This is a genomic window from Bradyrhizobium sp. USDA 4486 (assembly GCF_054057995.1).
Genome location: NZ_JBSRZV010000001.1, coordinates 1,976,519 through 2,089,258, shown reverse-complemented (window position 1 = coordinate 2,089,258; position 112,740 = coordinate 1,976,519). Strand labels below are relative to the sequence as shown.

103 protein-coding genes and 6 pseudogenes (2 of these 109 only partly in view) are annotated in these 112,740 nt (G+C 65.0%); 41 read left to right on the top strand and 68 right to left on the bottom strand.

The genetic code is table 11. The features are described from left to right. Both secD and yajC read right to left on the bottom strand, forming a co-directional pair. Window positions 1–1,002, bottom strand: the 5' portion of a protein-coding gene (gene secD, locus ACVWY3_RS10235; protein ID WP_456838329.1) for a protein translocase subunit SecD. Its footprint begins 603 nt before the window's first position; 1,002 of the gene's 1,605 nt are visible here — the first part of the coding sequence; the start codon lies at window positions 1,000–1,002; its stop codon lies beyond the left edge, outside the window. A 49-nt stretch (window positions 1,003–1,051) separates the two neighbouring features. Continuing rightward, complete coding sequence (gene yajC, locus ACVWY3_RS10230) at window positions 1,052–1,420, bottom strand: preprotein translocase subunit YajC (protein WP_456838328.1); 369 nt, start codon at window positions 1,418–1,420, stop codon at window positions 1,052–1,054. Between the two features lie 183 nt (window positions 1,421–1,603). Between yajC and ACVWY3_RS10225 the strand changes: the two genes are divergently transcribed. Beyond that, window positions 1,604–2,596 (top strand): ATP-binding protein, encoded by a 993-nt coding sequence (locus ACVWY3_RS10225; RefSeq protein WP_456838327.1) that lies wholly within the window; start codon window positions 1,604–1,606, stop codon window positions 2,594–2,596. Window positions 2,597–2,777: 181 nt separating this feature from the next. On the opposite strand, the gene ACVWY3_RS10220 is transcribed toward ACVWY3_RS10225, so the two are convergent. Continuing rightward, window positions 2,778–4,166 (bottom strand): peptidoglycan DD-metalloendopeptidase family protein, encoded by a 1,389-nt coding sequence (locus tag ACVWY3_RS10220; protein ID WP_456838326.1) that lies wholly within the window; start codon window positions 4,164–4,166, stop codon window positions 2,778–2,780. A 109-nt stretch (window positions 4,167–4,275) separates the two neighbouring features. After that, window positions 4,276–4,926, bottom strand: a complete 651-nt coding sequence (locus ACVWY3_RS10215) for a protein-L-isoaspartate(D-aspartate) O-methyltransferase (RefSeq protein WP_456838325.1) — start codon at window positions 4,924–4,926, stop codon at window positions 4,276–4,278. 238 nt (window positions 4,927–5,164) lie between these two features. Here ACVWY3_RS10215 and ACVWY3_RS10210 point away from each other — a divergent pair, with 238 nt between their 5' ends. Continuing rightward, window positions 5,165–5,536: a response regulator gene (locus ACVWY3_RS10210; RefSeq protein ID WP_456838324.1), complete on the top strand. Its 372-nt coding sequence runs from the start codon at window positions 5,165–5,167 to the stop codon at window positions 5,534–5,536. A gap of 103 nt (window positions 5,537–5,639) precedes the next feature. Here ACVWY3_RS10210 and surE read toward each other — a convergent pair whose 3' ends face one another. The 12 genes from surE to ACVWY3_RS10150 form a co-directional block, all read right to left on the bottom strand. Further along, window positions 5,640–6,407: a 5'/3'-nucleotidase SurE gene (gene surE, locus ACVWY3_RS10205; protein ID WP_027559329.1), complete on the bottom strand. Its 768-nt coding sequence runs from the start codon at window positions 6,405–6,407 to the stop codon at window positions 5,640–5,642. Window positions 6,408–6,508: 101 nt separating this feature from the next. Next, the gene (locus ACVWY3_RS10200; protein ID WP_456838323.1) at window positions 6,509–6,871 is read right to left on the bottom strand and encodes a hypothetical protein; all 363 of its coding nucleotides are present in this window, start codon (window positions 6,869–6,871) and stop codon (window positions 6,509–6,511) included. A gap of 143 nt (window positions 6,872–7,014) precedes the next feature. Next, window positions 7,015–8,346: a serine--tRNA ligase gene (gene serS, locus ACVWY3_RS10195; protein ID WP_456838322.1), complete on the bottom strand. Its 1,332-nt coding sequence runs from the start codon at window positions 8,344–8,346 to the stop codon at window positions 7,015–7,017. Between the two features lie 190 nt (window positions 8,347–8,536). Continuing rightward, on the bottom strand, window positions 8,537–9,349 hold the full coding sequence (tatC, locus tag ACVWY3_RS10190; RefSeq protein WP_456838321.1) for a twin-arginine translocase subunit TatC: 813 nt from the start codon (window positions 9,347–9,349) through the stop codon (window positions 8,537–8,539). Next, window positions 9,346–9,855, bottom strand: coding sequence for a Sec-independent protein translocase protein TatB (gene tatB, locus ACVWY3_RS10185; RefSeq protein WP_456838320.1), 510 nt, complete (start codon window positions 9,853–9,855; stop codon window positions 9,346–9,348). Before tatB ends, tatC begins: the two co-directional genes overlap by 4 nt. 88 nt (window positions 9,856–9,943) lie before the next feature. After that, entirely contained in the window at window positions 9,944–10,177 is a 234-nt protein-coding gene (locus ACVWY3_RS10180) for a twin-arginine translocase TatA/TatE family subunit (protein ID WP_018642198.1), read from the bottom strand. A 167-nt stretch (window positions 10,178–10,344) separates the two neighbouring features. Next, window positions 10,345–11,097 carry an SMC-Scp complex subunit ScpB gene (gene scpB / locus ACVWY3_RS10175; protein ID WP_456838319.1) on the bottom strand — a complete coding sequence of 251 codons (753 nt, stop codon included), beginning with the start codon at window positions 11,095–11,097 and terminating at the stop codon, window positions 10,345–10,347. Window positions 11,098–11,118: 21 nt separating this feature from the next. Next, on the bottom strand, window positions 11,119–11,958 hold the full coding sequence (locus tag ACVWY3_RS10170) for a segregation and condensation protein A (protein ID WP_025036467.1): 840 nt from the start codon (window positions 11,956–11,958) through the stop codon (window positions 11,119–11,121). Beyond that, the gene (gene nagZ / locus ACVWY3_RS10165; protein WP_456838318.1) at window positions 11,955–12,983 is read right to left on the bottom strand and encodes a beta-N-acetylhexosaminidase; all 1,029 of its coding nucleotides are present in this window, start codon (window positions 12,981–12,983) and stop codon (window positions 11,955–11,957) included. The genes ACVWY3_RS10170 and nagZ overlap by 4 nt, the downstream gene beginning before the upstream one ends. 46 nt (window positions 12,984–13,029) lie before the next feature. Next, window positions 13,030–14,619 (bottom strand): SPOR domain-containing protein, encoded by a 1,590-nt coding sequence (locus ACVWY3_RS10160; protein ID WP_456843330.1) that lies wholly within the window; start codon window positions 14,617–14,619, stop codon window positions 13,030–13,032. 140 nt (window positions 14,620–14,759) lie between these two features. Further along, window positions 14,760–16,550: an arginine--tRNA ligase gene (gene argS / locus ACVWY3_RS10155; RefSeq protein WP_456838317.1), complete on the bottom strand. Its 1,791-nt coding sequence runs from the start codon at window positions 16,548–16,550 to the stop codon at window positions 14,760–14,762. A gap of 9 nt (window positions 16,551–16,559) precedes the next feature. Continuing rightward, complete coding sequence (locus tag ACVWY3_RS10150) at window positions 16,560–17,768, bottom strand: deoxyguanosinetriphosphate triphosphohydrolase (RefSeq protein ID WP_456838316.1); 1,209 nt, start codon at window positions 17,766–17,768, stop codon at window positions 16,560–16,562. Window positions 17,769–17,890: 122 nt separating this feature from the next. On the opposite strand from ACVWY3_RS10150, the gene erpA reads away from it, so the two are divergent. Further along, window positions 17,891–18,220: an iron-sulfur cluster insertion protein ErpA gene (erpA, locus tag ACVWY3_RS10145; protein WP_456838315.1), complete on the top strand. Its 330-nt coding sequence runs from the start codon at window positions 17,891–17,893 to the stop codon at window positions 18,218–18,220. Window positions 18,221–18,436: 216 nt separating this feature from the next. Here the strand turns inward: erpA and ACVWY3_RS10140 are convergent, their stop codons facing one another. Beyond that, the gene (locus tag ACVWY3_RS10140; protein WP_456843329.1) at window positions 18,437–18,625 is read right to left on the bottom strand and encodes a DUF4272 domain-containing protein; all 189 of its coding nucleotides are present in this window, start codon (window positions 18,623–18,625) and stop codon (window positions 18,437–18,439) included. 155 nt (window positions 18,626–18,780) lie between these two features. Next, window positions 18,781–19,026, bottom strand: a complete 246-nt coding sequence (locus ACVWY3_RS10135) for a DUF6356 family protein (RefSeq protein ID WP_456838314.1) — start codon at window positions 19,024–19,026, stop codon at window positions 18,781–18,783. Window positions 19,027–19,155: 129 nt separating this feature from the next. Between ACVWY3_RS10135 and ACVWY3_RS10130 the strand changes: the two genes are divergently transcribed. Continuing rightward, window positions 19,156–19,629, top strand: coding sequence for an Lrp/AsnC family transcriptional regulator (locus ACVWY3_RS10130; RefSeq protein WP_456838313.1), 474 nt, complete (start codon window positions 19,156–19,158; stop codon window positions 19,627–19,629). A 45-nt stretch (window positions 19,630–19,674) separates the two neighbouring features. Further along, window positions 19,675–20,322, top strand: coding sequence for a hypothetical protein (locus tag ACVWY3_RS10125; RefSeq protein ID WP_456838312.1), 648 nt, complete (start codon window positions 19,675–19,677; stop codon window positions 20,320–20,322). Here ACVWY3_RS10125 and ACVWY3_RS10120 read toward each other — a convergent pair. Further along, window positions 20,259–20,693: a LysR substrate-binding domain-containing protein gene (locus tag ACVWY3_RS10120; RefSeq protein ID WP_456838311.1), complete on the bottom strand. Its 435-nt coding sequence runs from the start codon at window positions 20,691–20,693 to the stop codon at window positions 20,259–20,261. The two genes, ACVWY3_RS10125 and ACVWY3_RS10120, sit on opposite strands and share 64 nt — an antisense overlap. On the opposite strand from ACVWY3_RS10120, the gene ACVWY3_RS10115 reads away from it, so the two are divergent. Next, a complete protein-coding gene (locus ACVWY3_RS10115; protein ID WP_456838310.1) occupies window positions 20,667–21,464 on the top strand; it encodes a Bug family tripartite tricarboxylate transporter substrate binding protein in 798 nt (265 codons plus the stop codon). The genes ACVWY3_RS10120 and ACVWY3_RS10115 overlap by 27 nt on opposite strands. Window positions 21,465–21,524: 60 nt before the next feature. On the opposite strand, the gene ACVWY3_RS10110 is transcribed toward ACVWY3_RS10115, so the two are convergent. Next, window positions 21,525–23,855, bottom strand: coding sequence for an ATP-binding protein (locus tag ACVWY3_RS10110; RefSeq protein ID WP_456838309.1), 2,331 nt, complete (start codon window positions 23,853–23,855; stop codon window positions 21,525–21,527). 136 nt (window positions 23,856–23,991) lie between these two features. Between ACVWY3_RS10110 and xth the strand changes: the two genes are divergently transcribed. Beyond that, window positions 23,992–24,789 carry an exodeoxyribonuclease III gene (gene xth, locus ACVWY3_RS10105; protein WP_456838308.1) on the top strand — a complete coding sequence of 266 codons (798 nt, stop codon included), beginning with the start codon at window positions 23,992–23,994 and terminating at the stop codon, window positions 24,787–24,789. Between the two features lie 125 nt (window positions 24,790–24,914). Here xth and ACVWY3_RS10100 read toward each other — a convergent pair whose 3' ends face one another. The 6 genes from ACVWY3_RS10100 to ACVWY3_RS10075 form a co-directional block, all read right to left on the bottom strand. After that, a complete protein-coding gene (locus ACVWY3_RS10100) occupies window positions 24,915–25,742 on the bottom strand; it encodes a tetratricopeptide repeat protein (RefSeq protein ID WP_456838307.1) in 828 nt (275 codons plus the stop codon). Beyond that, entirely contained in the window at window positions 25,729–27,453 is a 1,725-nt protein-coding gene (gene ilvD, locus ACVWY3_RS10095) for a dihydroxy-acid dehydratase (RefSeq protein WP_456838306.1), read from the bottom strand. The genes ACVWY3_RS10100 and ilvD overlap by 14 nt, the downstream gene beginning before the upstream one ends. A gap of 820 nt (window positions 27,454–28,273) precedes the next feature. Further along, entirely contained in the window at window positions 28,274–28,531 is a 258-nt protein-coding gene (locus tag ACVWY3_RS10090; protein ID WP_456838305.1) for a hypothetical protein, read from the bottom strand. Window positions 28,532–28,635: 104 nt separating this feature from the next. Then, window positions 28,636–28,848: a hypothetical protein gene (locus ACVWY3_RS10085; RefSeq protein ID WP_456838304.1), complete on the bottom strand. Its 213-nt coding sequence runs from the start codon at window positions 28,846–28,848 to the stop codon at window positions 28,636–28,638. 152 nt (window positions 28,849–29,000) lie between these two features. Beyond that, window positions 29,001–29,177 carry a hypothetical protein gene (locus tag ACVWY3_RS10080; RefSeq protein WP_456838303.1) on the bottom strand — a complete coding sequence of 59 codons (177 nt, stop codon included), beginning with the start codon at window positions 29,175–29,177 and terminating at the stop codon, window positions 29,001–29,003. Between the two features lie 104 nt (window positions 29,178–29,281). Continuing rightward, window positions 29,282–31,018: an adenylate/guanylate cyclase domain-containing protein gene (locus ACVWY3_RS10075; protein WP_456838302.1), complete on the bottom strand. Its 1,737-nt coding sequence runs from the start codon at window positions 31,016–31,018 to the stop codon at window positions 29,282–29,284. Window positions 31,019–31,323: 305 nt separating this feature from the next. Here ACVWY3_RS10075 and ACVWY3_RS10070 point away from each other — a divergent pair. Next, window positions 31,324–33,511: pseudogene (locus ACVWY3_RS10070) on the top strand (transglycosylase SLT domain-containing protein). 175 nt (window positions 33,512–33,686) lie between these two features. Here the strand turns inward: ACVWY3_RS10070 and ACVWY3_RS10065 are convergent. Then, on the bottom strand, window positions 33,687–34,049 hold the full coding sequence (locus ACVWY3_RS10065; protein ID WP_456838301.1) for a hypothetical protein: 363 nt from the start codon (window positions 34,047–34,049) through the stop codon (window positions 33,687–33,689). Next, entirely contained in the window at window positions 34,046–34,234 is a 189-nt protein-coding gene (locus ACVWY3_RS10060; protein ID WP_456838300.1) for a hypothetical protein, read from the bottom strand. Before ACVWY3_RS10060 ends, ACVWY3_RS10065 begins: the two co-directional genes overlap by 4 nt. A 1,096-nt stretch (window positions 34,235–35,330) precedes the next feature. On the opposite strand from ACVWY3_RS10060, the gene ACVWY3_RS10055 reads away from it, so the two are divergent. The 3 genes from ACVWY3_RS10055 (at window position 35,331) to ACVWY3_RS10045 (ending at window position 38,468) form a co-directional block, all read left to right on the top strand. Continuing rightward, window positions 35,331–37,313 carry a PAS domain-containing sensor histidine kinase gene (locus ACVWY3_RS10055; protein ID WP_456843328.1) on the top strand — a complete coding sequence of 661 codons (1,983 nt, stop codon included), beginning with the start codon at window positions 35,331–35,333 and terminating at the stop codon, window positions 37,311–37,313. Continuing rightward, window positions 37,310–37,981, top strand: coding sequence for a response regulator transcription factor (locus tag ACVWY3_RS10050; RefSeq protein ID WP_456838299.1), 672 nt, complete (start codon window positions 37,310–37,312; stop codon window positions 37,979–37,981). Before ACVWY3_RS10055 ends, ACVWY3_RS10050 begins: the two co-directional genes overlap by 4 nt. Window positions 37,982–38,078: 97 nt before the next feature. Beyond that, window positions 38,079–38,468, top strand: coding sequence for a response regulator transcription factor (locus ACVWY3_RS10045; RefSeq protein WP_456838298.1), 390 nt, complete (start codon window positions 38,079–38,081; stop codon window positions 38,466–38,468). On the opposite strand, the gene ACVWY3_RS10040 is transcribed toward ACVWY3_RS10045, so the two are convergent. The 15 genes and pseudogenes from ACVWY3_RS10040 to eno form a co-directional block, all read right to left on the bottom strand. Then, window positions 38,455–39,426 carry a tripartite tricarboxylate transporter substrate binding protein BugD gene (locus ACVWY3_RS10040; protein ID WP_456838297.1) on the bottom strand — a complete coding sequence of 324 codons (972 nt, stop codon included), beginning with the start codon at window positions 39,424–39,426 and terminating at the stop codon, window positions 38,455–38,457. The genes ACVWY3_RS10045 and ACVWY3_RS10040 overlap by 14 nt on opposite strands. Window positions 39,427–39,711: 285 nt before the next feature. After that, a complete protein-coding gene (locus ACVWY3_RS10035) occupies window positions 39,712–40,953 on the bottom strand; it encodes a threonine synthase (protein ID WP_456838296.1) in 1,242 nt (413 codons plus the stop codon). Window positions 40,954–41,163: 210 nt separating this feature from the next. Beyond that, the gene (gene lpdA, locus ACVWY3_RS10030) at window positions 41,164–42,585 is read right to left on the bottom strand and encodes a dihydrolipoyl dehydrogenase (protein ID WP_456838295.1); all 1,422 of its coding nucleotides are present in this window, start codon (window positions 42,583–42,585) and stop codon (window positions 41,164–41,166) included. Between the two features lie 133 nt (window positions 42,586–42,718). Further along, window positions 42,719–44,074 (bottom strand): pyruvate dehydrogenase complex dihydrolipoamide acetyltransferase, encoded by a 1,356-nt coding sequence (locus ACVWY3_RS10025; RefSeq protein WP_456838294.1) that lies wholly within the window; start codon window positions 44,072–44,074, stop codon window positions 42,719–42,721. Between the two features lie 62 nt (window positions 44,075–44,136). Continuing rightward, window positions 44,137–44,589, bottom strand: coding sequence for a nucleoside deaminase (locus ACVWY3_RS10020; protein WP_456838293.1), 453 nt, complete (start codon window positions 44,587–44,589; stop codon window positions 44,137–44,139). A 2-nt stretch (window positions 44,590–44,591) separates the two neighbouring features. Then, window positions 44,592–44,894 carry a DUF5076 domain-containing protein gene (locus ACVWY3_RS10015; RefSeq protein WP_456838292.1) on the bottom strand — a complete coding sequence of 101 codons (303 nt, stop codon included), beginning with the start codon at window positions 44,892–44,894 and terminating at the stop codon, window positions 44,592–44,594. Window positions 44,895–44,897: 3 nt separating this feature from the next. Then, the gene (locus ACVWY3_RS10010; protein WP_456838291.1) at window positions 44,898–46,280 is read right to left on the bottom strand and encodes a pyruvate dehydrogenase complex E1 component subunit beta; all 1,383 of its coding nucleotides are present in this window, start codon (window positions 46,278–46,280) and stop codon (window positions 44,898–44,900) included. A gap of 29 nt (window positions 46,281–46,309) precedes the next feature. Further along, on the bottom strand, window positions 46,310–47,332 hold the full coding sequence (pdhA, locus tag ACVWY3_RS10005) for a pyruvate dehydrogenase (acetyl-transferring) E1 component subunit alpha (RefSeq protein WP_456838290.1): 1,023 nt from the start codon (window positions 47,330–47,332) through the stop codon (window positions 46,310–46,312). Window positions 47,333–47,589: 257 nt separating this feature from the next. Further along, on the bottom strand, window positions 47,590–48,969 hold the full coding sequence (locus ACVWY3_RS10000) for a glycerophosphodiester phosphodiesterase family protein (RefSeq protein WP_456838289.1): 1,380 nt from the start codon (window positions 48,967–48,969) through the stop codon (window positions 47,590–47,592). 166 nt (window positions 48,970–49,135) lie between these two features. Further along, a complete protein-coding gene (gene adh, locus ACVWY3_RS09995) occupies window positions 49,136–50,653 on the bottom strand; it encodes an aldehyde dehydrogenase (protein ID WP_456838288.1) in 1,518 nt (505 codons plus the stop codon). 257 nt (window positions 50,654–50,910) lie between these two features. Then, window positions 50,911–51,870 (bottom strand): GAF domain-containing protein, encoded by a 960-nt coding sequence (locus ACVWY3_RS09990; protein WP_456838287.1) that lies wholly within the window; start codon window positions 51,868–51,870, stop codon window positions 50,911–50,913. 216 nt (window positions 51,871–52,086) lie between these two features. Continuing rightward, entirely contained in the window at window positions 52,087–52,404 is a 318-nt protein-coding gene (locus tag ACVWY3_RS09985; RefSeq protein WP_456838286.1) for an FtsB family cell division protein, read from the bottom strand. Window positions 52,405–52,608: 204 nt separating this feature from the next. Beyond that, entirely contained in the window at window positions 52,609–53,160 is a 552-nt protein-coding gene (locus tag ACVWY3_RS09980; RefSeq protein ID WP_456838285.1) for an NADPH-dependent FMN reductase, read from the bottom strand. A gap of 349 nt (window positions 53,161–53,509) precedes the next feature. Then, window positions 53,510–54,644, bottom strand: a pseudogene (locus tag ACVWY3_RS09975) (zinc-binding dehydrogenase). 42 nt (window positions 54,645–54,686) lie between these two features. Continuing rightward, a complete protein-coding gene (eno, locus tag ACVWY3_RS09970) occupies window positions 54,687–55,970 on the bottom strand; it encodes a phosphopyruvate hydratase (RefSeq protein WP_456838284.1) in 1,284 nt (427 codons plus the stop codon). 174 nt (window positions 55,971–56,144) lie between these two features. On the opposite strand from eno, the gene ACVWY3_RS09965 reads away from it, so the two are divergent. Continuing rightward, entirely contained in the window at window positions 56,145–57,119 is a 975-nt protein-coding gene (locus ACVWY3_RS09965; protein WP_456838283.1) for a Vgb family protein, read from the top strand. Between the two features lie 50 nt (window positions 57,120–57,169). Next, window positions 57,170–57,622, top strand: coding sequence for a preQ(1) synthase (gene queF, locus ACVWY3_RS09960; RefSeq protein WP_165424973.1), 453 nt, complete (start codon window positions 57,170–57,172; stop codon window positions 57,620–57,622). A gap of 112 nt (window positions 57,623–57,734) precedes the next feature. On the opposite strand, the gene ACVWY3_RS09955 is transcribed toward queF, so the two are convergent. From ACVWY3_RS09955 to ACVWY3_RS09945, 3 genes are all read right to left on the bottom strand, one after another. Continuing rightward, entirely contained in the window at window positions 57,735–58,946 is a 1,212-nt protein-coding gene (locus tag ACVWY3_RS09955) for an MFS transporter (protein WP_456838282.1), read from the bottom strand. Next, a complete protein-coding gene (gene kdsA / locus ACVWY3_RS09950; protein WP_456838281.1) occupies window positions 58,946–59,821 on the bottom strand; it encodes a 3-deoxy-8-phosphooctulonate synthase in 876 nt (291 codons plus the stop codon). The genes ACVWY3_RS09955 and kdsA overlap by 1 nt, the downstream gene beginning before the upstream one ends. Window positions 59,822–59,946: 125 nt before the next feature. Then, entirely contained in the window at window positions 59,947–60,273 is a 327-nt protein-coding gene (locus tag ACVWY3_RS09945; RefSeq protein ID WP_456838280.1) for an NIPSNAP family protein, read from the bottom strand. Window positions 60,274–60,461: 188 nt separating this feature from the next. Between ACVWY3_RS09945 and ACVWY3_RS09940 the strand changes: the two genes are divergently transcribed. The 3 genes from ACVWY3_RS09940 to ACVWY3_RS09930 all read left to right on the top strand — a co-directional run bounded on the left by ACVWY3_RS09940 (window position 60,462) and on the right by ACVWY3_RS09930 (window position 63,283). Then, entirely contained in the window at window positions 60,462–61,136 is a 675-nt protein-coding gene (locus ACVWY3_RS09940) for a response regulator transcription factor (protein WP_456838279.1), read from the top strand. Further along, a complete protein-coding gene (locus ACVWY3_RS09935; protein ID WP_456838278.1) occupies window positions 61,133–62,509 on the top strand; it encodes a sensor histidine kinase in 1,377 nt (458 codons plus the stop codon). Before ACVWY3_RS09940 ends, ACVWY3_RS09935 begins: the two co-directional genes overlap by 4 nt. A 111-nt stretch (window positions 62,510–62,620) precedes the next feature. Then, window positions 62,621–63,283, top strand: coding sequence for a class I SAM-dependent methyltransferase (locus ACVWY3_RS09930; RefSeq protein ID WP_456838277.1), 663 nt, complete (start codon window positions 62,621–62,623; stop codon window positions 63,281–63,283). A 4-nt stretch (window positions 63,284–63,287) separates the two neighbouring features. Here the strand turns inward: ACVWY3_RS09930 and ACVWY3_RS09925 are convergent, their stop codons facing one another. From ACVWY3_RS09925 to tpiA, 3 genes are all read right to left on the bottom strand, one after another. Further along, window positions 63,288–64,919 carry a CTP synthase gene (locus ACVWY3_RS09925; RefSeq protein ID WP_456838276.1) on the bottom strand — a complete coding sequence of 544 codons (1,632 nt, stop codon included), beginning with the start codon at window positions 64,917–64,919 and terminating at the stop codon, window positions 63,288–63,290. 166 nt (window positions 64,920–65,085) lie between these two features. Then, window positions 65,086–65,472: a preprotein translocase subunit SecG gene (secG, locus tag ACVWY3_RS09920; RefSeq protein ID WP_456838275.1), complete on the bottom strand. Its 387-nt coding sequence runs from the start codon at window positions 65,470–65,472 to the stop codon at window positions 65,086–65,088. Window positions 65,473–65,612: 140 nt separating this feature from the next. Next, the gene (gene tpiA, locus ACVWY3_RS09915) at window positions 65,613–66,368 is read right to left on the bottom strand and encodes a triose-phosphate isomerase (protein ID WP_456838274.1); all 756 of its coding nucleotides are present in this window, start codon (window positions 66,366–66,368) and stop codon (window positions 65,613–65,615) included. A 278-nt stretch (window positions 66,369–66,646) separates the two neighbouring features. Here tpiA and ACVWY3_RS09910 point away from each other — a divergent pair, with 278 nt between their 5' ends. From ACVWY3_RS09910 to moaC, 4 genes are read left to right on the top strand one after another with little or no spacing between them, the layout of a single operon-like run. After that, window positions 66,647–68,545 (top strand): SurA N-terminal domain-containing protein, encoded by a 1,899-nt coding sequence (locus ACVWY3_RS09910; RefSeq protein WP_456838273.1) that lies wholly within the window; start codon window positions 66,647–66,649, stop codon window positions 68,543–68,545. A gap of 14 nt (window positions 68,546–68,559) precedes the next feature. Further along, window positions 68,560–69,573, top strand: coding sequence for an anthranilate phosphoribosyltransferase (gene trpD, locus ACVWY3_RS09905; protein ID WP_456838272.1), 1,014 nt, complete (start codon window positions 68,560–68,562; stop codon window positions 69,571–69,573). Window positions 69,574–69,581: 8 nt separating this feature from the next. After that, window positions 69,582–70,403: an indole-3-glycerol phosphate synthase TrpC gene (gene trpC, locus ACVWY3_RS09900; protein WP_456838271.1), complete on the top strand. Its 822-nt coding sequence runs from the start codon at window positions 69,582–69,584 to the stop codon at window positions 70,401–70,403. Window position 70,404: 1 nt separating this feature from the next. Then, window positions 70,405–70,923 (top strand): cyclic pyranopterin monophosphate synthase MoaC, encoded by a 519-nt coding sequence (gene moaC / locus ACVWY3_RS09895; RefSeq protein WP_456838270.1) that lies wholly within the window; start codon window positions 70,405–70,407, stop codon window positions 70,921–70,923. 3 nt (window positions 70,924–70,926) lie between these two features. Here the strand turns inward: moaC and ACVWY3_RS09890 are convergent, their stop codons facing one another. Beyond that, entirely contained in the window at window positions 70,927–71,520 is a 594-nt protein-coding gene (locus tag ACVWY3_RS09890; RefSeq protein ID WP_456838269.1) for a CGNR zinc finger domain-containing protein, read from the bottom strand. 104 nt (window positions 71,521–71,624) lie between these two features. Here ACVWY3_RS09890 and ACVWY3_RS09885 point away from each other — a divergent pair, with 104 nt between their 5' ends. Continuing rightward, entirely contained in the window at window positions 71,625–73,040 is a 1,416-nt protein-coding gene (locus ACVWY3_RS09885) for an amidase (RefSeq protein ID WP_456838268.1), read from the top strand. Beyond that, window positions 73,037–74,293 (top strand): MFS transporter, encoded by a 1,257-nt coding sequence (locus tag ACVWY3_RS09880; protein ID WP_456838267.1) that lies wholly within the window; start codon window positions 73,037–73,039, stop codon window positions 74,291–74,293. The genes ACVWY3_RS09885 and ACVWY3_RS09880 overlap by 4 nt, the downstream gene beginning before the upstream one ends. Here ACVWY3_RS09880 and ACVWY3_RS09875 read toward each other — a convergent pair. Then, entirely contained in the window at window positions 74,274–74,438 is a 165-nt protein-coding gene (locus ACVWY3_RS09875; RefSeq protein ID WP_456843327.1) for a Flp family type IVb pilin, read from the bottom strand. The two genes, ACVWY3_RS09880 and ACVWY3_RS09875, sit on opposite strands and share 20 nt — an antisense overlap. Before the next feature lie 312 nt (window positions 74,439–74,750). Here ACVWY3_RS09875 and ACVWY3_RS09870 point away from each other — a divergent pair, with 312 nt between their 5' ends. Beyond that, window positions 74,751–77,483 (top strand): bifunctional diguanylate cyclase/phosphodiesterase, encoded by a 2,733-nt coding sequence (locus ACVWY3_RS09870; protein ID WP_456838266.1) that lies wholly within the window; start codon window positions 74,751–74,753, stop codon window positions 77,481–77,483. A 317-nt stretch (window positions 77,484–77,800) separates the two neighbouring features. Then, entirely contained in the window at window positions 77,801–78,556 is a 756-nt protein-coding gene (locus ACVWY3_RS09865; protein ID WP_456838265.1) for an SDR family oxidoreductase, read from the top strand. 73 nt (window positions 78,557–78,629) lie between these two features. Here ACVWY3_RS09865 and ACVWY3_RS09860 read toward each other — a convergent pair. Further along, window positions 78,630–79,968 (bottom strand): annotated as a pseudogene (locus ACVWY3_RS09860) (S41 family peptidase). A 314-nt stretch (window positions 79,969–80,282) separates the two neighbouring features. On the opposite strand from ACVWY3_RS09860, the pseudogene ACVWY3_RS09855 reads away from it, so the two are divergent. Next, window positions 80,283–80,424 (top strand): annotated as a pseudogene (locus ACVWY3_RS09855) (alpha-hydroxy-acid oxidizing protein); the annotation flags it as partial. Here the strand turns inward: ACVWY3_RS09855 and ACVWY3_RS09850 are convergent. Beyond that, window positions 80,389–80,538, bottom strand: coding sequence for an alpha-hydroxy-acid oxidizing protein (locus tag ACVWY3_RS09850; RefSeq protein WP_456843326.1), 150 nt, complete (start codon window positions 80,536–80,538; stop codon window positions 80,389–80,391). The pseudogene ACVWY3_RS09855 and the gene ACVWY3_RS09850 sit on opposite strands and share 36 nt — an antisense overlap. A gap of 34 nt (window positions 80,539–80,572) precedes the next feature. On the opposite strand from ACVWY3_RS09850, the pseudogene ACVWY3_RS09845 reads away from it, so the two are divergent. From ACVWY3_RS09845 to ACVWY3_RS09810, 8 genes and pseudogenes are all read left to right on the top strand, one after another. Next, window positions 80,573–81,415 (top strand): annotated as a pseudogene (locus ACVWY3_RS09845) (alpha-hydroxy acid oxidase); the annotation flags it as partial. Between the two features lie 8 nt (window positions 81,416–81,423). Further along, window positions 81,424–82,053, top strand: a complete 630-nt coding sequence (locus tag ACVWY3_RS09840) for an HAD-IA family hydrolase (RefSeq protein ID WP_456838264.1) — start codon at window positions 81,424–81,426, stop codon at window positions 82,051–82,053. Between the two features lie 165 nt (window positions 82,054–82,218). Then, window positions 82,219–82,413 (top strand): hypothetical protein, encoded by a 195-nt coding sequence (locus ACVWY3_RS09835; RefSeq protein ID WP_027559400.1) that lies wholly within the window; start codon window positions 82,219–82,221, stop codon window positions 82,411–82,413. A 231-nt stretch (window positions 82,414–82,644) separates the two neighbouring features. Then, window positions 82,645–83,856, top strand: coding sequence for a molybdopterin molybdotransferase MoeA (locus tag ACVWY3_RS09830; protein WP_456838263.1), 1,212 nt, complete (start codon window positions 82,645–82,647; stop codon window positions 83,854–83,856). Window positions 83,857–84,032: 176 nt separating this feature from the next. Then, window positions 84,033–84,734 carry a transcriptional repressor LexA gene (gene lexA, locus ACVWY3_RS09825; protein ID WP_456838262.1) on the top strand — a complete coding sequence of 234 codons (702 nt, stop codon included), beginning with the start codon at window positions 84,033–84,035 and terminating at the stop codon, window positions 84,732–84,734. A 200-nt stretch (window positions 84,735–84,934) separates the two neighbouring features. Further along, the gene (locus tag ACVWY3_RS09820; RefSeq protein ID WP_456838261.1) at window positions 84,935–85,147 is read left to right on the top strand and encodes a hypothetical protein; all 213 of its coding nucleotides are present in this window, start codon (window positions 84,935–84,937) and stop codon (window positions 85,145–85,147) included. Between the two features lie 196 nt (window positions 85,148–85,343). Then, on the top strand, window positions 85,344–85,778 hold the full coding sequence (locus ACVWY3_RS09815) for a hypothetical protein (RefSeq protein ID WP_456838260.1): 435 nt from the start codon (window positions 85,344–85,346) through the stop codon (window positions 85,776–85,778). A 247-nt stretch (window positions 85,779–86,025) separates the two neighbouring features. Further along, window positions 86,026–86,967 carry a GAF domain-containing protein gene (locus ACVWY3_RS09810; RefSeq protein WP_456838259.1) on the top strand — a complete coding sequence of 314 codons (942 nt, stop codon included), beginning with the start codon at window positions 86,026–86,028 and terminating at the stop codon, window positions 86,965–86,967. 9 nt (window positions 86,968–86,976) lie between these two features. Here the strand turns inward: ACVWY3_RS09810 and ACVWY3_RS09805 are convergent, their stop codons facing one another. From ACVWY3_RS09805 to ACVWY3_RS09790, 4 genes and pseudogenes are all read right to left on the bottom strand, one after another. Next, entirely contained in the window at window positions 86,977–89,256 is a 2,280-nt protein-coding gene (locus ACVWY3_RS09805) for a ComEC/Rec2 family competence protein (protein WP_456838258.1), read from the bottom strand. A gap of 96 nt (window positions 89,257–89,352) precedes the next feature. Next, on the bottom strand, window positions 89,353–89,586 hold the full coding sequence (locus ACVWY3_RS09800) for a DUF2171 domain-containing protein (protein WP_128925944.1): 234 nt from the start codon (window positions 89,584–89,586) through the stop codon (window positions 89,353–89,355). Between the two features lie 83 nt (window positions 89,587–89,669). Beyond that, a pseudogene (locus tag ACVWY3_RS09795) lies at window positions 89,670–90,057 on the bottom strand (nuclear transport factor 2 family protein). A gap of 9 nt (window positions 90,058–90,066) precedes the next feature. Further along, window positions 90,067–91,743 carry a glutamine--tRNA ligase/YqeY domain fusion protein gene (locus ACVWY3_RS09790; RefSeq protein ID WP_456838257.1) on the bottom strand — a complete coding sequence of 559 codons (1,677 nt, stop codon included), beginning with the start codon at window positions 91,741–91,743 and terminating at the stop codon, window positions 90,067–90,069. 156 nt (window positions 91,744–91,899) lie between these two features. Here ACVWY3_RS09790 and gltX point away from each other — a divergent pair, with 156 nt between their 5' ends. Together gltX and gltA are read left to right on the top strand one after the other, a co-directional pair. Beyond that, window positions 91,900–93,327, top strand: coding sequence for a glutamate--tRNA ligase (gene gltX / locus ACVWY3_RS09785; protein WP_456838256.1), 1,428 nt, complete (start codon window positions 91,900–91,902; stop codon window positions 93,325–93,327). Window positions 93,328–93,484: 157 nt separating this feature from the next. Next, entirely contained in the window at window positions 93,485–94,789 is a 1,305-nt protein-coding gene (gene gltA, locus ACVWY3_RS09780) for a citrate synthase (protein WP_456838255.1), read from the top strand. A 144-nt stretch (window positions 94,790–94,933) separates the two neighbouring features. Here gltA and ACVWY3_RS09775 read toward each other — a convergent pair whose 3' ends face one another. Beyond that, window positions 94,934–95,503, bottom strand: coding sequence for a glutathione S-transferase family protein (locus tag ACVWY3_RS09775; protein WP_456838254.1), 570 nt, complete (start codon window positions 95,501–95,503; stop codon window positions 94,934–94,936). A gap of 177 nt (window positions 95,504–95,680) precedes the next feature. Between ACVWY3_RS09775 and ACVWY3_RS09770 the strand changes: the two genes are divergently transcribed. From ACVWY3_RS09770 to ACVWY3_RS09745, 6 genes are all read left to right on the top strand, one after another. Continuing rightward, window positions 95,681–96,859, top strand: coding sequence for an ROK family protein (locus ACVWY3_RS09770; protein WP_456838253.1), 1,179 nt, complete (start codon window positions 95,681–95,683; stop codon window positions 96,857–96,859). Between the two features lie 61 nt (window positions 96,860–96,920). Next, window positions 96,921–98,207 carry an ABC transporter substrate-binding protein gene (locus ACVWY3_RS09765; RefSeq protein ID WP_456838252.1) on the top strand — a complete coding sequence of 429 codons (1,287 nt, stop codon included), beginning with the start codon at window positions 96,921–96,923 and terminating at the stop codon, window positions 98,205–98,207. After that, entirely contained in the window at window positions 98,204–99,127 is a 924-nt protein-coding gene (locus ACVWY3_RS09760) for a carbohydrate ABC transporter permease (RefSeq protein ID WP_456838251.1), read from the top strand. Before ACVWY3_RS09765 ends, ACVWY3_RS09760 begins: the two co-directional genes overlap by 4 nt. Further along, window positions 99,120–99,977 carry a carbohydrate ABC transporter permease gene (locus ACVWY3_RS09755; RefSeq protein ID WP_456838250.1) on the top strand — a complete coding sequence of 286 codons (858 nt, stop codon included), beginning with the start codon at window positions 99,120–99,122 and terminating at the stop codon, window positions 99,975–99,977. Before ACVWY3_RS09760 ends, ACVWY3_RS09755 begins: the two co-directional genes overlap by 8 nt. Before the next feature lie 10 nt (window positions 99,978–99,987). Beyond that, window positions 99,988–101,097, top strand: a complete 1,110-nt coding sequence (locus tag ACVWY3_RS09750) for an ABC transporter ATP-binding protein (protein ID WP_456838249.1) — start codon at window positions 99,988–99,990, stop codon at window positions 101,095–101,097. Next, window positions 101,094–101,861: an SDR family NAD(P)-dependent oxidoreductase gene (locus ACVWY3_RS09745; RefSeq protein ID WP_456838248.1), complete on the top strand. Its 768-nt coding sequence runs from the start codon at window positions 101,094–101,096 to the stop codon at window positions 101,859–101,861. The genes ACVWY3_RS09750 and ACVWY3_RS09745 overlap by 4 nt, the downstream gene beginning before the upstream one ends. A gap of 114 nt (window positions 101,862–101,975) precedes the next feature. Here the strand turns inward: ACVWY3_RS09745 and lpxB are convergent, their stop codons facing one another. The 10 genes from lpxB to ACVWY3_RS09695 form a co-directional block, all read right to left on the bottom strand. Then, window positions 101,976–103,154, bottom strand: coding sequence for a lipid-A-disaccharide synthase (gene lpxB / locus ACVWY3_RS09740; RefSeq protein ID WP_456838247.1), 1,179 nt, complete (start codon window positions 103,152–103,154; stop codon window positions 101,976–101,978). Then, complete coding sequence (locus ACVWY3_RS09735) at window positions 103,151–104,008, bottom strand: LpxI family protein (protein WP_456843325.1); 858 nt, start codon at window positions 104,006–104,008, stop codon at window positions 103,151–103,153. Before ACVWY3_RS09735 ends, lpxB begins: the two co-directional genes overlap by 4 nt. A 19-nt stretch (window positions 104,009–104,027) precedes the next feature. Then, window positions 104,028–104,819: an acyl-ACP--UDP-N-acetylglucosamine O-acyltransferase gene (lpxA, locus tag ACVWY3_RS09730; protein ID WP_456838246.1), complete on the bottom strand. Its 792-nt coding sequence runs from the start codon at window positions 104,817–104,819 to the stop codon at window positions 104,028–104,030. A gap of 189 nt (window positions 104,820–105,008) precedes the next feature. Beyond that, entirely contained in the window at window positions 105,009–105,470 is a 462-nt protein-coding gene (gene fabZ, locus ACVWY3_RS09725) for a 3-hydroxyacyl-ACP dehydratase FabZ (protein ID WP_035702330.1), read from the bottom strand. Beyond that, window positions 105,467–106,534 carry a UDP-3-O-(3-hydroxymyristoyl)glucosamine N-acyltransferase gene (lpxD, locus tag ACVWY3_RS09720; RefSeq protein WP_456838245.1) on the bottom strand — a complete coding sequence of 356 codons (1,068 nt, stop codon included), beginning with the start codon at window positions 106,532–106,534 and terminating at the stop codon, window positions 105,467–105,469. The genes fabZ and lpxD overlap by 4 nt, the downstream gene beginning before the upstream one ends. Before the next feature lie 128 nt (window positions 106,535–106,662). Further along, window positions 106,663–109,218, bottom strand: a complete 2,556-nt coding sequence (gene bamA, locus ACVWY3_RS09715; protein WP_456838244.1) for an outer membrane protein assembly factor BamA — start codon at window positions 109,216–109,218, stop codon at window positions 106,663–106,665. Window positions 109,219–109,407: 189 nt separating this feature from the next. Next, on the bottom strand, window positions 109,408–110,559 hold the full coding sequence (gene rseP / locus ACVWY3_RS09710; RefSeq protein ID WP_456838243.1) for an RIP metalloprotease RseP: 1,152 nt from the start codon (window positions 110,557–110,559) through the stop codon (window positions 109,408–109,410). 43 nt (window positions 110,560–110,602) lie between these two features. Beyond that, entirely contained in the window at window positions 110,603–111,826 is a 1,224-nt protein-coding gene (dxr, locus tag ACVWY3_RS09705; RefSeq protein ID WP_456838242.1) for a 1-deoxy-D-xylulose-5-phosphate reductoisomerase, read from the bottom strand. 4 nt (window positions 111,827–111,830) lie between these two features. Beyond that, the gene (locus ACVWY3_RS09700; RefSeq protein ID WP_456838241.1) at window positions 111,831–112,673 is read right to left on the bottom strand and encodes a phosphatidate cytidylyltransferase; all 843 of its coding nucleotides are present in this window, start codon (window positions 112,671–112,673) and stop codon (window positions 111,831–111,833) included. After that, window positions 112,670–112,740: the 3' portion of an isoprenyl transferase gene (locus ACVWY3_RS09695; protein WP_456838240.1), read on the bottom strand. The gene runs 688 nt beyond the window's last position; 71 of the gene's 759 nt are visible here — the last part of the coding sequence; the start codon falls outside the window, past its right edge; the stop codon is at window positions 112,670–112,672. Before ACVWY3_RS09695 ends, ACVWY3_RS09700 begins: the two co-directional genes overlap by 4 nt.

The following is a 112,740-nucleotide window of genomic DNA, read 5'->3' as shown; positions in this document are numbered from 1 at the left end:
CACGGTGAAGCTGCCGGAGATCTGGCCCTGGCCGCCGGTGATGGGCTCGCGGATCACGGGCGCCGAGATCACCTTGTTGTCGAGCACGATCGCGAAGGGCAGTCCCACGTTTTCCTGCGTCGCCTGCGCAAATTTGCGCGCGCCCGACGTATTGAACTTGAAGCTGACGACCGGCTCGCCGGTGCGCTGGTCGAAGCTTGCCTGGGCGTCGGTGAGGTCGCCGCCGGCGACCAGCACCTGCTTCTTGACCACGTAAGGCGTCGGCGGCGGCGAGGCGCTCATCAGGAGCTCGGATTCTGGCGGCAACCTGCCCTGCTGCGCCTGATCCGGCGGCACGGAGGTGTCGACCATGCGGAATTCCATCTTCGCGGTCTTGCCCAGCAATTCCTTCAGGCGAGTCGGGTCCTGAAGGCCGGGGACCTGCACCAGGATTCGGTCGTTGCCCTGGCGCTGGATGACCGGCTCGACGGTGCCGAGCTCGTTGACGCGGCGCTCGACGATCTGGATCGATTGCTCGATGGTCTTGCGCATGCGGTCGAGCATCGCGGCCTGCGGGATGGTCAGGCGGATTACGCCGCCGCCGGCATCGGTCACCTCGAGGTCGCGCTGACCGCTCGATCCCATCAGACCGCCCAGCGGCTGGGACAGCTCGCGCAGCTTGGCGAGCGCCGGCTGCACGTCGCTCTCCTTGGTGATGCGCACCTCGGCCGCGTCGTTGCGCACGGTGACGCCGCCGGTGAAGCCGATCTTGGCATCGCGCAGCGTGCGGCGAACGTCGTCACGGATCTGGTCGAGCCGCTCCTTCTTCACATAGGCAGCATCGACCTCGAGCAGCAGATAGGAGCCGCCCTGGAGGTCAAGGCCGAGCACGAGCCGGCGCTGCGCCCAAGCGGGCCAGGTCTTGACCTGCGCTTCGGGAAAGAAGTTAGGGACCGCGCAGAGGCACACGATCAGCGCTGTCAGGATAATCCCCAGCGCCCTCCACCGCGTGAAATACAACATCGACTGAACCTGTCAGATCAGGAGACTTGAGATGCTCGCGGCAAAGCGCTCACTTGGCCGCGGTGTCGTCCTTTGCGCTTTCCTTCGAGTTGTCCTTGGCGGGCTCGCCCTTGGCGCGCACGCCCGAGATCATCTGGCGCATCTGCCGCACGCGCACGCCATCGGAGATCTCGAACTCGATCTGGTCGTCGTCGACGACCTTGGTGACCTTGCCGACGAGGCCGCCCGAGGTCACGACGGTGTCGCCGCGGCGGATGTTCTTCACGAGGTCGGCATGGTCGCGGACCTTCTTCTGCTGCGGACGCAGAATCAGGAAGTACATGATCACGAAGATCAGGGCGAACGGCAGCAGCGACATCAACATGCTGTTGGTGTCGCCGGCGCCCGCAGCCTGGGCATACGCAGGGGTAATCAACATTTTCGGACGATCCTCGTGAGAACGGGGGACAGCCGGTCAGGCCCTCAAAGGCGACCGGTTCGGTCAAATTCGCGCGGACTATAGCGGCCACCGCCCCAATTGCAACGCTGCCAGACCGTCGATTTGGCCACCTTGCGGCGCGCCGTCAGGCCCGATAAGGCTGCGTTCTCAGGAACTTCGGACATGCCCAAAAAACCAAGCAAAAGCCCGGCCGGCAAAGGCCCCCGTACCCCTGCCAGGAAGCCCGCCCTCGTCGCGGCAAATCGCCCCAAGGGGCCCGTTACGGCAGCCGCCACAGCAGCCTCGGAATTTAACCAGGAGCGCGTCATCCGCGCGCTGGAGACGATCGCGGCGCACCTTGCCGCCCAGGGCAAGCCGATCGCCGAAGGCGCCTCGTTCGACCGGGCGGACGCCTATGTCTGGCACCCCGATGGCCGCCTTGCGCCGGTGCCGCGGGTCAGCCGCGTCGAGCTGTTCCTGCTCAAGGGCGTCGACCGGATGCGCGACATCCTGATGGAGAACACCGAGCGCTTCGCCAACGGCCTGCCCGCCAACAACGCCCTGCTCTGGGGCGCGCGTGGCATGGGCAAGTCGTCGCTGGTGAAGGCCGCGCATGCCAGCATCAATGCGGAACGCAAAGCCGCCGACAGGCTGAAGCTGATCGAGATCCACCGCGAGGACATCGAAACGCTGCCGATGCTGATGGAGAAGCTCCGCGACGCCAACTTCCGCTTCATCGTGTTCATCGATGACCTCTCCTTCGACGGCAATGATGCGTCCTACAAGTCCCTCAAGGCCGTGCTCGAAGGCGGCATCGAGGGCCGGCCCGAGAACGTCATCCTCTATGCCACCTCCAACCGCCGTCATCTGCTGGCGCGTGACATGATCGAGAACGAGCGCTCGACCGCGATCAATCCCGGCGAAGCCGTCGAGGAGAAAGTCTCGCTGTCGGATCGCTTTGGGCTGTGGCTCGGCTTCCACCGCTGCAGCCAGGACGAATATCTCGCCATGGTCCGCGGCTATTGCAGTCATTTCGGCATCAAGGTCGACGACGAGGCGCTGGAGCGCGAGGCGCTGGAATGGTCGACCACGCGCGGCTCCCGCTCGGGCCGCGTCGCCTGGCAGTTCGTGCAGGAGCTTGCAGGACGGCTCGGCGTGAGGCTGACGGCGAACTAGCGGGAGCTGTCGCTACATCCACCGCGAAAGCGGGAATCCACTACGCCGCGGCTTATCGGCTCAACACCCGCCGTCTCTGGAATACTGGATCGTCCGCCTCACTGCGCAACTGCGCACAAGGCGGACGATGACAGCTTGTATGTGGCGGCAGCGTGGCCCGTCTCTACAGACGCTGCTCGCCTCACGCCCCGTTCAGGAATTGAAGCGGGTCAACCGGGCTCGATCCCTTGCGAATCTCGAAGTGGAGCTGCGGCGACGCCACCTCCCCGGATTGACCCGACTTGGCAATGACCTGACCGCGCTTGATGGTATCGCCGCGCTTCACCAACAGCTCACTCGCATGGGCATATGCGGTGACGTAGCCGTTGGAGTGCCGAACCAGGACCAGATTGCCGTAACCTTTCAGCTCGTTGCCGGAATAGGCGACGACGCCGTCTTCAGCCGCCTTGACCGGGGTGCCCTCGGGCACCGCGAGATTGATGCCGTCATTGGACTTGCCATTGGTCTTGGCGCCATAGCTCGTGACCACCTTGCCGCGCACCGGCCAGCGGAAGGTCGGCAGCGCGCCGGTGGCTTCCGCAGCCTTCGCCGGGGTTTCGGCGGGCTTCTCTTCGACATTGGCCGTGGCTTGTGCGAGGCGCGCGCTCTGCACGGGCGCGGCGGCCGCCATCTTGGTGGTTCCGGCCGCCGGCGCAGCCGCGACGGGCTGAAGCGTTCCAGCAACGGGAGCGGCTGCGAGAGGAGCCGCTGCAACCGGCGCTGCAGCCGCAGCGGTCTTGGCGCCGGGCACGCTCAGCTTGGTGCCGAGCTTGAGCTTGGCCGACGGCTCGAGGCCATTGGCGCGGGCGAGCTCGGCCGCCGAGATGTGGTTCTTGCGGGCGATGCTGGCGAGCGTATCGCCACGGTTGACGAAATGGACGCTCGGCGGCGTAGTGGCGGCCGCAACGGACTTGGCGGCAGGCGCCATCGCCGGAGCTGCTGCGACGGCAGCTGGCACGGGCGCAGCCGCGGTGGCCGGATGCGGAATGATCAGCTGTTGGCCGGGCGAAAGCGCGCGCGGGCCCTTGTAGCCGTTGGCGGCGAGGATCGCCTGCGGCGTGACGTGATAGCGCTTGGCGAGCACGTCGAGCGTATCGCTGGTGCCGACGATGATCTTGGTCCCACCGGCCGGCTGGGCCGCCGCGACCGAGCGCGGCGGCACGGTGGCGGTGGTCTCGAGATGCGGCTGCGACGGGGGCGCATAAGAGCTGACGCCCCGCCCGCCTCCGGACACGCCGCCCGACGTGACGGGATAGGATTGCGGCGTGGACACTGCGGGCGGTGGCAAAGGCTGCGACTGGTAGGAGCCGGGCTGGGTTTGCGGGCGCGCATATTGCGGCAGCTCACGCTGCGGCGGCGGAGCCTGCTGCACCGAACCGGTCTGCTCGGACGAGAAGGGATTGGAGAAATTCGATTGGGACAGCCGCGTCGACATGTCGGCGCTGCACCCTGCGAAGCTGAAGGAAATCAGCGCCAGCACCGCGACCTGCGGCACGCGGCGCGAGTAAAGCAACTCGGCGACAACAGACATGGTTACTCACTCGTACGCAACAGAACTGGTCTTTTAAGTAAACACGCGCCGAGTAAATAACGGCTTAACCCTCCCAATAAGATGTTGGCGGCACAGCCGATCCGGAATTCTACAGCTCCCGCGCCACGCCGGGCAGCGCGGGCACGAAGCGCACCTCGACGAGTTCCTTGCGCTCGATCCCCGCTTCGGTCCGGGTCAGGCGGATCAGCGTCTGCACGCCCTGATGCGGGCCGACCGGGGCGATCAGGATGCCCCCGACCTCGAGCCGCTGGACCAGGTTCTCCGGAAGCTGCTCCACGGCGGCGGTGACGATGATGCGGTCGAACGGGCCGATATTGGGCGGCAGGTTGAGACCGTCGCCGAGCATCACCTCGACATTGTGACAGCCGAGTTTTTCGAGCCGGGCGCGCGCCGTGTCGGCAAGCCTGCGATAGCGCTCGACCGTCAGCACCTGCCCTGCGAGCCGCGACAGCACCGCGGCCTGGTAGCCGGAGCCAGTGCCGATTTCGAGCACACGGTGCTGCTTCTGGAGCTGGAGCTGCTCGGTCATGTAGGCGACGACGAAGGGCTGGCTGATGGTCTGCCCGCAGGCGATCGGCAGCGCGCTGTCGCGATAGGCCCCCTCGCGATCGGCCTCGTCGACGAACTCGTCGCGCGGCACCTCCTCCATGGTGCGCAGCACCGCCTGATCGCTGATGCCCCGACGCCTCAGCGTGAGCTGAAACATCATCTTTTCCGGCGGGTGCTGATTGGGGGTCATCGCTGCTTATGTCGTCTCGTCAGGTCCGGATCGTCGCGCCCTTGCTAAGACACGGCGCAAGAATCTTGTTCCTATTCCGGAACCCATGATAGCTTCTTGCCGAGGTATTTGACCACAAATTGCCTTGCAGAGGCCTGACCGCAAAGGCCATTTTCAGGCCTCCGATCGCCGAAACTCGCATTGCGTCGATTCGTGTTATCTGCGAACGTTTCCTTAGATGGGCAAGGACTCAACGACAATGACTGCGACAGGGCTTTCGGGCCGCTCTGTGTTCCTCGTCGAGGACGAGGTGATGATCAGGATGATGGTCGCGGACATGCTCGAAGAGCTCGGTTACAAGGTCGCCGCCGAGGCCGGCGATATCACCGAAGCCATGCGGCTCGCCCAGGCGACCGAGTTCGACATCGCCATTCTCGACGTCAACGTCAACGGCAAGGTGATCTCGCCGGTCGCCGACCTCATCAAGGCAAAGGGCTGCCCGTTCATCTTCGCCACCGGCTACGGCTCCTCCGGCCTGCCCGAGCAGTACCGCGACCGGCCGTCGCTGCAGAAGCCGTTCCAGCTCGATGCGCTCGGCAAGACTATCGAAGCCGCGCTTCGCGGCGGCTAAAGCATGATCCGGAAAAGTGCGAAGCGGTTTTCCGGAAAGATCATGCGCAAACAACAACCTAAAGCGCGATGACGATTCATCCAATCTCATCGCGCTTTAGCCGCTATTTCAGCGTCGCGCTCAGCGCTTCGGAAAATGCTTCATTGGTGCGGTCGAGCCGGAGCGGGGTGACCGAGACGTAACGCTCGCGAAGCGCCGCGAGATCCGTGCCGTCCGCCGGCGTATCCATCATCGCCGCGCGCTCGAAGCCGATCCAGAAATAGGGATTGCCGCGGCCGTCCCTGCGCTCGTCGATCCTGAGGAAGCCGAGATTGCGCTTGCCCTGGCGCGTGACGCGGATGCCCAGCACATCCTCCGGCGCGCAGGACGGGAAATTGACGTTGATGACGGTGTCCTTGGGGATGCCGGCGGCAATTACCTTGCGCAGGATGTCCGGGCCGAACTTGCGCGCGGTGTCCCACGGCGGCCGTTCGCGCGTCTCGACGCTGAACTCCTGCGACAGCGCGAATGACGGCAGCCCCAGGATGGTGCCTTCGAGCGCGCCGGCGATGGTGCCGGAATAGACCACGTCCTCGGCAACGTTGCGGCCCTTGTTGACGCCCGACAGCACGAGATCCGGGGGCTTGGTGCCGAGGATGTGCCGCGCGCCCATGATGACGCAGTCGGTCGGCGTGCCGCGCACGGCGAAGTGCCGCGGCCCGACCTCGCGCAAGCGCAAGGGGTCGTTCAGCGACAGCGAATGCGACACACCGGACTGGTCGAGCTCGGGCGCGACGACCCAGACGTCGTCGGACAGCGCCTGCGCGATCTCCTCCACGACCTTGAGGCCGGGGGCATGGATACCGTCGTCATTGGTGCAGAGAATGCGCATGCGAAAGGTTGTTCCTGAAACTTGGTCCGAGCCGTCTTATCCGGCTCTGCCTGATCAGGCAAACCGGGCCGCCTGGCAGCCCCGGGTTCCCGGCCCGCCGGCTACCTGCGGATGCGCCATTGCGGCAGGAAGCGCGCGAGCCGGCCTTCGGTGCGCAGCTTCATCGCCGGGACAACTGCGCTCACGACGGGAGCCTCGATCACGCCGAGCGTCTCCAATTGTGCAACGATCGGGGCTGCATCTGGCACCTGCGGAAAACGTTCGCGCGCCACCGTCAGCGCCTTGTCGAAGTCAACCGCGTTGACCCCCGGCTTGGCCCGCCGGCTCCGCACGAGACCCTCATCCCAGAGCCGCGCGATCTCGATGTCGAGCGCTCCGCGCAGCCGCTGGTCGACAGCCTGAATGCCGGCACCCGTCACCGCCCATTGTCTGCCGACCCAGAAAATATCGCGGTGCAAGGCCATGAACAGTCGGGTTCGCGTTGTCGGATTGGCCGGCAGGATAACCGGCCGCCCGATCTTCGCAACCAAACGTTTCTTTGGTTTCAGGCGATTAACGCGCAATTCCTGCTTGACGCGACCCGCTATGCACTTCGCTCGAGAACGCTCTAGTCGCGCGCAACCACCTTGACGCCGCCCATATAGGGCTGCAGCACATCCGGCACGGCGATCGAGCCGTCCTCCTGCTGATAGGTTTCCATCACGGCGATCAGCGCGCGGCCGACCGCGGTGCCGGAGCCGTTCAGCGTGTGCACGAAGCGCGGCTTGCCGTCAGGCCCGCGCGAGCGCGCATCCATGCGCCGCGCCTGGAAATCGCCGCAGACCGAACAGCTCGAGATCTCGCGGAACATGCCGCCCTCGCCCTGCCCGGGCATCCAGACCTCGATGTCGTAGGTTTTTTGCGACGAGAAACCCATGTCTCCTGCGCAGAGCGTCATCACGCGGTAGTGCAGGCCGAGCCTCTGGAGCACCTGCTCGGCGCAGGACAGCATCCGCTCCAGCTCGTCCTTGCTGGTCTCCGGCGTCGTGATCGAGACCAGCTCGACCTTGGTGAACTGGTGTTGGCGGATCATGCCGCGGGTGTCGCGCCCGGCCGCGCCCGCCTCGGCACGGAAGCACGGCGTCAGTGCGGTGAGGCGCATCGGCAATTGCTTCTCGTCGAGGATGGATTCGCGCACGAGATTGGTGAGCGAGACCTCCGCCGTCGGGATCAAGCCGAGGCGTTCGGTCTTCAGCCGCTCGTGATCGGGCGCGGCGAGAAGCTCGCCCTTGATCGCCCAGAACTGATCGTCCTCGAACTTCGGCAATTGCCCGGTGCCGAACATCACCTCGTTGCGCACCAGCAGCGGCGGGTTGATCTCGGTGTAGCCGTGCTCATTGGTGTGCAGGTCGAGCATGAACTGGCCGATCGCGCGTTCGAGCCGCGCCAGCCCCTTCTTCAGCACGACAAAGCGCGCGCCGGACAGCTTTGCCGCCGCCTCGAAATCCATGTAGCCGAGCGCGGTGCCGAGATCGTCGTGCAGCTTTGGTGTGAAGCCGTAGCTGCGCTTGTTGCCGAACACGTGGTGCTGCACGTTGCCATGCTCGTCGACGCCATCGGGCACTTCGTCGAACGGAATGTTCGGGATTGCGGACAGCTCCTTCGTCAGCTCCTCGTCGGCAGCCTTCGCGGCCGCTTCGAGCTGCGGCATCGTGGTCTTGAGCTCGGCCACCTCGGCCATCAGCTTGGCCGCGCGCGCCTCGTCCTTGGCCTTCTTGGCGTCGCCGATCTCCTTGGAGGCCGCGTTGCGCCGCGCCTGCGCCTGCTCCGAGGCCAGGATCGCAGCACGCCGCCTCTCATCGATCGCGAGCAGCGAGGCCGACAACGGCTTCAGCCCACGCCTGGCAAGGCCGGCGTCGAAGGATTGCGGATTGTCGCGGATCGATTTGATGTCGTGCATGGCTGTGGTCCTGGATCAGCGCGTAAACATACAACGACGAAACGTTGTGCGTTTGCATTAGCGCGTCTCCCTAGCACGGCTGTCATCATCCGCGAAGGCGGATGATCCAGTATTCCAGAGACGTCCGTGATTCACCGATGGGCCCGCGGCGTACTGGATTCCCCGCCTTCGCGGGGAATGACACCGCGCCCTACTCGGCCGGATTGGCCGGCGTCGAGACGTCGGTGCCTGTGGCTTGCGAGGAAGCCGCCGACTTCTTCTCCACCATCGCCACCGCGATGATCGAGCCCTCGTAGAGCGCCAGCAGGGGGATTGCCAGCGAGCACTGGCTGAGCACGTCCGGCGGGGTCAGCACGGCCGCGATGACGAAGGCGATGACGATGAAATAGCGGCGCTTCTCGCGCAGCATCTTCGAGGTGATGATGCCGATGCGGCCGAGCAGCGTGAGGATCACCGGAAGCTGGAAGGCGATACCGAAGGCGAAGATCAGCGACATCATCAGCGACAGATATTCGCCGACCTTGGGCAAGAGCTGGATCTGCGCGGTCTCGTCGCTGCCGGCCTGCTGCATGCCGAGCGAGAAGCGCACCAGCATCGGCAGCACGACGAAATAGACCAGCGCAGCGCCCAGCACGAAGAAGAACGGGGTCGCGACCAGATACGGCAGGAAGGCTTGCTTCTCGTGCTTGTAGAGCCCTGGCGCCACGAACTTGTAGATCTGCGTCGCCACGATCGGGAACGAGATGAAGCCGGCGCCGAACAGCGCAAGCTTCAGCTGCGTGATGAAATATTCCAGCAGCGCCGTGTAGATGAACTTGGAATTCTCGGGCCCTGCTACCCACACGAACGGCCAGACCAGCACGTTGTAGATCTGCTTGGCGAAGAAGAAGCAGAAGATGAAAGCCACGCCAAAACCGAGCAATGCCTTGATCAGCCGCGAGCGCAGCTCGATCAAATGGTCCATCAGCGGGGCCTTGCTGGCCTCGATATCGGCGTCGGTCATGACGCTTTGGCGTCCTTGATCGCTTCGGATGGCGCGGTGTCCTGGGTCACCGGGGTCTGGGTGGCCTGCGCCTGCTCAACCTCTCGGGTAATCGCGAGCGGCTCGTTCACGGCCGCATGGGTCTCGGCTTCCACGAAGGTGCTGGGGGTCGGCGCTTCCGGAGTCGTCGGCGTCTCGGGCTGCTCGACCGCAGCGGCGGTCGACGTCTCGGCCGGCTTGTCCAGCGCATCGACGCGGAGCGCGTCGCTGACGTCCTTCTGCAGAGAGGTCAACGGATTGAACCCAGTGGCGGCCTCCTTGACCTCGTCAAAGCTCTTCTTGAGGTCGGCCATTTCGGCCTCGCGCATCGCTTCCTGGAACTGGCCCTGGAATTCGGCGGCCATCTTGCGCGCCTTGCCCATCCACTGCCCGACCATGCGCAGCACGCCCGGCAGCTCCTTCGGGCCGATGGCGATCAGGGCCACAACCCCGATCAGGACCAGTTCACTCCACCCGATGTCGAACATGAGGTCTTCCGTTCACGCGAAGCCGCTGCCGGCCCAATCCCTTGCGCGCAGGATGGGGCCGCTACCCGCGTCTCGCGTGCTCTCTGGCTCAGACGGCCTTGCTACCGACGTCGGAGCGCGCCGCGGTCGGCGCGGCATTGTGCTCGATGGACTTGGCCGGCTCGGGCTTCTCGGCAGGCTTGTCGTCGTCCTGCATGCCCTTCTTGAACGCCTTGATGCCCTGCGCCACGTCGCCCATCAGATCCGAAATCTTGCCGCGGCCGAACAGCAGCAGGACCACTGCGATCACCAAGATCCAGTGCCAAATGCTGAGTGAACCCATCCTGCAACCCTCCAAACGCGCATGGCCGGGGACCCGGCCGATCTTTACCGAAACCTAGGCTTGGCAGGTGTCAAAAACAAGGACCAAGGCAGCGCCAATTCGCTGTTGGCGCTACGCAATCTTGCTAGTGTTAACCGGTCGCAGGTAGCCTGTGACGCGCCGGGGCGTCACTCTCCAGCGCCGCCTTCGCCACCGCGCTCATTGCCGCCTTCCGGCGCTTCGGGCTCGGCCGCGGGCGCCAATGCGAGATCAAGGTCCTCGCCCGGTTCCAGCGGATCCTCGTCCTCACGCAAGGCCGGGTCGTCCGACGGCGTCGGCACGCTGAATCCGGTCGGCAGACGCGAATCCAGCAGGCCCGTGCCCTTCAGCTCTTCCAGCCCCGGCAGATCGCCGAGCTGTTCCAGGGTGAACTGCGACAGGAATTCCTCGGTGGTTCCGAAGGTCAGCGGGCGGCCGGGCGTCTTGCGACGGCCGCGCGGCTTGATCCAGCCGGTCTCCAGCAGCACGTCGAGCGTGCCCTTCGAGGTGACGACGCCGCGGATCTCCTCGATCTCGGCGCGCGTCACCGGCTGGTGATAGGCGATGATCGCCAGCACCTCGATCGCCGCGCGCGACAGGCGGCGGGTCTCGTGGCTCTCACGCGTCATCAGCCAGGCCAGATCGCCTGCGGTACGGAAGGTCCATTTGTTGGCGACGCGGACGAGGTTCACGCCGCGCAAGGCATAGTCGGCTTGGAGCTGCTCAAGCGCTGCCTTGACGTCGACGCCCTCGGGCATGCGCTTGGCCAGCGTTGCCGTATCCAGCGGTTCACTCGAGGCGAACAGCAGCGCTTCCAGCAGCCGCAATTCTTCGGGACGTGCCTGGGATTCGCTCTCCATCGGCTCGGCCTCTTCTACCCGCACTTCAGCCAGGCTTGCCATGGCAGATTCTCCTTCTTGCACTTAAGCGACCGGCGCGTCGGGCGCAGGAGCTGCGTCCGGAACCGGTTTAGGACGCCCTTTTCGGAAATAGATGGGCGCAAACGCCTCTTTCTGGTTCAGCTCGAGCTGACCTTCGCGCACGAGCTCGAGCGCGGCGGCGAAACTCGAGGCGAAAACCGTCGCGCGCTGCGTCGGATCGGCGACGTGCCGGATCAGGAAGTCGTCGAGAACGCCCCAATCGTCCTGTTCGGTGATGCTGCCGACCAGCCGCTCCAGCGTGGCGCGCGCTTCCGCGAGCGACCACACCGTGCGCTTGGCCAGATGCACGCTCGCCAGCACGCGCGACTGGCGCTGCGCGGCATAGGCGGTGAGCAGGTCGTAGAGCGTTGCGGTGTATTTCGGATGCTTGATCTCGGCGATCTGCTCGGGCTCGCCGCGCGGGAAGATGTCGCGCTGCAATTGCGGCCTGTTCATCAGGCGGTTGGCGGCTTCGCGAATGGCTTCCAGACGGCGCAGACGGTTGGCGAGCGCCGTCGCCATCTGCTCCGCGCTTGGCCCTTCCGCACTCGGCGGCTCCGGCAGCAGCAGGCGCGACTTCAGGAAGGCGAGCCAGGCCGCCATTACGAGGTAGTCGGCGGCAAGCTCGAGGCGAATCTTTCGCGCCGCCTCGATGAAGTGCAGGTACTGGTCGGCCAGCGCCAGGATCGAGATCTTGGCGAGGTCGACCTTCTGTTGCCGCGCGAGCGCGAGCAGCAGGTCGAGCGGGCCCTCATAGCCCTCGACGTCCACCACGAGCGCCGGCTCACCCTCGGCGAGCTCTGCGGGCCGCCCGGTTTCGAACGATAGGATTTCTGCGGTCATGCGGATGCCGTGCTTGCCCGTGCGATCAATGCGTCCAGCTCAGTGCGCGCGGCCGCACGGTCGAACGGCTGCGGTGTCTTGCGCGCTGCGAGCGCGGCGTTCGCCCGCTCCAGCGCCCTGCCCGACAGTTCGGGTGTATCACCGGCGACCTCGCGCATCTCCTCGATGTTGCCGTTGCAATGCAGGGCGATGTCGCAGCCAGCCGCGAAGATGGCGCGGGTCCGCTCGGCGATCGTGCCCGCCAGCGCGTTCATCGACACGTCATCACTCATTAACAAACCCTGGAACCCGATTGCGCCGCGAATCACCTGAGCGATCATTGTCGCAGAAGTCGTCGCCGGATGGGCGGGGTCGACGGCGCTAAACACAACATGTGCAGTCATGGCCATCGGCAGGTCGGCCAGTGGCCTGAACGCCGCGAAGTCGGTCCGATCGAGTTCGGCCCTCGCCGTATCGACCGTCGGCAGCTTGAAATGGGTGTCGGCGGTCGCCCGGCCATGCCCGGGGATGTGCTTGAGGACCGGCAGCACGCCGCCCTGCTCCAGGCCCTCGGTGACCGCGCGGGCGATCGCGGCAACCTTCTCCGGCGAGGTGCCATAGGCCCGGTTTCCGATGACGGCATCGGCCCCAGGCACCGGCACGTCGGCCAGCGGCAAGCAGTCCACGGTGATGTCGAGATCGGCCAGATCGGCTGCGATCAGGCGGGCGCTGAGCCGCGCCGCGGTCAGCCCGAGCGCCGAATCAGTGTCGTACAGGGTCGAGAATACGGCGCCTGGCGGATAGACCGGCCAATACGGCGGCCCCAGCCGCTGCACCCGTCCGCCCTCTTGGTCGATCAGGACGGGCGCATCAGCGACGCCCGCAACGGCCCGCAATTCCGTAACCAGTGCAGCAACTTGCGCCGGCGTCGCGACATTGCGCTTGAAGAGGATGAAGCCCCATGGGCGTTCGCTGCGGATAAACTCCCGCTCGGCGGCGGTCAGTTCCGTTCCGGAAACGCCGGTGATGAAGGCCCGCGTGCTCATAAGGGCCGATTAGCCCTGCCCCGCGAGGGGGTCAAGGAAAGGGCCGTTAATTCCTCTGGACGAAGCAGGCCGACAGGCCCGCGGACTTCAAGCTGTTGCAGGCCTGCGTCGCCTCCTCGGCCGATCCATAGGGACCTGCGAAGGCGCGGTAGACGATGCCCTTGCCCTTGTCGGTGAGGTCGACGCGCTTGACCACCGGCGCGCGGGAGCCCAGCACGCTGCCATACTTGCTCTGAAGCACCCGGTACGAGGCGTGAGCGCTCTCCTCGGTCTGCTGCGAGGAGACCTGCACGATGTAGCCACCGCCGCTACCGCTTGCGGGCGCGATCTGCGTCGGGGTGGTCGCAGCTATCCGCTGCGGCGGCTCGGCAGGCGCTGCCTGCGGGGCCAGTGACATCGGCTGATTGGCGCTGGCATTGGCCGAGGCCGGCGGATTGCGCGGCGCGGTCGCCGCGGGGGCAGGCGCTGTGACGGGCTTCGGCGCTGTTGCCGCAGACTTGGCGGCCGCGGCTTGCGGCGCAGCGCTATCGGTCTGCTCGCCGCGCACGGCCACGGTCCTGATCGGACGCGGCGAATTGTTCGGCATAGTACCGTTGCTCGGCGCCGGGCCTGTGCTCGGCGGCACCGCGGAGGGCGAGACGCTCGCCACCGATGGCGGATTGGCGTTCTGGTTCAGCGGCGGGAACACCACGCGAGGACCGCTGGCCTTGGCGTTGACGTCGACCGGCGCCTCTTCGCGCGGCACGATCTTCTCGGAGCCGTCACCGCTGATCATGCGATCCGGCACCTTGGCCGAGGCGTCCGTCGGCGCCGGCACGATCTTGGTCGGCGTATTGTCGGCCCGGATGATCGGCGGCTCACCGCTGCGGGGCGAGCCGACATAGGTTTTGTAGGCGAAGGCCGCGCCCGTGCCGACGACGGCGAGCGCGAGGATCGCCGCGACCGTCATCAAGCCGCCGCGCTGCTGCTTCTTCGGCTCGTCCTCGTCGAGATCGGATTCGGGATAGTCACTCTGGAACGCGTAGGGATCATTGGGATAAGCGGGATCACGTTGATAGTCCTGCTCGCCCGTCTCCAGCCGTCCGTAGAGCGCATCGTCGTAGCGCGACGGATCGGGCTGCTGATACGGTTCCTGATAGGCTTGCTCCTGGTGGGCCTGACCGGGCTGCTGATAAGCCTGATCCTGATAGGCTTGAGCGTGAGCCCGATCCTGATAGCCGTGACCGGGATACGCCTGCGGCTGATGGTAATCAGGCGCGGGCGCGGCCGGCTGGGCTGAATAGCGATGCAGCGGATGGACCGGGCTCACAGAGACAGGATAGTCGGGCTCGGGGGCCGGCTGCGGCTGCACGTTGGCGCGCCGCATCCATGATGGCGGCCCGGACGGAGGCGGCGGAGCCTGCTCGGCATGGTCCTGCTGATAATCGTCTTGCGAATAGTTGTCGTGATGGCTCTGGGCAGGCGCTCGCGCTGCCGACGGGCTAAAGCTGGGCGGCGACTGCGCAGCGAACGGATCGGTCTGACCGATCAGGCGGGCGAGCTCGGCCAAAGGATCGCTTTCCGCCTTTCCATGCTGGTCGCTGCCGCGACCATAGTCATCGGAAGGAAACGGTCTGCTGTGATATCGTTCGGCCATCGTGATGATGCGTCCCTTCGGGAAAGCCGCGCGCTCCTCGACCAAGGCACGACTTTCGACCCACAAGGCTGTCAACCAAGTCTAAGCGATCCGGCTTCTGCCGGTTACCCCCGAATTCCCATTAAGTAGTTCGCCCCAAACTACCGCATCTCGTCCGGAGCATGGACGCCGAGGATGGCGAGGCCCGATGCCAGGACAGAGACGACGCCCTGGACCATTGCCAGTCGCGCCTTTGTAAGATCTGCATCATTATTGATAATGAAGCGTAAATAGGGCAAGTCGCGCCCCTTCGTCCAAAGTGCGTGAAATTCGCTCGCTAAGTCATAGAGATAGAAGGCGATTCGGTGCGGCTCGTGAGCTGCGGCGGCAGCTTCCAGCATGCGCGGATAAATTGCGAGGCGCTTGAGAAGGTCGAGCTCGAGGGGGTCGGACAGCCGTTCCACCGCCGACTCACTGAGCCAGGCGATGCGCTTGCCGGTGTCCTCCGGCAGTTGGGGGAACACCTCCGCCCGGGCGTTGCGGAAGATCGAGTGGCCGCGGGCATGGCCGTACTGGACATAGAACACGGGGTTGTCGCGCGACTGTTCCATCACCTTGGCGAGGTCGAACTCGAGCACCGCGTCGTTCTTGCGGTACAGCATCATGAACCGGACGGCGTCCTGGCCGACCTCATCCACCACCTCACGCAAGGTGACGAAGTCCCCGCTCCGCTTGGACATTTTCACGGGCTCGCCGTTGCGCAGCAACTTCACGAGCTGGACGATCTTGACGTCGAGCGATCCCTTGCCCGAGGTCGTCGCCTTCACCGCCGCCTGCATGCGCTTGATGTAGCCGCCATGGTCGGCGCCCCAGACGTCGATCATCTCGGCAAAGCCGCGGTCGAACTTGTTCTTGTGGTAGGCGATGTCGGAGGCGAAGTAGGTGTAGGAATTGTCCGACTTGATCAGCGGACGATCGACGTCGTCGCCATAGGCGGTCGCCTTGAACAGCAGCTGCTCGCGGTCTTCCCAATCCTCGACGGGCGCGCCCTTCGGCGGCGGCAGCCGCCCTTCATAGATGTCGCCCTTGGCGCGCAGGAAATCGATGGTCTCGGCGACCTTGTTGTTACCGCCTTCGATCAGCGAGCGCTCCGAGAAGAACACGTCGTGGCGGATGTTGAGGGCGGCGAGATCGTCCTTGATCTCGTCCATCATCATCGCGATCGCCTTGGCGCGGACCGTCGGCAGCCATTGCGCCTCGCTCAATGCGAGGAGCTTGTCGCCGTGCTCCTTCGCGAGCGCCGCACCGACCGGCTTGAGATAGTCGCCGGGATAGAGTCCTTCCGGGATCGCGCCGATGTCCTCGCCGAGCGCCTCGCGGTAGCGGAGAAACGCGGAGCGGGCCAGCACGTCGACCTGGGCGCCGGCGTCGTTGATGTAGTATTCGCGGATCACGTCGTGGCCGGCGAACTGGAGCAGGCTCGCCAGCGCATCGCCGAACACGGCGCCGCGGCAATGGCCGACATGCATCGGCCCGGTCGGATTGGCCGAGACGTACTCGACATTGACCTTGGAGCCGCCGCGGATGCGGCCGTAGTCAGAACCCTCGCGCAGCACCGTGCGCAGCGCCTCGGCCCAGGCGGCCGGCTTCAAGGTCAGATTGATGAAGCCGGGACCGGCGACGTCGACCTTGGCGATCAGCGCGTCCGCGCGGAGCCGCTCGGCGATCTGCTCGGCGAGATCGCGGGGCTTTGCCTTTGCCTCTTTCGCAAGCACCATGGCGGCGTTGGTCGCCATGTCGCCATGGGAGGCATCGCGGGGCGGCTCGACCAACACGCGCGAGAAATCGATGCCCTCGGGCCAGTTGGCGTCCGCCGCGAGCGCGCGGCAGGCAGCGTGCACGCGTGCGAGCACGTCGGCGAACAAATGCAGGGATGGGGGTGTCTGGGGCATGGGCGCCGCCTAACGCAAATCCGGGGTCGAGTCAAAAAGCCGCTGGTGCTCGGTCAGGGCGAAACGGTCGGTCATTCCGGCAATGAAATTGCCGATCCGGCGGGCCCGGTCACCCTCATTGTCCGCCTCCGCCCCCGTGAGCCATTCCGGCGGCAGCTCGGCCGGCGATGCCAGGTATTTGGCGAACAGATCGAACAGGATCTGCTCGGCCTCCCCCATCACCCGCATCACCCGCTTGTGGCGGTACATGTGCTGATAGAGGAAGCTCTTGATGGCGGCTTCCTCCTCGGCGACCTCGGCCGGGAACGCGATCAGCGCCCTGCTCTGCTGGCGCACGTCCTGGGCCGATTGCGGCTTCAGGGCGTCGAGGTTCTTCTGCGCCTCCGCGAACACCGCGCCGATCAGGTGCGAGATCAGCTCGCGCACCAGTTCGGCGCCGCGCCTGACGTCTTCGAGGTCAGGGTAATGCACCGAGGTGTCGGCGATGATCTCCGCGGTGAGCGGCATCACCTTGAGGTCATCGAGATGAAACAGGCCTGCGCGCAGGCCATCGTCGATGTCGTGAGCGTCATAGGCGATGTCGTCGGCGATCGCGGCGACCTGGGCTTCCAGCGAGGCGAAGCTCCACAATTCGAGATCATAGGTCTTGATGTAATCGGCGATACCGACGGGGACGCCGTGCTCGCGATAGCGCCCTACCGGCGCGCCGCTGCGATCGGTCAAGGGGCCGTTGTGCTTGACGATGCCTTCCAGCGACTCCCAGGTCAGGTTCAGGCCGTCGAATTCGGGATAGCGGTGCTCCAGCGCGGCGACGACGCGAAGCGTCTGGGCGTTGTGGTCGAAGCCGCCGAACTGCTTCAGGCAGGCATCTAGGGCGCGCTCGCCGGCGTGCCCGAACGGCGGGTGGCCGAGATCGTGGGCGAGCGCCAGGGTTTCGGTGAGGTCCTCGTCCAGCCCGAGTTGCCGGGCCAGCGCCCGGGCGATCTGCGCCACCTCCAGCGAATGGGTCAGCCGGGTGCGATAATGGTCGCCCTCATGGAACACGAACACCTGGGTCTTGTACTTGAGGCGGCGGAATGCGGTGGAATGGATCACCCGGTCGCAATCCCGCCGGAACGGGCTGCGGGTCCGGCTCGGCGGCTCCGCGACCAGCCGGCCCCGGCTGCGATCGGGGTCGCAGGCATAGGGCGCGCGGGGGGCTGCCATTCCGACGGACACGGCGAATTTAGTCCCTATCCATTTGATTCTGCGTCTGGTGGCACTTAACTATGTCGGGCGCGGGATACCAACTGAATTGGGCAAATGAACCTGGTATGACGCGGGCCTATCGGAGACTGACAATGACGACTGCCGTGACCATCAGTGACCGCGCCGCACGCCGGATCGGGGAGATCCTCAAAGGCGAAGGCGCAGGCGCGATGCTGCGCATCTCGGTCGAGGGCGGCGGCTGCTCCGGCTTCCAATACAAGTTCGACATCGACCGCGACCGCACCGACGACGACCTCGTCATCGAGCAGGACAACGCGGTGGTGCTGGTCGATTCCGCCTCACAGCCGTTCCTCGCGGGATCGCAGGTCGATTTCGTCGACGACCTGATCGGCGCTTCGTTCCGCGTCAACAATCCGAACGCGACGGCGTCCTGCGGCTGCGGCACCAGCTTCTCGATCTAGTCCCGAGCCAAAATCTGAAAAACAACCCCATGCACAGTAGCCGGGACGCCGGCATGGTGCATTTCGTCTTTTACGAAAATGAATTGACGCGTCGGGCAAAACGGGGGTAAGGTGTGATCATGGCGAGGTCCCCACGGGCGGTGAGCTCGACCAGACGCGCACGCGGCGCGGGTTGGATACGGCCCCATGTCGAAGCGGGCCTGCCGCAGTCGAGTGTCAGGTGTCAGTCGTGACATGATCCCACGCTTGTTCCCTGTATCCGATAAGCCAGTTCAAAGCGTGGTGTCTTTCTTCCGTTACGCCAGGATCTAGAGCTGCCGGTACCGGCTGTCCTTTAATGCGGGCGTTCCTAACAGCCCAGTGGTACCTGTAGATCAGATCGGCCTGATCGGCAGCGACAAAGATCGAGCATGCCTATCGCAGCCTTGCCGCTTGGAGCGCGCGCAAGACTGCGACATCATTGCGCCACGGCGAAGCGATAGTGCCCGTCTTCATCGGCCGCGGCGCGGCCATCTGGGTGGGACCGCCGCCAGTGAGGCCTCATGATCGACGAAACGGCCTCACGGCGATGCCGGTGCGGCGGGCTGCAGCGCGTGGCCGCGACGCGCGATGCGCTCGTGCATCTGCCCGATCATGCGGCTGGCGGTGGTCTCGAACAGGCAGGGAATGACCGCGTGCACCAGCGCCACCAATGCGGCGCCGAACAGGCGGGCCGCAAATCCAAGCGCGAACAGGAAATGCTCGCCGTAGGATTCATCGACGCTCTGCGGATGGGACAGAAATAGCCGGTGCAGGGTGGTTTGCATGCGGGGCTCCAGGAGGCGCGGTTCGCCTGCAATCCCTAGTGGATTCGGGCCAAGAAGATGTCCCAAATATCACACGATCAACCCTATGTTGGTTGAATCTGGACGATGATTTGATGTATTATTGGGATAATGGATGAAACGGATTGCAAACTCCTCAACCTCATACAGCATGACGCTGCCTTGTCGCTGGACGAGCTCAGCGAGCGGGCGGGACTTTCCCGCAACGCCTGCTGGCGCCGCATCAAGCGGCTGGAGGATGACGGCGTTATCAAGGGCCGCGTGACCCTGCTCAACGCAAGCCGCATCAACGTCGGCCTGACCGCGTTCATCGCGCTGCGCACCACCGAGCACAGCGCGAGCTGGCTCGAGCGGTTTTCGAACGCCGTGCGCGACATTCCCGAGATCATCGGCGTCTACCGCATGACCGGCGATGTCGATTATCTGCTGCAGGCCGTCATCCCGGATGTTGCCGCCTATGACAGGCTCTACCAGCGCCTGATCGGGAGGATCACGCTTGCGGACGTGTCGTCGTCATTCGTCATGCAGGAGATCAAGGCGACGACGGTGTTGCCGCTCGACTATGCGCCCGAGCGGCGCGGGTGAAGCCGTAGCATCCGGCTGGGGCCACGTGCACGCGATGGACTGGCTATGCGATCGGCCGCCGACAACACGCTGCTCGGACCTGTCACCGAAGCCGCGCGCGTTGCCATTGGCAATGTGATCAAGACCAGCGAGCGGTTCGGCGACTGCGAATGGCTCACGGCCGCGGATGCAGACGGATTCCTCGACAAGAGTACGCTGCAGGTCCAGCGAACCGGCGCCGGCAGCTGCATGATGTTCGATCGCGAGGCAAACACCATGACAGTTGCCGTGATCGCGACCTCGGGCGACACGGCCATCGGCATGATGAAACGCCCGGTCCCTGCCAGTACGTGGCGATCCCCGAGCTCGGCCGTGAAGCGTTCGGCGAGCATTCCTGCACCAGGGCAACGGCAACGGCGCCAACATCTATGTCTGGAAGAACGGCGGGCAGGCTTCGATCCTGTTCGCGCCGGTCAAGCCGCATTCGGAGTCCAGTTCGGTCGAGCGCCTGAAGGCGGTCGCGGCACGAGTCTACGGAAAACTTTAGCGCTGCACCGCGTAAAATTGCCGGCGCAAGCCTCTGTAGCTCAGCAGCGGCCGCGACGGCGCACCCGGCAATATCGACGCGAATGCCCCAAGGAAACATTACGCTATGTCGTCTCTTCCAGGGGCGAGCGAAATGTCTTCGCAGTCTTCCGAACGAGGCTGACGTAATTGCGAACAACGGGGGAACTATCGCCCCGCCGCAAGCCGAGCATCAGCACGGCCTTTGGCTGAACCGGACCTTTGAGCCTGCGGTACACGACGCCGTTCATTGTCATATTCTGCAGGCACGCCGGCACAAGCGACACACCGAGCCCAACTGCCACGAGGCTGAGGGCCGACGTGATGCGCGGGGCTTCTTGACCAAGGCGCGGAGTAAATCCCGCCCTGAGGCAGGCCGCCATCGTCGTCTCGTAGAAGGCGGGCCCGAGTTGACGCGCATAGATAATGAATGGCTCGTCGGCCAAGTCCCTCAGGGAAAGCGACGCGGCGCGGCGCCCGCTCCGGGCGAGCGGGTGGTCACTCGGCAATGCCGCGATCATCGGCTCGCGAAGCAGCGGCGCCGGCGGCAATATAGGGATGGGTCAGGGCGCGAGGGCCATCGCCGATGGTTACACCGTTCTCGTCGTGCCGCCGAACATCCGGCGATGTACGACAAGGTGCCGTACGATCCCTACAAGGATTTTGAGCCGGTGACGGTGGCGGTGAGTGCGCCCACGGTGGTGACGATCCATCCTTCGCTGGCGGCCAGGAATCTGAGCGAGCTGGTCACGCTTATCAAGGCGGGCGGCGCGAAATACAGCTTCGCGTCACCCGGCACCGGCACGCCGCCGCATCTCATCGGCGAGCTGTTTCGTCTGTCACTGGGGCTCGACCTTGTGCATGTCCCTTTCAACAGCGCGGGCCAGGCGGTCGGCTCGACCTTGGCGGGTCACACTCCGATCGCGTTCACGTCGTTACCGCCCGCAGTACCGCATATCCACGAAGGGAAACTGCGTGCCCTCGCCGTCACCAGCCAGACGCGATCGTCGGCGCTGCCCGACGTGCCGGACACGGCCGAAGCGGGATACCCCGAGATTCAGGGCGAAGGGTGGTTCGCGTTTGTCGTTCCGGCCGGGACGCCCAAAGAGGTTATCGCGCTGCTCAACCGCGAGGTCATTCGCGCCATGGCTCTCCCCGACATCAAGGAAAAAATGGCAGCGCTTGGGTTCACGGTGGTCGGGACCACTCCGGAGGACTCCGCGAAGCTGTTTCGCGCCGAAAGCGAGAAATGGTCCAAGGTCATCCGCGAGGCCGCCATCAAGGCAAATTGACGGGCTCAGCCGGCGGCTATCATGATGCGCGATCCGGTGGCTCGGCCCTTATGGAAAGCTTCAGCCGCCTGTCATCTGCCTTTCTTCGTCCGTCCACTCCACGTCAGCCGGCATCAGCTCCGGCTGAAGCGGTGCGCCCTCCGACATCGCGTAGCCATCCAGCGCACGCAGCAAGGCTGCGGCCAGCGCCGGCTTGCGCAAGGGTTTGGCCAGGAAGTCCGACATGCCGGCCTCGCGGCCGATCTTGACGTCGTCCGGAAAGGCGTTGGCGGTCAGCGCGACGATCGGCAACGTGTCGAAGCGCCCTCCTTCCGCGCGGATCGCGCGGGTTGCGGCGAGCCCGTCCATCTCGGGCATGCGCACGTCCATCAGCACGATGTCGTAATCGTCCTCTGAGGCCGCCGCGACGGCCTGAACACCGTCGGTCACGACCTTCAGCTCCACATCGAACGCCCCCAGCATCTTGCTCACGACCATGCGGTTGACCGCATCGTCCTCGGCGACCAACACCTTGAGCGGCCGGTCGAGGGTGGCGATGCGAGCCTTGAGCGCGTCGGCCTCGTCGGCGCCCGCCACCAGGTCGGACGCCTGCGCCTGGCTCCAGGGCAGCACCAATGTGAAGCGGAAGGTCGAGCCCTCGCCCGGCATCGAGGTGACGCCGATCGTGCCGCCCATCTGCTCGATGATGCGCCGGGAGATCGCGAGCCCCAGCCCGGTGCCGCCGAAGCGGCGACTGATCGAGGCGTCGGCCTGGGCGAAGTCGCTGAACAGCTGGCCAATCTTTTCGGGTGCGATGCCGATGCCGCTGTCGGTTACGGCCCATTCGACGGTGGCGAGCAGGTCGCGGCGCGCCCGGCAGGTCGCCGAGATCGCCACTTCACCTTTATCGGTGAACTTCACTGCGTTGGAAGCAAGGTTGAGCAGCACCTGGCGGATGCGCGCGACGTCGCCGCGCAATGTCGGCGGCAGGTTCGGATCGAGCTCGACCTTGACTGTGAGCCCCTTGCTCGTGGCGCTGGCGCGCGCGACGGTCGCGACCGTCTCGACCAATGCCTGCGGGGCGAAATCGATCGCCTCGAACTGGAAGCGGCCGGCCTCGAGCTTGGAGAGGTCGAGGATGTCGTTGAGGATGCGCTGGAGGTTGTCCCCGGACTCCCGGATCGTGGTGACCGCCTCGCGCTGCTCCGGATCGAGCTTGGTCTCCAGCAGCATGCTGGCGAGCCCGAGCACGCCGTTCATCGGCGTGCGGATCTCGTGACTCATGACTGCGAGGAAATCCGACTTCGCGCGGCTCTCGGCCTCGGCCTTTTCGGCGCGCCAGCGCTCGGTGACGTCGCGGCCGAAGCCGCGATAGCCCAAAAATTGCCCGTCACGGTCATAGGCCGGCTTCGCGGTCAGCGACCACAGCCGCGCCTCGCCGCCGGCGACGACCTTGAGGTTCATCTCGTGCAGCGGCTCGGCATGCTCCATCAGGCCGACGACGTTGTAGGCGGCGGCCTTGTCCTCGGGGCAGAGCATGTCGAGCACGTCGGAGAAATGCGAGCCCTTCAGGAGCGGGAGCGGCAGCTGCGCGACGTCGGCGAAGCGCTGGGGCACGTCGACGAGATGCCCTTCGGCATCGGTCTGCCACAGCCAGTCGCTGGCGTTCTCCTGGAAGTCCTTCAGCAGCAGCGAGATAATCTCGGTCTGCTGTTCGAGCTCGAGCTGGGCCTTGAGGTTGCCGAGGAACAGGTTGCCCTGCGAGACGATGTTGCGCGCCATGAAGAACGCGAACAGCAGCAGGAACATGGCGGTCACCAGATACGGCCCGCTGCCGCAGAGCAGCATCGCGCCCGCACAGGCGACCGTCATGGTGGCGAGATAGACGAGGCCAGCGCGAGGGAAGGTCGACAGCGTGAAGGCGCCGCCTGACATCATGCCGACCATCAGGCAGGCCAGGATGAGCTGGCTGGTCGGCTCGATGCGGCTGAACAGCGCCAGCGGCAGCGTGCCCCAGACCGCGGCGAGGAAGAACGCCTGCCGTAGCATCTGCCGCGCGGCGCGCGGCGAGGCCTCCTGCGGCGGGCTCTGGTGCGAGCGCCGCCAGGCACGCACGGCGAGCGAGGCGGTGACAGCAAGGGTCATGCCCCAGGTCGCGAGAAAGTCGTTCCAGCCCCTGCCCCAGAACAGGATCAGCACGATGGCAACGTTGAGCATGGTGACCGCCATCGTCACCGGCATGGCCAGCATCACCGCATCGATCTGCTTGGCGCGGATGCGGCGCAGCTCGCGCTCACCGAGTCCGGCGGTCAGGCCGTCCTCGATCTCGAAACCGCCGAGCCGATACCGGAACGCGCCGATGAGGCCGTCGCGCGGCTCAGTCCGTCCCAACGATTTATCCGGCCATCCCATCCGCGGAACCTTTTCCGTATCAATGGCCTGCGGCCTGCTTAAGCCGGGTTAATTTTGTGGGAGATTTTGCGGCGTCCTTGACGGGCGTGTTTGCAGTTTGTTCTAACAATGGCCCTTGGTCCGGAGCCTTGCCGACATGCCAATCAGAGTTGCCACCTGGAACGTGAACTCGGTCCGGCAGCGCATCGAGCCGCTGCTGACCTGGCTGCAGGAATGCCAGCCGGACATCGTCTGCCTCCAGGAGATCAAATGCGTCGACGAGGCCTTCCCGCGACTGGAGATCGAGGCGCTCGGCTACAACGTGGTCACGCACGGGCAGAAGACATTCAACGGCGTCGCCCTGCTCTCAAAACTCCGCTTCGACGAGACCAAGTCGGGGCTCGCCGGCGATGACGAGGATGCGCATGCCCGCTTCCTCGAGGGCGTGGTGACGCTCAAGCGTGGGGTCCTGCGCATCGCCTGCCTCTATCTGCCCAATGGCAATCCGGTCGGGACCGAGAAATATCCGTACAAGCTCAAATGGATGTCGCGGCTTCTTGAGTATTCGAAGGAGCGCCTCAAGGCTGAGGAGCCGCTGATCCTCGCAGGCGACTTCAACGTGATTCCACACGCCCGCGACGTCCACAATCCCGCGGCGTGGACTGAGGACGCCCTGTTCAAGACCGAGACGCGCGAGAGCTTTCAATCCCTGCTCGGCCTCGGCCTCACCGACGCCCTGCGCGCCGTCACCGATGAGGGCGGGCTCTACACGTTCTGGGATTACCAGGCCGGCGCCTGGCAGAAGAACCAGGGCCTGCGCATCGACCATCTCCTGCTGTCGCCGCAAGCCAGCGACAAGCTCGCCAATGTCGGGATCGACAGCTATGTGCGCGGCTGGGAGAAGCCGTCGGATCACGTGCCGGTTTGGGCGGATCTGGATCTGGAGGCGGCGTAACTCATTAGCGTCATCATTCCGGGGCGATGCGAAGCATCGAACTCTGGTGCGCAATTGCGCACCTGAGAATCTCGAGATTCCGGGTTCGGCTCTTCGAGCCACCCCGGAATGACAGTGTCATGTGATTACTCGCGGCGGCCCTGCACCCACTGTTCCAGCATTTGCAGGCACATGGCGCGATCGTCGTCGGAGGCCTTGGCGAAAGCGCGGTTGTAGCTTTCCTTGATCCAGGTCTCATCAGTGCCGGCGCTGTCGCGCGCCAGGGTCAGCCACATCAGGCCGCGCGCCGCCTGCCGCGGCAGGCGGTCGCCGTTGAACAGCATCTGACCGAGCAGCGCCTGGGCCTCGTGCTGGCCCTTCTGGGCGGCAAGGCCGAGCCAGCGTGCGCCATAGCGGAAATCCTCGCGCGAGGCGTCCGGCGTCTTCAGGTACAGCCGGGCGAGATCGTATTGGGCGTCCGCGTTGCCGAAATAGGAGGCCGCATAGGAGAACATCTCCCGCGCCCGGTCCTGGTCCGGCTTGATCTTGGAGTTCGGGATGCCGCTCAGATAATAGCGGCCGAGCGCGACGAAGGCGTTCGCCACCACCTGCGCCTGCGGCGCCGACGGGCTGTCCTCGGCATGCGCATTGGCGATCCGGCTGAAATATTCGAAGGCGCGGACGTCGTCCTGGGCAACGCCGTCGCCATTGGCGTACATGCGGCCGAGCTTCCACTGCGCGATGGGATGACCGCCTTCGGCGGCGTATTGCAGCGCGCTGAGGCTGGTCTCCTGGGGAGCGGTCACCGGCGCCGGCACCTTGCTGCGCACCGCGGGCGCGGCACCCGGCAAGGTGGTCACGACCGGGATGGCGGCGTCCTTGTTGACCGGCGCGCCGTCGAAGGCGAGCGCCGGCGCGGCCAGCGCACCGGCCCCGAACACAAACGCAACAATGGCACGCCTAGATGTCCGCATAGCACTGTTTCTCGTGCGCGCCGCCCGGATGGGTTACTGCCCCCCCGACCGCTGGTCCAACCTGCTGAGCATACTTCCAGAGCGCACCCGACGTGTGGTTAGTCGCGCGAGCGCTCCATTTGGTCTTGCGCTGAGCGAGCTCAGCGTCACTCAATTTTACGTTAAGGGTACCGGCGTCCGCATCGATCTCGATGATGTCGCCGTCCTCGAGCAACCCGATCGGGCCGCCGACCGCCGCCTCCGGCCCGACATGGCCGATGCAGAAGCCGCGGGTGGCGCCGGAGAAGCGGCCGTCGGTGATGAGCGCGATCTTGCCGCCCATGCCCTGGCCGGTCAGCGCCGCGGTGGTCTGGAGCATTTCCCGCATGCCGGGACCGCCCTTGGGCCCCTCGTAGCGGATCACGATGACTTCGCCTTCGCGATAGGTGCGCTTCTGGACCGCCTCGAAAGCATCCTCCTCGCGGTCGAAGCACCTGGCCGGACCGGTAAACTTGAGGTTGGACATTCCCGCGACTTTCACGATCGCACCTTCTGGCGCCAAATTGCCCTTCAGACCGACCACACCGCCTGTCACGGTGATGGGCTTGTCTGCCGGGTGCACCACGTCCTGGTGCGGATTCCACTTCACGCTTTTGAGGTTTTCGGCGATCGTTCGACCGGTGACCGTGATGCAGTCGCCGTGGAGAAATCCGTTGTCGAGCAGCGTCTTCATCAGAAGCGGTATGCCACCTACTTCAAACATGTCTTTGGCGACATAACGGCCACCCGGCTTCAAATCCGCGACATAAGGTGTCTTTTTGAAGATTTCGGCGACGTCGAATAAGTCAAACTTAATGCCGGCTTCGTGTGCGATCGCCGGCAGGTGCAGTGCAGCATTGGTCGAGCCGCCCGATGCAGCGACGACGGCGGCGGCATTCTCCAGCGCCTTGCGGGTGACGATGTCGCGCGGCCGGATGTTCTCCGCGATCAGGTCCATCACCTTCTCGCCCGCGGTCATGCAGAAGGCATCGCGGATCTCATAGGGTGCCGGAGCACCGGCCGAGTAAGGCAGTGCCAGCCCAATCGCCTCTGAGACAGTCGCCATGGTGTTGGCGGTGAACTGCGCGCCGCAGGCGCCTGCCGAGGGGCACGCCACGCGCTCGATCTCGTCGAGATCCTCGTCCGACATGGCGCCGACCGAGTGCTTGCCGACCGCCTCGAACATGTCCTGCACGGTGACCTGCTGACCGCGGAAATTGCCGGGCAGGATCGAGCCGCCATAGATGAAGATCGAGGGCACGTTGAGACGGACCATCGCCATCATCATGCCCGGCAGCGACTTGTCGCAACCGGCGAGCCCGACGAGGGCGTCATAGGCATGGCCACGCACGGTCAGCTCGACGGAGTCGGCGATGCATTCGCGCGACGGCAGCGAGGAGCGCATGCCGTCATGGCCCATGGCGATGCCGTCGGTGACGGTGATGGTGCAGAATTCGCGCGGCGTGCCGCCGGCCGACGCGACGCCCTTCTTCACCGCCTGGGCCTGGCGCATCAGGGCGATGTTGCAGGGCGCGGCTTCATTCCAGCAGGAGGCGACGCCGACGAAGGGCTGGTGGATCTGCTCGGTGGTCAGACCCATGGCATAGAAATAGGACCGGTGCGGCGCGCGCGCTGGGCCTTCCGTCACGTGACGGCTCGGCAGCCTCTGCTTGATGTTGGCCTTCGCGTCCATTGCAAACCAGTTTCCCCGGCCAACCCTTTCAGACCCGAAAAATCAGAGCCAAGATTTGAATCGACCTTGGGATTTCCAGTCGCCTTGTTCGGACCGCCGCCGTCTCTCAAACTTTAGAGCGATTTTATTCATGTTCAGGTGTGGCCAAAAAGCGGCGCCGATGCGAACCGGCGGCGATGAGGGTTAAATCCGCCATGAGTGTTGCGTGGATAGCACAATCGTTACCAGGAAGACACGGATTCGCCTACCTCGATACCTCGCGAAGATGACAATCCACAACTTGAGATTTTATGACACGAGGAGCGCTCCCAGCTTCGGCGCGATGGCCGCGCATATTCAGGTTGAGTCGATGCCTTCACCGTCAGTGCCGTAGGCCGGGCAGAGGTGCAAAGCACCCACCATCTCCATCCTACGATGATGGATCGCTTCGCTGCGCTCTCAATGACGGAGTACAACGTCTGAGGTAGAGCGCAGCGAAGCCCCTCAAGGATGAGGCCGGGATGGGCAATACCTGCGAGAAATCCGAATTTCGCTAAAGTCGAATATTTTCACCGAGGGATTGACGGCCAACACGGGTGTTTTGCCCGTCGGGCAACACGTCCTGATAGGGCGAGACGTCCGCCCTGAACGAGCCAGGATTATCTGCATGTGTCCGGACTGCGCTTCGAATGTCGCGACCGGCCGGTCGAGCTGCCAGAGCTCCACGTCGTGGCCGCCGACGAGTTTCGCGGCACGAGAGATCGCCGATTCATCGTCGGTGCAGTCCATCCGTTTCCACGCGACGAGCCGCGGAGTCGCCAAATGCCGGTCGACTTGCCGCTCAGCTCCGCCCCCGCGGGCGCTGGGCCTGCGCCCAGGCGACGGCCACGTCGCGTGGCGCAACTTCGATGCGCTTGATCGGCGTCAGTTCGCCGGACGCGGCGACGATGGCGGTCTCTTCGCGGCGGCAGCGCGGGCACACGAAACGGACTTCGCGCGGCAACGCCGACCAGCTCGAGCGTTTCAGATTGGCCGCCATCGGCCAGGCGTCGCAATGCGAGCACGACACCAGGAACCGGCCGGGATCGAGCATACCCATTCCATAGGACTCCGCGTCCTGCCCGCCCCTTCAATGATTAACGCATGTGAATCGTTCCGGTGGCGCAGCACCGTCAACGCTTGCAAGCCTCACCGCTCGGTGGCTCAGTGCGCGCCTTTGAGGGTGCAGGAGGTGGTGCAGGTCACGGTGTTGCCATGGTCGCACGCCTTGCAGGCGGCAACGCACTGGTTCATGTCGCGGGGATTGAAGGAGCTGTAGGTCCGCATCGGGCACGCCGACGTCGAGCCGGTGATGTCCTGCTCCTGATTGCAGGCCGCCGTCATCAACGCGAAGATGATCACCGCAAGAAGGCGCATGCGATTGCCCCGGGAGCGATCGGCAAAGGATGTGATCAGGGAACGCTGCATCGCAACGCACCCCGGCATTCCCGCTGCAAGCAACCGCAAACCGCGACGCTCACATCCGGCAAGCATGCGCGCCAAACATTAAGAACGGATTGCTGCCCGCGTCAGGCCGCGGCCCTGGTCGCGATCGCCTGCCGCGTGTCCAGCGCCAGCTGGCGATACTGTTCCGAGAGTTTCAGATAGAACTCGCGCTTGGCACTGTCGGTGGCGAGCTTGGTGATCAACTCGCACTCGGCGGTGAGCGTCTCGAACCGTTCCAGCCTGTCCTGAAGTTCTGTCATCGGCGTGTCCCCATTAAACGCCTGAGGGACAGCAAACCTAAGCCCGCGAAATAGGTCACGGCGAACATCGTTATGAAGTACAATCAATTATTCCGGCGGCGCCGCTATTTCTGCTCCAGCCGCCAGGCACCGTCCCACCCCTCGTCCGGGGGATCGGTCTCGAGCTGCGCGATGCGGCCGAGCAGCGTGCGCGAGGGACCATCGCCGGGGATGGCTTCGAGCGCCGCGTTGAGGGCGGCGCGCGCTGCGTCGAAACGGCGGGCACGGTAAGCGGCGAGGCCTTCGGCATAATGCGCGCGCAGGCTGGTTTGCGCGCCGGTGAGCGCACCGGCCCGTGCCATCACCTCGAAGATCGCTTGCGGCATGGTCTGGCCCACGACCGCGAGACGGTCGATCTCGCGCAGCTCGAGCTGCGTGCCGATCGCCTCCGCGGTCGCCTGCGCAATCAGGATGCGGGTACCGTAAGCCTTGTTGACGGCCTCGAGCCGCGAGGCGAGGTTCACCGCGTCCCCCATCACCGTGAAGCTCATCATCAGCTCGGAGCCGATGCTGCCGGTCAGGACCTCGCCGGTGGCGATACCGATCCGCAGGTCGCACGGCGCCGGCATAGCGCGGATGCCCAGCAGGTCAGGCAATTGCCTTTGGAGCGCGGGCACCTGCTCGGCCATTTCGATGGCGGCAAGGCCGGCGAGCAGCGCGGGCTCGTCCTCCTCGATGAAGGGCGGGCCCCAATAGGCCATGACGGCATCGCCGATATATTTGTCGATGACGCCGCGATTGCTCCTGATCGGACCGGACATGACGGTGAAATAGTGGTTCATCACCTTGACGAGACCGCGCGGCGTCATGCCCTCGCTCATCGAGGTGAAGCCGCTCATGTCGCAGAACATGACGGTCATGACCCGGCGCTGACCCTCGACGGCGACCTCAGGGCGGTCGATCAGCCCCTGCACCACCTTCGGGTCGATGTAGCGGCCGAAGGTCTCGCGGATGCGCTCGTTCTGGCGGAGCTGCTCGACCATGCGGTTGAAGGCGGCGGCGAGCTCCCCGATCTCGTCCCTTGTCGAGACCGTGATGGGCCTGTCGAAGCGACCGGCCTCGACTTCGCGGGTGCCGGCGAGCAGCAGCCGCACCGGGCGCGTGATGCCGCTGGAGACCAAAAGCGCGAAGACAAAGCCGACAATGGCTGCGAGCAATGTCACGATGCCCGATACGATGATCGCCTGATGCTGATGACCGATCACCGTCGACGTCGCGGCAAAGACCTGCTTGAGCATGTCGGCGCGAATCGCATCGATCTTCTGGTTGAACTGGTCGCGCAGCGCGTCGATATGCTCGAGCGTAGTGCGCGCCTCCGCCATCTGCTGTGCCTCGATCTGCTTGAGCAGCCTTGCGTGGTCCGCGTCCTGATCGCGGCGCAGCTCGCTGACGGCGGTCTCGATGCGGGTCTCGATCCGCGCCAGCGCGGCATTGTCCGATGGCGTCCTGGTATCGTCGATGATCGCGTTAATCAGCTTGCGCGCGCGCTCGGCCTCCTCCTCGATCTTGCGATCGGCCTCCTCGAACTCGCGCAGGCGCGCCGCATAGGCCTCCTCGTCGGTCGGCGACTGCATCTTCATCATCACCATGCGGCGCAGCGCCACCGCCCGCTCCAGCGAGCGGATATTGGCGCGCGCCAGATCGCCATAGGCCGGGATGTAGCGGTTGGTCAGCTCGTCCAGGAGGACGCCAACCTGGCTCGACATCACCATCGACAGGATCGAGGTGACCAGCATCAGGACGATCAATCCGAGGGCGATGCCGACGATCTTGCGCCGGATCGACTGGTTGAAAAGCGGCATGAGCGATGGGCTGCTGAAAGGACGGATGGAACTCAATATAGCGGATTTGGCGGCGGGAACACGCGCAATCCGCCCCGTCATGGCGCCGCCGGCCGCCGCAACCGCCGCGCGAGCCCATTCGTTAAGGAAGGTTAAATTTCCGCCGTTCCCGAAGTTCCCCCTTGCATCCGTATTTTGCCGCATTGTTGCGTGAGCGTGAGGAATGCGAGACGATGTCGGGACATCGTTCTGGTGTCGTCCTTGATTCTCAAGCCGCATGTCGTCGCGGACCTTGGTTTGTAGTGGTTTCGCAGGGGGACCATCCAATGAACCAGTGCCTACGCTCGCTCGCGTGTGTCGTTGCCGTGGCCGCGATGGCCTTCCTTCCCACCGAAGTGGCGGCGAAGAGCAGTCACAAATCATCCGTGCCGAAGAAGACGCATGAGGCGAAAGCCGGCAAGCAGCGCCACGCCACGTCCAAATCGCGGCACGGCAAGCATGCCGAGGCCAAGCGCAAATCGAAGAAGCAGGATGACGAGCCCGCGGACAAGCCGGCCCCGCCGCCGCTGACCGGCGATCTCGCCGCGCTCAAGGACGCGATCGACCTTACCCGCAAGGGCAAGACGGACGATGCGAACGCCGCGCGCGACCGCATCGCGGATCCCGCCGGACAGAAGCTCGCCGACTGGTTCATGCTGCGTCATTCGGAGAGCACGGCAGCTTTCAAGCGCTATGCCGCATTCCTCGCCGCCAATCCGGACTGGCCGAGCAGCGCGCTGCTGCGCCGCCGCGCCGAAGCGCGGCTGTGGCAGGAGAAGAGCGATGCGGCCACCGTGCACAAGTTCACGATGGACCGGCCGACCAGTGCCAAGGGCAAATTTGCGCTCGCCCGCGCGCTGCTGAGCGAGGGCGATGCCGATCGGGCCGCACGTCTGGTGCGTGAGGCCTGGCGCAGTGAGGAGCTGTCGGAACGCAGCGAGGAGGATTCCTACGAGGCGTTCCGCGATCTCCTCACCGCGGACGATCATCGCGCGCGCATGGACAAGCGCCTCGGCGCCAAGGACTATGGCGCTGCGCGGCGCGCGGCAAAACGGCTCGGCGAGGATGCGCTCGCGATCGTCAAGGCCTGCGCTGCCGTCAACGGCAAGGCGAACAAGGCCAAGGATTATCTCGACGACGTGCCCGCCGATGCGCGCGGCGATCTCGGCTATGTGCTGTGCCGCGCGCAGTGGCATCTCCAGAAAGGACCGGATCGACGACGCAGCCGAGGTAATCCTCGCCGCCGCGCCCGGCACGATGGCGGCGCAGGACACCGACGCCTGGTGGCGCGAGCGGCGCCTGCTGGCGCGAAAGCTGCTCGACCAGGGCAAGTTCAAGACCGCCTACGCTGTGGTGCGCTCCGCGGCGGTGCCCGAGAAGGAAGTCTACCGCATCGATTATCACTTCATGTGCGGCTGGATCGCGCTGCGCTACCTCGACGATCCCAGGACGGCGATGGTGCACTTCGCGGCCATCGACGAAGGCTCGGCCAATCCGATCGCGCTGTCACGCGCGCATTACTGGCGCGGCCGCGCCGCCGAGGCGATGGGTGCAACCGCCGACGCCCGCATCAGCTATCAGGCCGCGGCACATTATCCGACCGCCTATTACGGCCAGCTCGCGCGCGCCAAGCTCGGCATCGACCGCATCGAGCTGCGGGCGCCCTCGCCCGTGCTGGCCTCCGCCGACACGCCACCAGCCGACGAGCGCGTGCGCGCCGCCGACATGCTCTACGGCATCGGCGAGCGCGACATGGTGTTCTACTATGCCGAGGATTTCGCCAAGGAGAGCACTGACGTCGCGGCGCTCGAAGCGCTCGGCGAGCTCGCCGGCCGGCGCAACGACGCGCGCGTGATGCTGGAGGTCGGCAAGTCGGCGCTGGCGCGCGGGCTCGCGCTCGACCACTACGCCTTCCCGACCATCGGCATCCCCGAGCACAAGCAGCTCGCGCCCCCGATCGAGACCAGCGTGATCTATTCGGTCGCTCGCACCGAGAGCTCGTTCGATCAGCGCGACAAGTCGCCCGCCAACGCGGTCGGCCTGATGCAGGTGACGCCGGAAGCCGGACGCGACACCGCAAAACGCTTCGGCCTAACCTATGACTGGGACCGGATGGTCTCCGACCCCGTCTACAACACGCAGATGGGCGCGGCCGAGCTCAGTGCGCTTTTGTCGGAATATCACGGCAACCAGATCATGACCTTCGCCGGCTACAATGCCGGCCGCGGCCGGGTGCGCGAATGGGTGCAGGCGCACGGTGATCCCAGGGATCCCAATGTCGATCCGGTCGACTGGGTCGAGCGCATTCCGCTGTCAGAGACCCGCAACTACGTCCAGCGCGTGATGGAGAACGTGCTGGTGTATCGCGCAAGGTTCGAGGATAGCGGCGTGGTCGCCAGCAAGAGCGATCAGCGCGTGGTGACGCACCAGGCCGGCGCAACCGCACCCGTGGCGGCCGCAGCAACCGCTCCCTAGGACGCCGCCGGGGCTGGACACGGCGCTCGCAAGGCTATCGTTGCTGCGGCTTCCACGCGAGTGCGGTCGCGCGGCTAAGCCGCGATGAGATCAGAATGAAACGTCATCGCGCTTTTGCTTGGTGTGTGCGCATGATCTTTTCGGAAAACCGCTTCGTACTTTTCCGGATCATGCTTTAGGGATCACCTCCTTCCGCCGTGATCAGGTCGCGCCCGTCCAAATATGCGCCGGTCAAGGCTCTTGCGAAGGTCCAGGCCTGTATCGTGTAGCTCCAGCACGAGATGGCACTCAGGACCGTCAACGTCTCGATCATGCTTCGAGCGGCGGCCTCGACGTTTCCGGCGGCCAGCTCCGTGCGTGCGGGCGTCGGCCATTGCATCCACAATGTCGCGAGTTCGCCTCGCCGGTAGCACTCGTAGTCGCAGTAGCGCTGCTGGGTCCGCACATGCCGGACATAGCCGGTCCGGATCGACCGCGAACATGTGCCGCACGTGGCCGCGCGCAACGGGGGCTCGTGATTGACCAGCACGTATTTCATGAAGCCGCCCTCACGCGATCTTGCGCCAGGGCCTCGCAGAACAACGCGTAGCACTGATGGTCGCAATAACGCAGACCGGTCGCGATCTCGCGGAGATAGCTGTCGCTGATCGGCTCGCAGCACTGCATGCACCCGATCTGCCGGAACGGGGTCCGGTCGTTCACCAGCACGAAGACGAATCTCATGTGGCACCTCCCAAGGCGAAGCAGTAAACGCTGTCCAACGGAGACAGTGCGGGCGGTGGAGCGCAAAGATGGTTTCGGCCGTCCGGATTGTCCCTGTGTCGCTCCACTTTTTGCGGCGGGACGAGGATGTACCTCCCATCCTCCCTGCGTCGTGCAAAGATCTTGCCGTCGACGTACTTGATCTCGGTCGGATAACAGTCGGCGCTGTTGCAGCAGCTCAGGCTCGGATTATCCGGCATGCGCCAGGTCGAATAGAACTTTTCGTGCAGCTCCTGGTCCTGAGGCGGGTGCTGGCGATGAGAGGCACCGTGTCCCGTCTCCTGCGCCTGGACTGTCGCGGTGGAGCAGAGGAGAACCATCGACCACAAAAGCTTGCATGCGCGGTTCAACGTAGGGGCTCCCGGATCAGACCTAGGAAACGATGTCAGCTCTCCAATTCAGCTTCAGGCGCACTGAGCCCGAAACAGCCACCGGCGGTCGCGCTCGCGGCGGCTGCGGAAGCGATCGACGCACGTCTTCGAGCAGAGCGCGGTGCGCCACGAGTAGTAGCGGATCAGTCCGAACTTGCCGCCGCACACAGCACAGCCCTTGATCGAAGAGCAACGTTCGGACCCGGATAGGCCACGCTCAGGAAGTACGGATGCATCGCACATTGCTCTCTCCCTCTGTTGCGGTTGCCTGTCGAGAAGTGCGGCCTCGGCCGCAAGCTCCAGACCCGTCATCGTGCGCTCGCTGCGTCGGCTGGTCGACACTCCCGATTGATCGTGAGGGTAGTCCGCAGGGCACGAAGCGCTCAATTGTACGGAGGTAAATGCCCGACATGACTAGGATTGGAGGAGCTATACCTAGGTTTGTCCGTATTCGCGCGGGAGCTCGCTCATCGATTCTCAACGAGACGGCGCACGACGCTCAGGCTACACGGCCACGGTGAAACTCTGAGCGCATGGCGTACCCGACGCTCCGCGATCGCCAGTGCGGCGAGCGGTCAGTTCAGGGGTGAGCGCCACCACCCAATCCGACTTTGGCCGGAATTGCTCCTCTCGCGGCAACGTGCTCTACTCGTCGTCACGCAGATAGATTGCCGGGAGCGTCTGCGATGAAGCCTCGCCGGGCAGCGTCATTCGGGAAATCAGCCGCGCAATTCCTCGCCGGCTGCGTCAGGCAGACTGTAACGGCCAAGCCGCACACCGATCCCGATGGCGGCTTGCTCGAGGCGGTCAAGCAGTGGCAGCAAGTCTTCGAGCACAATCCTGTCATGTATTTCATGGTCGATCCGGGCGGAACCGTGATCAACGTGAATACATTCGGCGCCGCGCAACTGGGCTATACGGCCGCGGAGTTGATCGGCCGATCGGTGCTGGATGTCTTCTTCGAGGAAGATCGCGACTTCGTCCGCGCATGCGTCGCGCTGTGCCTCGAGACGGTCGATCAGTCGCACACCTGGGAAATCCGGAAGGTGCGCAAGGACGGGTCGGTGCTGTGGGTGCGCGAGAACGCCAAAGCCATGCAGCGGGCCCACGGGGATCCGATCGTGCTGGTGGCCTGCGAGAACATTACCGAGCGCAAGGAAGCGGAGAATGCGCTGCGACAGAGCGAGGCCTATCTCGCCCAGGCGCAGGAATTGAGCCACACCGGCAGTTTCGGCTGGCGGGCCGCGACCGGCGAGATCACCTGGTCCAGGGAAACCTATCGCATCTTCGAATGCGATGAGGGGAGCGAGCCACAAATCCCGGTCATGCTCGAGCGGATCCATCCGGAGGACCGGCTCGCGGTGCAACGCACCACCGGCCGAGCCGCACGCGAGGGAAAAGATTACGATCACGAATATCGGCTCGTGATGGCCGACGGTTCCATCAAGTACGTCCGGGCCGTGGCACGGGCCACGCGCGATGCCGGCGGTCACGTGGAGTTCGTGGGATCGGTGACCGACATCACGGCAACCAAGGAGGCCGAGCGCAGGCTTCGTGAGAGCGAGCAGCGCTTTCGCGACTATGCCGAAACCGCGTCCGATTGGTTCTGGGAGACGGGACCAGACCATCGCGTGACCTTGATATCGGAGCACTCCGACACCGTCAGCGCGCCCGCGGGCCTGATCGGGCTCACGCGCTGGGACATCGCTCCAGACGCAGATCTCGAACCGGAAAAATGGCGACAACATCGGGCCGCGCTCGACGCCCACGTCCCATTCCGCGACCTCGTGTATCGCAGCAAGGACCGCAACGGGCAGCCGATCTACGTCCGAACCAGCGGCAAGCCGTTCTTCGACGCTGACGGAAATTTTCTGGGTTATCGCGGCGTCTGCACCGACGTCACCGCGGCGATCCGGGCGGACCAGGCCGAAGAGGCGCTGCGCAAGGCCCAGGCCGAGCTTGCCCATGTGACGCGCGTCACGACGCTGGGTGAGCTGACCGCCTCGATTTCCCATGAAATCAATCAACCGCTCGCCGCAGTGACCGCGAACGCCGACGCATGCCTCACCTGGCTGCAGCGCGATCCGCCCGATTTCAAAGCGGCCCGCCGCTCCGTGGAATGGATCATCGAGGACGCCACCCGCGCCAGCGACGTGATCCGCCGCGTGCGGGCGCTCGCCAAGCGGTCCGACATCGAGATGGCTCCACTCGACGCTAACGTGGTCGTGCGCGAGGCCGTCGCGCTCGTTCAGCGCGAGATGGCAAGCCACGCGGTGTCGATCCGAATGGAGCTGTCGTCCGCGCTGCCCAAGATCTTTGGCGATCGGATCCAATTGCAGCAGGTCCTCATCAACCTGATCATGAACGGTATCGAGGCCATGGAAGGCGTCCATGATCGTCCGCGCGAACTGGCGATCCGCGCAGCAGCGGGTGATGACGAGACGGTGCTGGTGAGCGTCACCGATTGCGGAGTGGGCATCTGTGAGCAGGCGGTAGACCGCCTGTTCACGCCATTCTTCACAACCAAATCGTCCGGCATGGGCATGGGCCTGTCGATCTGTCGCTCGATCATCGAAGCCCATGGCGGACGACTTTCCGCCGCATCGAACCAGGACCGTGGCGCGACTTTTCAGATCACCCTGCCCCGCCATCGGGAGGAAACATCGTGACCGAGCGCGCGGGGCCTTCGCCGTCGCAGGAGGATGGCGACCAGCCGGTCGTCTTCATCGTCGACGACGACGTGTCCATGCGCCGTGCGCTCACCAATCTGTTCGAGTCGGTCGGCCTCAAGGTCGAAGCATTCGGCTCGGCACCGCAACTGCTCCAGGCCAAACCGCCGGAAGTCCCCAGCTGCCTGGTGCTCGACATCCGCCTGCCCGGAGCCAGCGGCCTGGACCTGCAGTCGGACCTTGCCAAGGCAAATATCCAAACGCCTGTCATCTTCATCACGGGACATGGTGACATTCCCATGACCGTTCGGGCCATGAAGAGCGGCGCCATCGACTTTCTGACCAAGCCGGTGCGCGACCAGGACATCCTGGATGCCGTCCAGGCCGCGATCGAGCGAGACCGCAGGCGCCGCGACCTCAACAAGACGGTCTCGACCGTCAAGTCACGCTTCGAGTCACTGTCCTCGCGGGAGCGAGACGTATTGAAACTGGTGACGTCCGGCTTGATGAACAAGCAAGTGGCCGCCCAGCTCGGATTGGCGGAAATCACCGTCAAGATCTATCGCGGCCAGATCATGCGGAAAATGGGCGCGAAGTCGCTGGCCGACCTCGTGAGGATGAGCGAGGCACTCGGAATTCGACCCGGCAAGTCCGACGTACAAACCTAAGTATGAGTTTCCAATGGTGACCGGCGGGTCCACCCTGCGCGCTCATCTGTAGCCGCGGCGACGGCAAGCGCGTAACCCCGGGCTAGGAGTGGACGTCTTGTCAGAGCCTCCGGTCATTTCGGTGCTTGACGATGACCCGTACGTGCGGGCCGCAGTCAACAATCTCCTGGAATCCCGCGGATACACCGTCCACACATTCGCCTCCGCCGAGGAATTTTTGCGCTCGACGGACTCGACCGGCACCTCGTGCGTGATCGCGGACGTGCAGATGCCGCTCATGACCGGAATCGATCTGCTGACGCAGATGCGGGCGCAGGGTTCGGCGACGCCGTTCATCTTCATCACGGCTTTCCCGGATGAGAGCGTGCGTGCGCGCGCGCTCAAAGCCGGAGCAATCTGTTTTCTCGGTAAGCCGTTCGCGCCGACCGATATGATGCAATGCCTGGACCGGGCGCTGGCGGCAGGCGGATCCGTCAATCCACCTTGATGTTGGCCGCCTTGATGATCGGCCACCATTTGGCGATCTCGGCCTTCTGGCGATGACCCAAGGCTTCAGGAGTGAGCTGATCCTGTGGCGTCATCTCCAGGCCCTGGCTTTCGAGCTGCTTCTTGACCGCAGGATCGTTCAGCGCTTCGACGGCAGCCGCATTGAGCTTGGTGACGATCTCCTTCGGCGTGCCCTTCGGCACCCACATCCCCGACCACAGCGTCATGTTGAAGCCTTTCAGCCCCGCCTCCTCCGCGGTCGGAATATCGGGCGCCGAGGCCAGGCGCTTGTCGTCGGTGATGGCATAGGCGCGGATGGTGCCGGCGCGGACCTGGTTGATCGAGTTCGAGGTCTGGTCGACGATGAGGTCGATCTGGCCGGCGATGAGATCGTTCAACGCGGGCGCGGTGCCGCGATACGGCACGTATTGCAGCTTGATGCCGGACACGCTCTCGAAATAGACGCCGGCGATATGGCTGCCGGAGCCCGCGCCGGCCGTGCCCGCGGTCGGCGGTGACGGCCGCGACTTCAGCCACTCGAGCAGCTCTTTGAGGGAGGTCGCGGGCACCGCGTTCTTGCTGACCACGATCATGGGGTTGCTGGGCAGCAGCACCACCGGCTCGAGATCGGCAACGAGATCGTATTTGAGCTTGTAGACGGCCCCGTTGGCGACATGGGTGCCGAGATGGCCGAAGGAGATGGTGTAGCCATCAGGCGGCGATTGCACGGCCCGGCCGACGCCGATCGAGCCGCCCGCGCCGGTGACGTTCTCGATCACCAGGGGCTGGCCGAGCGAAACGCGCATCCGCTCGGCGAGCACACGCGCCATCGCATCCGACGGACCGCCCGCCGCGAAGGGCACGATGATGGTGATGGGATGCGAGGGATAGTCGTCGGCGCGCGCGACGCCAGTGAGAGCGAGAATACCGATCAGCCCGGCCCAGATGGCCTTCTTCATAGTGTTCTCCCCAGCGATGTCGTTGTCGTTCTTCTTCACCTCGCCCCGCTTGCGGGGAGAGGTCGAATTCGTGCGCAGCGGAATTCGGGTGAGGGGGTACAGGTCTCGCGAATATCTCATTCGAGGAGAGAGGCCCCTCACTCCCGACCCTCTCCCCGTAAGAACGGGGAGAGGGAGAGATTTCCAAAACGCGACGAGATTAGGATGAATCGGTCATCGCGCTTTAGGTTGTTGTTTGAGCATGATCTTTTCGGAAAACCGCTGCGCACTTTTCCGGATCATGCTTTAGAACTGCGAATAGTCGATCGGCTTGTGGCGGTCGAGCGTGCGGGTGACCGGCGGCAGCGGGTATTTCAGGCCACTCGCGCAGTTGAACAGCATCACCCGGTCGGTCTTGCTGACGCGGCCGTCGGCGAGGCTGTCCTTGTAAGCGGCGTAGGTCGCGGCGCCCTCGGGACACAACAGCAGCCCCTCCTCGCGCGCGACCTCGTTGAGCGCCGCCGAGATCTTGTCGTCGTCGACCGCGATGGCAAAGCCCTTGCTCTCGCGCACTGCACGCAGAATGAGAAAATCGCCGATGGCCTGCGGCACACGGATGCCGGAGGCGATGGTGTGTGCGTCCTCCCAGCGCGTGGCGTGCTCGGTGCCGGCCTCGTAGGCGCGCACCATCGGGGCGCAGCCCGAGGCCTGCACCGCGACCATGCGCGGGCGCTTTGAGCCGATGAAGCCGATCTTCTCGAGCTCGTCGAACGCCTTCCACATGCCGATCATGCCGGTGCCGCCGCCGGTCGGATAGAAGATCACGTCGGGCACGTCCCAGCCGAGTTGCTCGGCGAGCTCGAGGCCCATCGTCTTCTTGCCTTCGATGCGGTACGGCTCCTTCAGGGTCGAGGTATCGAACCAGCCGACCTTCGCCTTCCCTTCGCCGACGATCTTGCCGCAATCGTCGATATAGCCGTTGACGCGGTAGACGGTCGCGCCCTGCAGCTCGATCTCGCTGACATTCACCTCGGGCGTGTCAGCCGGGCAGAAGATCGTGGTCTTGATGCCGCAGCTCGTGGCGTAAGCCGCCAGGGCCGCGCCGGCATTGCCGTTGGTCGGCATCGCCATGTGCTTGATGCCGAGCGCCTTGCCCATCGACACCGCCATCACGAGGCCGCGCGCCTTGAACGAGCCGGTCGGCAGGCGTCCCTCGTCCTTGACGATGATCTCGCCGCCTCCGAGTTTTGCGCCGAGCTTCGGCAGCCGGATCAGCGGCGTCGTCACTTCACCGAGCGAGACGATGTCCTTGCATTTGCGCACCGGCAGCAGCTCGCGATAGCGCCACATGTCGGCGGGGCGCTGGGCCAGCGCGTCCTTGGTCAGCGCCTTCTTCACGCCGGCGAGGTCGTAGCGGACGAGAAGCGGCTTGCCGGCCTTGGAGAGATTGTGGACCTGGTCGGCGGCGTAATGATCGCCTTCCATCGCGCATTCGAGATGGGTGACGAAGGTCGGCCGTTCGATGGTGAGGTTGTCGTTGTCGTGCATGGGGTGATTTCCTCTTCTTGTTCTACTTAATTGCAGCGGAACTCGTCACCCTGAGGTACGAGCCATGCGGCGCAGCGCGCCGTATGGAGACCTCGAAGGGCGACGAGCCCAGCTGCTGCATCTCGGCCGTTCATCCTTCGAGGCTCAGCCATCGGTGCTTTGCAACGCTGGCCTCGCACCTCAGGATGACCGGTCCAATGGTGTCAGCCGTCAAATGTTGAGCACCCGTCCATACGCATCCAGCACGGCTTCCTTCATCATCTCCGACAGGGTCGGATGCGGGAACACCGTATGCATCAGCTCTTCTTCGGTGGTCTCCAGGTTCATGGCGACGACGTAGCCCTGGATCAGCTCGGTCACCTCGGCGCCGACCATGTGGGCCCCTAACAGCTGGCCGGTCTTCTTGTCGAAGATCACCTTGACGAGGCCCTGGTCCTCGCCGAGCGCGATCGCCTTGCCGTTGCCCACGAAGGGGAAGCGGCCGACGCGGATCTCGCGGCCGCTTTCTTTCGCTTTGGCTTCCGTCAGTCCGACCGAGGCGACCTGTGGGTGGCAATAGGTGCAGCCAGGGATCATGTCCTTGTCCATGGGATGCGGATTGAGGCCCTTGATCGCCTCGACGCAGATCACGCCCTCGTGCTCGGCCTTGTGCGCCAGCATCGGCGGTCCCGCGACGTCGCCGATCGCGTAGATGCCGGGGATGTTGGTCTTGCCGTAGCCGTCGACCACGATGATGCCGCGATCGGTTTTGACGCCGAGCTTTTCGAGTCCCAGATTTTCGATGTTGCCGACGACGCCGACCGCCGAGATCACGCGCTCGAACTCGGTGGTGACGGGCTTGCCCTTGCCGTCGTCGATGGTGGCGACGACGCTGTCGGCCTTCTTCTCCAGCTTCGTGACCTTGGTCGAGGACATGATCTTGATGCCCTGCTTCTCGAAGCGCTTGCGTGCGAGACCGGCGATCTCGGCATCCTCGACAGGCAGGATCTGCGGCAGCACCTCGACTACCGTGACGTCGGAGCCCATGGTGTGGAAGAAGGAGGCGAACTCGATGCCGATCGCGCCGGAGCCGACCACCAGAAGCGACTTCGGCATCCTTTCCGGCACCATCGCCTCGAAATAAGTCCAGACCAGCTTCTTGTCGGGCTCGAGGCCGGGCAGCACGCGCGGCCGTGCGCCAGTCGCAATGATGACGTGCTTGGCCTGGTAGGTGCCCTCGCCCAACGCGCCCTTGGGCGCTTCGACGTCGGACTTCTTCACGGTGACCCTGCCGGGCGCGTCGATCGAGGCGGCGCCCCAGATCACGCTGACCTTGTTCTTCTTCATCAGGAAGCCGACGCCGTCATTGAGCCGCTTCGAGACGCCGCGCGAGCGCTGCACCACGGCCTTCGGATCGAACGAGACCTTCTCCGCCGAGAGGCCGTAATCCTTGGCATGCTGCATGTAGTGATAGATCTCGGCCGAGCGCAGCAGCGCTTTCGTCGGGATGCAGCCCCAGTTCAGGCAGATGCCGCCGAGATAGGATTTTTCGACGATCGCGGTCTTGAGGCCGAGCTGGGCGGCCCGGATCGCGGTGACATAGCCGCCGGGACCGGAGCCGATGATGATGACGTCGAAGGATGTATCGGCCATGTATGCTCGTTCTCGCTCCAACCGGCCTTAACGAGACCGTCATTGCGAGGAGCTCTTGCGACGAAGCAATCCAGTCTGCCGGTCACGTTCTGGATTGCTTCGCTTCGCTCGCAATGACGACGCGAATTTGTCGTCAGACCATCATCATGACGGGATTTTCGATCAGCTGCTTGAACGCGCCGATCAGCTCGGCGCCGAGCGCGCCGTCGATGGCGCGGTGATCGCAGGACAAGGTCACGCTCATCATGTGCGCGATCTCGATCTTGCCGCCACGCACGACGGGGCGCTCCTCGCTGGTGCCGACCGCGAGGATCGTCGCGTGCGGCGGGTTGATCACGGCGGTGAAGTGGCTGATGCCGTACATGCCGAGATTGGAGACGGCCGTGGTGCCGCCCTGGTACTCCTCGGGCTTCAGCTTGCGCGAGCGGGCGCGCGCGGCGAAATCCTTCATCTCGTTGGAGATGGTCGAGAGCGTCTTGGTTTCCGCCTTCCGGATGATCGGCGTGATCAGGCCGCCAGGCATCGCCACGGCGACGCCGACGTCGGAATGGTGATGCTTGACCATGCCGCTTTCGGTCCAGCTGACGTTGCAGTTCGGGATCTTCTGCAGCGCCACCGCCATCGCCTTGATCACGAAGTCGTTGACCGAGATCTTGTAGAGCGGCTTCTTCTCCTTGTCCTTGGGAGCGGCCGCGTTGATCTCCTCACGCGCGGTGAGCAGCTTGCCGATGTTGCAGTCGATGGTGAGGTAGAAGTGCGGGACGTTCTGGATCGATGCGGTCAGGCGCTGCGCAATGGTGCGGCGCATGCCGTCATGCGGGACGATGTCGTAAGAGCCCGGCTCGAACAGCGACAGGATCTGCTTGTCCGACATGGTCGGCGCGATCGCGGGCGCGCCTGACGGCGCGGCGGCAGGCGCCTTGAGGCCCTTGCCGGATTTGGCTTGCTCGACGTCGCGCGCGACGACTCGGCCATGCGGGCCGGTGCCTGTCACCATCGACACGTCGATGCCGGCTTCCTTGGCAAGACGCCGCGCCAGCGGCGAGGAGAACACGCGGCCGCCGTGGCCGTTGGCTTGCGCGGCCGGAGCAGCAGCCTGCGGGGCAGGTGCGGCAGCGGGCGGCGGTGCAGCCTTGGGTGCGGCGGGCGCAGGCGCGGGAGCGGCAGCCGCCGCGGGAGCCTCGGCGGCTTTCGGCGGCGCGGCCGAAGCGCTCGGCTTGGCGCTACCTGCCGCCTTCACGTCCTCGCCCTCGCCGGCAAGCACCGCGATCACGTCGTTGACGGGCACGTCCTGCGTCCCTTCGGGCACCAGGATCCTGGCGATCGTGCCCTCATCGATCGCCTCGACCTCCATGGTCGCCTTGTCGGTCTCGATCTCGGCGATCACGTCACCGGATTTGACCTTGTCGCCTTCCTTCTTCAGCCACTTGGCGAGGTTGCCCTTCTCCATCGTCGGCGAGAGAGCGGGCATCAGGATGTTGATGGGCATGCTGACCTCAAGAAGAACTTTGCAAAATGTCGTCTCCGACAGCGGAGACGAACAGACCAGGTTTAGTTGCCGATGTCGCCCTGCCAGAGGCGCTCATTGGCAGGGATGGAACGCCAATTCTTCATCATGGTGATGGAGCGGTCGTCGGCAAGATCGATCCATGGGATGCCGAACTTGTCGAGAATGTCCTTGGATCCCTCGAAGGTGACGGATTCCCCGATCACCACGAGCTTGACCTTGAACAAAGCGAGCGCGCCGGCGCACATCGAGCACGGCGACAGCGTGGTGTACATGACGGTGTCGTGGAACGAGATCGCGCCGGCCGCACGCAGGCAGCTCATCTCGCCATGCAGGATCACGTTGTTCTCCTGCACGCGGTTGTTGTGACCGCGGGCGATGATCTTGTTGTCGCGCGTCAGCACCGCGCCGATCGGCAGGCCGCCCTGCGCGATCGAGTCCTGCGCCTCGCGGATCGCCTCGAGCATGAAATCGTAATGATAGGATTCGATCGCCACGATCAGTGCCCCTTCCCACGCGGTGTCGTCGTGCCGGTGTCCGTGGGACGCTCGATCTCCGCCTGGAACATGTCGAGGATCCGGTTCAGCGCGTCTTCCTCGGTGTATTCACTCTCGCGCGCATAGGCCCGCGCGGCGTGGCGGGCGAGATCGACGAGCAGCAGGCCCCACATGTCGGGCTCGTCGAAGGCCCGCTGGAACGCCATCGACAGCCCGCCGTCCAGCACGAACACGCGCAGGATCTCGACCGCGTCCTCGCGGGTCATGACGTCGGGCGGCAGTGGCTGCTCCTTGGGGCCCGCCATGGTCTACCTGTAGCAGACGGCTTTGGCGGCCTCGACCACTTCCGCCGTCGAGGGCAGCGCCAGCTTCTCCAGGTTGGCGGCATAGGGCATCGGCACGTCCTTGCCGGAGACGCGCGCAACCGGCGCGTCGAGATAGTCGAAGGCGTTCTCCATGATGCGCGCGGCGATCTCGGCGCCGACGCCGCTCTGGGCCCAGCCCTCTTCCACGGTGACGGCGCGCCCCGTCTTCTTGACCGAGTTGACGATGGTCTCGGTGTCCATCGGGCGCAGCGTGCGCAGGTCGATCACCTCGGCTTCGATGCCGTCCTTGGCGAGCTCGTCGGCGGCTTTCAGCGCATAGGTCATGCCGTTCGACCAGGAGATGATGGTGACGTGGGAGCCCGAGCGCACGATGCGCGCCTTGCCGATCGGGATCACGAAATCGTCCAGCTTCGGCACCTCGCCGGTGTGGCCGTAGAGCACCTCGTTCTCGAGGAAGATCACGGGATTGGGGTCGCGGATCGCGGCCTTGAGCAGGCCCTTGTAATCGGCGGCCGAGAACGGCGCGATGACCTTGAGGCCCGGAATGTTCGAGTACCAGGACGAATAATCCTGGCTGTGCTGGGCGGCGACGCGGGCCGCGGCACCGTTCGGCCCACGAAACACGATCGAGCAGCCCATCTGGCCGCCGGACATGTAGAGCGTCTTGGCCGCGGAGTTGATGATCTGATCGATCGCCTGCATGGCGAAGTTGAAGGTCATGAACTCGACGATCGGCTTCAGGCCCGTCATCGCCGCGCCGACGCCGACGCCGGCAAAGCCGTGCTCGGTGATCGGGGTATCGATGACGCGCTTGGCGCCGAACTCCTGGAGCAGCCCTTGCGTGACCTTGTAGGCGCCCTGATATTCGGCGACCTCTTCGCCCATGACGAAGACGTCGGCGTCGCGGCGCATCTCTTCGGCCATGGCATCGCGCAAAGCTTCGCGGATGGTCTGCGTCACCATCTCGGTGCCGGCGGGCACTTCTGGATCGGGCTCCGCCACAGCCTGCGGCGCGGGCGCGGCTTTGGGTGCCGGCGCCTCGGCCTTTGCCGCGGCGGGCGGCGCGGACTCTGCAGCCTTGGCGGCCGGTGCAGGGGCTTTGGCAAGATCGGCGGCGCTCTCTCCGTCCGCCAAAATGGTGGCGATCGGTGTGTTCACCGCGACGTCGGCGGTGCCCTCGGGGATCAGGATCTTGCCGAGCGTCCCCTCATCGGTCGCCTCGACCTCCATGGTCGCCTTGTCGGTCTCGATCTCGGCGAGGACGTCGCCAGACTTGATCTGCTCGCCCTCTTTCTTCAACCATTTGGCGAGGTTGCCCTTCTCCATCGTGGGCGACAGCGCGGGCATCAGCACTTGAATTGGCATATCGACTCCAAAGGAAAGCTTGCGCGCGTTCAGCGGTAAACGTCAGTCCAGAGCTCGGCGGCATCCGGCTCGGGATCATGCTGGGCAAAATCGGCAGACGCGTTGACGATGTCGCGCACCTCGGCGTCGATCGCCTTGAGATCGGCCTCGCTGACCTTGGCCGCGAGCAGGCGGTTGCGCACCTGCTCGATCGGGTCCTGGTCGTGGCGAATCTTCTCGACCTCCTCGCGCGTGCGGTATTTCGCCGGATCGGACATCGAGTGGCCGCGATAGCGGTAGGTCTGCATCTCCAGGATGAAGGGGCCCTTGCCGGCACGGCACCAGGCCGCCGCCTCGTCGCCCGCAGCCTTCACGGCGCGGACGTCCATGCCGTCGACCTGCTTGCCGGGAATGTTGAAGGACGCGCCACGCTTGGAGAAGTCCTGCTGGGCAGAGGCGCGCGAGACCGCGGTACCCATGGCGTAGCGGTTGTTCTCGATGACGTAGATCACCGGCAGCTTCCACAGCTCCGCCATGTTGAAGCTCTCGTAGACCTGGCCCTGGTTGGCCGCGCCGTCGCCGAAATAGGTGACGCTGACGCTGTCGTTGCCGCGATAATGATTAGCGAAGGCGAGGCCGGTGCCGAGCGAGACCTGGGCGCCGACGATGCCGTGACCGCCGTAGAAGTGCTTCTCCTTGCTGAACATGTGCATGGAGCCGCCCTTGCCCTTGGAATAGCCGCCGCGGCGACCCGTGAGCTCGGCCATGACGCCGTTGGCGTCCATGCCGGTGGCGAGCATGTGGCCGTGATCACGATAGCCGGTGATGACCTGATCGCCCTCTTTCAGGGCCATCTGCATCCCGACCACCACGGCCTCCTGGCCGATATAGAGATGGCAGAAGCCGCCGATCGCACCCATGCCGTAGAGCTGACCGGCCTTCTCCTCGAACCGCCGGATCAGGAGCATGTCGCGGAGCGCCTTGAGCTCCTGTTCCCTGGTGAATTCCGGGGGCGAACCGCCGTCGGTCTTGTGCTGCGCAGCGCTCGCGGCGGCTTTCTTGGGTGCGGCCATGGGAATTCCGGGTCAGAGAAAACTTCAGCCCTCTCTAACCCAAGTCAAACGCGGTTGGAAAGCACCGCGGCGGCATGGCACGATTTTCATTATGCCGCACTGCAGCGTGGCCGAAACTTTGCAAAACCTTTGGCGCCAATCGGGCAACATTAGCTTTCCGCCAACGAAGCCAGTGCCGGCAGACGCAGCAAGGATATCGGACACGTGCATCTTGCGGGCTGAGACCCTCAGCGCGTGTCCGATTCGTACCGGCGGCCTTACCAGCCGAGCTCGCGCAGATAGGCTGCGCGAGCGGCAACGCCGGTATGCGTGAAGTCGGTGAAAACCCCATCGACGCCGAGACGGAAAAATTTGAGATATTCGAGACCGGGATTGCCGTGATAATCGGCGGCGAGATATTTCTTCTCGTTCCGGAACGTGAAGACGTGCACGAACAGTCCAAGCTTGTGCGCGTCGGCAACGAGGCTGGTCGGCTCCTGCGTCGATGCCTCCGGTGTCGATCCCTTATAGGGCGTGCCGTCGGCGTTGCTGTCCTTCCACGGGGCGATCTTGAGCGGAACGATATAGGCCTTCCACGGCCCGATGCCGTCGGCATAGGTCTTGATCTCTGCGAGGCCCTCTGGGGTCAGCATCGCGTCGTAGAGGCGCGCATCACCCGCAACCGTCCAGTCGAACGGACGCGAGCTCGTGATGTTGTTGAGCAGCACCTTGCCGGTCCTGAAGTCGATCCCGTTGCCGTCGATGAGCTGAACCTGCCGGGCCTCGAGGCCATGGCTGCGCATATATTTCAGGCTGCCGGGCTCGAAGCTCTGGACCAGGATGGGCGCGTCCTTGGTGTTGAGGCCATTGTCCTTGATGATCTTGATCAGGGCATCTTCGAGCGGACGGCTACCGGGCGCGCCGCAGCCATTGGCGATGGCCTGGGCATTGTTCCAGGTCGGATTCTTGGTCTCGGGATAGACCAGGATGGGACGCCCCGTCGCCTTGCTCCTGGCCTTGGCGATGTCGATGACGTCCTGGAAGCTGATGACCGGGAATTTGCCGTTGAAGACTTTGGGCCGCTCGTTGGCCGCATCATAGGTCGTGCCGGCGATCCATTCCTTCAGCTCGGCCATGGTGAAGTCGGTAATCGACCAGTCATTGGTGTGGTCCTCGCCGTCGACGATCAATGACTTCAGCACCGATTTCGGATCGGCGGGGTCCGTGAGATCGGTCAGGTAGTCGGCGGGCGCCCCTGGGGACGCCGGCGCCTTGACGCGCACGCCGGGGACCGTGCGCTTGCGGGCTGCGACAGTCGCGTTGGTCTTGGCGACCTCGGCCACATTGGTATTGTCGCTGAGCCAGGGATTATGGCGCACGACCAGGACGCAATCCTTGGTCAAATGCAGATCCTCTTCGAGTGCGTCGGTGCCGAGCGCCGCGGCAAGCTCGTACGATGGCTCGGTTTCTTCGGCCACAAGGCCGGGCAGTCCGCGATGGCCGAGGATCAGCGGCGGCCTGCCGTCGAGGGTCGGGACCTGCTTGGCGCCGGCCGGAGCCGGGCTGGTCTGTGCGAAGGCCATCGACAGAGGAAGGAGCGCCGCGCCGACCAGCAACGCTCCAATACCGACCGTTCGACGTGAACGATCATCCTGCATGACACGCCTCCATCTTTGCTCAGCATCGCGTCAAGACGCCACAAGAGCGAGCCTGTCGTCTTGTCCCAAGACTCTGACAGGCGGATGACGGCGGCTGAACAATGATAGACATGCGCAGGCGGCGCCGCTATGACGCCGCCTGTGGCTTGCGATCGGAATTTGCCGATCAGAAGAAGCCGAGCTTTTTCGGGCTGTAGCTGACCAGGAGGTTCTTGGTCTGCTGATAGTGATCGAGCATCATCTTGTGGGTCTCGCGACCGACGCCGGACTGCTTGTAGCCGCCGAACGCCGCATGGGCGGGATAGGCATGGTAGCAATTGGTCCAGACCCGGCCGGCCTGGATCGCCCTTCCGAAGCGGTAGCAGCGGTTGGCGTCGCGGCTCCATACGCCGGCCCCTAGGCCATAGAGCGTGTCGTTGGCGATCGCGAGTGCCTCGTCATCGGTCTTGAAGGTCGTAACCGAGACCACGGGGCCGAAGATCTCCTCCTGGAAGATGCGCATCTTGTTGTTGCCTTCGAACACCGTCGGCTGGACGTAGAAGCCGCCGGCGAGATCGCCCGCGAGCTCGGCGCGTCCGCCGCCCGCGAGCACCCTGGCGCCCTCCTGCTTGCCGATGTCGATATAGGAGAGGATCTTTGCGAGCTGCTCGCTGGAGGCCTGCGCGCCGATCATGGTGTCGGCGGCGCGCGGGTCGCCCTGCTTGATCGCGGCGACGCGCTTGAGCGCCCGCTCCATGAAGCGGTCATAGATGTCGGCATGGACCAGCGCCCGGCTCGGACAGGTGCAGACCTCGCCCTGGTTCAGCGCGAACATGACGAAGCCTTCGATCGCCTTGTCGAAGAAATCATCGTCCTCGGCGGTAACGTCCTTGAAGAAGATGTTCGGCGATTTGCCGCCGAGCTCCAGCGTCACCGGGATCAGGTTCTGGCTGGCATATTGCATGATCAGCCGGCCCGTCGTGGTCTCGCCGGTGAAGGCGATCTTGGCGATGCGCGGGCTCGAGGCCAGCGGCTTGCCGGCATCGAGGCCAAATCCGTTGACGATGTTGAGCACGCCGGGTGGCAGCAGGTCGCCGATGATCTCGGCCCAGACCATGATCGAGGCCGGCGTCTGCTCGGCGGGCTTGAGCACGACGCAATTGCCGGCGGCCAGCGCTGGCGCGAGCTTCCAGCACGCCATCAGCAGCGGGAAGTTCCAGGGGATGATCTGGCCGACGACGCCGAGCGGCTCGTGGAAATGATAGGCAACGGTGTCGTGGTCGATCTCGCCGATCGAGCCCTCCTGCGCGCGGACGACGCCGGCGAAATAGCGGAAGTGGTCGATGGCCAGCGGCAGATCGGCGGCGCGGGTCTCGCGGATCGGCTTGCCATTGTCCCAGGTCTCGGCGATCGCGAGGCGCTCGAGATTCTCCTCCATGCGGTCGGCGATCTTGTTCAGGATCGCGGCGCGCTCGGCGACGCTGGTGCGTGCCCAGGCGGTCTTGGCGGCGTGCGCCGCATCGAGGGCGGCCTCGACGTCCTGCGCGTCGGAGCGCGCGATCTTGCAGACGATCTGACCGTTCACGGGCGAGGCATTGTCGAAATACTTGCCCGAGATGGGCGCCGTGAACTTGCCGCCGATGAAATTGTCGTAGCGTTCGGCGAAGGGGCTTTGGGTGATGCCGAGGAATTCCACCTTGTTCATTGCTCACTCCCGATGTTGCTGTTTGCGCGATCCGCCGTGTGTTCACGACTTGCGCCGACGATCTCGCAGGAGGTGCTTTCTGTCAGCCCTGATAGAAGCGATCGCCGGCCGGGAGTGTCGCAGTTCTGCGACAGTCGCGGGGGAGATGGGACGTTTGCGGCCTCCACATCGTCATTGCGAGCGTAGCGAAGCAATCCAGAGTCCCTCCGCGGAAAAATCCTGGATTGCTTCGCTGCGCTCGCAATGACGACTGAAGCTCAGTGCCTGATATCGAGCCGCTTCAGCTTCCGATGCAGCGTGGCGCGGCTGACGCCGAGGGCCTTTGCGGCGGCCGAGACATTGCCGCCGGCGCGCAAGAGCGCCCGCTGCAACACTGCGCGCTGGCCGCCGGCGAGGTGATCATGCGCGGCGTCGCCGCCGAGCAGATCGGCCGCGGGCACCGGCTGCATCGCCCTGCCCGGCGCGATCCCGAGTCCCGCGCGGGCGGTGCGGGTCGCGCCGATCACGAGATCGTCCGCATCGACCGCGACGAGGCCGATGGACTGACCGTCCGCGCCTTGCGTCAGCACGATACGGGCATGGGCAAAAGCCCGACGAAACAGATCCGCCTCGATGCGCCTTGCCGCTTCGCTGGCCGCCAGCGCGATCAGGCTGGAGAACGCATCGGTGCGGTCGGCCCGGCAGGAGGAGACGTCGAGCACGCCGGCGAATGCTGCCTCGTGATCGTAGATCGGAACGGCGGTGCAGCTCAGCAGTGTGTTGCGGGTGAAGAAATGCTGATCGCGGTCGATCGTCAGCGGCCGTTGCTCGACGACGCAGGTGCCGATGCCGTTCGTGCCCTCGTGCTCCTCGCTCCACAGCGCGCCGGTCCACAAGCCCCAGGACTGAAACGTGGCATCGTCGGCCGGCGTGCCGCGGCGGTCGACCGGCACGCCCTCACCGTCGGCGAGCAGCACGCAGCAGCCGGCAGCGCCGACGGCCTGATAGAGCCGGTCCATGGCGCCTTGCGCGGCGGCCAGCAGCGGCGCGATACGCTCGCGGGTCTGCCGCAGCTCGGCGTCGCTGAGCCGCACCGGCAGGCTGCGGCCGGCGGGATCGAGATGATGCAAGCGGGACGAACGGCACCATGAGGCCACGAGCGCGGAGCGCGCGGCCTGGCCTGATGCAATGGCGGCCTCGACACGGGCCGCGTGATGCCGGGACATTGGCCCATTCATCACTGTTTCCTCCGGGTGGCAGTCTAGGCTGTGGCGGCGCGACCCGGTTGATCTGCGTCAACTCAGGCCGACAGTATAGGAAGCCATGAGCCCGCGCCGGCATTGCCGTCAAGCAGCAGTCCGGTTACACGCCTGCGACTTTCGGTAGAATTGAATCGACGCGTGCCGGATTTCGGCAGCGGCTTTCGGCGCCGGTTTCGAATAGCGCGGAAAGCGCTACCTGGCCGGGATCATCCGAACGAGATCGTGCGGATTGACGTAGTCGAGCTGGAAACGCGCCCGCTCGTCCAGCATGTCGGGATCGATCTTGTCGGTGCGCAGCAGCGAGACGCGCTGCTCGCTCCTGGCGCGCTCGCGCTTGAGCTGCGCCAGCTCGCTGGTCAGCGCGATGATCTCCTGGTCGAGCTCCTGGCGGGCGTTGAGGCCGTATTTGCCGGTATAGGCGTTGACGCCGAAATAGCCGACGATGGCGGCCGCCATCGCATAGAGAGCAAGGCCGGTCAGGATCGATTTCAGGCGCGCGCGGGAGACCATGCTGGGAAGATGGGGCAGCTTGGTTAAGGGAGTGTTAGTGCGCCCTGCCCGTATCTCTCGTCGTCATGCCCGGGCTTGTCCCGCCTGCGCGGCCGAAGCCGCTTCGGCGCTGCGAAGGCCCGGGCATCCACGTTCTTCGTCGCGGCGGGCCAAGACGTGGATGGCCGGGACAGCCCGGCCATGACGAGACTTAAGCGCTTGACCTCAGCCGTGGTGCTTCGCGACGTGCGCGGCGAAGGCGTCGATGTAGGCCTGGAGCACGCCCTTCAGCGAGTCCTTGGTCAGGTTGCCCTCCGCATCGAAAGCATCGCCGACCGAGTTCAGATAGATCTCGGGCTGTTGCATGATCGGGCCGGCAATGCCCGGCAGGATGGTCTGGAGCGTCTTGGCCGCGCTGACGCCGCCGAGCGGACCCGGCGAGTTCGAGACGATGCCGACCGGCTTGCCGTTGAACGAGCTCTTGCCATAGGGGCGCGAGGCGACGTCGATGGCGTTCTTGAGGACGCCCGGGATGGCGCGGTTGTATTCGGGGGTGACGAAGATGACGCCGTCCGACTTCTGCAGCTTTTCGCGGAAGGCCAGCCAGTCCGCCGGCGGCGCGCCCTCGAGGTCCTGGTTGAAGAACGAGATGCCGGCCGGCGTAATGACCTCGAGCTTGAGCGAGCTAGGCGCCAGCTTTGCCAGCGCATTGGCGATCTTCAGCGAGAAGCTGTCCTTGCGCAGGCTGCCGGCGATGACGACGATGTTGTAGGCCATGGAATGTCCTTGAGGGCTTGAGCGGGAGTGCCGGGGCGGCACTTAAGCGATCCGGATCGATCAATGCAAGTGCATGAACCGGTCCGATTTGGAAACGCTGCGTTTCGCGAAAGCAGATGGTCGCCCAAAACCAATCGGGCCGCCACGCGGCGGTTCGATCTTTCGTGCGAATCTGCAAATCCACTCAGATCGCCCGATTCCGTGCCGACGGGATCAGGCGATACTTAGCGCCGTCCTTCTCGACATGACCGATCGATGGCAGCCGCGCCTGCGAGCAGGCGACGGCGATTGGGATCAGTCATGGAGAAGGCAATACCTTCTTTCGGTGACGTGCTGCCGCACGACACGTTTATTTGTTTGGGTTGATGAGGAATTTTTCGCCGGTGGCGCGTTTCGCGTACACCGCGATATTGGCGGGATCGAGCGCCTCGGCAAGCGAGACCACCTTGGTGTAGTGGCTGGCAAAGGTGGTCTTGAGCTCGGAGGCGACACGCTGGCGCAGGCGGCCGATCTCGGCCGGCCCGATGTTCTGAAGGAACGGCGTCAGCAGCCAGCCGCCGACGCCCCAGCTCAGGCCGAAACGACCGGCTCAGCTCGGTCGGACGCGGGTCGAGACTGCCGTAGATGTAGACATGCTTGTACACGTTGGAGCCGTAGCGGCTGTATTCCTTCGCGGTCTTGTTGGCCGCGACCTCCATCGCCGTGAGAATCTGGCTTGCGAGCTTGCCGCCGCCGATGGCATCGAAGGCGATCGTGGCGCCGGTCTCGACCAGCGCATTGGTGAGATCGTCCATGAAGCTTGGCGCGCTGGAATCGACCACGTGCTTGGCGCCGATCTTATGCAGGATGTCGGCCTGCTCCTTGCTGCGGACGATGTTGACGAGGCCAATGCCGTCCTTGATGCAGATCTTGTTGAGCATCTGGCCGAGGTTCGAGGCCGCGGCCGTGTGCACCAGCGCCTTGTGGTTCTCGCGCCGCATCGTCTCGGTCATGCCGAGCGCGGTCAGCGGATTGACGAACCAGGACGCACCGTCGACGGCCGTGGTGCCCGCCGGCAACTCCATGACGTCGCGGACCTTGAGCACACGGTACTGGGTGTACATGGCGCCCCCGATCATCGACACGGTCTTGCCCATCAGCGCTTTCGCAGCATCCGAGGCGCCGGTGCGGATCACCGTGCCGGCGCCCTCGTTGCCGACCGGCAGTGACTGGTCGAACCTCGCCGCCATCATCCGCATCGCGGCCTCCGGCATCGTCGCGGTGATGACCGGCATCTCCTTGGTGCCGGACGCCTTGGCGGCCGACATGTCGGCGGCGCCGATCAGCAGGCCGAGATCGGACGGATTGATCGGCGTCGCCTCGACGCGGACGACGACCTCGTCGTCCGCCGGCTCCGGGGTCGGGACATTCACGAGGGACAATTCCAGCTCGCCGCTCTTCTTGAGCAGCGAACGCAATTGCAGTCCGGTCTTGCCGTCGCTCATGTCCGATCCTCCCCTGTGTTGTTGGAGCATTGAATTGCTGGCTTATGCCAGAGCCTTCAGTGCCGCCTTGCCGCCATAGAGCGCCTGCTTGCCGAGCTGCTGCTCGATGCGCAGGAGCTGGTTGTATTTGGCGGTGCGATCGGAACGCGCAAGGGAGCCGGTCTTGATCTGACCGCAATTGGTGGCGACCGCGAGGTCGGCGATGGTGGAATCCTCGGTCTCGCCGGAGCGGTGCGACATGACGGAGGTGTAGCCGGCCTTGTGCGCCATCTCGACCGCGGCGAGGGTCTCGGTCAGCGTGCCGATCTGGTTGACCTTGATCAGGATCGAGTTGGCGCGGCCGGCCTTGATGCCCTCGGCGAGGCGTTTGACGTTGGTGACGAAGAGGTCGTCGCCGACCAGCTGGCACTTCTTGCCGATGAGATCGGTGAGCTCCTTCCAGCCGTCCATGTCGTCTTCCGACATGCCGTCCTCGATGGTCACGATCGGATAGCGCGACACGAGGTCGGCAAGGTACTTGGCCTGTTCGGACACCGAGCGCGTCTTGCCCTCGCCTTCATAGACATACTTGCCGTCCCTGAAGAACTCGGTCGAGGCGCAGTCGAGGCCGAGCACGATGTCGGCCCCTGCCTTGAAGCCGGCCTTGCCGATCGCGTTCATGACGAACTCCAGCGCGGCATCCGCCGATGGCAGGTTCGGCGCAAAACCGCCCTCGTCGCCGACATTTGTGTTGTGACCTGCCTTCTTCAGCTCCGACTTCAGCGTGTGGAAGACTTCCGCGCCGTAACGCAGGCCCTCGGCGAAGGAGGACGCGCCGACAGGCAGGATCATGAATTCCTGGAAATCGATCGGGTTGTCGGCGTGCACGCCGCCATTGATGATGTTCATCATCGGCACCGGCAAGAGCCGCGCCGCGGTGCCGCCGACGTAGCGGTAGAGCGGCATGTCGAGCGAGTTCGCCGCGGCCTTGGCGCAGGCGAGCGAGACGCCAAGAATGGCGTTGGCGCCGAGACGGCTCTTGTTCGGGGTGCCGTCAAGATCGATCATGATCTGATCGATCTGAGCCTGCTGCTCGACATCGAGGCCGCTGAGAGCCTCGAAGATCTCACCATTGACGGCGCCGACCGCCTTGGTCACGCCCTTGCCGAGATAGCGGGCCTTGTCGCCGTCGCGCAGTTCCACCGCCTCATGGGCACCGGTGGAGGCGCCGGATGGCACGGCAGCGCGGCCAAGCGCGCCATCTTCCAACACGACGTCGACCTCGACGGTGGGATTGCCCCGGCTATCGAGAATTTCACGGCCGATGATGTCGATGATGGCGGTCATGGTGTGCACTTCCGTTCGTTAGGGCTGATCGGTGTCGCGGGTCTTACACGGGCCGCAAGCAAATGTGAACGCTTGGACGGCGCGGTTCGACTGACGCGTGAAGTGGGTCGGACTAAGCTTGACCCTGCCTGATCTGCGCGTCCAACCTCAAACTGAGACAGTCGGGGTAACGCCATGAATCGTCGCCAGTTTCTTGCCTCGAGCGCCGCCCTCCTCGCGACCCGCCCAAGTTTTGCGCAGGAGGGTGCATTCCGGACAAAATATTTCCCCATTAGCGCCGGCATCGGCCTGCACGACCTCGCTCCCGCGCCCGACGGCACGGTCTGGTTCACGGCCCAGGGCACGGGCCTGCTCGGCAGGCTCGATCCCCGGGATGACAGCTTCAAGACCGTCAGCCTCGGCCAGGGCGCCGCTCCGCACGGCGTGACCATCGGGCCCGACGGCGCGCCCTGGATCACCGAGGGCGGCCAGAACGCGATCGCGCGGGTCGCCCCCGATGACCTCAAGGTCACGCTGTTCCGCCTGCCGGAAAAGTTCGCCTCCGCCAATCTCAACACCGGCGTGTTCGACAAGACCGGCACCTATTGGTTCACCGGTCAATCCGGCTATTACGGCCGCCTCAAGCCGACATCGGGCGAGATGGACGTATTCAAGGCGCCGAAGGGCGTCGGCCCCTACGGCATCGCCGTGACGCCCAAGGGCGACGTCTGGTACGCCTCGCTCGCCGGCAGCTACATCGCCAGGATCGACCTTGCGACTGGCAGCGCCAGCGTGGTCGAACCGCCGACGCCGGGCCAGGGCGCGCGGCGGGTCTGGTCGGATTCGAAGAGCCGGATCTGGGTCAGCGAGTGGAATAGCGGACACGTGTCGGTGCACGATCCCGCCGACGGCTCATGGAAAACGTGGAAGCTACCGGGCGAACGTCCCCGCACCTACGCTGTCTATGTCGACGACAAGGACAAGGTCTGGCTCACCGATTTCTCAGCCAACGCGATCGTCCGCTTCGATCCCGCCACGGAGACATTCAACGTGTTCGCGAGCGACAAGCCCAATGCCAATGTCCGCCAGCTCGACGGCCGCCCCGGCGAACTCTGGGGCTGCGAGTCCGGCAACGACCGCATCGTCATGATCCAGACCATCGCCGGTTGACGACGAGCCCGTTTGCGTCCATCCCGGCAGCCGAACAGGATGTGACGACGATGGCGAAAAAATCCCTCCAGCTTGGCCGCGCGGTGGAATGGCCACACACGCCGGAAGAAGCCCAGCTCGATCGCGTGCCCAATCCGCAAAAGGGCACCGACTATCTGGTGCGCTTCACCGTGCCGGAATTCACCTCGCTCTGCCCGGTCACGGGGCAGCCGGATTTCGCGCATCTGATGATCGACTACGCGCCGGGCCAGTGGCTGCTGGAGTCCAAATCGCTCAAGCTCTATATCGCGAGCTTCCGTAATCACGGCGCCTTCCACGAGGACTGCACCGTGATGATCGGCAAGCGTATCGCGAGCGAGATCAAGCCGAAATGGCTGCGCATCGGCGGCTACTGGTATCCGCGCGGCGGCATCCCGATCGACGTGTTCTGGCAGACCGGCCGCGTGCCGAAGGGCCTGTGGGTGCCCGAGCAAGGCGTCGCGCCGTATCGCGGGCGGGGCTAGCGCGAGCTCAACCACAGAACGGCGCGTCCATGATGCGGCGCTCGCCGTGGCAAGCAGAGCCGCTGTTGACCGTTCGTTCCCGGAAAAATAAGGCCGGTAGCTCGATAATCCGTCAGCCCCGCGCGTCAGCCGGCGCGCGCGGTTTGAGCAATTGCGCGCAGGCGACGCCCAGCAGCACCATGATCGCGGCGCTCACGCTCAGGGTCGAAACCTTGCCGGCATGCTGGAGGCCGAAGCCGTAGGCGATCGGGCCGACCGTCTGCCCCATGAAGAAGAAGAACGAATGCAGGGACATCGCCGTCGCACGCGCGCCGATCGACAGCTCGCTGGCGAACACCTGCAAGCAGCCATGGATCATGTAGAAGCCCCAGCCCATCGCCAGCATGCTGGCGAATTGCAGCTTCCATCCAGGACCGAAGGCAAGCACGCCGAGCTGCAGGGCGACGAGGCTCGCGCCCGCGATCATCATGCCCTTGACGCCAAGCCAAGGCAGGAAGCGCGAGACCGTGAACGTGTAGAACAGTCCGCCGATGGCAAACCCCGCGATCACGATGCCTGCGATCGACAGCGACTTCTCGCCGAGATCAAACAGCAGCGCGGCGATGAACGGAAACAGCCCGAACACGCAGCAGCCCTCGACGAACACCGCCGAGTAGCAATAGCGCGTGTTGGGATTGGCGAAGATGGTGCGGTAGCCCTGGCGCAAGGTCTTCAGGTCGGTTTTCGGCGGCGCGGTCAGCGCGGCACCGCGGAATCCGGCGGCCACCGCAACGGCCGCGATCAGGCCGAGCGCGCCGAGGATCATGAGCACACCGCGCCAGCCGGTGAGATCGCCGATGATGCCGGAAGCACTCGCACCGAGCAGATTGCCGGTCATCGACCCCGCCAGCGTGCGCCCGATCGCGACCTGCCGCTTGGCCGGCGCGACGAGGTCAGCGGTGAGACCGAGCGCAACCGGAAACACGCCGCCGGAGGCGATGCCGGCCAGAATGCGGCTCGCGAACAGGCCCGAGAAGGTCGTCGCGATCGCGCCGAGAACGCAGGAGGCCCCGAGCAGAGCCAGACACAGCGTCATCAGGCGCGCCTTGCCGAACAGATCGGCAGCCGCGCCGATCACCGGCTGAACCAGCGCGTAGATCAAGGCATAGCCCGCCGCGATGCTGGCGGCCGTCGTGATGCTGACCGAGAAATCCTCGGCAACATGCGGCAGGACCGGATCGAGCGCGCGCGTCGACAACGCCGCCGAGAAGCTGGCGAGCGCGATGATGTTGATCGCGGGCGGAAACTTCTGGTCGGAGGACGGCCGGGTCACAGGCTGGTGCATCAGCGCGTGATGCCCTTTGACGTATTCCTTGATGTATTCTTGGCCAGCGCGTCGAACGCCATCAGCCCCGCGATCAGCCCCTCGAACTCGCGCAGCGGCACCATGTTCGGGCCGTCGGAGGGCGCGCGATCGGGATCGGGATGGGTTTCGATGAAGACGCCGGCAACGCCAACCGCCACCGCCGCGCGCGCGAGCACCGGGACGAATTCGCGCTCGCCGCCCGAGGACGTCCCTTTGCCGCCGGGCTGCTGCACCGAATGGGTCGCATCGAAGATCACCGGCGCACCGGTCGTGCGCGCCAGGATCGGCAGCGCGCGCATGTCGGAGACCAGCGTATTGTAGCCGAACGACGCGCCGCGCTCCGTGACCAGCACATTCGGATTGTTCGCGCCCGTGATCTTGGTCACGACATTGGCCATGTCCCAGGGCGCGAGGAACTGGCCCTTCTTGACGTTGACCACCTTGCCGCTCGCGGCCGCAGCAAGAAGCAGATCGGTCTGCCGGCACAGGAACGCCGGGATCTGCAGGATGTCGACGGCCTGCGCCACCTCGGCGCATTGCGCGGCCTCGTGCACGTCGGTCAGAACCGGCAGGCCGAGCGATGACCGGATCTCGGCGAAGATCGGCAGCGACTGTGAAAGGCCAAGGCCGCGTGCGGCGGACGCGCTGGTGCGGTTGGCCTTGTCGAAGGAGGTCTTGTAGACGAGGCCGATCTTGAGCCGGTCGGCGATCTCCTTCAGCGCGGAAGCCACCTCCAGCGCATGCTGGCGGCTCTCGAGCTGGCAGGGCCCGGCAATGATCGACATCGGCAGATCATTGCCGAATTTGACCGTACCAATCGTGACGACTGGCGCTGCTGAATTCGAAGAGCTCAAGGCAAATCCCTCGTTTCGGCGCGACCATAGCCGCCATGAGGGTCGGATCAACCCCATTCGACCCGGGCGGTCAGAATATCAGGGTTGCGCCGGCGCTCCGGCGCCACCCTTGTATCGGCAGGTTCCTACTTCACCGCCGAGAAGGCCGTCGGGGTCAGGAGCTGGCTGACGATGTTGCCGACGATCTGGCCATCCGCTTCGCTCTCGGCGCGTGCTTTCATCCAGTCCGGATCGGTCGTGAACTTGCCCCACTTCGTCTCGCGCTCGGCGAGGGACTCCCAGGACAGGAAATAGGTCAGCTCCTGGTTGGATTCGCCGATCAGCGTCGTGAAGAACCCGGCCTGCTTGATGCCGTGCTTTTCCCACAGCTTCAGGGTGACCGTCTCGAACCGCTTCAAGAGCGCCGGCAGGCGGCCGGGCACGCAGCGATAGATGCGCATTTCGTAGATCATTCTTGGCTCCTCCCTGAACAGGTCGGGCGGTTATAGCGGCTGGCCCCGACAGTGTCTTGCGCCCGGCCCGGGCGGCCCTGTGGCGTTCCGCGCATGGCTCGAGCTTCCGGCACTGAGGCAGACTCCCGCAATGCTGCCGCAATGATCGGGCCGCTAGAAAGGCTCAGTTGCGGTTCAGGTGCCCATGCATGCGGATCTTGCTCGTCGAGGATGAGGCGGAAATGGCCGGCGCGCTGGCGTCGGCGCTGAAGCGCTACGACATGGTGGTGGATCACGCCCCGACGCTCGCCGAGGCGGAGGAGGCCATTTCCGCCGATGTCCACGCCGCGGTCCTGCTCGACCGCCAGCTTCCCGATGGTGACGGCCTCGCGCTGATCCCCAAGATTCGCGCGCGCGCCGATGGCGTGCCGATCATCGTCCTGACCGCGCGCGGCGAGCTCGCCGATCGCATTGCAGGCCTCGACAGCGGCGCCGATGATTATCTGGCCAAGCCGTTCGCGGTCGAAGAGCTGCTCGCACGCTTGCGCGCGGTGCTGCGGCGGCCGGCGGGCCTCTCCCCGGAAATCATTCGCGCCGGGCGTCTCGCGTTCGATGTCGGCCATCGCGAGGCCAGCATCGACGGTGCGCCGTTCGAGCTGCCGCGCAGGGAGCTCCTGGTGCTCGAAGCCCTGATCCGCCGCATGGGGCGAACCGTGCTGCGCTCGGCGCTGGAAGAAGCGGTCTACAATTTCGACGACGAGATCCAGTCGAACGCGCTCGACACGCATGTCTCGCGGCTGCGGCGAAAGCTCGCGGACGCCGAGGCGGGCGTCGAGATCCACGGCATTCGCGGCGTCGGCTATCTCCTCAAGAAGCTGCCATGAGCAAACACCACGATCCCTACTGCCTGCGCTCGCGGCTGAGCTGGCGCCTGCTGTCGCTCCAGGCCGCTCTGCTCCTTGCACTGGTTGCCGTCGTGGTCGCAGCGTTATGCGCTTCAGGCTTCGTGCTCGCCGGGCGCGACGAGGACCGCGTCATCGATGTCGTCCAGCGCGCGCTCACGCGCGATGCGCAGGGCGCACTGGCCCTGCGGCCGACGGCCGAGCTGACGCAGTTGCGCAGCGAGACGCCCGACCTCTGGTTCCTGGTTCGCGACCGGCAGGGTCGCGTCCTCAGCGAAGGCCCTGTTCCGGCCGAATTCGCCGCGATCGGCGCCGGCCTCGATCAGATCAGCCAGGCACGGCTCGGCTGGCAGATGTTCGAAGACGATCCGCGCAAGCCGGCGGCGCGGCTGAAGCGGGTCGACACCGATGCCGGCAATGTGCAGGTCATCACGGCGACGCAGGGACGACTGACCGGCGCCAAGGCGCTGTTCACGACCTCACTGGCGTTCCTCGGCATCGCCCTGCCCGGCCTCCTCCTGATGGGGACGGCGACGTTCATCGCGACGCCGATGATCGTGCAGCGCGCGTTCAGGGGGCTCGATACCACCGCGGACGAGGCGCGGCGCATCGACATCCATCAGCGCGGCGCGCGGCTCTCCGTGGAGCAAATTCCGCTGGAAGTCGTGCCACTCGTGACTGCGGTCAATGATGCGCTGGCGCGCCTCGATCAGGGCTATGCGCGCCACAAGCGCTTCGTCGCCGACGCAGCCCACGAGCTACGCACACCGATCGCAATCCTGAACACGCGGCTGGAGTCGCTTGCCCCGGGGCCGGACAAGACCCGCCTGATCGAGGATGCCGCGCGGCTCGCAACGCTTGCCGATCAATTGCTCGACATCCAGCGGCTCGACCGCTGCGGTCATCCCTTCACGCGTGTCAATCTCGGCGCCGTCGCGCAAAGCGTCGCCGCCGATCTCGCACCGCTGGCAATCGCGGCCGGCTACGAGCTAGCGCTCGATGCCCCGCCGGCACCGATCGAGACGATCGGCGATGCGGCGGCGCTGGAGCGCGCGCTGACCAATCTCGTGCAGAACGCGATCCAGCACGGCCCGCGCCGCGGCATCATCGGAATTCGCGTGAGCAGCCCCGTGAGCATCGAGGTCACCGATGAAGGCGCCGGCATTCCCGCCGATCAGCGCGAACAGATTTTCGAGCCGTTCTATCGGCTGGCGCCGCTCGATCGCGGTGCCGGCCTCGGCCTCAACATGGTGCGCGAGATCGTGCAGCTGCATGGCGGCCACGTCTCGGTGACGGACGGGCCGGATGGCGGTGCCTGCTTCAGGATGACGCTGCCGCCGGCGCGGCAGATCTGATTCAATCCGCACCGCTTCTGGCAGCGCAATGCTGTCGCAATGCGCCCGCGCAACACTGCATCCGTGGCACCTCTGATTTGTCGAGGTGCAAACCAAGATGCCGGAGTGCGCATGCCCAACGATTTTGTTTCGTTCTTCCTGTCCTGGATGTCGTCGCCGCGTCAGGTCGGCGCCATCGCACCATCGGGTGCGGCGCTTGCAGATCTCATCACGCGCGAGATCTCGGCAACGACAGGTCCGATCCTCGAGCTCGGTCCCGGCACCGGCGCGTTCACCTACAAGCTGCTCAAGCGCGGTGTCCGGCCGCAGGATCTGACGCTGATCGAATACGGCTCCGAATTCATGAAACTGCTGCAGATACGCTTTCCCGGTGCACGCGTGCTGTGGATGGACGCGGCCCGGCTCGCGACCGAACGCCTCTATGATGGCGCGCCCGTCGGCGCGGTCGTGAGCGGCCTGCCGATGCTCAACATGTCGAGGCGCAAGGTGATGTCGATCCTCAGCGGCGCGTTCAGCTATGTCCGCCCCGGCGGCGCGTTCTACCAGTTCACCTACGGCATGAGCTGCCCCGTGCCGCGGCCCGTGCTCGACCGGCTGGGCCTGCGCGCAAAGCTCGTGGACCGCGCGCTGCTGAACGTGCCGCCCGCCGCCGTCTACAGGCTGACGCGCCGGCCGCAGATGAAGTTGATCACGGGGTCGCTCGCGCCTGAACCATCAGCGCGGGTCGCGCTGGCGCCGATGCAGCAAGCGCGCGACTACTCCGCCGCGCGCTGAACCATCAGACCAACCGGCTCTGCACCATCGCCGCCTGGATGAACGAGGCGAACAGCGGGTGTGGCTCGAACGGCCGCGATTTCAGCTCGGGATGGAACTGCACGCCGATGAACCAGGGATGATCCTCGTACTCGACGATCTCAGGCAGCACGCCGTCGGGCGAGAGGCCGGAGAATTTCAGCCCGTGCTGCTCGAGGCGGTCCTTGTAGGCGGTGTTGACCTCGTAGCGGTGGCGGTGGCGCTCGGAAATTTCGGTCGCGCCGCCATAGACCTGCGAGACGCGGCTACCGCGGTTGAGCGTGGCGGGATAAGCGCCGAGCCGCATGGTGCCGCCGAGATCGCCGGCCTGCGAGCGCTTCTCGAGCTCGTTGCCGCGCAGCCATTCCGTCATCAGGCCCACCAAGGGCTCCTTGGTCGGGCCGAACTCGGTGGAGTTGGCGTCCTCGATGCCGACGAGATTGCGCGCCGCCTCGATCACCGCCATTTGCATGCCGAAGCAGATGCCGAAATACGGCACGTCGCGCTCGCGCGCGAACTGCGCCGCCTTGATCTTCCCCTCTGCGCCGCGCTGGCCGAAGCCGCCCGGCACCAGGATCCCGTTGACGTGCTCGAGGAACGGGGCCGGATCTTCCTTCTCGAAGATCTCGCTCTCGATCCAGTCGAGATTGACCTTCACCTTGTTGGCGATGCCGCCATGCGAGAGCGCCTCGATCAGCGACTTATACGCATCCTTCATGCCGGTGTATTTGCCGACGATGGCGATGGTGACGTTGCCTTCGGGATTGCGGATACGCTCGTTGATCTGCTGCCAGCTCTGCAGCACCGGCGGGATCCGCGAGCCGATGCCGAAGGCGGCGAGCACTTCGTCGTCGAGGCCTGCATTGTGGTAGGCCTCGGGGACGGCATAGATGTTGTCGACGTCGCGCGCCTCGATCACGGCGCTTTCGCGCACGTTGCAGAACAGCCCGAGCTTGCGCCGCTCTTCCTTCGGGATCTCGCGGTCGGTACGGCAGAGCAGGATGTCCGGCTGGATGCCGATCGAGCGAAGCTCCTTCACCGAGTGCTGCGTCGGCTTGGTCTTCAACTCACCCGCACTCGGGATGTAGGGCAGCAGCGTGAGATGGATGTAGACGGCGTGATCGCGCGGCAGCTCGTTCTTGAGCTGGCGGATCGCCTCGAAGAACGGCAGGCCCTCGATGTCGCCGACGGTGCCGCCAATCTCGACCAGCACGAAATCGTACTCGTCGTTGCCGTCGAGGACGAACTCCTTGATGGCATTGGTGACGTGCGGCACCACCTGGATGGTCGCGCCGAGATAATCGCCGCGGCGCTCCTTGGAGATGATGTCCTGGTAGATGCGCCCCGTCGTGATGTTGTCGGCCTTGGTCGCCGGCCGGCCGGTGAAGCGCTCGTAGTGACCGAGATCGAGATCGGTCTCCGCGCCGTCATCGGTCACGAACACTTCGCCGTGCTGATACGGCGACATCGTTCCGGGATCGAGGTTGAGATAGGGGTCGAGCTTGCGGAGACGGACCTTGTAGCCCCGGGCCTGCAACAGCGCACCGAGTGCCGCCGAAGCCAGACCCTTGCCGAGCGAGGAAACCACGCCGCCGGTGATGAATATGTACCGCGCCATGGGACTTAACCTCTAATCCCTCGAATTCGATTCGCCAAAGCGATTCGTATTCCGCCCCAAAGATTCTGCGGGCCTGTGGGTGATCCGAAACGGAGAATGCTGACAGGGCCTTGATGGGGATTGTTGATGCAGGACGGTAGCCACCGCCCTGCATGGCCCCCTTGCTTTATTGCGAGCGCGGCACCTGCGGGCCTGACGGCGCCTGGTTCTGCTGCTGCTCGTCGGCCTTCTTCAGCGTGTCGAGGATGCCGCCCGAGGCCGGCGCCGAGATCGGCGCGCCGCCGGCCGGCTGGCTCTGCGAGGCCGGCTGGCCGATGATCGACGAGGGCGCGCGGCTATATCCGGCATACCAGGACAGGAACAGGCTGGTGATGAAGAACCCGGCGGCGAGGATCGCGGTGGTCCGCGTCAACAGGTTCGCGGTGCCGCGGCTCGACATGAATCCCGCGCCGCCGCCCATACCGAGGCCGCCGCCTTCCGACTTCTGGAGCAGGACGGCGCCGATCATGATGGCGACGATCATGAGGTGGATGACGATGACAACGGTCTGCATAATGTCCTTCCGTCACAAGCGCGCAGCGCCTGACGGCGGCCGGTCGCGCTTCGCGAGTTTTCCTGAAGTTGCGCGGTGTTACACGATCGGGAGGGGCATTGCCACCCCCGATCGGGCTCATACCAACGGTTTGAAATGAGCTAGGGGCAGCCCTTGGCAATCGCAAGGAAATCGGCCGCCTTCAGGCTCGCACCGCCAACCAAGGCACCGTTGACGTTCTTAACCGCCATCAGCTCGGCTGCGTTCGAGGGCTTGACCGAGCCGCCGTAGAGGATGCGCATCCTGACGCCCTCAGCCTTGAGCCGGGAGGTCAGGAGTTCCCGGATAAAACCATGAATTTGCTCGACATCCTGCGCCGTGGGGGTAACACCAGTGCCGATGGCCCAGACCGGCTCGTAGGCCACGACCAGATTGGCGGCGGTAGAACCGTCCGGCAGCGAGCCGTCCAGCTGGCCGCGCAGGATATCGAGGGTCTGGCCGGCATCGCGCTGGCTTTGCGTCTCGCCGATGCAGACGATCGCGACCAAGCCCGCCCGCCACGCGGCTTCCGCCTTCTGCCTGACAAGCGCATCGCCCTCGCCATGGTCGGCGCGGCGCTCGGAATGGCCGACGATGATGGCGCTCGCCCCCGCATCAGCCAGCATTTCGGCGGCGATATCGCCGGTATGGGCGCCTGAGGCCTTGGGGTGGCAATCCTGGGCTCCCACCCCAACCTTGTTGCCGCGCGCCTTCTCGGCAAAGGAGGCGACCAGGGTCGCCGGCGGGCAGACCAGCAGGTCGGCCTTGGCGGCCACATCTGCCGCGCCGTTGAGCATGGCTTCGAATTCGGCAGCCGAACCTTTCAGGCCGTTCATTTTCCAGTTCCCGGCGATCAGGGGTCGGATGGGGTCGTTCATGTCGGTTTCCAGCAAAATGAGTTTTGCGCATGCGCTAGCAGAGCTGTCGCGGCAGTTCCAGATTCTTGTTTGACGCGTGTTCCTGACGCGAAGCGGGTCCACTTCGCTGGAAAGCGCTCCGGGGCTTTTAACCGCAGCTCCCGGGGGACCGCCTGACCTGAGGTTGCGGGGGCAAAGCCGCCACTTTATGATGATTGATCAATTTGGTGAGGCGCTTTTGCGGAATCTGCATTAAGACGCGCTCCCGTTCCCCTCCTGACCAAAACAAGTTGGACCAAATGCTTCGAGGAATGCGCAAGGCCTCATCAAACTGGGTCGGCAAGACCATTATGGCGATCGTGATGGGCGTGCTGATCATCAGCTTCGGCATTTGGGGCATCGCCGACATCTTCCGCGGCTTCGGTCAGTCGACGGTGGCCAAGATCGGCCACACCGAGATCTCGCTGAACGAGTTCCGCCAGACCTACACGGATCGCCTGCAGCAGATCAGCCGCCAGTTCGGCCGTCCGCTGACGCCTGACCAGGCGCGCGCCTTCGGTCTCGACCGCCAGGTGCTCCAGCAGACCATCGCGGAGGCCGCGCTCGACGAAGAAGCTCGCCGGCTCGGGCTCGGCCAGTCCGACGAGCAGATCCGCCAGGTCATCATGAACGACCCCAATTTCAAGGGCGTCGACGGCAAGTTCGACGCCAACCGCTTCCAGGCCTTGATCCGCAATTTCGGCTACACCGAGCAGCGCTACGTCTCCGAGCAGCGCAAGGTGTCGCTGCGCCGGCAGCTCACCGGCACGATCGGCGCCGGCCTCGAGCCGCCGAAGGCGATGATCGACGTGCTGACACGGTTCCAGAACGAGCAGCGCGCCATCGAGTTCGTAAGACTCGATGCCGCGCAGGCGGGCCCGGTCGATCCGCCCTCGCCCGAGGCGCTCGCCGCCTATTTCGAGGATCACAAGGTCCAATTCCGCGCGCCCGAATATCGCAAGATCGCCTTCGTCGTGGTCTCGCCGGAGGAGATCGGCAAGTGGACCGAGGTGTCGGACGAGGACGCCAGGAAGGTGTTCGAGCAGCGCAAGGACCGGTTCGGCACGGCCGAGAAGCGCCAGATCCAGCAACTCGTATTCCCGAACGCCGCCGAGGCGCAGGCCGCTCGCGAGCGCCTCGTCGGCGGCATGTCGTTCGAAGATCTCGGCAAGGAGCGCGGGCTGAGCGCCTCGGACGTCGACCTTGGGCTCGTGACCAAATCCTCGCTCGACCCCGCCGTCGGGAATGCCGCCTTCGAGCTGCCCGCCGGTGAGATCAGCCAGCCGATCCAGGGCGCTCTCGGCGTCTCCATCGTCAAGGTCGAGAAGATCGAGCCCGGCGTCGAGCCGGACTTTGCAAAGGTCGCAGCCGACATCAAGCGCGAGATCGCCACCGAGCGCGCCCGCGTCAAGGTCGCCGATCTCCGCGACAAGATGGAAGACGAGCGCGGTGGCGGCTCCAGCGTGATCGACGCGGCGCAGAAGCTCGGCCTCACTGCCGTGACCATCGACGCCGTCGACCGTTCCGGCCGCGCGCCCAACGGCCAGCCGGTCGCCAACATCCCGCAGGGGCTCGATGTGGTGTCGCAGGCCTTCAACACCGATGTCGGCGTCGACAACGACTCGATCTCGTTCAAGGGCGGCTATGTCTGGTACGACGTGCTCGCCATCACGCCCTCGCGCGACCGCAATCTCGACGAGGTCCGTGACCAGGTCGAGGCGCGCTGGCGCCAGGACCAGATCGCCGCCAAGCTGAAGGCCAAGGCGACCGAGATGGTGCAGAAGCTCGAAGCCGGCGGCAAGCTCGCCGATGTGGCCTCCGCGATCGGTGTCAAGGTCGAGACCGCCTCGCCCTTCAAGCGCGATGACTCGCCCGCAGGCGTGCCCGCGGCCATCGTGGCGGCCGCCTTCCGCACCGCCAAGGATGGCGTCGTGCAGTCGCCCGTCAGCGGCGGCAGCGAGGTGATCGTCTTCCGCGTCACCGACATCATCGACCCCACGGTCGATGCCGCCTCGGATGCGGTCAAGAAGCTGAAGGACAGCCTCGACCGCGCGCTCACTGACGAGCAGGTTGCCGCCTACGTCAACAAGCTTGAAACCGACATCGGGACCACCATTAATCAGGCCGCCTTCGCGCAGGTGACCGGCGCGAACCAGTGAGTTGAAAGCACGCGATGGACGACCTGAAATCGATCATTGGAAAAGTGGCGACCGGCGCCAGCCTGTCGCGTGAAGAAGCCGCTTCCGCCTTCGACGCCATGATGTCCGGCGAGGCAACGCCCTCGCAGATGGGCGGTCTGCTGATGGCGCTCAGGGTCCGCGGCGAGACCGTGGACGAGATCACCGGCGCGGTGTCGGCGATGCGCTCCAAGATGCTCACGGTCGATGCGCCAGAAGATGCCGTCGACATCGTCGGCACCGGCGGCGACGGCTCCGGTTCGGTCAACGTCTCGACCTGCGCCTCCTTCATCGTCTCGGGCGCCGGCCTGCCGGTCGCCAAGCACGGCAACCGGGCGCTGTCGTCGCGCTCGGGTGCCGCCGACGTGCTGGCCTCGCTCGGCGTCAAGATCGATCTGCGGCCGGAGCAGGTGGGCCGCTGCGTGCGCGAATGCGGCATCGGCTTCATGTTTGCACCCGCCCATCATCCCGCGATGAAGAACGTCGGCCCGACCCGGGTCGAGCTTGCGACGCGCACGATCTTCAACCTGCTCGGGCCCCTGTCCAACCCGGCCGGCGTGAAGCGGCAGATGGTCGGCGTGTTCTCCAGGCAATGGGTGCAGCCGCTGGCGCAGGTGCTCAAGAACCTCGGCTCGGAATCCGCCTGGGTCGTACACGGCTCCGACGGTCTCGACGAGATCACCCTCACCGGCCCGACCTTCGTCTCCGCCCTCCACAACGGCGAGATCCGGAATTTCGAGGTGAGGCCGGAAGAGGCCGGCCTGTCGCGCTGCGAGCCCGGCGCGCTCAAGGGCGGTGACGCCGATGCCAACGCGGTCGCGCTGCAAAACGTGCTTGACGGCAAGCCGAGCCCCTATCGCGACGTCGCGCTGATGAATGCCGCCGCCGCGCTGGTGGTGGCCGGCCGCGCCAGGGATCTGAAGGAAGGCGTCGCGATCGGCGCGAAATCGCTCGACAGCGGCGCGGCAAATGCGCGGCTGAAGCATCTGATCGCGGTCTCGAACGGCTGAGTTTCCCCATGTCGGACATCCTGACCAAGATCGAAGCCTACAAGCGCGAGGAGATCGCCGCCGCCAAGCGCGCGCAGCCGCTCTCGGAAGTCGAGGCCCGGGCGAAGGCGCAAGCCGCTCCCCGCGGCTTCGTGCGCGCCATCAGGGCCAAGCATGCCAATGGCGACTTCGCGCTGATCGCGGAAGTGAAGAAGGCCTCGCCCTCCAAGGGTCTGATCCGCGCCGACTTCGATCCGCCTGTGCTCGCCAAGGCCTATGAGGCCGGCGGCGCGGCCTGTCTGTCGGTGCTGACCGACACGCCCTCGTTCCAGGGCCATCTCGACTTCATGGTGGCCGCACGCGCGGCGACGTCGCTGCCGGTGCTGCGCAAGGATTTCATGTTCGACACCTATCAGGTGGCGGAAGCGCGCGCGCACGGCGCCGACTGCATCCTGATCATCATGGCGGCGCTGGACGATGCCACTGCCAAGGATCTCGAAGATGCAGCGCTCGCCTACGGCATGGACGTGCTGATCGAGATCCACGACCGTGCCGAGCTCGAGCGCGCGCTGAAACTCCGCTCGCCGATGATCGGCGTCAACAACCGTAACCTGCGCACCTTCGAGACCACGCTCGCGACCAGCGAGGCGCTGGCGCCGCTGATCCCCGGCGAGCGGCTGATGGTCGGCGAGAGCGGCATCTTCGCGCCCGCAGACCTCGCGCGGCTCGAGCGCGTCGGCATGTCGACCTTCCTGGTCGGCGAAAGCCTGATGCGGCAGGCCGACGTGACTGCCGCCACGCGTGCGCTGCTCACGCGTGAGACCGCAGCGCGCGCCACGGGCACGCGCTGACATGGCGCGCAAGCCGTCCGCATCCAAGCCGTCAAAAGCGAAGGCCGGCCCTGCCCTCACCCATATCGGCGCCTCTGGCGAGGCGCGGATGGTGGACGTGTCGGAGAAGCCCGCGACCGAGCGGCTCGCCGTCGCCGAGGGCCGCGTGGTCATGACCAGGCCAACGCTGGACCTGATCGTCTCGGGCAATGCCAAGAAAGGCGACGTGCTCGGCACCGCGCGCATCGCCGGCATCATGGCGGCGAAGCGTACCTCGGAGCTGATCCCGCTCTGTCATCCCCTCGCGCTGTCGAAGGTCACCGTCGACATCGAGCCTGACACGAATCTGCCCGGCTGCCTCGTCCGCGCCAGCGTGAAGGTGACGGGACCGACCGGCGTCGAGATGGAGGCGCTCACGGCCGTGTCGGTCGCGTGCCTGACCATCTACGACATGATCAAGGCGGTGGAACGCGGCGTGCGCATCGAGGGCATCCATCTCGTCGAGAAGCTCGGCGGCAAGTCGGGCCATTACCGCGCCTGAGCTCTATTTCGCCGCGCGCTGCCGTTCACGATAGGCACGCGTCTTGACGCGGTTTCCGCACAGCGTCGACATGCACCAGCGCCGCGTCGACGGTTTCGAGCGGTCGAAGAACACCCGGCGGCACTCTTCCGACGCGCACATCTTCAGCCGATCCAACGTTCCGAGCAGCGTCGCGTCGTGCAGCTCGATCGCAATCGTCGACAGGCCGGCGAGCGCATCCTCACGCACCGCCGACAATATTGCGCCGCGCCCGGCATGGGCCTCCACCCGCAATGGAAACGGCGCGAGAGCGCGGTCAAGCGCGCCGAGAACGTCCTTGTTGCGGCGCCGCTCGGCCGGCTCGCACTGCAGATAATCGCGCAAGGCACCGCGCAGCTGTAGCGCAGTCTCGAGCATCGCGGGCGTGACACGTCCGCGCTCGGTGCCGAGGCCACGTTCCCGCATCCAGTCCGCAAGTTGCTGTGGCCCGCCGAGTTCGTCGCCCTGCGGATGCGCGACGCCGAAATGCGTGAAATGGCGGACATCGAGCGTGTTGGCGAAGTCGTAGACGTTCGCCAGCGCATCGGGAACCTTGAACTTGCGGGACTCTTTCGACATCGGGTCACCAGGGATTGGAACACCAGTAAAGCAGATTTGCCGGTTGACAGCAATAGACACCGGTATACCATGTTTACAGGTGTCAATAACGGAGAACGCGAGCGGTGACCGAAGCCCTTCCCTATCTCGAACTCACCGAGCTCGCCGCGCGCATCAAGGCGCGCGACATCTCCGCGCTGGAGGTGACTCGCGCGCAACTCGGCCGTATCGACGCTCTGGACGGTGAGCTCCGCAGCTACGTCCATGTGATGGCGGAAACGGCGATCGCCGCGGCCAAAGTGGCGGACGCCGAAATCGCACATGGCCGATATGGGGGCCCGCTGCATGGCGTGCCGATAGCGCTGAAAGATCTGTTCTGGACCAAGGGCATTCCGACGGCGGCCGGCACGACGCTTCATCGCGACTTTCGTCCCGGTGAGGACGCAACCGTCGTGCGGCGGCTCAAGGACGCGGGCGCAGTGGTGCTCGGCAAGGTGCAGCTCACGGAGGGCGCTTATTCCGATCACCATCCGCTGGTGACGCCGCCGAAGAATCCATGGAATGCGGCTTATTGGCCGGGCATTTCATCCAGCGGCTCGGCGGTCGCGACCGCCGCAGGGCTCTGCTTCGCCTCGCTCGGCTCCGACACCGGCGGCTCGATCCGGTGGCCGTCGGCCGCCAACGGCCTGACCGGACTGAAGCCCAGCTGGGGGCGGGTCAGCCGCCACGGCACGTTCGAGCTGGCCGCGACGCTCGACCATGTCGGCCCGATCGCTCGCAGCGCGGCCGATGCCGGCGCGCTGCTCGGCGTGATCGCCGGACACGACCCGAACGATCCGACGTCGCTGTGCGATCCTGTGCCCGACTTTCTCGCCGCGGCTGCACAGGACGTACGCGGCTTGCGGATCGGTGTCGACGCCGCCTGGAACAGCGACGATGTGGAGGTCACGACACAGCGCGTGCTGGCGGACGCCATCGACGTCTTCCGCTCGCTCGGCGCTGACATCGTGGACGTCGAATTTCCCGACGTGACGCAGGCGATCGCCGATTGGGCGCCGAATTGCGCGATCGAGGCCGCCGTCGCGCACGAGGCGACCTATCCCGTCCGCAAGGGCGAGTATGGCCCCATCCTTGCCGCGGTGATCGAGGCCGGTTGCGCACTCTCCGCGCGCGATTACCAGAAGATCCTTTTGCGGCGGCTCGCGCTGCGCGGACGCGTGGCTGCACTGTTCGAGACGATCGACCTGCTGCTGATCCCGGTGCACCCGTTGCCACCTGTGGCGCTCGCCATGATCGACACGCTTGGCGAACGGCCGGACCTGATCGCAAAGCTGCAGCGCTACACCTGCCCGTTCAACATGACCGGTCATCCCACGATGACGCTACCCGGCGGCGCATCAGCGGACGGAATGCCGATCGCGTTCCAGCTCGTCGCAGCCCATCTCCGCGAAGCCGCGTTGGTCCGTTCCGGCGCCGCATTCCAGCGCGCGACGTCCTGGCATCGTCGCCATCCTTCCCTCACCTCGCGGAGGCAACATTGACCAATCAATCCACGCGGGCTCATTGGAGCATTTTCCATGGCTGGTTCGTCGTCGCCGCGGCATTCGCCGTGATGTTCGTCGGCTTCGGCTCCGCCTACACGTTCAGCGCCTTCCTCGAGCCGCTCCAGCGCGATTTCGGCGCCTCGCGCGGCTCGATCTCGCTGGTGTTTTCGATCGCGGGCTTCCTCTACTTCGCGCTCGGTCTCGTCAGTGGTCCCCTTGCCGATCGGCTCGGCTCGCGGCCGCTTGCCGTCGCCGGCATGATCCTGGTCGCGGTCGGGCTTGCGGCCGCAAGCGTCGCGCGCTCGCTCGTCGAGGTCTATCTCGCCTATGGGCTGGGCGTCGGCATCGGGGTCGGCTGCGCCTATGTTCCCGCGATCGGCGCGGTGCAACGCTGGTTCGTGAAGCGCCGCGGCTTTGCCTCCGGGCTCGCTGTCAGCGGGATCGGGCTCGGCACGCTGGCGATGCCGCCGCTTGCCTCGCTGCTGATCGCATCGGTGGGCTGGCGCGGCGCCTATCTGGCGCTGGGCGCGATTGCGCTGCTGCTCGGCGCTGGGCTCGCGCTGCTGATCGAGAATGATCCGAAGCATCGGGGCCTCGGCCCGGACGGTGATCCACCTCGCGAAGCCTCCGCTGCCGCCAACGCAAGCGGCGCCCTTGTGCGTGAGGCCGTCCGATCGACGCGTTTTGCCGGTCTCTATGTGTCGTGCCTCGTCTGCTCTTTCGGTGCCTTCGTTCCGTTCGTCCACCTCGTGCCCTACGCGCGCGACCAGGGGATCGCGGCATCCTCGGCCGTGCTATTGCTCGGGATGATCGGGGCCGGCAGCACCGCAGGTCGGTTCTTCCTCGGCGCGCTTGCCGACCGGATGGGCCGCGACCGCTCGCTGATCATGGTGCTGATCGGAATGGCGTTCGCGATGGTGATCTGGGCCGTCGCGGCAAATGCCTGGGCTCTCGCCGCCTTCGCCTTCGTCTACGGCGTGTTCTACGGCGGCTGGGTCGCTGTGCTGCCGGCGGTCGTGATGGACTATTTTGGCGGACGCAACGTCAGCGGCATCATCGGCGTTCTCTACACCAGCGTCGCCTTCGGCACACTGGTAGGCCCGAGCGCCGCCGGCTTTGCCTACGACTCGAGCCACAGCTACGCGCTGCCGATCCTGCTCGGCGCCGCCGCGAACATTGTCGCGGCGCTGATCGTGATGGCGATATTGCCGCGCAGCGGAACGCGCGCAGTCACTTCAGCGACGAGCTGATCGATCCGAATTTCGAGCTGAGTTTGCTGCCCATCCTGTTGATGAGAGTGATGATCGCAAGCGCGATGCCGGCGGCGATCAGCTCGTATTCGATGGCGGTCGCGCCGGATTCGTCGACAAAGAAGTTCTTCAAAAGGTTTTTCACGATCGCATCCCTCTGTCTCGCTCTCATGGCTTTTTCGCAAACCACGTGCCAAGGTCGCCGCGAGGATTGCCAGCAACTTAGATGGTTAAGCCTTGGTTGACCGCGGCCGGTGCGGCAGAAATTGACTGGCATCGCCGAGGCCATCCGGCAATTCCTGCACCTCTTGTCCTGCCCAGACCGATTGTTTTTGCGTGCGTACCTTCATGGTGCGTTAACCAGCCTTCCTAACTTCGCCTCCACATCGTTACCGTAAACCAACGGATGTTTTCGGGCTCAGCATTGACCCTGACGTGTGCACGGCAACGATCCAGCATGATGACAAGATTTGGCAGCCGCCTCTTTGACCAGGCTTTCGTGCGCAGCGGACCGATCCGCTGGCTGGTGGTGGGCGGCACGCTTTTGATCGCTGCGATTGCCGTCGGCGCGACCCTGATGGCGCAGAATTTCCGCGAGCGCGCGTTGCGCAACGCCGGCCGCGAGCTGGAAAACACCGCCCTGCTGCTCGCCCACCATTTCGATCAGCAGCTGCAGGATTTCGCGGTCATCCAGAAGGATTTCGTCGATCACGTCCGAACCACCGGAATCAGCAGCGTGGAGGACTATCGCAAGCGCCTGTCCGGCCAGGACGTCCACCGCATGCTGCGCTCGAAGATCGAGGCCCTGCCTTACATCGGCGGCCTCAACATCATCGATGCCGACGGCAATCTGATCAATTCGTCGACGGCGTGGCCGGCCCCGAAAGTGAACGTCGCCGACCGCGCCTATTTCCGAACTTTCAAATACGACCCCTATTCGCCTGATGTTCTGATCGAGCCGCTGCATAGCCGCGTCTCCGGCGCCTGGACCATCCTGATCGTCCGCAGGATCGTCGGACCGAACGGCGAGTTCATGGGCCTGGTCGGGCGCGGCATCGAGCCCGTCAATTTCGAGAAGTTCTTCGCCTCCGTCGTGCTCGGCGATGGCGCAACGATCTCGATGCTGCACCGGGACGGCACGCTGCTCGCCCGCTATCCCCATTCCGGCGAGCTGATGGGACAGAATTTCAAGACCGGCTCGTTTGAGCAGCAAAGGATTTTCGGCCTCGATCATTTCGCCGGCCGCTTCATAAGCCCGGTCGACGGCGAGGACCGGCTGGCCTCGGCGCGGGCCCTGCCCCACTTCCCGATCCTGATCATGGCCACCACCACGCGGACGGCGGCACTGACCGACTGGCGCGAGCAGAACGCCATCCTGATCTCGGTCGCCGGCGCCTCCGCGCTCGCCATCGCCGGCGTTCTGATCGCGATCGTGCGCAAGCTGCTGGAGCAGCACCGCGCCTCCCGCGAGCGGCTGATGCTGGAGAAGCAGCGCCTCGACCGCGCCGTCAACAACATGACGCAGGGTTTGCTGCTGTTCGACGCCGAACGCCGGCTCGTGGTCTGCAACCAGCGCTACATCGAGATGTACCGATTGTCGCCAGACGTGGTCAAGCCGGGCTCCAGTTTCGACGACATCATCGCCCATCGCCAGGCGACCGGCTCCTTCACCGGCAACGTCCAAGACTATGTCGCGCGCGTGCTGCGCGACATCCATGTCCGCAACTCCATGGTGGTCGACACGGCCGACGGCCGCTCGATCCAGATTCTCAACGAACCGCTCGCCGACGGTGGCTGGGTGGCGACGCACGAGGACATCACCGAACGGCGGCGCATCGAGGAACGCATCACCCATCTCGCCCATTACGACGCCCTCACCGACCTGCCCAACCGCGCCATGTTCCACGAGCATCTGCGCGCGGAGCTGGCCGGCGTCACCGGCGGCGAACAGGTCGCGGTGCACTATATCGACATCGACGAGTTCAAGGGCGTCAACGACGCACTCGGCCATCTCGTCGGCGACGAACTGCTGAAGTCGGTGGCTGCGAGCCTGAGCCGGTGCATCGGCCCCGCGGATTTCGTGGCGCGGCTCGGCGGTGACGAATTCGCCATCGTGCAGAGCGCCGTGACGTCGCCGGACCAGGTCAACGAGCTCGTCGCACGGGTCTTCCATGCCATCCGCACCCCGTTCGACTGCATGGGTCATCATCTCACCACAGATGCCAGCATCGGCATCGCGCTCGCGCCGGAGCACGGCACCGCGCTCGACCAGATCCTCAAGAACGCGGACATGGCGATGTATGCCGCCAAATCCGCCGGACGCCGAACCTATCGCTTCTTCGAGCCGGAGATGGACGCCAAGGTCCACGAGCGGCGGCAGCTCGAGATCGACCTGCGCCACGCCATCGCGCAAGGCGGGGGCGAAGGCGGCCTCGAGGTCTATTACCAGCCTTGCCTCGGCCTGAAGGACGACCGCATCACCGGCTGCGAGGCGCTGGTGCGCTGGCGCCATCCCGAGCGCGGCATGGTCTCGCCGGCCGAGTTCATCCCGATCGCCGAGGACACCGGCCTGATCAACGAGATCGGCGAATGGGTGCTGGCAACCGCCTGCCGGGATGCAGCGAGCTGGCCCGACGACATTCGCCTCGCCGTCAACGTCTCCCCGGTGCAGTTCAAGAGCGGCACGCTGGCGCTGAAGATCATGGCGGCGCTCGCCGCCTCCAATCTGCCAGCGAGCCGGCTCGAGCTCGAGATCACCGAAGCGGTGCTGATCCGCGACGACGATGCGGCGCTCGCGATCCTGCACCAGCTGCGCGCCATCGGCGTGCGCATCGCGCTCGATGATTTCGGCACCGGCTACTCCTCGCTGAGCTATCTGCACCGCTTCCCGTTCGACAAGATCAAGATCGACCGCTGCTTCGTCAAGGACATCGCCGGCCCCGACGGCTCGGCCAGCATCGTGCAGGCGGTCGTCAATCTGGCCGCCGCCCGCCGCATGGCGACCACGGCCGAGGGCGTCGAGACCGAGGAGCAGCAGCGCCTGCTCCGCGCGCTCGGCTGCTCGGAGATGCAGGGCTATCTGTTCAGCGCCGCGAAGTCCGCCGACCAGGTGCTGGAGCTGTTCGCCCTGCATCGCGGCCGGCTCGCCGAGCGCAGCGGTGCGGAAAACCGCCGCCGCGAGGCGAGCTAGCCATTCGGCCTGCGCGCCGCGCTTGACGGTGACATCAGGCTAAAGTATTTCAGCGCTCGCAGCTGCCGAATGCCGCTGCCGTAGGCGTTACCGTCATCCAACGCGTCCTTTGTCGAGAGGATCCCGGCTGGGAGATCTCGATTCACGAGACGCCACGGTTATGCCATCACTTTCCCCGTTTGCGGACATTTCCCCGTTCAAGACGTCGATTCCAGCGCGGCTTCTTGTCGCCTGGATGTTCGCAGTCTTGTCGGGTTGCTCGCTGCCGGGGTCTGCTGGGTTGCCGTGGCCTTCACCTCCATCGAAAGGCAGCAACCATGAAGATGACTGGCAACACGATCCTCATCACCGGCGGCACCAGCGGCATTGGCCGCGCACTGGGTGAAGCTTTCCACGACCGCGGCAATCGCGTCATCGTCACCGGACGACGACAGGCCCTGCTCGATCAGATCACGGCTGAACGCCCCGGCCTGGTCGGCCTGCCGCTCGACCTCGACGATGCCACGGCAATGCCGCGCCTGGCAGCCGAGATGCGCGCGCGCTTCCCCGAGCTTAACGTGCTGATTGCAAACGCCGGAATCTCCCGGACGGAGGACATGACCGCGGACGGCTGGGACGCCTCAGACGCGGAAGCGATCGTCGCGACCAATATTCTCGGCGTGCTGCGCGTCGCGGCCGCACTCCTGCCGCTCCTGAAGACGCAGCGGAATGCGACGATCATCGCGACCAGCTCGAACCTCGCTTTCGTGCCTCGCGCCGACCTTCCGACCTACTGCGCCAGCAAGGCGTTCCTGCACTCCTGGCTGCAATCATTGCGGCACCAGCTTCGCAGGATCCCGGTCGAGGTGCTGGAGCTCGCGCCACCCTATGTGCAGACCGAGCTGACCGGCCCGCAGCAGGCCAGCGACGCGCGCGCCATGCCGCTTCCCGCCTACGTCGCGGAAGTGATGCAACTGCTGGAGCTGCGGGTGCATCCGCGCGATGAAGTGCTGGTCGAACGCGACCGCGCCCGCCGCTGGGCCGAGCGCGACGGCCGCTACGAGGCAACATTCGCGGCCTTGAATCCGAGCTGAGACGGCGCCCGACACGAATTCGCCCGGGAGCGGTATCCACTCCCGGGCGATCGATATCTCGATGTTGTACGGTTTAGTTCGGCACCGCAGCCTTCGGCGCGGGCTTCGCGGCGACCGCATTCGCGGTCTGGCCGTGGAGGAAATCGTAGGCCGCGTGCAGGGCCTTGTCGTCCTCCTCCTTCGGCCGGAACGTAGGACTGCGATCCGGTCTGCTCGGTGCCGTCGGCGGCCGAGAGATGCCCGCGCATCTGCGACTCCGCCATGGTGTCCATGCGGCCCTTCAGCTCGGGCGGCACCTCCTGGAGGATCTCGATGTCGGGCGCGATGCCCTGGGCCTGGATCGAGCGGCCCGAGGGCGTGTAGTAGCGCGCCGTGGTCAGCGCCAGCGCGCCGTTGCCGGCGCCGAGCGGGATGATGGTCTGCACCGAGCCCTTGCCGAACGAGCGCGTGCCGATGATCGTCGCACGCTTGTGATCATGCAGCGCACCGGCCACGATCTCCGAGGCCGACGCCGAACCGCCATTGACCAGGATCACGAGCGGCTTGCCCTTGGTGAGGTCGCCGCCATGCGCGGTGAAGCGCTGGGTCTCCTCTGGATTGCGGCCGCGGGTCGAGACGACCTCGCCGCGCTGCAGGAATGCGCTCGACACCGACACGGCCTGGTCGAGCAGGCCGCCCGGATTGTTGCGCAGGTCCATCACGTAGCCGACGAGCTTCTCCTGCGGGACCTGCTTGGAGATCGCGGCGATCGCCTTCTTCAGTCCGTCGGTGGTCTGCTCGTTGAACGAGGTGACGCGGATATAGCCGATGTCGCCGTTCTCGACATGGAAGCGCACCGGGCGCACATGGATGATCTCGCGCGTGATCGCGACGTCTAGCGGCGCATCCGCCCCCTTGCGCATGATGGTGAGCTTGGTCTTGGTGTCGACCGGCCCCTTCATCTTGTTGACGGCCTGTTCGAGCGTCATGCCCTGCACCGCCTCGCCGTCGATCTTGCTGATGAGGTCGCCGGACATGATGCCGGCCTTGGATGCCGGCGTGTCGTCGATCGGCGAGACGACCTTCACGAGGCCCTCCTCCATCGTGACCTCGATGCCGAGGCCGCCGAACTCGCCGGAGGTAGTCTCCTGCATCTCGGTCCAGGCCTTGTCGTTCATGTAGCGCGAATGCGGATCGAGCGCTGTCACCATGCCCGTGATCGCGCCTTCGATCAGCTTGGAATTGTCCGGCTTCTCGACGTAGCTCGCCTTCACGCGCTCGAAGACCTCGCCGAACAGATTGAGCTGGGTATAGGCATCATCCGCACTCGCTGCCGCCCGTGCCGCCCACACGCCGCCATGGGGGCTCGCGACCAGAAGGGTCAGACACGCTCCGGTGAGCGCGCCCAGGGGGAACAGCAGGGATTTCCGCATGGAGGGCCTTCTTAGCTGGCGGTTCTGTTGGAGGTCTGGAAGCCGCCATGCAAATGGCGATCCAGCCCGCTTCTCACAATACCATTCAGGTTTCTTGATGGCCGGGCCGCCAGGCTGGCGGGTACATCGCAAAAATCTCTCCCAAAAAGCCTTGGCCGGCGAGCTAAACTTTTGGCAACGTTCCGAAACCGTTCACGCAAAGCGGAATCGGGTTGGCCCGGCCACGCCTCGCAGCTATGCGATTTTAGGATGGTTTTGCAGGGCCGGACGGGCTAGGCGATGAGACAAGGCTTCAAATTCTCGGGAGGATAACAATGAACGAAGCACCCCGCATCCGGCCGGAACGGAACGTTGAGCTCGGCGCCAGCAATGAACCGTTCCAGAACCTGCATGAATTCATCCGGAAGGCGCGTGCCAACCTCAACCAGAACGCCTGGGACTACATCGTCGGCGGACCGGGGCCAGGACCACCGGCAGCCGCATCCTGCGGCCGAACTGCTCGACCGAGCCGTCGACCTTGCGGACGTCACGCAGCACGCGCGGCCGGAAGGCGATCTCGTCCAGCGCCATGCGGTTGCGGCGCATTGTGGTCTCGGTCTCGGCGGCGGCCCTCGAGATTTTTGACCCGGATGGCGCCGCGAGCGTCGCGCGCGCGGCGGGCACCTTCGGCGCGGCGCACATGCTGAGCTCGGTGTCGGAGCCTGGCCTTGAGAAGACCGCCGAGTCCGCTCCCGATGCACTGCGCCTCTACCAGCTCTATGTCCGCGGCGATGACGCCTTTGTCGCCGATGTCGTCAGCCGCGCCGAGAGAAACGCCTATGCCGCATTCTGCCTGACCGTCGACACCGCCCATTACAGCCGTCGTGAGCGTGACATCGCCAAGCGCTATGTTCGCGAAAGCCGCCTGCGCGCCACCGGCGGCGATTTCCAGAAGGGTCTGGAGTGGCGGACCGTGAAGATGATCAAGGACAAATTCAAGATACCGCTGATTGTCAAGGGCATCGCCACCGCCGAAGATGCGCTGATCGCGCTCGACCATGGCGTGGAGTGGATCTACGTCTCCAACCATGGCGGGCGCCAGCTCGATCACGGCCGCGGGGCCATGCACGTGCTCCCTGAGATCGTCGATGCCGTGAAGGGCCGCGCCAAGATCATGGTCGACGGCGGCTTCTGCCGCGGCACCGACATCGTCAAGGCGATCGCGGCGGGCGCCGACCTCGTCGGCATCGGCCGGCTGCAATGCTGGGCGCTGGCGGCGGCGGGCGAAGCTGGCGTCACGCGAATGCTGGAACTACTGGAGGACGAGGTGCTGCGCTGCCTCGGCCTCTTGGGCGCCACGTCGTTCGCCGAGGTCAACAAGTCCTGCCTGCATCCGGCGACCGCGACAAATGCGCCGAGCGTGTTCAGCGCGTTCCCGCTGTTCGACCATGACCCGTACCGGTACTGAATGAAAGGATGCAGGTGACTTCGCTCTCTCCCGGCAGCGCCGATGCGCTTCTGTTCGATCTCGGGCGCGTGGTGCTCGACATCGATTTCTCCAAGGCGATCGACTGCTGGGCGGGACATGCCGGCTGCAAGCCCGAAGCCATCGTCGCGCGCTACGTGCGCGATGAGGCCTACCGGCTGCACGAGCTCGGTAAGATCAGCGACGAGGACTATTTCGCCTCGCTGCGCACCTCACTCGGGATCGGCATTTCGGATGCGCAGTTCCTGGAGGGGTGGAACGCGATTTTCGCCGGCGAGATGCCTGATATCGCCGAGCTGTTGCCGCGTGCGGCAAGGCAGATGCCGCTCTACGCGTTCTCCAACACCAACCGGCCGCATGTGGACTATTTCTCGAAAGAATATGCCGAGTTGCTTGGCCATTTCCGAGAGATCTACCTGTCCTCCAGCATCGGCCTACGCAAGCCGGACGCGGAGGCTTTCGACCATGTCGTGGCCGCCATCGGCGTGCCCGCCAACCGGATCGTGTTCTTCGACGATCTTGCCGAGAACATCGAGGGGGCCCGCGCCCGTGGCTTGACCGCGGTGCACGTGACCTCGCCCACCGATGTCGGGAACGCACTGAAAGCACTCGGGGTTTGACGTTCGGTGCGGTTCGGCCTGTTACCGGGTCAGCCGGTGCTGGAACTAATTTGGCGCAGAATGAGGAACCAAATCACTTTGTGCAATTTTGTACGGAGTTCCCGGAACGAATGTTCGCGGGCGGACTCATTACTCTGTTGGGAATTCTACATCGGACTCATCCTCGTGTTGGGCAAAACCTACCTCACCAAGCAGGCCTCGCTGCTGATGAAATACGCCAGAACCACCTCGGATTCTGAGCTCTCCGCCAAATTGATCAGCAAGGCCGCCGACCTGAAATCGCAAGCCGATCCGCTGCCCGACAAGGATCAGAGTCCCAAAGCGCCGGACGTCAGTCCGGACGAGCAGCCGGGGAGTTGACCGATGCTGGCCGTGGCGCTCGTCCTTCTCATCCTCGCCATGGCCATCCTCATACCGGTCTGTCTCGCCTTCCGGATCATGCCGCGGCGGATTTGACGTCAGTCTTTCACTGCAGTGCGGATCACACAGGATGAATCATCCTGCGCGACCGCCTTTTTGCCTCTGCGCCTGCACTCGGCTAGAACTCTCGCCGCCGATTTGCCCGAACGGGCGTAGCTGGAGTTTTCACCCGTGGCCCTGATGCCGGTTTCTGACGCGCTTGCCGCGGTGCTTGCCGGCGCAGAGCCGCTGCCTGAAGAGATGGTCGCCCTCGACCACGCCTTCCACCGCGTGCTCGCCCGCCACGTCGCTGCGCAGCGCACGCAGCCGCCGCAGGCGATGTCGGCGATGGATGGCTATGCGGTGCGCGCGGCCGATGCCGCGACAACCGAGTCCCAGCTCACCGTGATCGGCGAGGTCGCGGCGGGCCGGCCGTTTGCGGGATCGGTCGGTAGCGGCGAAGCCGTGCGGATCTTCACCGGCGGCGTCGTTCCCGATGGCGCCGATGCGGTCGTGATCCAGGAGGACACGGTCGTGGACGGCGGGCGCATCACCATCAAGGAAGCGGCAGTGACGGGACGGCACATCCGCCCGGCCGGCGTCGATTTCCGCGAGGGCGACGTGCTGCTGCGCGAGGGCATCCGGCTGACCGAGCGCGACCTTGCACTCGCCGCCGGCATGAATCACCCGCTTCTGCCCGTCCGCCGCCGCCCGAAAGTCGCGATCCTCGCCACCGGCGACGAGCTTGTGATGCCGGGCGCCACGCCTGGCCCCGGCCAGATCGTCTATTCCAATGGCTACGCCCTTCACGCGCTCGCGCGCAGCGAGGGGGCCGATACCGTCGATCTCGGTGTTGCCGCCGATACCCTGGACGCCACCACGGCGGGCATCCGCCGCGCCCGCGAGAGCGGCGCCGACATCCTGATCACCACCGGCGGCGCCTCGGTCGGCGACCACGATCTGGTCCAGCAGGCACTGACGGCCGAGGGGATCGCGATCACATTCTGGAAGATCGCGATGCGGCCCGGCAAGCCGATGATGCATGGACGCCTGGCGGCAATGCGCGTGATCGGGCTGCCCGGCAATCCCGTGTCATCCTATGTGTGTGCCTTCCTGTTCATGGTGCCGCTGATTCGCGCGCTGTCGGGCCGTTCCGTGATTCACCATCGCCGCGAACGGGCGGTGCTCGGCCGCGACGTCGGCGCCAACGACCAGCGTGAGGATTATCTGCGCGCACGGCTGGAGACGCGCGACGACGGCACGCTGATCGCCGTTCCCGTCAATCACCAGGATTCCTCACTGCTTGCGAATCTCGCTGCGGCACAGGCACTTCTGGTGCGCGCGCCGTTCGCGCCGAAGGCCGAAGCGGGCACGCCTTGCGAGGTGCTGCGCCTGCCGGTCTGAACGCGCCGGCTACACGCGTGGCGCGAACTTTGTCGCGTTCACGGTAAATTAAGCAGTTGCGGAACATGTATCGAACATATAGTGTCCGTTCATGATTTGTTTCGAGCATGTAGCGGCTTATCGCTGAATTCAGCGTCTCGGAATCGAACGACATCAACCGGGGGATTTTGGTCGAGATGTTAACGCGCAAACAATACGAGCTCCTGCGGTTCATCAGCGAGCGATTGAAGGAAAGCGGCGTGCCGCCCTCCTTCGACGAGATGAAGGACGCGCTCGATCTGCGCTCGAAGTCGGGCATCCATCGCCTGATCACCGCACTCGAGGAGCGCGGCTTCATCCGCCGCCTGCCCAATCGCGCCCGCGCCATCGAAGTCATCAAGCTGCCCGAGCTGCAGGCCGCGGCCGGCAACCGCCGCGGCTTCACGCCGAGCGTCATCGAAGGCAATCTCGGCAAGGTGAGGACGACGTCCAGCCCGCCCGCCGACGAGGGCGAGCGCCCCGTCGCCGTGCCGGTGATGGGCCGCATTGCGGCCGGCACGCCGATCGAGGCGTTGCAGACTCGCAGCCATACGATCAGCGTCCCGCCCGACATGCTCGGCTCGGGCGAGCATTACGCGCTCGAGGTGCGCGGCGATTCCATGGTGGAAGCCGGCATCCTCGACGGCGACATGGCGCTGATCCAGCGCAACGAGACCGCCGACACCGGCGACATCGTGGTGGCGCTGATCGACGACGAGGAAGCGACCTTGAAGCGCTTCCGCCGTCGTGGCGCCTCGATCGCGCTCGAGCCCGCCAATGCGGCCTATGAGGTGCGCATCCTGCCGCCGAACCGGGTCAAGATTCAGGGCAAGCTGATCGGGCTTTATCGGAAGTACTGATACCGCAAGTCCTGAGCGCGCTGTCCGCGCGCTCCGGTCGGCATCGCCATCAGAGATCGGAGCGGATGATTGTCCGCTCCCGCTGGATAGTCTTTCTGGTTTCGCTCAGATTATCCGGCCCCTGCTCCGACGCTACATCCTCGGCACGCCGCACCAAGCAGACCGCTTCGGGATGGCTTTTGAAGGTTCGAGGAGACGTCATGCGCAAGATCATCCTGAGCACGGTGGCCGCAGCGCTGATTGCGGGATCAACGTCGCAAGCCGTTGCTGCACCATCGCATCGCCATGTCCGCAAGGACACCGCCAAGGAAACGGTAGCGAGCGAGCAAGTCCGAAACGCGCGCAATGCGCTCACGCAGCCATCACAATCGGTCTGGCCATATTCCGGCTGGTCGGCGCCCGCCGGCCGCTGACACGCGCCCACCGAATGCGCGAAAGCAGGGTTTGTTCCTAGCGCCTTCGGGAAAGATAATGTGATCGCATGCTGCGGTGGCGAGCCGCAGATTTGCCTATAACCGCGCAGACGCTATGATGCTTCCACTCTGATAGAGGCCTGCGCCTCGTAAGACAGAGGCGCGGGTTGCTATCTCCGCATGAGGAGCACCCACGATGTGTGACTACAGCCTGCATGCCGTCGCATCGCGCCCTGCCGAAGTCGGCGAGACGATCGTGACGACAACTTTCCGCGGCACCTCGACGCGCGGCTTTGCCTCCGCGGCCGATCCAACAGTCGCGGTCTGCCTGCTGCCGGGAACGGAGCTCGCCTTCGCCGACAACGTCCGCTACGACAATCGCTGGATCTGGACGCGCACCGTCAACTCGCGCGTCGGCAAGTTCGGCAAGATCGATCCGCACATTCCCGATCGCCATCATGATGCGATCGAGTTCCCCGACGGCAAATACGTGCTGGTGACGCAACTCGTCGAAGGCCAGCAAGCAACTGTGCTGCAACTGCCCGTGACGCAGCCGCTTGGCGAGCGCGAGCACAAGCCGCAGGTCAGTGCCGAGAACCGGCCGGCAACTCCGCGTCTGCCGATCGGCTGACGCAGATATCCCGGGCCGACAGCCCGGGCCAGGAAGAGAGATCGCCATCGCCGGCCGTGGCCGGCGACGTGGTGTGGCTTGCGTCTCTCGACATCCGGGCGGACGAGGTCAGCCCACCGCCTTCCCGCCGCACGAAGTTTGCGCTGTCCTGCCTGAATTTTGACCGTCCGCTCCGCAAGTAAATGCCCGATGCTGTCTCGGCTGGTGTCTTGGCTGGCGTCTTGGCACGAGGCGGCGGGCACGTTCGATGAAGACCTTCATTCGCGTCGTTGAGCTCTGGGTACCGGACCGGACGCGCATGCGGCTGGAATTCGGCGGCGGCCTCTATGACGAGGGGCTGTCCGCGTTCAAGGCTGTGAGCGAGGATCTGAATTTCGGATATGACGAGGGACTTCCCGGCAAGGCCTGGGCGAGCGGCCACCCGGTGATTCTCACCAAATTCGCCAACTCCGATTTCAAGCGAACTGATGAGGCGCTGGCGGCGGGACTCACCTGTGGGGTCGCGGTGCCGGTATTTTCAGGCGAATTCCTGCAAGCCGTGATGGTGCTGTTCTGCGGCGACGACGAGGCGCATGTCGGCGCGATCGAGCTCTGGCACAATGATCCTGACGTCTCACACGAGATGGGACTCGTCGATGGCTACTATGGCACTGCCGACATGTTCGAGTTCAACTCCCGCCACACCAGGTTTCCGCGCGGCTTCGGCCTGCCCGGACGCACCTGGAAAGCGGGCCTGCCGCTGATCATCAAGGAACTGCACAACGCCAAGAGCTTTCTGCGCTGGGAGGATGCAGCCGAGATCGGCATCAATCTCGGCGTCGGCATCCCCTACCGAACCGGCACCGACCAGACCTGGGTGCTGACCTTCCTCTCCGCACAGGCATCGCCGATTGCGCGACGCTTCGAGATCTGGGTCCCGAACGAGACCCGCTCCGCGCTGGTCTTCCGCGACGGCGATTGCAGCGCGCAGACCGATCTTGCCGCGCTCTATGCCGAAAAGTCCATCACCAGGGGCGACGGCAGCATTGGCGGCGCCTGGGCCACCGGCATGCCCGCGATCAACGATGATCTCTCCCATGACCGCTCGACCTCGGCCGCGGCGGCACGCGCGGCCGGACTGAGCCGGATGGTGGCCCTGCCCGTCGTCGGCAAGTCCGGCCTCGACTCCGTGCTGGCTTGGTACCTGTAGCCGGTACGCTCAATCATCGGCCTGCAAGTCCGTCTCGGACGGGGTCGCGTTCCGGTTGCGGGGAGCAGCCGGCGGCGCAAGGCTCGCCCCGAAATCAGCCTCGCCCGCAATCGCCGGGGACCACGGCCGGTCGGCGCCTCTCGCCTTCACCGCCTGCACCGCGAATCCGTCGCCGCGACGTGTCAGCGCCAGCGCGCCCTGCGCCGCGAGCCTCTGCCGGTCGACCACCATCGCAGCGCAATCCGGCGGCGCTGGCCTTGCCGTGACCACCAGTGCAGCGCGACTGCAATCATCAGCCAGTGCATCGATCCGCAAGGACAGCGCGACCAGCCGCCCATCGGCGAGCGGCGTGAGGCAGCCGGCCTCGTCGCATGACACGCCGTCGGCCAGTGCGGCACTGCCACCATCGCGCGCATCGGCATCGGCGGCGAGCCACTCCTTGAGCAGAAAACCGTCCTTGCTGGCCCTGATCAGATGCAGGTGGCCGTCCCTGCCACGCACAGCGATACTCTGGCCGTCCCCGGCAATCAAAACGTCGGGTTGGCGCACCGACAGCCCCCAGAGCATCGCCACCAGCAGCACCACGGCGCCGGACCAGCGCAGCGGCGTCCGCAACAAGCCCATCACGATGACCCCGAGGCTCGCCGCGATCAGCGGGCCTATGCCGAATGCCGGGATGCGGCCGACAGCGCCTGGCAATCCCGCTACCCAGCGCGAGACCGCGATCATCCAATCGATACCGATCCCCATCAGCCACCAGAACACGCCGTCGAGCCCGAACGGTGCCGCAAGCAGGCCCAACAGCCCAGCCGGCATGACCAGCGCCGAGACCACCGGCATCGCGCCGAGATTGGCGAGCACACCGAACGGCGTGACGCGGTGGAAGTGAAAGGCGGCGTAGGGCGTGGTCGCAAGCCCCGCGATCAGCGAGGCCAGGAACAGCATCGCGATCTCGCGTCCGCCCCACAGCGCGATGCGCGCGGTCGTGGAATGATCGGGCGAGGCAAACAGGTTCGGCATGCCGATCTGCACCAGCGCGACAAGTCCGAGCGTCGCAGCAAAGGACATCTGGAAGCTCGGATGCACAAGCGCTTCCGGCGCGACCGCAAGCACGATCATCGCCGCCACGGCCAGCGTGCGGAAGGTGATGGCGCGCCGGTCGACCATCACAGCGATCAGCACCACCGCCGTCATGAAGAACGATCTTTGCGTCGCGACTTCCGCGCCCGACAGCAGCAGATAGAACGCCGCAGCGACCAGCGCCGCGGCGGCCGACCATTTCTTGATGGGGAAGCCGGCCGCCAACCCCGGAATCAAGGCCAGCAGCGCGCGCACCGCGAAGAACACGACACCTGCGACGACGGCCATGTGGTAGCCGGAGATCGACAGCACATGACCAAGGCCCGAGATGAACATGGCGTCGTTGACGGGCGTCGTGATCGCATCGCGCCGACCGGTGAGCAGCGCGGTCGCGATGGCGCGATCGTCGCCTTCGAGCGTTGAGCGGATGCGCGCGTCGATCGCATCGCGCAAGCCCTGCATGAACGCGGCGTAGCGCAGCCGCAGGCCGCCGGTATCGGGCGGCACCGACGCCGTGATCGCGCCCATCACGAAGCCGGACGCGCCAATACCCTGGAAGAACATGTCGCGCGAGAAATCGTAGCTGCCGGGTCGCACCGGCGAGATCGGCGGCAACAATCGCGCCTTCAGCTGCACGAAGCTGCCGACCTCGGGCGCAGTCCCTTTGCGCACCGACAGGCGCACGCGCTCGAGCTTGACGTCGCTGCGCTGCGCCTCCATCGCGGTGACGCGAAGGACAAAACGATCGGTGCGCTCGCGGATGTCGCGGGTCTCGACGAAGCCCGACAGCGATACCGAATAGAGCGGCTTTGCCAGTACGGTGTGCGAAATGCGCGCCGTCTTCCAGGTCGCCACGGCAAGGCCGGCCGCGACGGCAGCGATCAGAAGCGCAGGCGCGAACCACCGGCTCCGTCGCAACAGAACCGCGCCAGACATGAGCGCGACCGCGGTGGCGGCAACGACCCACAGCACCGGCTCATGATCGGCCGCGAAGTACAACGCGATGCCGCCGCCGAATGCGACAGGGACCCACGGCAACAGCCGCCCTGCGCCGGTTTCAGCGTGCGCCCATTCGCGGAGCGTCTCGACGGTCGCGGGCCAAAGGCCGGAGCCCACCGGCGCAAAGCCGTCAGCCGCGACGGTTCGGCCCGTCGGCCAAGTTCCCGCAATCCCTTGCGAGACACGCTGCGGCCGGCCCGGCTCTGCCATTCCCTAGCACCCTGCGATACGCGACGGGTGCCGAGGCTACCGGAACGTGCAGGCGGACGAATAGCGGTACGGATCGGGAACGAAGGGGACGCCGCCCTACTTTTCCTCTTCCATCGTCACGGCGACATCCGCTTTCGCCGAGAGGCGGACCTTGTTGCCCTCGACGTCGGCGACGAGACCCTTATCGATGAAATGATGATGGCCCTTGTGGCTGCCCTCACCGCTGTCCTTCTTGGTCAGCTTGATGCGATTGCCCTCGACCCGGTCGACGGTGCCGACATGGACGCCATCGGCGCCAATGACTTCCATATGCTCTGCGATGTTCTGCATGGCGGGATCCTTGTTGGATCCCGGCCAACGCGCTCGCCCGACGTTCGTTTCCATCGCCGGAATGACGATCCCGTGTGCGTCCGCTAGATCAGCGGCACTTGCGACGAGGCGTGGTGATTGACGATCTTCCAGTCGCCGTCCTCTCGCGTGATGACCCAGCTCATCTTGATGACGAGATCGTCTCGCTCGCCCGCGAGGTCGAACGCGATGGTGGCCGCCATGTTGATCAGGTCAGGGCCGGCCTGCGCCGCGTTCACCTCGGAAAAGGTCGCGTTCGGCTTTGCGCCAGCGCGGCAGGCCGTTGAAGTAATCGGCGACGCCGTCCCTCCCCCGATAGAGCTTTGGGTTGGAGCCGAAGAAGAACGCGTTCCTCGCATAGAGCGACGACGGCGCGGCAGCATCGAGCTTTGCGAAGCGGGCGCACCATTTCGCGATGATGGCGGAAACGATGGCGTCAGCTTCGCTGCTCATCTCGGCTCCTCAGCCTTTGGCGACTTCCTTCGCGAACGTATCGCGCAGGCCAATGGTGCGCGAAAACACCGGCTTGCCCGGCGTCGAGTCCTTGTCGCGCACGAAATAGCCCTGGCGCTCGAACTGCATCGGCTCCATCGAATTGGTCTCCGCAACGGAAGCCTCGACCCGCGCATCGGACAGGATCTCCAGCGAGTTCGGATTGAGATCGGCCGCGAAATTCGAGGCGTCGGGGCTCGGGTTGGCGAACAGCTGGTTGTAGATGCGGATCTCTGCCGGCTTCGACGTCGCCGCCGGCAGCCAGTGCATGGTCGCCTTGACCTTGCGACCGTCGGGGGCATTGCCGCCTTTGGTCGCGGGGTCGTAGCTGCAGCGCAGCTCCACCACCTCGCCCTTATCGTTCTTGATCACACCGGTGCACTTGATGAAATAGGCATAGCGCAGCCGCACCTCGTTGCCCGGCGACAGTCGGAAGAACTTCTTCGGCGGGTTCTCCATGAAGTCGTCCTGCTCGATATAGAGCTCGCGGCCAAACGTGATCTTCCGCGTACCGGCGCTAGCGTCGTCCGGGTGGTTGATCGCCTCGAGCTCCTCGGTCTGCCCTTCCGGGTAGTTCTCGATCACGACCTTGAGCGGCCTCAAGACTGCCATGCGCCGCTGCGCCGTGCGATTCAGCTCCTCGCGGATGCAGAACTCGAGCATGCCGACGTCGACCACGCTGTTCGCTTTCGCCACACCGATGCGCTTGACGAATTGGCGCAGCGCGGCCGGTGGCACGCCGCGGCGGCGCATCCCCGCCATAGTCGGCATGCGCGGATCGTCCCAGCCCGCGACATGACCGTCGCGGACGAGCTGGGTCAGCACGCGCTTTGACAGCAGCGTGTAGGTCAGGTTGAGGCGCGCGAACTCGTACTGATGCGGCTCGGACGGCACCGGCAGCTTCTCGATGAACCAGTCATAGAGCGGCCGGTGGTCCTCGAACTCCAGCGTGCAGATCGAATGCGTGATGCCTTCAATGGCGTCCGACTGGCCGTGGGCATAATCGTAGCTCGGATAGATGCACCACGTGTTGCCGGTGCGCGGATGGTGCGCGTGCAGAATGCGGTACAGCACGGGATCGCGCAGGTTGATGTTGCCCGCGGCCATGTCGATCTTGGCCCGCAAAACCCGCGCGCCGTTGGGGAATTCGCCGGCCTTCATGCGGCGGAACAGGTCGAGATTCTCCTCGACCGAGCGGTCGCGGAACGGCGAGTTCTTGCCGGGCTCGGTCAGCGTGCCGCGCGAGAGGCGGATCTCCTCCTGGGTCTGGTCGTCAACATAGGCAAGCCCGTCGCGGATCAGCTGCTCCGCCCATTCGTACAGGCGGTCGAAATAGTCCGAGGCGAAGAACAGGTTCTTGCCCCAGTCGAAGCCGAGCCAGCGCACATCGGCCTGGATGGAATCGATATATTCCTGCTCTTCCTTGACCGGGTTGGTATCGTCGAAGCGCAGATGGCACCGGCCCGGAAACTCCTGGGCGATGCCGAAGTTAAGTGCGATCGACTTGGCGTGGCCGATATGCAGGTAGCCGTTCGGCTCCGGCGGGAACCGGGTCACGATCTCCTTGTACTTGCCCTGATCGAGGTCGGCCTGGATGATGTCACGAATGAAATCGCGCCCAACCTCGCCTGCCACCGGTTCTGTCATTACGAAAATCCTGTAGGGAAATCAGCGGTCCTTCTGCCAAATTCGCGTGGCCGCGCCAAGGGCTTAAGTACGGCTTTAAGCCGTCCGCCGTCGGGCTTTAGTTATGCTCCGGTCCTGCTATACACCACCGCCTCCAATGCATAGGCCCTGCCAAGAATGACCGATCCCGTCGTCACCCGCTTCGCTCCGTCTCCGACCGGCTTCCTCCATATCGGGGGTGCCCGCACCGCGCTGTTCAACTGGCTCTATGCGAAGAAGCACGGCGGCAAGATGCTGCTCCGGATCGAGGACACCGACCGGGAGCGCTCCACGGAAGCTGCGATCGGCGCCATCCTGGACGGCTTGAGATGGCTCGAGCTCGGCTGGGATGGCGAGGTCATCTACCAGTTCAGCCGTGCCGCCCGTCACCGCGAGGTCGCCGAGCAGCTGCTTGCCGACGGCAAGGCCTACCGCTGCTACGCCACCGCCGAGCAGCTCGCCGCCATGCGCGAGAAGGCGCGAGCTGAGGGCCGCACCCGCCTCTATGACGGCATGTGGCGCGACCGCGATCCGGCAACGGCGCCCTCCGACGTCAAGCCGACCATCCGCCTGCGCGCCCCGCAGACCGGCGAGACCGTGATCGAGGACCAGGTCCAGGGCCGCGTGGTCTGGCAGAACGAGAACCTCGACGACCTCGTGCTGCTGCGTGGCGATGGCAACCCGACTTACATGCTCGCCGTAGTGGTGGACGACCACGACATGGGCGTCACCCATGTCATCCGCGGCGACGATCATCTGATCAACGCCGCCCGCCAGAAGCAGATCTACGATGCGATGGGCTGGGCGCTGCCGAGCATGTCCCACATCCCGCTGATCCACGGCCCGGACGGCTCAAAACTCTCCAAGCGGCACGGCGCGCTCGGCGTCGATGCCTACCGCGCCATGGGGTACCTTCCGGCCGCGCTCCGCAACTACCTCGTCCGGCTCGGCTGGAGCCATGGCGACCAGGAGATCTTCTCGACCGAGGAGATGATCGCCGCGTTCGATCTTGCCAGCGTCGGCCGCGCCGCTGCCCGGTTCGATTTCGCCAAGCTGGAAAGCCTCAACGGCCACTACATCCGCAACGCCGACGATCAATCACTCGTGAAGATGTTCGGGGACGTCCTCGATCACGTCGTGCCAGCCCGCGAGGATATCAAGGCGAAGTTGAACGACACCACGCGGGCGCAGCTGCTCAAGGCCATGCCGGCCCTGAAGGAGCGCGCCAAGACGCTGATCGAGCTGATCGACGGCGCCTATTTCATCTTCGCCGACCGGCCGCTGCAGCTCGATCCCAAGGCGGCCGCTCTGCTGACGGACGAGAACCGCAAGCTGATCGGCCAGCTTCATTCCGCACTGGAGAAAGTTGACGCCTGGAGCAGCGCCACCACCGAAGCCGCGCTGCGCGCCTTTGCCGAGGAAAAAAGTCTTAAGCTCGGCGCGGTCGCCCAACCGCTGCGAGCGGCGCTGACCGGACGGACGACCTCGCCTGGTATATTTGAGGTTTTGGACGTGCTGGGACGCCAGGAAAGCCTGGGGCGGCTTAAGGATCAGTCCAAGGACTAGACTAAGACGTAAGTAGGCCATGGCTGCCATGATCTTGCAGCGCACACAGCAATAATATACCCATCTCCCCCGTACATTCTGGAATATCCGGCCTGCCCCACCACCTCATCGGGGCCTTCCGGGTCCGGCCCGTTTCACCATACATCGGGGACCTCTGATGGACGCAAAACCAAGCAACAAGACCGCCACGCTGACGGTCGGAAACAAGAATTACGATCTTCCGATTCACAGCGGCAGCGTCGGGCCTGATGTCATCGATATCGGCAAGCTCTACGGCCAGTCCGGCCTGTTCACCTACGATCCGGGCTTCACCTCGACCGCGAGCTGCCAGTCCAAGATCACCTATATCGACGGCGACGCCGGCGTGCTGGAATACCGCGGCTATCCGATCGAACAGCTCGCCGAGCACGGCGACTTCCTGGAGACCTGCTATCTCCTGCTGTACGGGGATCTGCCGACCGCCGCGCAGAAGAAGGATTTCGATTATCGCGTGACCCATCACACGATGGTGCACGAGCAGATGGCCCGGTTCTTCCAGGGCTTCCGCCGCGACGCCCACCCGATGGCGATCATGGTGGCCGCCGTCGGCGCGCTGGCAGCGTTCTATCACGATAGCACCGACATCAACGATCCGAAGCAGCGCATGATCGCGTCCATGCGCATGATCGCGAAGATCCCGACGCTGGCGGCGATGGCCTACAAGTACACGGTCGGCCAGCCCTTCGTGTATCCGAAGAACTCGCTCTCCTTCGCCGAGAACTTCCTCAACATGTGCTTCGCCGTGCCGTGCGAGGAGTACAAGATCAATCCGGTGCTCGCTGACGCGCTGGACAAGATCTTCATCCTGCATGCCGATCACGAGCAGAACGCCTCGACGTCGACCGTGCGTATCGCCGGCTCCTCGGGCGCCAACCCGTTCGCCTGCATCGCGGCCGGCATCGCCTGCCTCTGGGGCCCGGCACATGGCGGCGCCAACGAAGCCGCGCTCGCGATGCTCTCCGAGATCGGCACCGTGGACAAGATCCCCGAATTCATCGCCAAGGTGAAGGACAAGAACTCCGAAGTCCGCCTGATGGGCTTCGGACATCGCGTCTACAAGAACTACGATCCGCGCGCCAAGATCATGCAGAAGATGTGTCACGCCGTGCTCAAGGAGACCGGCCATGGCGACGATCCGATGCTGAAGGTGGCGATGGAGCTCGAGAAGATCGCGCTTAGCGACCAGTATTTCATCGACCGCAAGCTGTACCCGAACGTCGACTTCTATTCGGGCATCACGCTGAAGGCGATGGGCTTCCCGGTCTCGATGTTCACCGTGCTGTTCGCGGTCGCCCGCACCGTCGGCTGGATCAGCCAGTGGAGCGAGATGATCGAGGATCCGCAGCAGAAGATCGGCCGTCCGCGCCAACTCTACACCGGCGTCACCCGCCGCGACTACGTCGCGATCAAGGATCGCAAGTAAGACCTGAGCCGACGGGGCTCTCAGAACGGCGCCATCTCACGATGGCGCCGTTTTTGTTTGGCGCCGAAAAACCGGCAACGATCGTCTCACCGGCATCATTTCATACGGCGGCTTCCAGCCTGGCAGCGCAGCAATCCGTCCACGCTAAGCATCGATTGCTGGAAACTCCGCACCAAGATCGAAGCCGGTCTCCTCGGCCGGGTAGTACAAATACCCAGCCAGCGAAAAATCGACGATGGTCGGCCGGTCGCCCAGCATGAAGCGCCGATCGCCGCCGAGATGCTTCTCGACTATTGACAACGCTCCGTGCGCCCTCGCGCGCGTATAAGCCAGCACATCCGGATGCAGCGGCTCCGGCGTCATCGATTGTAAAACCCGGTGCGCGGCAAAGCTGCCGGTGAACCTGTGATTATCGAACAACAACCAGCGTGCAGTCTCAAAGCGTTCCTCCGCATCCAATGGTCCGAACATGCCGTGGGTCTCGGCAAGCCATCCCAGGATCGCCCCCGACTGACTGAGGCATCGGCCATCGAATTCGAGCACCGGGATCTCGCCCATCGCGTTGGTCGCAGCCCGCCAGTCGGGATCGCGTGTCACACCGCCGACGAAGTCGACGCCAATCGGCTCCCAATCGATCCCGGCACAATTGAGAAACAGCGCAACCTTGAACGAATTGCCGGACGCTCCGACGCAATGCAGCCGATATCGCACCATTGGGCAGACCTCGCTCGATCATCGTGAGATCATGTGCGCCCGCCGCTGACACTATTATGGCAGCAGCTTCTCTTGCTGCCCCGCACAACAACATGTCGCCGCATCCCGCCCGCGAGCGCTTGACAGGCGAAGCGCTCCGCGCGCAAATTCTTACACTAAGTAAGAATGAAGTCAGGGATGGAAATGCCGGAGCAGCCGAGAAGTCGGCGGCAGACGCGCGCTGCCATTTTGACTCATCTGCTTCAGTCCGGCGGCTCGTTCCGGCCGCCGCTGGCGAAGGCCGTTCGCCTGTCCGAAGCGAGCCTGTCCCGCATCCTGTTCGACCTCAAAGCCGAAGGCCTGATCGAGGAAATCAGGCGCCCTGCCCCTTATGTCGGCGGCCCAACGGGTCTGGTGGCCCTTGATGGTTCAGTGGCACTTGCCGCATTCGAGCTGAGCACCCAACGGCTCAGTCTCGGCGTGGGTAGCCTGTCGGGCGAGCTGCACTACACCGAACGTGTCCCGCTGCCGCAAACGCCGACCAACGAGGCCGTCGGCCGTGTGTTCCGCGAGGCCATGACATTGCTGCGCGACTGGACGCGGCGCCGCCGCATCACCCTCGCGCAGATCGGCGTCTCCATTCCGGGCCTCGGCCGGCTCAGCGTGTCGGGCAATCCGATCATTCCGTGCGATGTCGGGCGCATCCGCGACATGCTCGATGGCATGTTTGCCGACGTGCCTGCCGAGTTCACCAATTCGGTCGTCGCCCACGCCACCTTTCACCGCTGCCGCACCGAGAACTATCCCTTCAGCGACACCCACCTTTTCGTCCTCGTCAGCCACGGCGTGGCCGGCGCCTGGATGGACGATCCCGGCGAGGCCGATGCCCTGCAACCCATTGAGCTCGGCCACATGGTGTTCGGGCCAGGAGGACCGCGCTGCCGCTGCGGCCATCATGGCTGCGTCGAGGCCTATACGTCGCTGACGGCGCTGGCCGAGCTCCTCGGCGTTGCCGAAGTCGAGCTGCTCCAGCTCGGCAGCGAATGGGTGAACGCGATTCCGCTCTCATCGCGCGCTCGTCAGGATCTGCACCGGCGGCTGTTCCGGCTCGGGCTCGCGATCGGCAACACATTGAACGTGAAGCCATGCGGCGGGGTCGCGATCAGTGGCTGGCCGTCGCTTCTCGGCGAGGACGACCGCAAGGCGGTGATCGACGGGATCGATGCCTGCCTGCTGGGCGGCCGAACCCTCGCGCAAACCTCCCTCGTTTTCGTGCCGCCCTCGACCGGCAACGATCCGCAGGCAGCGCTGGCCTTCGCCGCCTTTTGTCTCGCCAGCCGCGGTGGAATGCCCGCGGCATCGACGGAGGCCGCCTGACATGCCCTGAGACGCGCAGTCTCAACGTGCCAAGAAAGTTCACATCCGGGAGGAACTTGCCATGCCGATCACAACAACAAGGCGCCGTCTGCTCGCTGGATCTGCTGCCATGATTGCGCTGCCGGCCTTTGCCCGTGCCCAAGGCGCCGTCAAGCCGCGCCTGACCGCGATCTCGCAATGGTCCGCGGGCAGCGATGGCGCCGCGATCACCGCGCTCGGCAAGAAGTTCGAGGAGAAAGGCGGCGTCTGGCAGCACTCGCCGGTCCCCGGCTTCACCACCGAGATGATGAACAAGCTGCGTGCCCAGATCATCGCCGGCGATCCGCCGGCCTGCTCGCAGCTCAAGGGACCCGAGATTGCGGCCTGGTCGAAGATCGCTCCGACCGTCGATCTCGACGCACTTGTCGCGGCCGCCGGCTATGAGAACGTGGTCGCGCCGGATCTTGCGAAATTGCATAAGCCGGCCGGCAAGTGGATCGCGCTGCCCTTGCAGATCTACAGCACCAACATGCTGTTCCTCTCCAAGCGCGCGATGGACAAGGCTAAGGCCGACAAGATCCCCGTCACCTGGACCGAATTCAATGATCTCGCCGAAAAGATGAAAGCGGGCGGCGTCGCATACCCCGTCGCCAACGGCGGCACCCGCCCCGATGATGGGCAGAAGTTCGAAGCCGCTTTGGCGGGCATCAGTCCAGCCGTCTATCGCACGGCCATCATGAGTCTCGACGAGAAGGCCCTGAAGGCCCCTGAGATCAAGGCTGCCTTCGCGCAGGTCCGCAAGATCGCCGACTGGATGGACCCGAACGTCGGCGCCCAGCACTTCTCGACCAATCTGAAGCGCTTCGTCGACGGCGACATGGGGATGATGATCATGGGCGGCTGGGCGCAGGGCGTGTTGCGCAACGCCGGCTTCAAGTTCGAAGACTTCACGATTGCCCCGGGACCGAGCGACAATGGCAAGCCGGTCTTCCTGTTGAACGCCGATGCCTTCATCTTCTGGCAGCGCAAGGAGGCGGACCTGCAGGCCGGCCAGACGCTGATGGCCCAGCTCGTCATGGATCCAGCGATCCAGACCATGTACTCGCAGATCACGGGATCGATCCCCGTGCGCACCGATGTCGATCTCTCGGGCGAAGGCTGGTCGGACGGTCAACGCCGGACCGCAGCAGCGCTGAAGGATGCGATCGCCAGCAACCAGGCCGTCCTCAGCCTTGCACACAACATGGCGCAGGAAAACGGCATGACGGCAGCGATGATCGACGTGATCACGGAGTTCGTGAAGAACAAGACCATCAAGCCGGAGCAAGCCGCCACACGCCTCGCCGACGCGGTCGAGGGCGCGCGTTGATCCTCACCGTCTCGACAAGACCGGGCCGGCCCGCTGCTTCTGACATGGTCCACCGGCTGCCCGAAGTTCTGGCGATCTGGGTGCCGCTGCTGCTGTCAGCGGCGCACCTGATAGCGTTCTCGCTGTGGACGATCTGGATATCGTTCACGCCATCCACTCTGGTCCCTGTTACGGGGTGGGTGGGTTTGCGTAACTATTCCGCGGTTGCGGCCTCGCGGAATTGGCAGATCGCGCTCGACAATCTGCTGCTGTTTGGCAGCGCCTTCGTGCTGCTGAGCCTGGCGACCGGGCTCATCCTCGCCATCCTGCTCGATCAGCGCATTCGCGGCGAGAACGTGCTGCGCTCGATCTTTCTCTATCCCCTGGCGGTATCGTTCGTGGTAACCGGCACGGTCTGGAGCTGGCTGCTCAATCCTGGTCTTGGAATCCAGAAGCTGGTCCACGACCTCGGCTGGACCTCCTTCCGGTTCGACTGGCTGATCGACCGCGACATGGCGATCTGGACCATCGTCATCGCGGCGATCTGGCAATCCTCCGGCTTTGCCATGGCGCTCTTCCTCGCCGGCCTCCGCTCTGTCGATGCCGACCTGATCAAGGCCGCGCAGATCGACGGCGCCGGAGCTATCAGGATGCACCGGCGCGTCATCCTGCCGACGCTGTGGCCAATCACTGTCACCGTCATCGTCATCCAATTGCAGTTCGCGATTTCGACCTTCGACCTCGTCCGTGCGCTCACCAATGGCGGGCCAGGAATTGCGACCCAGCTGCCGGCGCTTGTCGTCTATGACCTGATGTTCCAGCGCAGCCTGCTCGGCCGGGGCGCGGCGGCGGCGGTCCTCATGCTGCTCATTCTACTTGCGGTGCTGCTGCCCTATGCAGCGTGGCGCTATATCCAGCGGCGGCGGGCAATCGATGCGTGAGCGAACCTTGGCACCAGGCCGGATCCTGATCTATCTCATCGTTTCGCTGATCGCGGTCGCCTGGCTCGCGCCATTGGCCGTGGTCGTACTGAATTCGCTGCGGACAAACGAGGAGATCGCGCAGGGCTCGATGATCGGCTGGCCGCAGCACCTGGCGTGGAGCAACTACGCCGCCGCCTGGAGCGGCTTCTGCGTCGCCGAGACCTGCGCCGGCATCCGGCCATACATGCTGAACTCCGCGATCGTGACCATTCCCGCGACGATTTTCTCGACCCTGCTGGGCGCGCTCGCGGGTTACGCGGTCTCGCTCTGGCGCTTTCGCGGCGACAGCTGGATCTACGGCATCGTCACGCTCGGCATCTTCCTTCCCCAGCAGATGCGTCTGCTGCCCTGGACCATTGTGCTGCGCGACACCGGCCTGATGAACACGCTCACGGGGCTGGTCGTGATTCACACGATCCAGGGGCTTTCCTTCACCACCCTGTTCTGCCGAAACTACTACGTTGCCATTCCGCAGGAGTTGATCCGAGCGGCGCGCATCGATGGCGCAGGGTTCTTTCGCATCTTCTGGCGTATCATCCTGCCGCTCTCGCCGCCGATCCTGGTCGTCACCGTGATCTGGCAGTTCACGCATATCTGGAACGAATTCCTCTATGGCGTGACATTCACGACGGGTCAGCAGCAGCCGGTCACCGCCGCGCTGATCGCGCTCTCCGCCGCGGTCGCCGATATCCCGCAGCATGGCGTGCAAAGTGCCGCGGTGATGATCGCTGCCCTGCCGACGCTGGTGATCTATCTGATCGGCGGCAAATACTTCGTGCGCGGCCTCACCGCCGGCGCAGTGAAATGATGGATTCGTCATGACAGCATTGAGCATTCGCGCCCTGTCGAAGCGCTACGCCAATCTGGAGGTGCTGAAGGGCATCAACCTGGATATCGAGAGCGGCGAGTTCACCGTGCTGGTCGGGCCGTCCGGCTGCGGCAAGTCCACGCTGCTCAACATCGTTGCCGGGCTCGACCGCGCCAGCGCAGGCACGGTGGAAATCGGCGGACGCGTCGTCAACGACGTCCCGCCAAAAGACCGCGACATCGCCATGGTGTTCCAGTCCTACGCGCTCTACCCGTCGATGACGGTGCGCCAGAACATCACCTTCGGCATGGAGTGCCGGCATGTGCCGAAGGCGGAACAGGAGAAGGCGGTCGCGAATGTTGCAAAACTGCTCCAGATCGAGCCGCTGCTCGGCCGCAAGCCGTCGCAGCTCTCAGGCGGGCAGCGCCAGCGCGTGGCGATGGGCCGCGCATTGGTGCGCGATCCCCTGCTCTTTCTGTTCGACGAGCCGCTCTCCAATCTCGATGCCAAGCTGCGCGTCGAGATGCGGATGGAGATCAAGCGGCTGCACCAGCGCATCGGCGCCACCATGATCTATGTCACCCACGACCAGATCGAGGCGATGACGATGGCGACGCGGATCGCCGTGATGCACCAGGGCAGCGTGCAGCAATTCGCCGACCCCGATACCGTGTACCGCTATCCCGCCAATCTGTTCGTCGCCCGCTTCATGGGCTCGCCGCCGATGAACACGATGCCGGCCCGGCTCGAGGCAGATAGCAGCGGGCTGGTGGCGGTGATCGGTGCCGGACGGCCGGACGAAGTTCGGCTGCGCCTGAGGAGCTATGACGCGGCCGCTTCCTATGTCGGCCGCACCGTGGTGCTCGGCATCAGGCCGGAATGCATCGCCGAGGGCAGCCGCGTGTTCTCCGCCGAGGCGCCCATCGTCGTCAACGCACCAGTGGAGATGGTCGAGCCCACCGGGGCCGAGACCATCGTGCTGCTGCGACTGGGCGGCGAGCCCGCTCAGGCCCGCATCTCGCCGGACGTCCGACCCGCGCCCGGCGACGTGGCGCCCTTCGCGCTCGACACCCGCCGCATTTGCCTGTTCGACCCCGAGACGGAGCGACTGATCGCATGACAAAGACGAGCTATGCCGGCCTCGCCGGCCGCGTGGTGTTGATCACCGGAGGCGCCAGCGGCATCGGCGCCGCTTTCGTGCGCGCCTTCGCCGCCCAGGGCGCCCGCGTCGCCTTCCTCGACATCGATGAAGCGGCCGGCGGGGCGTTGGTCGCGGAGGTGACGTCCGCCTCCGGTACGGCGCCCCTGTTCGTGCCCTGCGACCTCCTCGACATCGACGCCTTGCGAGCCGCCATGGCGCAGGTTCACGGAACGCTCGGCGATGCGGCGGTCCTCGTCAACAACGCCGCCAACGACCACCGCCAAGTGCTGTCAGAGGTGACGCCGGCCGAATTCGACTGGATGATCGGCATCAACCTCAAGCACGTCTTCTTTGCCGCACAGGCCGTGGTGCCTCAGATGCAGGCGCGCGGCGGCGGCTCGATCATCAACATGTCGTCGGTGGCCTGGATGCGCGGCGCGCCGGCGCTGCCGGTCTACGCCGGGGCGAAGGCGGCGATCGTCGGCTTTACCAACTCGCTGGCGCGGGCGGTCGGGTCCGACCGCATCCGCGTCAACGCCATCGCGCCGGGCATGGTGATCACCGAGCGCCAGCGCCGGCTGTGGTATCCGGACGAGCAGGTCATCGCCGAGTTTCGCACCCGACAGGCCATTGCCGAGCCGGTGACGCCCGAAGACGTCGCCAACATGGCGCTGTTTCTCGCATCCGACGAGAGCCAACGCATCACCAGCCAGTGTTTTCGGGTCGATGGCGGCTTGGCTTAGGTAGGATGCGGCCATCCTTGCGCAACAAGCGCGGTTTCGTAGGGTGAGCACCGCAGCGTGCCCACCACCTTTCCGTGGGCACGCTTCGCTCTGCCCACCTACAAGGCCGTCGTCTTAGCGCCGGCCTTTCCGCATCGTCGCCAGCACAATGTCGGCGGCGAGCACGCTCGGCGATCGGTTTCCGGTGGACATGATCTGATCGAGCTGCGCGAACGCTTCGACTTGCTGCCGCCGCAGCGGCGAATCCGTCAGCGCGTCAGCGAGCGCCGGGGCGAGCTTCTCGGGCGTACACTCCTCCTGCAAGAACTCCGGAATGACGTCCTTGCCGATCACGAGATTGGCGAGGATCACCGAGGAGACGCGGATCGCGCGGCGCAGGATGAAGGCTTCCATGGCGCCGACGCGATAGGCCGTCACCATCGGAATGCCCGACAGCGCGAGCTCCAGCGTCACCGTCCCCGACTTTGCCAGCGCCGCACGCGCAATGCGGAAGGCGGCGCGCCTCTCGTTTTCGCCGATCACGATTTGCGGCTTGACCGGCCAGTTCGCGATGCCTTCGCGCACGGTGGCTACGAGATGCGGCATGGTCGGCAGCATGAGCTCGAAGGAGCGCCCCTCCGCCTGAAGCCGCCCGAGCGTTGCGCCAAACACCTCGAGATGATGCCGGATCTCGCTGCGGCGGCTGCCGGGCAGCACCAGCAGCACCGGCGGCTCGGCATCGCGGCGGCGCCGCTCCTCGGTATTCGGGCGCAACGAGGTCAATTGCTCGATCAGGGGATGGCCGACATAGCTGCACGGCGGCCCGCCGAGCTTGCGGTATTCCTCCGGCTCGAACGGCAGCAGGCCGAGCACATGGTCGACATAGCCGAGCATGGTCCGCGCCCGTCCCGGCCGCCACGCCCAGAGCTGCGGCGAGACATAGTCGACCACCGGGATCGCCGAATTCTTCGCGCGAACGCGGCGGGCGACGCGATGGGTGAAGTCTGGGCTGTCGATGATGACGAGCGCGTCGGGCGGTGCCTGCAGCACGGCGTCCACGGTCTGGCGGATCAGCCGCAGGATTTTCGGCAATTGCTGCACCACCGCGGCGAAGCCGACGATCGACAGCTCCTCGATCGGAAACAGCGACTCCAGCCCCTCGCGCGCCATGGTGCGGCCACCGATGCCTTCGAACTGCACGCCGTCGCCGAGGCGCTGGCGCAGCACCTTCATCAGGGCGCTGCCGAGCCTGTCGCCGGATTCCTCCGTCGCGATCAGGAAGATCCTGCGCTTGGGATCGCGGCTCTGCATCATGCCGGCAAGCCGATGACGAAGAGATACTTTGCGTCGGCAAGCGCGATCATCGCCTGCGGCTCGGCGGCGATGGTGTTGCCGGCGATGACCGCGATGCCGGCAAGGCCGGCCTTGGCGACGCCCTCGATGGTGCGCGGGCCGATCGTCGGCAAGTCGAAGCGCAGATCCTGGCCGCTCTTCGGCGCCTTCACCAGCACGCCGCGGCCCATCGCGGCACGGATCCGCCCCTCCTCGCGCAGGCGCGCGACGCGCGCGAGCAGCGCGTCGGTGCCCTCGATGTCCTCGACCGCCACGACATGGCCGTCGATCACCACCGCAGCCTGACCGATGTCGAACGGGCCGAGCGCGGTCAGCACCGCGCGGCCGCGCGCGATGTCGGCCTTGGCATTGTCGGCGGGCCAGGCGCGACTGATGCAGCCCTCGGGCATCAAGAGATCGGGTGCGACATCCTTGATGCCGACCATGCGGAAGCCGTCCTGCTCGAGGATGCGACCGACGCCGGACAAGAGATGATCGTCGCCGCCGCGGAAGGCGCGAATGACGTTGCCGAGCAGGCGCAGCGTCTTGACGTCGAACCTGATCTCGGAAAGCGAGGGCCGCACCAAGGTGCCGATGAAGATCAGGTCGCGGCAGCCCTCCTCGCGGAACAGCCGCATGGCGCGGCCGAGCTGGCCGATCGAGATCCAACGATGGCGGAATTTCTCCACCCGCGCCGGATCGCAGGCCCCACGCAGCGGAAACAGCACCGGCGTGATGCCGCGCGCGGCGAGCGAGTCGGCGACCGCGAACGGCATCGCCCCGCCGCCGGCGACGATGCCGACCGGCGATGAAACTTCTGACGCCGCCGATGTCATGCCCGCGGCCATGCCAGGATCACTTTGCGATGGCAGGAAGACAGAGCGGGCGCTTGCCCTTTCCGATGAAGTCGAGGATTTCGGCAATCGCCGGATCCTCGCTCGCGAGCGGACGCACCGCCTCCAGCCGCGCGGCGAACGTGCCGGGGCCGTGGAAGAGTTTTTGGTAGAACGCGCGCACGGCGGCAAGCCGCTGCTTGGTGAATTTGCGCCGCTTCATGCCGATCAGGTTGAGGCTCTCCAGCACCGCATACTGGCCGTTGGCGAGCCCATACGGGATGATGTCATCGCGCACGCCCGAGAGGCCGCCGACCATCACATAGGAGCCGATGCGGGTGAACTGATGCACCGCCGAGAGGCCGCCGATATAGACGGCGTCGCCGATCTCGCAGTGCCCGCCGAGCGTCGCCGAGGTCGCGAAGATCGCGTTGTTGCCGACGATGCAGTCATGGCCGACATGGCTGTTGTTCATGAAGTAGCCGTCGTTGCCGACGCGCGTCTTCCCGCCTCCCTTGACGGTGCCGACGTTCATCGTCGCGCCTTCGCGGATGGTGTTGCCGGACCCGATCTCGAGCGTGGTCGGATCGCCCTTGTAGCTGAGGTCCTGCGGCGCGCCGCCGAGCACCGCAAACGGCGAGATCACGCAATTGTCGCCGACCGAGGTATGGCCGATGACCGTGACCTGCCCGATCAGCTTGCAATTCGCGCCGATCACGGCATGCGGGCCGATGATGCAATAGGGCCCGATCTCGGTGCCGGCGCCGATCACGGCGCCGTCCGCCACGCGTGCGGTGGGATCAATCTTGCTCATCAGGCAATCTTACTCATCAAGAAGGTCAGCTTATCTGTTGAAGTCGCTCGCTTTTCCGGTGGTTAGCGCGACCGGGCCCGATCTGTCCAGTGACGTATCTATGGGCGCATTTCACCGGACGGTCGAAGCAATCGCCTCGGCACGTGAACGACTTCATCCTCCGCATGAAGAAGCGCGCCGGAAGCGCCCTCAATCCGTCAGCATGGCGCCGACGTCGGCTTCCGCGACGACCTGGCCGTTGACCTTGGCATCGCCGTGAAACCACCACATCGCCTTGCGGCGGCCGAGCGAGCGCATGTGATACTCGATGGTGTCGCCGGGCAGCACCGGCTTGCGGAATTTGCACTTGTCGATGGTGAGGAAGTAGACCGCGCGCGGCTTCTCGGTGCCCTCGACCGACTTGATGCCGATCACGCCCGCGGTCTGCGCCATTGCCTCGATCATCATGACGCCGGGATAGACCGGGCGCTCGGGGAAGTGCCCCTGGAAGGCCGGCTCGTTGAACGTGACGTTCTTGATGCCGATGCCGCTGTAATCGGCGCGGATGTTGATGACGCGGTCGATCAGCAGCATCGGAAAACGGTGCGGCAGCGTTTGGAGGATCGCGTTGATGTCCACCAGCTCGAACTTAACAGGTGATTCCTCCGTCATTCCCGTCCCTCGTCCTTCGGATCGGCCTTGCTGTCGCGTACCAGGCGCTCCACCGCGATGATCTCCTTGAACCACTGTTTGGTCGGCTTGGCGAAATGCCCGCCCCAGCGCCCGCCCGGTGGGATGTCGTCCTTGACGGCGCTCATGGCGGTCACCTGGGCCCCGTCGCCGATCTTGAGGTGGTTGTTGATTCCAACCTTCGCTCCCAGCGCCACGTTGTCGCCGATGGTCAGGCTGCCGGCGAGCCCGATCTGGGCCGCCAGCAGGCAGTGCCGGCCGATCGTCACATTGTGGCCGATCTGGACCTGATTGTCGATTTTGGTCCCCTCGCCGATCACCGTGTCGCGCAAGGACCCGCGGTCGATCGTGGTATTGGCACCGACCTCGACGTCGTTCTGGATCAGGACCCGACCGGTCTGCGGCACCTTCAGATGGCCTTCGGGGCCGAAGAAGATGAAGCCGTAGCCGTCCTGGCCTATCGAGCAGCCGGGATGGATCAGCACGTTGTTGCCGATCAGCGCGCACTGGATGGCGGTGCGGGCGCCGACATTGCAGTCGCGGCCGATCTTGACGCCGGGGCCGATCACCGCACCGACGCCGACCACCGTGCCGCTGCCGATCTCCACGTCCGGGCCGATCACCGCCAGGGGATCGACGATCACGCCGTCCTCGAGCCGCGCCGTGGGGTCGATGACGGCGGAGGACGCGATGCCCGCATTGCCGACCCAGGATTGCGGCCGTAGCGCATCCCCGTGCCATTCCCGTGCGATCCTGACGAAAGCGCGGAACGGCTGCGCCGCCCGCAGCACGGCCACATGCGCGGGCACCTGGGCTTCGAAACGCGGGCTGACGAGGCAGGCGCCGGCCTTGGTCGCCTTGAGCTGGTCGGCATATTTGAGGTTGTCGAAGAACGCCAGATGCATCGGGCCGGCTTCATCCAGCGAAGCGAGACCCGTGATGATCTGGCCGCCCCTGCCGGGGTCGACAAGCTGCGCCTTCGTCAGCGTGGCGATATCGGCCAGTGCTGTGGCAGGCGGTTTTGTGAAGAAGGTCGGCTGCGCCATTCCACCCCGTCGCGGTCCGGCTTCGGCATGAAGCGGCTAGGCCGCATCATGCCTCATCTCATGGATTGAGCACGATCTTTTTGGCATCCGGCCCCCAACTGGGGCCGGATCATGCCCTGCTGATCGAATTAGAACGTGGTACCGCCGCCGAACCGGAACTCCTGCGTGCGGTCGTACTTGCCCTTGGTGAGCGGCACGGCGTAGTCGAAGCGCAGCGGTCCGAACGGCGACTGCCAGATCAGGCCGACACCGACCGACGAGCGGACCACCTTGCTGTCGTCATAGATCAGGCCGGTACAGGTTCCCGCGGTCACCGGATTGGTGGTCGAGGGGATGCAGTTCGAGTTGGCTGGCGTGGTCGTTTCGCCGGTCACGCTCCACGTCGTCGGTCCCTTGTAGTCATACAGACCGCCGGCATCGGCATAGACCGCACCCTTCAGGCCCACTTCCTTCGGCAAGAACCAGAACGGCATCTGCAATTCGAGCGAAGCGCCCCAGTACTTGGTGCCGCCGAGCGCGTCCTGCGTGTCGAACGGATTGATGTCGCGCGGACCGATGCCGTTCGGCGCGAAGCCGCGGACGAGGTTCGGGCCCATCTGGAAGTGATCGAGCATGCGCAGATCTTTGTTGCCGATCTGGTTCAGCATGCCGCCCTGCACGTGCACGAGGCCGACGATATCGGACACCAGCGGAGCGTAGTACTTCGCGTCGATCACCGACTTCAGGTAGGAGACGTCGCCGCCGACGCCGGCGAAGTCCTGACGGAAGTCGATGAGCAGACCGTCGGTCGGGTTCTTGTTGTTGTCCAGCGTGTTGTAGGTCAGCGAGTAGCCGAGCGCCGAAGTCAGGGTCTTGCCGCCAGCGAGCTCCTTGCGCACCGGCAGCGAGGCTTCGCCATCGCTATAGCAGCCCAGGCCGTTGGTCGAAGCGGCAAGGGGGATACCAGTTGCGTTGGAGAAGGCCGGGCTCGGGTTGAACGCAGGATTCGGCGTGCCATCAGGCAGGAATTGCACGTTGTTACAGTTCGCAAGGTAGCCCGGCAGCGAAATTTCCTGCTGGTAGATCGAGTAGCGCAGCTGGAGCGCGAGATCTTCACGCAAGGAGAAGCCGAGGCGCGGCGAGAAGCCGAGCGTCTTGGTGCCGTAGGAGATGTAGCTGTTGGACAGCTGCTGGCGCTGGTAGAGGTCGAGGCCGAGCGCGACCCGGTAGTCGAGCAGATACGGCTCGACGAACGACAACGAGTAGCCGCGGGCATACTGGCCATAAGTCACCGCCGCCTTGGCGAACAGGCCGCGGCCGAGCAGGTTGCGCTCAGAGATCGAGACTTCGGCCAGCGCGCCGTCGGTGGTGGAGTAACCGCCCGAGATCGAGAAGTCGCCGGTCGATTTCTCTTCCATGTCCACGATCAGGATGACGCGGTCACTCGAGGAGCCGGGCTCCGTCGTGATCTTCACGCTCTTGAAGTAGTCGAGGTTCTTCAGGCGCCGCTCGGCACGATCGACCAGCGCGCGGTTGTAGGCATCGCCCTCTGAGATGTCGAACTCGCGGCGGATCACGTAGTCGCGCGTGCGGGTATTGCCGCGCAAATTGATGCGCTCGATATAGGTGCGCGGGCCCTCGTCGATGTTGAACACGACGGAGACGGTGTGCGCCTCGAAGTTGCGGTCGCCGCCGGGGCGGACCACGGCGAAGGCGTAGCCGCGGCGCGAGGCCTCGATCTGCATCTCCTCGACCGACTTCTCGACCGATTCGACGTTGTAGAGCGAGCCGACATTGACGCGCGAATAGGCGCGCATCGAGGTGGGATCGAAGTTCGGGATGCTGGAGCGGAAATCGACCGCGCCGACGCGGTATTGCGCGCCTTCCTCGATCTTGAAGGTGACGTTGAAGCCCTTCTTCTCGGGATCGTATTCGGTGAGCGCGGCCACGACCTGCACGTCGGCAAAGCCGTTCTTGAGATAGAAGCGGCGGATCAGGTCGCGGTCGGCTTCGACGCGGTCGGGATCGTAGATGTCGCCGCTGGCGAGGAAGCTCAGCAGATTCGATTCGCGCGTCTTGATGACGTCGCGCAGGCGGTAGGACGAGAACGCGTTGTTGCCGACGAACTCGATCGACTTGACGCCGGTCTTGGCGCCCTCCTCGATCGTGAAGATCAGGTCGACACGGTTGTTCGGCTGCTCGATGATTTCAGGCGTGACGCGCACGTCGTAGCGGCCGGACCGGCGATAGATCTCGGCGATTCGCAGCGTGTCGGACTGCACCATGGCGCGGGAGAAAGTGCCGCGCGCCTTGGACTGGACCTCGGCGGTGAGCTGCTCGTCCTTGATCTTCTTGTTGCCCTCGAAGGCGATACGGCCGATCACCGGGTTTTCCACAACGGAGACGATGATCTGGCCGGCGGGGCCTCGGTTGATCCTGACGTCCTGGAACAGGCCGGTCTCGATCAGGGCCTTGAGGCCGTCGTCGATGGCGGCTTGATCCAAGCGGCCACCCGGACCCGGCTTGAAATAGGAGCGGATCGTCTCGACCTCGACACGGCGATTTCCTTCGACGGAAATCGACTGAACGGTCTGAGCGAGCGCAGACGAAGACACGAAAACAGCCCCGACCGGGGCAACCACCGGCGCGCCGAACATGATCAGGGTTGCGAGCAAGCCCCCCCGGAGTCGCAGTCCAAACTTCATGCGCAACGCGCCCTTATCATTCCGTACCAGACCCAACCCCAACGCCGGTCCGGGAGATTCCCCAAGTTCAGGGCCGCTTGTAGCCAATTTCACCGACGCCGCAAACGGCCGAGCGCGCCGCAATTTCAATTTCATTCCAAGACGTTGCTGAACAGCAACGCCATCGTTCGCGCCACAAAAAAGCCCCTATCAGGAAGCCGCCATCCGAAGGATGTCGTTGTAGGTCGCAAACACCATCAGCATCAGCACCAAACCGAGTCCGATTCGGAACCCCATCTCCTGAGTCCGTTCGGACAGGGGCCTGCCGCGCACCACTTCGGCCGCATAGAACATAAGATGACCGCCATCGAGCAGGGGAATCGGGAACAGGTTCAACAGGCCGATCGACACTGACAGCACTGCGCACAGGTTGATCACGAACTGGAACCCGGCGCTCGCCGCCTGCCCCGACATCTTCGCGATTCCCAGGACGCCGCTGACCTCGTTGGGATTGCCCTGCCCGACGAACAGCGAGCCCAGGAACTTGAACGTGCTGGTGATGATAAACCAGACCTGCTCGACGCCGATCTTGAGCGCTTCGCCGATGCCGACCGGAGCGGTCGAGGCCTCCCCGGCCTGCGACTTGTGCTCGACGCCAAGCACGCCGACGCGGTGGCTGTTGCCGAAGGGATCCTTGCGCTCGAGCAGCGCCGGAGTGGCGGTCAGCGACACGATGGCGCCATCCCGCTTCACCTGGAACGTAAGCGCGGAACCAGCATTCATCGCAACGATTCGCTGCATGTCGGCGAAGCTCTCGATCGGCTTGCCGTCGATCTGGACGACAACGTCCCCGATCTTGAAGCCGGCCGCAGCCGCCGCACCGTCGGCGACGACGCCGTCGACGCGCGCGATCGTGCTCGGCTTGCCGTAGTACAGCGCCATGCCGGCGAAGATCAGCGCGCCCAGGATGAAATTGGCGATCGGGCCGGCCGCGACGATGGCGGCGCGGGGACCGACCTTCTTGTGGTGGAAGCTGCCGGCGCGCTCCTCCTCGGTCATGGCCGCGAGCGTCTCCGCCGACGGGGTCGAGGCCTCGCTCTCGTCGCCGAAGAACTTGACGTAGCCGCCGAGCGGGATCGCCGAAATCTTCCAGCGCGTGCCGTGGCGGTCGTTGAAACCGACCAGCTCTGGTCCGAAGCCGAGCGAGAAGGTCAACACGCGAACGCCTGCCCAGCGCGCGACCAGAAAATGGCCGAGCTCGTGGAAGAACACGACGATGGTCAGGACGAACAGGAAGGGAACCACGTAGCCGAGAAGCCCATGGCTCAAGGCATTGAAACTATGGACGAAAAAGTCGATCATCGATTCCCCTTATCCAGCGCCGCAAGGCCCTGGCCCAAGCCATCTAGGATGCCTTTAAGGCAATTTGAGGCAATAGGGCGGCAGCTCTATTTCGAGCAACATGGTCAACAGAGATTGCATCATCGGCGGAGGTCATCGGCGCCTGGTTGCCGCCGCGGATCCAGTCATCGAGCGTCGCCTCCACCAGCCGCGCGATCGCGCCGAACCGGATCTTGCCGGCGATGAAGGCGGCGACCGCGACCTCGTTGGCGGCGTTGTAGACGGTGGTCGCCCCTTTCCCGGTCCGGAGCGAATCGAAGGCCAGGCGCAACCCGGGGAAGCGCTCGAAGTCCGGCGCCTCGAAGGTCAGCTGGCCGATCTTGGCGAGGTCCAGCTTTGCCGCCGGCCCCTTGATCCGGTCCGGCCAGCCCAGGCAGTGCGCGATCGGCGTGCGCATGTCGGGCGCGCCGAGCTGGGCCATCACCGAACGGTCGGAGAACTCGACCATGCCGTGGATGATAGACTGCGGATGCACGAGAACATCGATCTCGTCGGGCGAGAGCGCGAACAGATAGGACGCCTCGATCACCTCGAGGCCCTTGTTCATCATCGAGGCCGAATCGATCGTGATCTTCTGGCCCATGCTCCAGTTCGGATGCTTCAGGGCCTGCTCCAGCGTCGCCTGCTCGATGTCGGCCGGCTTCCAGGTGCGGAACGGGCCGCCCGAGGCCGTGATGATGACGCGGACCAGCTCGTCGCGATTGCCCGATGCCAAGGCCTGAAACAGCGCGTTGTGCTCAGAATCGGCTGGCAGGATGCAGGCGCCCGCTTTCGCCGCGCGCTGCATGAAGAAATCGCCGGCGCAGACGAGACATTCCTTGTTGGCGAGCGCGACATGGGCGCCGCGATCGACCGCGGCGAGCGCCGGCTTCAGTCCGGCGGCGCCGCTGACGGCGGCCATGACCCAATCGGCCGGCCGGGCGCCGGCCTCGATCACCGCGCTTTCGCCGGCGCCGCATTCGGTGCTGGTGCCGGCGAGCGCAGCCTTGAGCTCGGGGAGCTTGGAGGTGTCGGCGATCGCGACATAGCGCGCGGAGAATTCCTTCGCGAGCTTGGCGAGCGCCGCGACGTTGCCGTTCGCGGTCAAGGCTTCGACGCGGTAGCGCTCGGGCGAGGCGCGCAGCAAATCCATCGTGCTGTCGCCGATCGAGCCGGTGGCGCCGAGAACCGTGACGCTGCGGACGTCGGACGCAGCAAGCCTGTTGTTACGCAATGGGACTGCGCTCATATCCTCACCAAACCATAAGACCGCTTCCGGCGCTATGCACACCATGGCGAACAAAGCCGACAATCCATGCCATCAGGATGGCGGCAACAAAGCCGTCCAGGCGGTCCATAAGGCCGCCATGGCCGGGAATTAAGTGACTGGAATCCTTGACGCCGAAGCGGCGCTTCACCGCGGATTCGAACAGATCGCCGGCTTGCGATACCACCGACAGGATGGCGCTGACGAGCAGCAGCGGAACGGCCTTGCCGATCCCGCAGGCCGCAAACCCGCCTGCGACCGCAAGGCTGGCCACGAAGCCGCCGAGCGCGCCGGACCAGGTCTTCTTCGGGCTGACGCGCGGCCACAGCTTCGGCCCGCCGATGCTGCGCCCCGCGAAATAGCCGCCGATATCGGTCGCCCACACCACCAGCAGCACGAACATCAGCGCGGAGAAGCCGTTGACGAGATCCTTCCGCACCAGGATCGAGGCGAGCAGCGCCGCCGACGCATAGGCGAAGCCGGTCGCGGCCCAGACGAACTTGCCGCGTGCGATCACAGTCACGATCGCGCCGCCGATGAAGCCGACGACGATCGCGGTCTTGAGCGCGCCGGCGGCCACGCACAAGCCCATCATGGCGATGGCGATCGTCCCCGCCCCGGTCAGCGCGGTCGAGCCCGCCCCCACCACCATCAGCCATTCCGCGAACAGACCGATCGACACCAGGGTGACGAGCAGCGCCCACAGCCAGCCGCCGGCATAGGCGAGCGCAATGGCGAGCGGCGCCAGCACCAGCGCTGCGAGAACCCGCATCACGAGATTGCTCGGGGTCGGCTTTTCGCCCGCCGATGCGGCGTCGGGTTCGCTCACGAGGCGGTTTTCGCGACCAGACCGCCGAAACGGCGCTCGCGCCTGGCAAATTCGGCGATCGCGCCTT

Coding starts and splice junctions, on each gene's coding strand:
- yajC (WP_456838328.1), bottom strand. CDS start 1,420: ATGTTGATTACCCCTGCGTATGCCCAGGCTGCGGGCGCCGGCGACACC.
- ACVWY3_RS10225 (WP_456838327.1), top strand. CDS start 1,604: ATGCCCAAAAAACCAAGCAAAAGCCCGGCCGGCAAAGGCCCCCGTACC.
- ACVWY3_RS10220 (WP_456838326.1), bottom strand. CDS start 4,166: ATGTCTGTTGTCGCCGAGTTGCTTTACTCGCGCCGCGTGCCGCAGGTC.
- ACVWY3_RS10215 (WP_456838325.1), bottom strand. CDS start 4,926: ATGACCCCCAATCAGCACCCGCCGGAAAAGATGATGTTTCAGCTCACG.
- ACVWY3_RS10210 (WP_456838324.1), top strand. CDS start 5,165: ATGACTGCGACAGGGCTTTCGGGCCGCTCTGTGTTCCTCGTCGAGGAC.
- surE (WP_027559329.1), bottom strand. CDS start 6,407: ATGCGCATTCTCTGCACCAATGACGACGGTATCCATGCCCCCGGCCTC.
- ACVWY3_RS10200 (WP_456838323.1), bottom strand. CDS start 6,871: ATGGCCTTGCACCGCGATATTTTCTGGGTCGGCAGACAATGGGCGGTG.
- serS (WP_456838322.1), bottom strand. CDS start 8,346: ATGCACGACATCAAATCGATCCGCGACAATCCGCAATCCTTCGACGCC.
- tatC (WP_456838321.1), bottom strand. CDS start 9,349: ATGACCGACGCCGATATCGAGGCCAGCAAGGCCCCGCTGATGGACCAT.
- tatB (WP_456838320.1), bottom strand. CDS start 9,855: ATGTTCGACATCGGGTGGAGTGAACTGGTCCTGATCGGGGTTGTGGCC.
- ACVWY3_RS10180 (WP_018642198.1), bottom strand. CDS start 10,177: ATGGGTTCACTCAGCATTTGGCACTGGATCTTGGTGATCGCAGTGGTC.
- scpB (WP_456838319.1), bottom strand. CDS start 11,097: ATGGCAAGCCTGGCTGAAGTGCGGGTAGAAGAGGCCGAGCCGATGGAG.
- ACVWY3_RS10170 (WP_025036467.1), bottom strand. CDS start 11,958: ATGACCGCAGAAATCCTATCGTTCGAAACCGGGCGGCCCGCAGAGCTC.
- nagZ (WP_456838318.1), bottom strand. CDS start 12,983: ATGAGCACGCGGGCCTTCATCACCGGCGTTTCCGGAACGGAACTGACC.
- ACVWY3_RS10160 (WP_456843330.1), bottom strand. CDS start 14,619: ATGGCCGAACGATATCACAGCAGACCGTTTCCTTCCGATGACTATGGT.
- argS (WP_456838317.1), bottom strand. CDS start 16,550: ATGCCCCAGACACCCCCATCCCTGCATTTGTTCGCCGACGTGCTCGCA.
- erpA (WP_456838315.1), top strand. CDS start 17,891: ATGACGACTGCCGTGACCATCAGTGACCGCGCCGCACGCCGGATCGGG.
- ACVWY3_RS10135 (WP_456838314.1), bottom strand. CDS start 19,026: ATGCAAACCACCCTGCACCGGCTATTTCTGTCCCATCCGCAGAGCGTC.
- ACVWY3_RS10130 (WP_456838313.1), top strand. CDS start 19,156: ATGGATGAAACGGATTGCAAACTCCTCAACCTCATACAGCATGACGCT.
- ACVWY3_RS10125 (WP_456838312.1), top strand. CDS start 19,675: ATGCGATCGGCCGCCGACAACACGCTGCTCGGACCTGTCACCGAAGCC.
- ACVWY3_RS10120 (WP_456838311.1), bottom strand. CDS start 20,693: ATGATCGCGGCATTGCCGAGTGACCACCCGCTCGCCCGGAGCGGGCGC.
- ACVWY3_RS10110 (WP_456838309.1), bottom strand. CDS start 23,855: ATGGGATGGCCGGATAAATCGTTGGGACGGACTGAGCCGCGCGACGGC.
- xth (WP_456838308.1), top strand. CDS start 23,992: ATGCCAATCAGAGTTGCCACCTGGAACGTGAACTCGGTCCGGCAGCGC.
- ACVWY3_RS10100 (WP_456838307.1), bottom strand. CDS start 25,742: ATGCGGACATCTAGGCGTGCCATTGTTGCGTTTGTGTTCGGGGCCGGT.
- ilvD (WP_456838306.1), bottom strand. CDS start 27,453: ATGGACGCGAAGGCCAACATCAAGCAGAGGCTGCCGAGCCGTCACGTG.
- ACVWY3_RS10090 (WP_456838305.1), bottom strand. CDS start 28,531: ATGGGTATGCTCGATCCCGGCCGGTTCCTGGTGTCGTGCTCGCATTGC.
- ACVWY3_RS10085 (WP_456838304.1), bottom strand. CDS start 28,848: ATGCGCCTTCTTGCGGTGATCATCTTCGCGTTGATGACGGCGGCCTGC.
- ACVWY3_RS10080 (WP_456838303.1), bottom strand. CDS start 29,177: ATGACAGAACTTCAGGACAGGCTGGAACGGTTCGAGACGCTCACCGCC.
- ACVWY3_RS10075 (WP_456838302.1), bottom strand. CDS start 31,018: ATGCCGCTTTTCAACCAGTCGATCCGGCGCAAGATCGTCGGCATCGCC.
- ACVWY3_RS10065 (WP_456838301.1), bottom strand. CDS start 34,049: ATGAAATACGTGCTGGTCAATCACGAGCCCCCGTTGCGCGCGGCCACG.
- ACVWY3_RS10060 (WP_456838300.1), bottom strand. CDS start 34,234: ATGAGATTCGTCTTCGTGCTGGTGAACGACCGGACCCCGTTCCGGCAG.
- ACVWY3_RS10055 (WP_456843328.1), top strand. CDS start 35,331: ATGAAGCCTCGCCGGGCAGCGTCATTCGGGAAATCAGCCGCGCAATTC.
- ACVWY3_RS10040 (WP_456838297.1), bottom strand. CDS start 39,426: ATGAAGAAGGCCATCTGGGCCGGGCTGATCGGTATTCTCGCTCTCACT.
- ACVWY3_RS10035 (WP_456838296.1), bottom strand. CDS start 40,953: ATGCACGACAACGACAACCTCACCATCGAACGGCCGACCTTCGTCACC.
- lpdA (WP_456838295.1), bottom strand. CDS start 42,585: ATGGCCGATACATCCTTCGACGTCATCATCATCGGCTCCGGTCCCGGC.
- ACVWY3_RS10025 (WP_456838294.1), bottom strand. CDS start 44,074: ATGCCCATCAACATCCTGATGCCCGCTCTCTCGCCGACGATGGAGAAG.
- ACVWY3_RS10015 (WP_456838292.1), bottom strand. CDS start 44,894: ATGGCGGGCCCCAAGGAGCAGCCACTGCCGCCCGACGTCATGACCCGC.
- ACVWY3_RS10010 (WP_456838291.1), bottom strand. CDS start 46,280: ATGCCAATTCAAGTGCTGATGCCCGCGCTGTCGCCCACGATGGAGAAG.
- pdhA (WP_456838290.1), bottom strand. CDS start 47,332: ATGGCCGCACCCAAGAAAGCCGCCGCGAGCGCTGCGCAGCACAAGACC.
- ACVWY3_RS10000 (WP_456838289.1), bottom strand. CDS start 48,969: ATGCAGGATGATCGTTCACGTCGAACGGTCGGTATTGGAGCGTTGCTG.
- adh (WP_456838288.1), bottom strand. CDS start 50,653: ATGAACAAGGTGGAATTCCTCGGCATCACCCAAAGCCCCTTCGCCGAA.
- ACVWY3_RS09990 (WP_456838287.1), bottom strand. CDS start 51,870: ATGAATGGGCCAATGTCCCGGCATCACGCGGCCCGTGTCGAGGCCGCC.
- ACVWY3_RS09985 (WP_456838286.1), bottom strand. CDS start 52,404: ATGGTCTCCCGCGCGCGCCTGAAATCGATCCTGACCGGCCTTGCTCTC.
- ACVWY3_RS09980 (WP_456838285.1), bottom strand. CDS start 53,160: ATGGCCTACAACATCGTCGTCATCGCCGGCAGCCTGCGCAAGGACAGC.
- eno (WP_456838284.1), bottom strand. CDS start 55,970: ATGACCGCCATCATCGACATCATCGGCCGTGAAATTCTCGATAGCCGG.
- ACVWY3_RS09965 (WP_456838283.1), top strand. CDS start 56,145: ATGAATCGTCGCCAGTTTCTTGCCTCGAGCGCCGCCCTCCTCGCGACC.
- queF (WP_165424973.1), top strand. CDS start 57,170: ATGGCGAAAAAATCCCTCCAGCTTGGCCGCGCGGTGGAATGGCCACAC.
- ACVWY3_RS09955 (WP_456838282.1), bottom strand. CDS start 58,946: ATGCACCAGCCTGTGACCCGGCCGTCCTCCGACCAGAAGTTTCCGCCC.
- ACVWY3_RS09945 (WP_456838280.1), bottom strand. CDS start 60,273: ATGATCTACGAAATGCGCATCTATCGCTGCGTGCCCGGCCGCCTGCCG.
- ACVWY3_RS09940 (WP_456838279.1), top strand. CDS start 60,462: ATGCGGATCTTGCTCGTCGAGGATGAGGCGGAAATGGCCGGCGCGCTG.
- ACVWY3_RS09935 (WP_456838278.1), top strand. CDS start 61,133: ATGAGCAAACACCACGATCCCTACTGCCTGCGCTCGCGGCTGAGCTGG.
- ACVWY3_RS09930 (WP_456838277.1), top strand. CDS start 62,621: ATGCCCAACGATTTTGTTTCGTTCTTCCTGTCCTGGATGTCGTCGCCG.
- ACVWY3_RS09925 (WP_456838276.1), bottom strand. CDS start 64,919: ATGGCGCGGTACATATTCATCACCGGCGGCGTGGTTTCCTCGCTCGGC.
- secG (WP_456838275.1), bottom strand. CDS start 65,472: ATGCAGACCGTTGTCATCGTCATCCACCTCATGATCGTCGCCATCATG.
- tpiA (WP_456838274.1), bottom strand. CDS start 66,368: ATGAACGACCCCATCCGACCCCTGATCGCCGGGAACTGGAAAATGAAC.
- ACVWY3_RS09910 (WP_456838273.1), top strand. CDS start 66,647: ATGCTTCGAGGAATGCGCAAGGCCTCATCAAACTGGGTCGGCAAGACC.
- trpD (WP_456838272.1), top strand. CDS start 68,560: ATGGACGACCTGAAATCGATCATTGGAAAAGTGGCGACCGGCGCCAGC.
- trpC (WP_456838271.1), top strand. CDS start 69,582: ATGTCGGACATCCTGACCAAGATCGAAGCCTACAAGCGCGAGGAGATC.
- moaC (WP_456838270.1), top strand. CDS start 70,405: ATGGCGCGCAAGCCGTCCGCATCCAAGCCGTCAAAAGCGAAGGCCGGC.
- ACVWY3_RS09890 (WP_456838269.1), bottom strand. CDS start 71,520: ATGTCGAAAGAGTCCCGCAAGTTCAAGGTTCCCGATGCGCTGGCGAAC.
- ACVWY3_RS09870 (WP_456838266.1), top strand. CDS start 74,751: ATGATGACAAGATTTGGCAGCCGCCTCTTTGACCAGGCTTTCGTGCGC.
- ACVWY3_RS09865 (WP_456838265.1), top strand. CDS start 77,801: ATGAAGATGACTGGCAACACGATCCTCATCACCGGCGGCACCAGCGGC.
- ACVWY3_RS09850 (WP_456843326.1), bottom strand. CDS start 80,538: ATGGCGCTGGACGAGATCGCCTTCCGGCCGCGCGTGCTGCGTGACGTC.
- ACVWY3_RS09840 (WP_456838264.1), top strand. CDS start 81,424: ATGCAGGTGACTTCGCTCTCTCCCGGCAGCGCCGATGCGCTTCTGTTC.
- lexA (WP_456838262.1), top strand. CDS start 84,033: ATGTTAACGCGCAAACAATACGAGCTCCTGCGGTTCATCAGCGAGCGA.
- ACVWY3_RS09820 (WP_456838261.1), top strand. CDS start 84,935: ATGCGCAAGATCATCCTGAGCACGGTGGCCGCAGCGCTGATTGCGGGA.
- ACVWY3_RS09815 (WP_456838260.1), top strand. CDS start 85,344: ATGTGTGACTACAGCCTGCATGCCGTCGCATCGCGCCCTGCCGAAGTC.
- ACVWY3_RS09810 (WP_456838259.1), top strand. CDS start 86,026: ATGAAGACCTTCATTCGCGTCGTTGAGCTCTGGGTACCGGACCGGACG.
- ACVWY3_RS09805 (WP_456838258.1), bottom strand. CDS start 89,256: ATGGCAGAGCCGGGCCGGCCGCAGCGTGTCTCGCAAGGGATTGCGGGA.
- ACVWY3_RS09800 (WP_128925944.1), bottom strand. CDS start 89,586: ATGCAGAACATCGCAGAGCATATGGAAGTCATTGGCGCCGATGGCGTC.
- ACVWY3_RS09790 (WP_456838257.1), bottom strand. CDS start 91,743: ATGACAGAACCGGTGGCAGGCGAGGTTGGGCGCGATTTCATTCGTGAC.
- gltX (WP_456838256.1), top strand. CDS start 91,900: ATGACCGATCCCGTCGTCACCCGCTTCGCTCCGTCTCCGACCGGCTTC.
- gltA (WP_456838255.1), top strand. CDS start 93,485: ATGGACGCAAAACCAAGCAACAAGACCGCCACGCTGACGGTCGGAAAC.
- ACVWY3_RS09775 (WP_456838254.1), bottom strand. CDS start 95,503: ATGGTGCGATATCGGCTGCATTGCGTCGGAGCGTCCGGCAATTCGTTC.
- ACVWY3_RS09770 (WP_456838253.1), top strand. CDS start 95,681: ATGGAAATGCCGGAGCAGCCGAGAAGTCGGCGGCAGACGCGCGCTGCC.
- ACVWY3_RS09765 (WP_456838252.1), top strand. CDS start 96,921: ATGCCGATCACAACAACAAGGCGCCGTCTGCTCGCTGGATCTGCTGCC.
- ACVWY3_RS09755 (WP_456838250.1), top strand. CDS start 99,120: ATGCGTGAGCGAACCTTGGCACCAGGCCGGATCCTGATCTATCTCATC.
- ACVWY3_RS09750 (WP_456838249.1), top strand. CDS start 99,988: ATGACAGCATTGAGCATTCGCGCCCTGTCGAAGCGCTACGCCAATCTG.
- ACVWY3_RS09745 (WP_456838248.1), top strand. CDS start 101,094: ATGACAAAGACGAGCTATGCCGGCCTCGCCGGCCGCGTGGTGTTGATC.
- lpxB (WP_456838247.1), bottom strand. CDS start 103,154: ATGATGCAGAGCCGCGATCCCAAGCGCAGGATCTTCCTGATCGCGACG.
- ACVWY3_RS09735 (WP_456843325.1), bottom strand. CDS start 104,008: ATGACATCGGCGGCGTCAGAAGTTTCATCGCCGGTCGGCATCGTCGCC.
- lpxA (WP_456838246.1), bottom strand. CDS start 104,819: ATGAGCAAGATTGATCCCACCGCACGCGTGGCGGACGGCGCCGTGATC.
- fabZ (WP_035702330.1), bottom strand. CDS start 105,470: ATGACGGAGGAATCACCTGTTAAGTTCGAGCTGGTGGACATCAACGCG.
- lpxD (WP_456838245.1), bottom strand. CDS start 106,534: ATGGCGCAGCCGACCTTCTTCACAAAACCGCCTGCCACAGCACTGGCC.
- bamA (WP_456838244.1), bottom strand. CDS start 109,218: ATGAAGTTTGGACTGCGACTCCGGGGGGGCTTGCTCGCAACCCTGATC.
- rseP (WP_456838243.1), bottom strand. CDS start 110,559: ATGATCGACTTTTTCGTCCATAGTTTCAATGCCTTGAGCCATGGGCTT.
- dxr (WP_456838242.1), bottom strand. CDS start 111,826: ATGAGCGCAGTCCCATTGCGTAACAACAGGCTTGCTGCGTCCGACGTC.